The organism is Methylobacterium gossipiicola (assembly GCF_900113485.1).
In the GTDB taxonomy this organism is placed as follows: Bacteria; Pseudomonadota; Alphaproteobacteria; order Rhizobiales; family Beijerinckiaceae; genus Methylobacterium; species Methylobacterium gossipiicola.
In genome coordinates, this window is sequence record NZ_FOPM01000019.1 from 1 (window position 1) to 81,272 (window position 81,272).

An 81,272-nucleotide genomic window follows, 5' to 3' on the forward strand; every position below is an offset into this window, starting at 1 on the left:
ATCGCCGAGGACCTCATCCGCGCCCTCGACGCCCAACCGGATTCGGGCATCCGCATCGTCGGCGTGTTCGACGATCGCGGCGACCAGCGCTCCGACGCCGTGGTGGCCGGATACCCCAAGCTCGGAACCGTCGACGACCTCGTCGCCTATGCCCGGGCCACGCGCCTCGACCTCATCGTGTTCACCATTCCCGTCACCGCCGAGGATCGCATCCTCCAGATGCTCGCCAAGCTCTGGGTGCTGCCCATCGACATCCGCCTCTCGGCCCAGGCCTCGAAGCTGCGCCTGCGCCCGCGCGCCTATTCCTACCTCGGCTCCGTGCCGGTGCTCGACGTGTTCGACCGCCCCATGGCCGACTGGGACATCATCGCCAAAAGCGTGTTCGACCGCATCGTCGGCCTCGCCATGCTGGTGGCCCTGGCGCCCGTGATGCTCGTGATCGCGGCGGCCGTGGGCCTCACCTCCAAGGGACCGATCCTGTTCCGGCAGAAGCGCTACGGCTTCAACAACGAGATGATTGAGGTCTACAAGTTCCGCTCGATGTATGTCGATCAGGGCGACCCCACCGCCTCCAAGCTCGTAACCCGGAGCGATCCGCGCGTGACGCCGGTGGGCCGCTTCATCCGCCGCACCTCCCTCGACGAGTTGCCGCAGCTGTTCAACGTCATCAAGGGCGAGCTGTCCCTCGTCGGTCCCCGGCCACACGCCCTACAGGCCAAGGCCGCCAACACCCTCTACGATCAGGTGGTGGACGGCTACTTCGCCCGCCACAAAGTCAAGCCCGGCATCACCGGGTGGGCGCAGGTGAACGGTTGGCGCGGCGAGACCGACACCAGCGACAAGATCCAGCGCCGCGTCGAGCACGACCTGCACTACATCGAGAATTGGTCCGTGCTGTTCGACATTCGGATCATGCTCGCCACCCCTCTGTCCCTCATCCGGACGACGAACGCCTATTGATCGCCGTGCCCGGATCGACGACGCCCGCCCACGCGCGGATGACCCGACTCAGGGAAGCGACGGCATGACGACGAACGCGGGCACGGCCCGGCAACTCACGGCCCTGGCACGTGGCGATCTCCAGGGCACGTGTGAACTGCGCCTGGCGGGTGGGCTGACGGAATTTCCGCGCGATGTCTTCGGCCTCGCCGACAGCCTTGAGATCCTCGACCTCGGTGCCGGCTCCCTCACCCGCCTGCCCGAGGATCTCGGACGCCTACGCAAGCTGCGGGTGCTGTTCTGCTCCGGCAATCCGTTCGAGCGATTGCCACCGGCGCTGGGCGACTGCCTGGCCTTGAGCCAGATCGGCTTTCGTGGCTGCGGCCTAACAGAGGTCCCGGCCGAGGCCCTGCCTCCCTCCTTGCGCTGGCTCACCCTGACGGACAACCGGATCTCAACCCTGCCGGACGCCCTCGGGCATCGCCCGTTTCTGCAGAAGCTCATGCTGTCGGGCAACCGCCTCACCGCTCTCCCCAACGGCCTCGCGGGGGCAGGACGCCTCGAACTGCTCAGGCTTTCGGCCAACCGATTCGAAGCCCTTCCCGCTTGGCTCAACGCCCTGCCGGCCCTGGCTTGGCCGACCTGGGCGGGCAATCCCCTGGAGGGCCCCCCCCCGCCGACGCGCGAGCGATCGATACCCTGGTCCGATCTCGTCCTCAACGAGCGCCTCGGGGAAGGTGCGTCGGGCGAGGTGTTCGCGGCCCAGTGGCGTCGGGACGACGCGGACACGGCCGTCGCCGTGAAGCTGTTCAAGGGTGCCATGACCAGCGACGGCCTCCCCGAGCGCGAGATGGAGGCCTGTCTTTCGGCCGGCACGCACCCGAACCTCGCGGGCGGCCTCGGTCGCCTCACCGATCACCCGGGGGGCACACAGGGCCTCGTCATGCCGCGCCTGCCCGACGACTGGCGAGTGCTCGCCGCGCCGCCGAGTTTGGAGAGCTGCAGTCGCGATGTCTATGCACCAGACCTTCGCCTCCCTGTGGGGGTGGTCCGCCGCATCGCCCGTCAGATCGCGACGGCCGTCGTGCATCTGCACGGACGGGGTCTGCTGCACGGCGATCTCTACGCCCACAATATCCTATGGGATGGCACCACCGGCGCGGCGACCTTGAGCGATTTCGGCGCGGCCTGCCGCCTGCCACCGGGAGAGGCCGGAAGGAATCTTCAGCGCCTCGAAGTCCGGGCCTGGGGGATTCTGCTCGGCGAACTGCTCGCCCACTGCCGCGAGCCCCTGCCGGATCTCGCGACCCTGGAACGGGCCTGCACCCAGCCCGAGACGGCGCGCCGCCCGCTCATGGCCGATCTCCTCGCCGCCCTGTCCTGAGCGTGCCCCGAACGCAAACGAGGGCCGTCTCCCGGGAAGAGACGGCCCTCGCGGACATTGGTCGAAAAGAAGGGGCTACGGCAGGGCGCCGGCCTTTTCCTTGGCCTGGGTCATGGTGTCTTCACAGGCCTTGGTGTCCCCGGCCTTGTCCTGCGCCCGCGCCTTCTCGATCAGTGCGCGCGCCTCGGAGACGCCCCCGGCGGTCGGCTTGGCCGACGGATCGGTGGGCTTGACCGCCGGCGGCTTATCGAGGGCCTTGGCCGAGTTCGACGACGTCGGGCCGCCCGGCGGCTCCTTGCCGGTGACCTTTTCCGCCCCGGCACTGTCGAGGCGACGCTCGATGGTGGCGATCTGTTCGGTACAGGAAGAGGCGAACACGGGCCCGGTGGCACCGAGCATCACGAGGGCGGCCGGGAGAACGATGCGGAATCGCATATGGGCTTCCTTTAGGACGACCGCCCCGTTGGGGACGGCTTACTGCATCAACGCAGCGAGAGAAGCGCCGGCGGGGGACGCGAGTTCCTTGGCATCGATGGTGCCCTCGGCATCCGGATCTGCGGCCTTAAAGCGCGCCGCGACGATGGCGAGGTATTCCTTCTTGTCGAGGGTGCCGTCGTTGTCCGGATCGGCGGCCTTCAGCTCAGCGGCGGTCAGGCGGCCGTTCAGCTCCTTGGCGTCGAGAGTGCCATCCTTGTCGGGGTCGAGCATGTCGAACTGCTTCGCGGCGGCGGCCTGGGCCTCCTTGAGATCGATGGTGCCGTCCTTGTCCGGATCGAACGCCGCGACGGTGGCGGGGGCAGCGAAGGCGGGGGCGGCGACGCCGAGAGCGAGGGTGGCGGCCAGCAGGACGGCAGCAGTCGGACGGAAAGCCATAAGAAATCTCCCAGGATCGAAATGGAGAACGAGACCGTTCTCCGAGGCGGAGGGCGAGCCGGGCTCGGAAGCAGGATGCGTCCCGAGCCGATCACGCCGTCTCGTCGAATTGCCTAATCAACCCGGGAGAGTCTGGCAAGAGCGATTGCGAATATTTCTAGTCGCGTTTTAGCCCTATGCCATACAGTTCTGAGTTGCCCCCTTCGCGCGCCCCTCCGAACGCAATGCGGCGCGCCCCGGGGAACGCGCCGCATGATCGTTTGCGTGGAAGGGATCGTTGCGTCAGAGACGAGCCTGGATTCGGCGAGCAATTTCCCCGAGGCGTTGCTCCAACAGCGTGGGCACTTCGCAGACATAGGTCAGGGACTGGCTGCGCTCTTGGAAGATGCGCCGGTCCCATGCGAACTTCGTTTCCAGTTCGGAGGCTTCCTTCGGCATCTCGCGGGCGTCCTGCGCGCTCGGACCGTCCTTGGTGGCGCTGATCTTGTCGGCCTCGTCGCGGATGCGCTCGGCCATGCGGCGCTGGCCTTGGGCATAGCGCCCGATGCCGGCGACGACCTTGTTGCGCTCGCCGTTGAGTACCTCGAAAACGCCGGCGAACACCCGCGTCAGCCGCTTGTCCTTCTCGGGTCCGGCACTCTGCGCGAAGGCATCGAGGAGTGGGTCGACCTCGTTGAGGGGGGTGCGACGCGAGGCGATCTTCTGAGCAAGCTGCGCCGCCTCGAAATCGTCACCCCAGGAGCCGGCCTCGGCGAGATCAGGCCCGGTCCAGACGGTGCCGGGACTCAGGGTCGAAACCTTGCGCTGGACGCAGGGCCAGTCGGGATCGCCCTTGGGCTGGGATAGGGCGGGACCGGCCAGCAGGCCAACGGCCACAAGGGTCAGGGTGGGCAAGCGGATCATGCGGAGTCTCCGGCCGGGCCGCCACGGCGGGCCATGATGCCCCGGCCGGGATCGTAGGCGACGACGGCGAGGGTGAAGAAGGCGACGGTGGTGCCGACCACGACGGCGCAGGCGAGCGGCGCGAACTGCCCGTAGAGGGCGAAGCGCACGAGTTGCACCGCATGCGTGAACGGGTTGGCCATGCAGATGAGATAGAGCGTCTCGGACGATTCGCGGATGCGCCAGAGCGGATAGAGCGCCGAGGACGCGAAGAACATCGGGAAGATCACGAAGTTCATGACGCTGGCGAAGTTCTCAAGCTGCTTGACCATGGAGGACAGCAGCAGACCGATGGAGCCGAGCATGAGGCCGGCGGCGATGAAGGCCGGCAGGGCCGCGACGTAACCGATGGCCGGAATGTCGAGTTCCCAGAACCACGCGATGGCCAGGAACGCGTAGGCCTGCACCACCGAGACCGTCACCCCGGCGATGAGCTTGGCGAGCAGCAGCAGCCAGCGGGGATACGGGCTCGTCAGCAGCACCTTCATGGAGCCGACCTCGCGGTCATAGACCATCGAGAGGGACGATTGCATGCCGTTGAACAGCTGGATCATCACGGCGAGGCCCGGCACCACGTAGACCTCGTAGAGAACGTAGGTCTGGTAGGGCGGCTCGATGGAGACGCCCAGCGTGTTGCGAAAGCCCGCCGCGAAGATGAACAGCCACACCAGGGGCCGCACCAGGGCGGAGAAGAACCGCTCCTTCTGATTGAAGAAGCGCAGCAATTCACGCCGGACGATACCGCCGAGACAGATGAGATAGCCGACCGCATCGAGGCGGCCGAGATGGGTCACCGGCTTGTCGCCGGGGGCCGGGGCGAGGGGCTTGCTCTCGAAGGAATCGCTCATGCGGCCTGCTTGGCGGGTTCGGCGACGAGGCGGCGGAAAGCGGCTTCCAGGGTCTCGCTGCCCTGCGCGATGGAGCCGGCGGTGCCGCGCGCGACGATGCGGCCCCGGTGCAGGACGACGGCCGCGTCCCCCGCCTCGATCTCCTCGAAGATATGGGTCGCCCACAGGACCGACAGCCCCTCCTCCCGCACCAGGGCGCGGACGATGGCGACGATGTCGGCGCGCGATTCGAGGTCGAGGCCGACGGTGGGTTCGTCGAGGAGCAGAAGGCGGGGTCCATGGATGAGGGACCGGGCGATCTCGATACGGCGGGACTGGCCACCCGACAGAGTGCGGACCTTGTCGTCGCGCCGGTCCATGAGGCCGACGCGGGTGAGCAGCGTCGCGATCCGCGCCTTGGCCGCCCGGCGGGTCATGCCGTGGAGACTGGCGTGGTAGAGGAGGTTCTGCGCCACGGTCAGATCGGTATCGAGGGTGCGGGCCTGGAACACCACCCCGAGGCGAGCCAGCGCTCGGCTCGGCTCCCGGTCGAGGGCATGGCCGAGGATCGAAACTCGGCCTTCCTGGTTGGCGTAAAGCCGGGTGATCACCGAGAACAGCGTCGTCTTGCCGGCGCCGTTGGGGCCGAGCAGGGCCGTGAAGGTGCCGCGCGCGACGCTGAGGGAGACGTCCGACAGGGCCGCCCGCGTGCCGAAGCGGTGACTGACATGGGCGACGTCGAGGGCGACATCGCTCACGACTTCAACGCCCGTTGCGCATCGCCCACGGCGTCGAGGCACTCGTCGAACTCGCCCTCCCCCTGCTCGCGCTCGGCGACGCGAAGCGCCTTCTGGAGCTTTCCGAGGAGGGGTTCGGCCGGGTTCTTGGCAAGCTCCATCCGGATCATGCCGATGCCGTCCGCGCAGGCGCTCTTGTCGTCGGCGAGCGCCGGAGTGGCCATGAGGAACACCGCGAGGGCTGAGAGGGGGACGCGCATCCGAACCTGCCTACTTCACGATGAACTTGCCGGTCATGCCCTTGGCCTCGAGGCCGTGGATGGACCAGGGATACTCGCCCGGCTTGATCGAGACGAACTCGATGGCGATCTCGCCCGGATCGTCAAATTCGAGGTGGTCCGGCGGACCGCTGCCGTGGATCTCGAGGTGCTGGATGACGATCTGGTTGAACCAGATGTTACGGAAGAATTCGGTGGCGTAGAACTTGTACTCCTGCCGGCCCTTGGCGACGATGCGCAGGCGGTAGGCCTTGCCGGCTTCGAGCTCGATGTCGCGGTTCTCGACCACGAAATCGTTACCCTCCTCGTTGCCCAGCACGAGGTCGGGCAGGTTCGTCCGCTTCTTGGTGAGGTCGAGGGCCGAGGCCGGGCCGGCCATGGCCAGGACGGCGAGCCCGAGGGCCGCCGCGCGCATCGTTCGCTCCATCACGTCCGCCAATCCTTCCGCTGGCCGCCCCGAAATCGTCGCCCCCACGAGAGGGCGATCCACCGAAAAATCAGTTCGGCGACACCGCCACGCCCCAGGGCAACAGCCCCACCGGGATGCTTTTGACCACCTTCTCGGCCGCGACGTCGACCACCGAGATGTCGTTGGACGAGCCGTTGGTGGAGAACAGCAGCTTCTGGTCCGGCGTGAACGCGAGTTGCCAGACGCGCTGCCCCACGGGCAGGTACTTCTCGACCGCGTAGGTCTTCGCGTCGATGACGGCGATGCGGTTGGCGGGCCCCAGAGCCACGAACGCCTTCGCGCCGTCCTTGGTGATGCGGATGCCCACGGGCTGGATCGCCTCGTCGTTGACGCTCGGGATCTTGAAGGTGATCTTCTTCACCACCCGGCGCGCGGCGACGTCGATGACGCTCACCGTGCCGCCGACCTCTGCCGACACCCAGAGGAACTTGCCGTCGGCCGTGAACTCGGCGAAGCGGGGGCGGGCATCCACCAGCACGTTGTCGATCACCTGAAACGTCGTGGTGTCGATGAAGTGGGCCATGTTGGTGGTCTCGGAGGTGTTGACGAGAACCTTCCCGTCCGGCGACAGGCCCATCCCCTCCGGCTCGACCCCGACCGGAACCTCGGCCATGACCTTGTTCTTCTCGACGTCGATGACCGTGACCTGACTGTCGTCCTCGTTGGCAACGTAAAGTAGCTTGCCGTCGGGGCCGAGGATGAACTGCTCCGGATCGGGTCCGGAGCGGAGCGAGCGCACGACCTTGCCGGTGGCGGTGTCGAGGACATCGATCCGGTCGTCGTCGCTGGCGCAGACGAAGAGTTCCTTACCGTCCTTGCTCGTGGTGACGCCGCGCGGGCGGCGACCGACCTTCCAGGTGCCGGTGACGGCAAAAGTCTCCGTGTCGATGACGCTGACGGAATTGCCCTTCTCGTTGGTCACGTAGACCGTGTAGGCCCTCGCCGATCCGGTGCCGGCCAGGGTCGCGGCGGCGAGGAGCGCCAGGGCCGCAACCGATCCCGACACGTTCGCCCTGAAGCCTCGGCTCATCCTGTGTCCTCCTCGGGCCCACCGCTGTCTCGCGCGCGGTTGGGCTGTCCCGTCATCGTCGTGGCGCGTTATATAGTGCAGCCCCGTCCCACGGGGAGCACCGGATCGCAAGCCGTCCGGTCGCGCGCTGCCGCAGCCCCCCGGCAAAGGTCGGAAGGTCCCTGGCGAATCAGGGAAATTTGCAGACGGTCTCAGGCAGATCGATCCCAAGGGTGTCGAGCGGCGTGCGCTGGTGCGTGAAGCCCTGCTCGGGAGCGACGGAGACCATGGCTTTCGGCTGCACCACGATCACCGGTTGGCGTAACTGGTGGTCCCACGGGCGGTAGGTGAGGGACACGCCCTTGTAGGCCGGCAGGCTGAAGGCCGGATCAGCGAAATAGGGCGCCAGCACCGCGGGGTCGGCGGTCTTCTTCTGCGTCGCCGCCTCGCCGACGGAGCGCACGGCCGCCCACGCCTGATAATCCAGGGGTCGCATGAGGCGGCCGGCCTGGCGCCGAAACCGGTTCTGCGCTTGGGCGGCGCCCCAGGTCTCCAGGGTCGGGTGCCAAGTGGTGGCGATGAGCCCTTGTGTTCCAGCCACGGGGCGCGGATCGACGGTGCGGAACGGAACGTAGTCGCCCCAGTCGTTGGCCTCGTCGGCCACAATGGCGAGGTCGTAATCGACGCCCCGGGTGAACACCATCGCCTCCGATCGCGTCGGGGTGTCGCCGCGCGCCTTGGCAAGGGGGCCGAAGGTCCAGGGCTTCTCGGCCGTGATCTTGAGGTTGAACTTGCGGGCGGAGTTCTTGAACGCCTCGGCGTAGAGCCGGTCCCCGTCCTGGGGGCCGGTGATGAGGAACATCTTGCGCCAGCGCATGAGGGTGAAGAACTGCGCTAGGGCATCCGTCTGCATCGCCCGGCTGGGAATGACGTGGAACACGTTCGCCCGGCAATCGGCCCCGCGCAAACGGTCGTCGGGGGCGGCGACGTTGAAGACCGTGACGCCCTCCCCCTTCACCGCGTCGGCGACCGCCAGGACCGCGTCGGCGGGCAGCGCCAGGACGAGGAACTTGAGGCCGCGGCCCACCAGATCGCGGGCCGCCTCGACGGCGGCCGTCGTTCCATCCTTGGTCCCGTCGAGGGCGATCTCGTCGAGGGCATAGGTCTGCTTGGTGAAGCGGCCCGTCGTGTTGTTGTCCTTGATCGCCATGCGGGCGCCGGCGACGCCCTCGTCCTCGGGCGCCGCCTCAGCATCGTAGGACGAGGGGGCGGACTCGGGCCGATAGATGAACCCGATGCGAGTCTCCGTCGCGCCGGTGGCGGCGGGTTCGGGTGCCGCGTCCTGCGCCGAGCGCGCTGGTTCCTGCGCGGCAACCGGGCGGGACCACGGGATGCCCAGAGTGACAAGGAGGGCGAGGAGAGGGGGGAAGCGTGTCGAAACTTGCATGCGGGTGACACGCTAGCAACATTGACCCGCCCGGCTCAATCGACGTTTGATAAGGATATCATAAGCTCCCGCCTTCGCGCGGCGGGCCGTGCTCCCGGCGGGGTGCCGCAGGAGTCGGGATCGCCCCGCCTTCCCCGGCGTTGCCTGACAGCGGTCCGGACCTCATGCTGCCGAGGGCGCCGGGATCGACCCGACCCGAGACGAGCGAGTTCATGACGCCAGCGATCCCCCTCCCCCGCGCCGGACACGTTTGCGCGAGCTTCGCCCTCCTCCTCGTCCTTGGGGTGCCGGCGCGGGCCGCCCCCGAGACGGCGGCGATCTTCGGGATCGAGCTGTTCGATCCCGGCGTGGTCGGAGGCCGCAAGGCCCGGCCGGACGAGACGAGGCGCCTCGGCCTCGTCACCGACGAGTTGCGCAAGGCCCTGGGCGAGGCGGTCACGCCCGTCGACGTCGCGCCGCAGGCCGCCGAGATCGCCAAGCAGGCGCCCCTCTACAAGTGCGACGGCTGCGCCGCCGCCATCGCCAAGACCCTCGGGGCTGACCTTGCCGTCAGCGGCTACGTCGAGAAGGGCTCCAACCAGATCTTCAACCTCACGGTCACCATCACGGAGGCCACCACCGGCAAGATCGTGCGTGGGGGCCGGGTGGTGATCCGCGCCGATACCGACGACACCTGGGCGCATGCCATGCGTTGGGTGGTGAAGAACCGCCTTCTCGCCGAGCCTCTACCGAACCGCTCGTGACGCGCCCGGTTTTTTGGTAGGGCCACGTTTGGATGGGCCATCGGGTCCGACCCCATCCGGCGCGGGACACCGTCCGGTGTCGGCGCCTCACCAGTGTGCGAGCCAGTGCAAGAAATCGTCGTGTCGACGCCTCTCCCCTTCGATCCTGCCTCCGCCGGGGCCGCGCCGCGCCTCCTCGTGAGCGTGCGCGACGCCGAGGAAGCCCTGGCGGTCGCCCTGGCGGGCGCCGACCTCGTCGACGCCAAGGACCCGGAGCGCGGGGCGCTGGGCGCCCTCCCCGTCGCGACCGTGCGGAGTCTCGTGGTCCGAGTCGGCGGCCGCGCCGTCACCAGCGCGGTGGCGGGTGAACCCGCGAACGGGGCTGACCTGAGCCCGTGCGTCGCCGCCATGGCGGCGACGGGCGTGGATTACGTCAAGGTCGCGGTGCGGGCGGGCTTTTCCGACGCGGCCCTGGCCGAGGCGGCGGCGGCGGCCCCCGGCCGGCTCATCGCCGTGCTGTTCGCCGAACATCCACCGGCCCCCGATCTCGTAGCACGCTTGAGGGGGGCGGGGTTCGTCGGCGCCATGATCGACACGGCGACGAAGGACGGCCGCCGCCTGCCCGACCTCCTCTCCGCCGCGCCCCTCGCGGCCTTCACCCAGGCGTGCCGCGACCACGGCCTCGTCTCGGGCCTCGCCGGCTCGCTGGCGCTGACCGACATCGAGCCCCTCGCCGCCCTCGGGGCGCATTACCTCGGTTTCCGGGGTGGCCTGTGCCGTGGCAGCGACCGGACCCACGGCCTCGATCCGGCCCGTGTGGCGGAAGCCGTCGAGACCCTGCGTTCCTGCACCCGGCGGAACGCCGCATGACCTCTCATCTCACGGTGGTGAAGATCGGCGGCAGCCTCGTATCGGATGCCGATCGCCTGCGGGCCGTCCTCTCCGGCCTCGCTGCGGGCAAGGACGGCCCCTGTGTCGTGGTTCCGGGCGGCGGCGCCTTCGCCGACGCGGTCCGCGCTTCTCAAACCGCCCTCGGCTTCGACGACGCCCTCGCCCACCGCCTCGCCCTCGACGCCATGGGGCGCATGGCCGAGGTTTTCCGCGCCCTCGAACCACGCCTGCACCGCGCGGCAACGTGGGAAGACGCCGCGGCGATCCTCGCCCGGGGCGGAACTCCGGTTTGGGACCCCGTCGCCCTCAAGGCCGGCTCACCCGACATTCCCGAGACCTGGGCCGTGACCTCCGACAGCCTCGCCGTGTGGCTCGCGACGCAATGGGGCGCGCCGCGCTGCGTCCTCGTCAAATCCACCGACCGACCGCCCGGCGCCACCTTGCCGGATCTCGCGCGTCTCGGCCTCGTCGATGCGGCTTGTCCCGATTTCGCCGGACGCTATCCCGGCACCATTGAGATCCGGGGACCAGGCGGATCCGGCACCGGCTTGGCCGGCACGAGGAACGCCGCATGAGCGCGCCCGAGCACCTCGTCTTCATCACCGGCCGCATGGCCAAGGCGCGCCTCGAGAAGGTCGCCGCGACCCTGCCGCCCGAGCGCTTCACCTGGAGCATCGCCGATGCCGGCGTGAAGGTCGCCGCGCTGATGACGGAGGAGATCATCCGCCGCCGGGTGACGATGCCGGAGGGCGCCACCCGCATCGTCCTGCCGGGCCGCTGCCGCGCGAACCCCGAGGCCCTGGCCCAACATTTCGGTCTGCCCGTGGAGCGCGGCCCCGACGAGATCGTCGATCTGCCGGCCTATCTCGGGCTGGCGGGCCGCACCGTGGACCTGTCGCGCCATGATCTGCGGATCTTCTCCGAGATCGTCGACGCCTCGAAGATGACGCCCGAGCAGATCCTGACCAAGGGCCTCGACCTCGCCCGGCGCGGCGCCGACGTCATCGACCTCGGCGGCCTGCCCGACACGGATTTCCCACACCTCGAAGATTGCGTGCGCCTCCTCAAGGGGGCCGGCCTTAAGGTCAGCGTGGATTCGTTCTCCCTGAATGAACTCACGCGCGGCGCGAAGGCGGGGGCCGACTATCTCCTCAGCCTCAACGAAGACACCCTCGACCTCGCCTTCGAAACCGACGCCGTGCCGATCCTCGTACCCGTGCGGCCCGACGACCTCGCCTCCCTCGATCGCGCCATCGAACGCATGGAGAAGGCCGGCAAGCCGTACATGGCAGACCCGATCCTGGAGCCGATCCATTTCGGCTTCGTCGCGTCCATCACCCGTTATCACGAGACGCGGCGACGCTGGCCGGGAATCGAGATGATGATGGGCACCGGCAACCTCACCGAACTGACGGAGGCCGACAGCCTCGGGGTCACGGCCCTGCTCGTCGGGATGTGCTCGGAACTGGCCATCCGCAACGTCCTCATCGTGCAGGTCTCGAACCACACCCGCCGCACGGTGGAGGAGCACGACGCGGCGCGCCGGGTGATGTATGCGGCCAAAGCCGATTCGGCTCTCCCCAAGGGATATGGCCGGTCCCTCCTGGCGCTCCACGACAAGCGCCCCTATGTGCAGACCCCGGACGAGATCGCGGCCCAGGCGGCCGAGGTGAAGGACCCGAACTACCGCATCGCGGTCGCCGAGGACGGCATCCACGTGTTCAACCGTGACATCCATACCGTGGGCACCGACGCCATGGCGTTCTTCCCCCGCCTCGACGTGGCGGCGGACGGTGCCCACGCCTTCTACCTCGGCGGCGAACTCACCAAGGCCGAGACCGCCTGGCGCCTCGGCAAGCGCTACGTCCAGGACGAAGCCCTGGCCTGGGGGGCCGCCGCCGACGCCGAAATCGAGGACACCACGGCGTTCAAGAAAGCCGGACACACCAAGCATTCCGGCCCGGACGGAACTCGGCAGGACCGCACGCCGCCGGAGGCCGAGGCCGAGCGTCCCGAGATCGTGGAACCAGGGGAGACGCAGGAGAGCGGCACTGTGGCGGAGACGCCCACGGATACGGGCGCCAGCATCGTCTGCGGCAAGCTCGTCCCGGCGGGGAAAGTCTGATCCCGTGCCGCTGATCTTAGAGACCATCGTCACCACGACGTCGCCGGACGGCGACCTGCACCTCGTGCCGTTCGGCTTGATCCAGGATGGAGCCGACTGGGTGCTGGCCCCGTTCCGGCCCTCACCGACCATCCTCAACCTCGAAGCCAATCCGGTCTTCGCCGCGTCGAGCCCGAGCGACATCCGGGTCATCGCCGGGGCCGTCACCGGCCGGCGCGACTGGGGAACCGTGCCCTGCGACCGCATCTCCGGGCGCCGCCTCGCCGACAGCTTCGGCCATGCCGAATTCGAGGTGACGGCGGTGGAGCCGGACGAGACCCGCCCGCGCTATCGCGGGCGCATGGTCCATTCGGCCGCCCACATGCCGTTCTTCGGCTACAACCGGGCGCAGGCGGCGGTGCTGGAAGCGGCGATCCTGTCGACGCGCCTCCATATGCTGCCCCCCGAGAAGATTCTGACCGAGATGCGCTATCACGCCATCGCGATCATCAAGACCGCCGGGCCCGCCGAGCGCGAGGCCTGGGACTGGATCGAGGACAAGGTCGCGACCGCCCTGGGGCGGAGCGATCGCATTCTCGATGAGCCCGCCGCAGCACAGTAGAAGCGTGCGTTCCTGAGGAGACCATCATCCCAATGAAGTTCTTGGCACTCACCACGGCGGCGGCCTTCGCCCTCGTCTCCTTCGGCGCCCAGGCGCATGGCCCGACCCGCAAGAAGATCGAGGAGACCGTCGAGGTCAACGCCGCCCCCGACAAGGTCTGGGCCGTGATCGGCAACTTCCAGGACATGAGCTGGCTTCCCCCGGTCGCGAAGACCGAGGGCAAGGGCGGCAACGAGGTCAAGGCCACCCGCACCCTGACGCTCAAGGACGGCGCCACGGTGGACGAGGAGCTGTACAAGTACTCCGCCGAGAAGATGAGCTACTCGTACCGGATCACCAAGGTCGACGTGAAGACCCTGCCGGTGAACGACTACTCCTCGACCCTGAAGGTCGAGGATGCCGGCAACGGCAAGTCCAAGATCGTGTGGGACGGCGCGTTCTATCGCGGCTACATGAACAACGATCCGCCGCCCGAGCTGAACGACGAGGCCTCGCAGAAGGCTGTCCGCGGCCTCTACCGTACGGGCCTCGACGCCCTGAAGGCGAAGTTCGAGAAGAGCGGTTCTTGAGCGGTCTTCGCTCCCCTTATGCCTTACGGAAGGGCCGGCTTCGCGCCGGCCCTCTCCTCCTCGCCTTCGCGCTGACCGTCGTCCCGGCCCGCGCCCAAGAAAGCCGCCTCGAAGAAGCCCGCCCGGAGGTCGCCCTGATCACCGCCCAGGGCGCCAATGCCCTGGCCATCGTGGATCTCGACGCAGGCGCCGTGGTGGGCCAAGTTGCCATCGATGGCGCACCGGCCGGCATCGCCCTCTCGCCCGACCGCAAGACCGCCTATGTCACCCGTCCGGATGGGCCGGGCCTCGCCGTGGTGGATCTCGCCGCCCGCGCGGTCACCGCCACCCTCGCCCTGCCGGGCGGACCGCTCGGCATCGCCGTCAACCCGAAGACCGGCCTCGTCTACGTGGCCGACTGGTACGGGAGCCGGGTGTTCGTGGTCCCGGCCGACGGCTCGCGCCTGGAGACGGAATTCCAGGTCGGCGCCTCGCCGTCGGGCATCGCCGTGACGCCGGACGGCGCCACCATCCTGGTGGCCAACCGTGAGGGTGACTCGGTCTCGGTAGTCGACGCCGCCACCCTGGCGGTGAGCCGTACGGTCCCGGTGGGGCGCCACCCGTTCGGGATCACCCTCGATGCGACGGGGACCCGCGCCTACACCGCCAACGTCACCTCAAACGACGTCTCGGTGATCGATGTCGCCGCGGGCTCGGAGGTCGGCCGGGTGACAACGGGGGAACGGCCCTACGTGGTGGCCCTCGCAGGCTCACGCGGCTTCGTCACCGACCAGTACGGCGGCACGGTCAGCGTGTTCAACCTCCAGACCCTCACGAGCGTCGCCACGGTCGAGGTCGGCGACCACCCCGAGGGCATCGCCGCCACCCGTGACGGCAACATCCTCGTCGTGGCGAACTGGGGTTCGAACACCCTCAGCCTCCTCGACGCCACCACTCTCAAGGTCACGAAGGAGATTCCCGTCCCCGACGGCCCCCGCGCCTTCGGCGATTTTTTAAGGTGAATTCCATCGTCTCAACGAAGAACGGCGGCCCCTTCCAGGAGCCGCCGTTCTTCGTTTCCGGGTTCTGCGTCGGTCGATCAGTTGCTCGCGAGGTGCGGCATCGGATCGACGGGGGTGGCGCCCTTGCGGATCTCGAAGTGGAGCTGGGGCGAGGTCACGTTGCCCGAGGCGCCCGACTTGGCGATGGTCTGGCCGCGCTTGACCTTCTCGCCGGGGCGCACGTCGAGTTCGCCGTTATGGGCGTAAGCCGAGACGTAGCCGTTGGCGTGGCGCACGAGGACGAGCTTGCCGTAGCCCTTCACGTCGGAGCCGGCATACGCCACCGTGCCGTCCTCGGCCGCCTTCACCGCCGTGCCCTCGGGCACCGAGATGTTGATGCCCTCGTTGCCAGAGGAGCCGTAGCCCGAGATCACCCGGCCCTTGGCGGGCCAGCGGAACGAGGTGTCGGGCGCCACCGAGCCGGTGCTGGCGGGCTCGGCCTTCGGCGCCTCGACGGCGGCGACCTTCACGGGCGCCTTGGCGGCCTCCGCGGCCTGCTTGGCGGCGGCCTCCGCGGCCTTGGCCTCGGCGACCTGTTTGGCGGCGGCCTTCGCGGCTTCGAGCTTGGCGGCCTTGGCCTCGGCCTCGGCGGCCTTCTTCTCGGCGAGCTTGGCCGCCTCGGCCTTCAGCTTGGCGGGATCCGGCTTCGCCTCGGCCTTGGTCTCCGCCTTGGCTTCCTTGATCTCGATCTTGCGGACGGGCTTGTCCTCGGCCTTGGCGACGGCTTGGCCGGGGCGCGGATGCCCCTTCTTGGCGTCGGCGAGCTTGGCCTCGGCCGCAGCCTTCGCGGCCTCCGCCCTGCGGCTCTCGACGAGCTTCTTCGCCTCGACGAGCTTACGCGCCTCCATGGCCTTCGCTTCGGCCTTGGCCTCGGCGGCCTTCTTCTCGGCGGCCTTGCTGGCTTCGACGAGGCGGCGGGCCTCGGCGAGTTTCTCCGCCTCCGCCTCCTTGCGCGCCGCTTCGGCCTCCTTGCGGGCCGCGAGGGCCGCAGCCTCGGCGGCCTTGCGCTCGGCGGCGCGATCGATCTTCGGCACCGGAGCGGCCGGTACGCTGCGGGTGGTCATGGCCCGGCCGGCATCGGGATTCATGCCCGACACCATGCCGGAGACCGGCTCCATGGAGGCGACGCGGCTCGTCTGCACGGGCGTCGCCGGCGGCGCGGCGGCCATGGGGCGGGGCGACATCGCCACGCCGGGCGCGCCGAGCGCCTGGGACTGGATGCGGCTCGTCCGCACCACCGGAGCCGGGGTGAGCTCCCCGGTCGAAATGCTTCCCGTGGAGGTGGGCTCGTTCGCCATGTTGGAGGCGAACGGATTGCCGAAGGGGTCGCCGAGGCGCGACGCATCCGACGAACAGGCGGCCGCGCCGCCTCCGATGACGCCGATGAGCGCGAAGCGCGACAGCGTCCTCAACCCCCGACCAGTCCCGCGAACCCGCATCGACGCACCTGTCTGACCTGACGCAACTTGATGCCGTCATTCAAACGGGATTCAGGTTAAACAACCGTTCCGATTCACCACGTTGACGACGACCGGGAACCCTTTCCATCGTCCCGTTACAGGACGCGGGCCCGGCCAGGCGTCAACGGTCCGAGGCGCAGGCGCTCGCCGAGGCACTCTTCGAGCATCCCGTCCGCGTCGCGAAATACGGCCACGCGGTGGGTCGCCTCGCGTGTGCCCAATGCCCCGACGAGGCGACCGCCCGGTGCCAACACGCCGGCCAGATGCGGCGGCAAGGCCGCAACGGCGCCGTTGAGGAGGATGCGGTCGAATCGCCCCTCGGGCAGGCTGCCGGCGTCGAGACCGTCGCCGACCGCGAGGGTCGCTCGGACGCGATCATCCGGCAGCAGGGCCGCCCGGGCATCCTCCGCCAGGAGGGCGTAGCGCTCGATACTGTGCACGTGGGCGGCGCCGAGGCGCAACAACAGGGTGGTGACGTAGCCCGAGCCGGTGCCGATCTCGAGGATGCGCATGCCGGGGCGAGCCCCCAGGGCCGTCAGCATGGCGGCGACGGCGCTCGGCGCCGTCATGGTCTGTCCGCAGGAAAGCGGCAGGGCGAGGTCGCGCCGGGCGAGGTCGCGGTAGGGACCGGGGGCGAATCGCTCGCGCGGCACCCGCTCCAGGGCGCGCAGGGTATCGGTGTCGCGCACCCCCCGCCCGCGCAGGGCCATGACGAAGGCCGCCGCCTCGATGGAGCCGTCCGTCGTCATGGGGCGAGCCTCAGGCGGAGAAGCCTTGCGCGAAGCGCGTCAGGCTCGGCTCGTCCGTGAGGTCGAGGCGCAGGGGCGTCACCGAGATGCGCCGGCCCGCGATGGCTTCGAGGTCGGTGCCGCTGCCCGGCTGGAAGGTCGCCTTGGCGAAGGCGAGCCAGAAATACGGGTTACCGCGCCCGTCCTGACGCGCATCGATGGCGAGGAGGGCCTGATTGCGGAAGCCCTGCGCCGTCACCGTGGTGCCCTGGACCTCGCCCGGCTCGCAATCCGGGAAGTTGACGTTGACGACGATGCCGGGCTCGATCCCGATCTCGAGAATTTTTCGGACGACGCCCGGGCCGTGCTCGGCGGCGGTGTGCCACTTGATGGCACCGCGCCCGCCGGCGCCGTAGGCCTGGCTCAGGGCGATGGAGCGCACGTTGAGGATCGTGCCCTCCATGGCGGCCGCGATGGTGCCCGAATAGGTAACGTCCTCGGCGACGTTCTGGCCGCGGTTGACCCCCGACAGGACGAGGTCCGGCCCGTGGTCCTTGAGGATGTGGCGCACCCCCATGATCACGCAATCGGACGGCGTGCCCTTCACGGCGAAGCGCTTCTCGGCCACCTGACGCAGGCGCAGGGGATCGTTGAGCGACAGCGAGTGCGACACGCCCGACTGGTCGGTCTCGGGCGCCACGACCCAGACGTCGTCGGAGAGCGAGCGGGCGATGCCCTCCAGGGTCTCGAGACCCGGGGCGTGGATGCCGTCGTCGTTGGTGACGAGAATGCGCATCAGATGGTGTGTCCCTCGATCCGGTCGATCCCGCCCATATAGGCCTTCAAGGCCGAGGGCACCGTGACGCTGCCGTCGGGATTCTGGTAATTTTCCATGACGGCGATGAGGGCGCGGCCCACCGCCACGCCCGACCCGTTGAGGGTGTGGACGAAGTTCACTTGCTTACCGTCCTTGACCCGGAACCGGGCATTCATCCGGCGGGCCTGAAAATCGCCGCAGACGGAGCAGGACGAGATCTCCCGGAACGTCTCCTGGCCGGGCATCCAGACCTCGATGTCGTAGGTCTTTTGGCTCGCGAAGCCCATGTCGCCGGTGCACAGCGTCATGATCCGGTACGGCAGATCGAGCTTCTTCAGCACGGCCTCCGCCGAGCCCAGCATGCGCTCGTGCTCGTCCGCCGACTGCTCCGGCGTGGTGATGGAGACGAGCTCGACCTTGTTGAACTGGTGCTGGCGCAGCATGCCGCGGGTGTCGCGGCCCGCCGAACCGGCTTCGGCCCGGAAGCAGGGGGTGAGCGCAGTCAGACGCAAGGGAAGTTCCTCCTCGCGCAGGATCGATTCACGCACGAGGTTGGTCAGGGGCACCTCGGCCGTGGGAATCAGCCAGTGCTCGCGCACGGCGAACTGGTCGTCCCGGAACTTCGGCAGTTGCGCCGTGCCGAACATCGCCTCGTCGCGCACCATCAGGGGCGGCGCCACCTCCGTATAGCCGTGCTCGCCCGTGTGAAGGTCGAGCATGAACTGGCCGAGCGCCCGCTCGAGCCGGGCGAGTTGCCCCTTCAGCACCACGAAACGCGCGCCCGACATCCGGGCGGCCGCCTCGAAATCCATCAGCCCCGAGGCTTCGCCGATCTCGAAATGCTGTTTGCCCGTGGCGAGCCGGGGGCGCTGGGCGTCGAAGCGGCGATATTCGACGTTGCCGTGCTCGTCGGCCCCCTCGGGCACCTCGGGATTGGGGCGATTCGGGATCGCCGCGAGCTTCTCGTCGAGGAGCGCACCGGCCTGCGTCTGCGCCGCATCCAGCCCCGGCGCCTCGTCCTTCAGGCGCGCGACCTCTTCCATGAGTTCGGCGGCCCGGGCCTCGTCCTTGGCCTTCTTGGCGCCGCCGATCTCCTTGGCGAGGGCATTGCGGCGCTCCTGATTCGCCTGCGCCGCCGAGGTCGCGCCCTTGCGGGCGTCGTCGAGGGCGATGAGCTCGGCCGCCAGCGGAGCGAGTCCCCGGCGACGCAGGGCATCGTCGAAGGCGTCCGGATTCTCGCGGATGGCGCGGATGTCGTGCATGGGGTCGCTCGGAACAGGCTTCTCAACAGACGACGAGGCTTTGCAGCATCGACGCCGGCCCGACAAGGGTGGCGACCCGAACCGGCCGGCGGCCCTCCCCCTACGGCTCCAGCCCCTCGGCCTTGCGCTGTGCCGCGCGACGGCGTTCGACGCGGCCCACCGAAAAGATCGAGGCCTCGTAGAGGAGGATCATCGGGATCGCCAGGGAGAGCTGGGAGATGACGTCCGGAGGGGTCAGCACCGCCGCCACCACGAAGACGAGGACGATGGCGTAGCGGCGCTTCTCGCGCAGGAACGCGGTGTCGATGACGCCGATCTGTCCCAGCAGCGTGAGGATCACCGGCAGCTGGAACGCGATCCCGAAGGCGAAGATCAGCGTCATGATGAGCGAGAGGTACTCGTCCACCTTCGGCAGGAGAGCGATGGTCGCCTCCCCCGGCTGCCCGATCTGCTGCAGCGAGACCGAGAACTGGATCAGCAGCGGCATCGCCAGGAAGAACACCACCAGGGCGCCGAGGATGAAGAAGATCGGCGTCGCGACGAGATAGGGCAGGAAGGCCTGTCGCTCGTTGCGGTAGAGGCCCGGCGCCACGAAAGCGTAGATCTGGGTCGCGATCACCGGAAACGCCAGGAAGCCGGCACCGAACACGCTGAGCTTGATGTTGGTGAACACCTGCTCGAGGAAGTGCGTAGCGATGAGCTTGGCGTTTTCGGCCCCCACCACGGAGACGTAGGGCCAGACCAGGATGTTGTAGATGTGCCGCGAGACGAAGAAGCACGCGAAGAACATCACCACGAAGGCGGCGAGCGACTTGATGAGCCGGGACCGCAATTCGATGAGATGGTCGAGGAGCGGGGCCCGCGACGCCTCGATGTCGGCGTCATCCGTCGCGTTGGTCATCGGGCGGGATCGTGCTGCGTGTTGGCCGGGGCCGGAGAATTCGGCGTCGCGGCGGGGGGGGAGGACACCAGCGGATCGGCGACGGACACGGCCGGCGCCGGCTCGACCGGGGGCACCGGGTCCTTCTCGGCGAGTTGCGCCGCGACGTTCGCTAGGGGCTGGGTCGGCGAGGGCGTGGTCCGGGTGTGACCGTCCACCGCACCCTTGATCTCGTCACGGATGGTCTGAACCGGATTGAAGACCGGCCCCATGGTGCCGGCGGATTTGCGGACGCCATCGACTTCGCGACGGATCTCATCGAACTCCGCCTCGCGGACCGCCTCGTTGAACTGGGCCTGGAACTCGCCAGCCATGCGGCGCATCCGGCTCGTCACCTGCCCGACCGTGCGCAGGGCCTTGGGCAGATCCTTCGGACCGATGACGATGAGGGCGACGCCGCCGATCAGCATCACCTCGCCCCAACTCATGTCGAACATAGGCTGATTGTCCCGCGGTCGCGCGATGCCCGTGGCAGCGGGTGCCTATCGCAGGTCGGGCGCGGCTGCGCCAGACCTTGCACGGCCCCCTCGATGCTCCCGACGACCTTGGCGTCAGACGACCTTGCGGTCGGCGGCGACGGGATTGGCCGTGGCCGGCTCGTTCTGGTGCGGCAAGGTCCGGACGGGCTCACCGGCGCTGGGCGGCGGCACGGCCGTCGGCGCGTCGTCCTCGGCCATGCCCTTCTTGAACGCCTTGATGCCTTTGGCGACGTCGCCCATCAGGTCGGAGATCTTGCCGCGCCCGAACAGCAGCATCACGATGCCGGCGACGATGATCCAGTGCCAGATACTCATGCTGCCCATGGCAACCTCCCGCGCCGCGGAGGCCCAACGCCCGGCGGCCCCCGCATGTGTCCAGTTAGCGCGAACCTAAGGATCGCACTGCGGCAACACAAGAAGCGCGTGGGATTCGCGCGCCCATGGGACCCGGAGCCTGTGCGGCGCGCGAGGAGACCGGCTGGGTGGTGCGACGATCGGCGACGCGTCAGGCGGCCAGGGACAGGGCGGCTTCGAACCGGGCGCGGGCCTCGCGCACGTCGAAGGCCGGCGCCGCATCGGCGAGGCGCGCGAGGGCGTTGTCCGCCCGACGTAGGGCCGGACCGGCGAGGGCCGGGGCCCCCTCGACGACGCCGCGCATCTCGGCGAGGTCGCCGTTGCAATGCAGGCCGACATCGATCCCCGCCGCGAACGCCGCCTCGGTGCGACCGCGAAAGCTGCCCTGGAGGGCGTGCATCGACAGGTCGTCCGTCATCAGCAACCCGTCGAAACCGATGAAGCCGCGAACCACGCGCTCGATGACGGCGGCCGACTGGGTGGCCGGACGGTCGGGGTCGAGGGCGGTGAAGACCACGTGGGCGCTCATGGCGAGGGGCAGGTCGGCGAGCGCCCGGAACGGCGCGAAATCCTGCGCCGTCAGGGTCGCGAGGTCGGTCTCGACCACGGGCAGACCCTTGTGGCTGTCGCATCCCGCGCGACCGTGGCCGGGAATGTGTTTCATCACCGGCAGGACGCCGCCCTGCATCAGTCCGGACGCGACGGCGCGGCCGATCTCGGCGACCCGCTCGGGGGTGGTGCCGTAGGCCCGGTCGCCGATCACGTCATGGGCGCCGGCCACGGGTACGTCGAGCACGGGCGCGCAATCGACGTTGATGCCCACACTCGCGAGATCGTGCGCCATGAGCCGGGCGCCGAGTTCGGCCATGGCGGCGGCCGAGCCGTCGAGGCGGCCGAAGCGCTCGCCGGCCGGGTAGGCCGGCCAATGCGGTGGCCCCATGCGCTGCACCCGGCCTCCCTCCTGATCGATGAGGATCGGCGCGTCGGCGCGGCCCACGGTGTCGCGCAGGGCTTGGGTCAGGGCCCGCACCTCGTCGGGCGTGCCGATGTTGCGCTTGAACAGGATGAAGCCCCAGGGCGCCACGTCGCGGAAGAACGCGGTTTCCTCCGCCGACAGGGTCTTGCCGGCGCAACCGAGGATGAGGGCACGGGTGGTCATGAAGGGTGCGTCCTTGGGGACTTCGGTCACGCAGGAGGGGCTGCTTCAGACGACGCTCAGTTCTTCGCCACGAAGCACTGGCCGCCCGATGCCTGGAGCTGGCTGCACAGGCTCGTCGCCTCGCTCTTGCCGAGGGGTCCGACGCGGACGCGGTAGAGGGACTTCCCGTTGACCTCGGCCTGCCGGATCAGGGCCGGCTTGCCGGCGAGCACGGCATACTTGCCCTGCATCTCCCGGAAGGCGGCCTGGGCGTCGCTCGCACTGCCCCGCACGCCGAGCTGGACCGCGAAGGAGCCGGAAGCGGGCGCGGGAGACTCCGCCACCGTGGCGGGCGGCGGGGCCACGGCGGCGGTGGTTTCGGGGGCCGCGGCCGCGACGCGCTGAGGCGCCTTGGCGCGGGGGGCGGGGGTGACCGGCGCGGGGGTCGGCGCCTCGGCCACGGGCGTCGCCGTCGGGGTGGTGAGGGGCGCGCTCACCCGCGCACCGCGCGGGCGCAGAGACGCCGGGGCCGTGGCACCGTCGCTGGCGGTACCCGGCAGGGTCATGGTCGGGATCACGGAAGCCGGCGGAGGCTCGGCCGCCTCGGGCTGCGGCGGCAGGGGCGGCGTCTCCGGCTTGACCGAGACGGTGCGAACCCGGCGCGGTTCACCGAGGGATTCCGTCAGGGTGCCGGTCTGCGGCGCGCTCGCATTGCCCGTGGCGCTGCCGGGGGTGGCACCGCCCTCGCTCGTTCCTTGCGCGGTGCGAGCGGCCTGGGCCACGTCGAGGGGCTGCTCCTCGCGGTTGACGATGCGGATCTGCCCGTCCTTGGCGGTACGGTCGTAGATCTGCTTGTTCTGATCGGGAATCTCGACGCCGTCGGCCTTCTGGGGAGCGACCTTGAGGGGCGCGGTATCGGCCAGGATGGTGGGGACCCCGCCATTGCTCGAACCGCCGCCCGAATGCAGGCCGCGCCAAGCGAGGCCGGCCGTGATGCAGACGGCGACGACGCCGAGGCCGGCCCCAACGGAGACGAGGCGGCTGCGCTGGCGCGGGCGGTTCAGGGGCGTACGGTCGCCGGCATCGAAGGCATCCTGCTCGGCCTGGGGCGCCTCCGCGCCCTGGATCGGATAGGGGGCCTGCTCCACGGAGGCGAGGTACTGGTCGAAGGCATCCGTCGGCGAGGCGGCGGGCGATCGGTAGGCGGAGGCCGGCTGCACCGGGGGAGCGTCGATGAAGCTCGGCTCGACGCGCCGGCCCGGAACCGCATCGACTCGCGGGTCGCGGGCCGCCAGGATGGCCCGGAACGGGTCGTCCTGGCCGACGATGCGGGCGAGTTCGGCCAGCGGATCGGCCTTGGCGGTCCCTTGCGGCTCCACGGCTCCCTGGGGGGGCGTGGTCTGGGGCTGCTGCAGATCCCGCGCGAAGGCATCGAAATCGACCGGCGCGCGCGAAGCGTTCGTCGTCATGGCAGCCATCCCTTATGTACGCCGCAATCACCTCACCGCATTTCGGCCGGCGCGGTGACGCCCAACACCGCGAGGCCGGAGGCGATCACGCCCCGCAATGCCTCGACGAGGGCCAATCGTGCCCGTGTCGAGTTTCGGTCGGTTGGATTAACAAACCGTAATTGCGGCAAGTCTTTGCCCTTGTTCCAGAAACCATGCAGCGACGAAGCCAGCTCGTAGAGGTAGAACGCCACGCGGTGCGGCTCGTGGGCAGCGGCGGCCGCCTCGATCACCCGGGGATACTGGGCGATGAGGCGCAGGATCTCGGCTTCGCCCGAATCGGTGAGGAGGGACAGGTCGGCGTCGCGCAGCAGGCCGTCCGTGGAAAAGTCCTCGGCCGGCATCGCCTCGCGGGCCTGACGGAACACCGAGACGCAGCGGGCATGAGCGTACTGGACGTAGAAGACCGGGTTGTCCTTGGACTGCTCCACCACCTTGGCGAGGTCGAAATCCAGGGTCGCGTCGTTCTTGCGATAGAGCATCATGAAGCGGATCGCGTCGCGCCCGACCTCGTCCACCACCTCCGCGAGGGTGATAAACTCGCCGGCCCGCTTCGACATCTTCACGGGTTCGCCCGCGCGCAACAGCCGTACGAGCTGGCAGAGCTTGACGTCGAGGGTGGCCTTGCCGTCGCTCACCGCCTTCACGGCGGCCTGCATGCGCTTGACGTAGCCGCCATGGTCGGCGCCGAGTACGTCGATGAGGTCCGTGGCGCCGCGGGCGATCTTGTCGCGGTGATAGGCGATGTCGGACGCGAAGTAGGTGAACGAGCCGTCGGACTTCAGGAGCGGCCGGTCGACATCGTCGCCGAACTCGACGGTGCGGAACAGGGTCTGCTCGCGGTCCTCCCAATCCTCGGCCAGCTGGCCCTTCGGCGGCGGCAGGCGGCCCTCGTAGACGAGGCCCTTTTCGCGCAGCTCGGCCAGCAGGACGGGCACCGCCTCCTTCAGGGTGGCTTCGGAGAAGAACACGTCGTGGTGGATGCCGAGGCGCGCGAGGTCGCCTCGGATCAAGTCCATCATCGCCGCGATGGCGAAGGCCCGCACGGTGGGGAGCCACTCGGCCTCGGGCTGCTCCAGAAGGGTGCGGCCGTAGGTCTCGGCCAGCGCACGCCCGACGGGGACGAGGTAGTCGCCGGGATACAGCCCGTCCGGCACCGGCCCGACCGCCTCGCCGAGGGCCTCGCGATAGCGAAGATGCGCGGAGCGGGCCAGCACGTCCACCTGCGCGCCGGCATCGTTGATGTAGTATTCGCGCGTCACGTCGCGGCCCGAGGCCGCGAGGAGGTTGGCGAGGGCATCGCCGAACACCGCGCCGCGCCCATGGCCGACATGCATCGGCCCCGTCGGGTTGGCCGAGACGTACTCGATGTTCACCTTGCCCTTGGCGTCTCCCTCCCCCGGCCTGCCGCGCCCGTAGGCGTCGCCCTGCGCCAGGGCCGCCCGCACCACAGCGTGGAACAGGTTTGGTGCCAGCCGCAGGTTGATGAAGCCGGGGCCGGCGACGCCAGCCTCGACCACGTCCGGGTCGCGCCGCAGCTCCGCCGCCAGGGCTTCGCCCAGCGCCTTCGGGTTGGTCTTCGCCTCCTTCGCCAGCACCAGGGCGGCGTTGGTGGCGAGGTCGCCATGGCTCGCGTCGCGGGGCGGCTCCACCACCACGCGCGACAGGTCGAGCCCCTCGGGCAGTTGCCCGGCCCGGACAAGACCCTGCACGGCGGCGCGCACGCGCGCCTCGAAGGTGGCGAAGATGTTCATCGGTGATCGGTTTCCGCTCGCGACGGCCGCCTCGTCACGACGGCCCACGTCTCAAGAAGTCGGCATATCAACCGGGGACACGGGTGTCACGGTCGCCCCCCCCTCACGGCTCGGCCAGCGGCAGCCCCCGGCTTTCCGGGCTCCAATGCAGATCGGGCGTGGAGGCGAACAGGCGCTTGTGGGCGAGCACGGCGTAGGTGTCGGTCATCCCGGCGATGTAGTCGGCGACCCGGCGGGCGACGCGGTCCTCCTCCGCCCCAGCAAGGCCGGCCGACCATTCCTCCGGCATCGCCGCCGGCTCGGTGGTGAAGCGGGCGAACAGGTCGGCGACGATGATGTCGGCCCGGGCCCGCACGGCCAGCACGCCGGGATGGCGGTACATGCGGGCGAACAGGAAGGTCTTGATCGCCCGGTCCGCCGCCGCGATGGCCGGCGAGAACGCGATGACGGGGGCGGACGCGGATCGAACGGCGGCAACGTTGTCCGGGGCCAGGGCGGCGATGCGGCGCCCGCTCTCGGCGATCACGTCCTCGACGAAGCGGGTGATCACCCGCCGCGCCAGTTCGTGGATTTTTCGCGATGGGTCGAGGTTGGGATGGAGTTCGTCGATCTCCGCCAGGATGTCGGCGAGGAACGGCACAGCGTCGAGGTCGGCGAGGTCGAACAGGCCGGCCCGCAGGCCGTCGTCGAGGTCGTGGCTGTCATAGGCGATGTCGTCGGCCAGCGCCGCCGCCTGCGCCTCCGGCCCGGCGAAGCGGGCGAGTTCGAGGTCGTTCAGGGCGTTGTATTCGAGGATCGCCACCGGGATGCCGCGCGCCGCCCAGCGCGGGGTCGGCGTGCCGTCGGCCTCCAGCAGGGGGCCGTTGTGCTTGACCAGCCCCTCCAGGGTCTCCCAGGCGAGGTTCAGCCCGTCGAAGCCGGCATAGCGCCGCTCCAGGCGGGTGACGATGCGCAGGGCCTGTGCGTTGTGGTCGAACCCGCCATGGGCCTGCATCAGGGCATCGAGGGCGTCCTCGCCCGTATGGCCGAAGCAGGTGTGACCGAGATCGTGGCTGAGGGCGAGGGCCTCGGCCAGATCCTCGTCGAGGCCGAGCGCCCGCGCCAGCGCCCGGGCGATCTGGCTCACCTCCAGGGTATGGGTGAGGCGGGTGCGGTAATGGTCGCCCTCGTGGTGCACGAAGACCTGGGTCTTGTGCTTCAGGCGGCGAAACGCGGACGAGTGGATGATGCGGTCGCGGTCGCGCTGGAAATCGCTGCGCGTCGGCGAGGACGCCTCGGCGATGAGGCGCCCGCGCGTGGCGGTCGGATTCGTCGCGTAGGGCGCCCGCCAGCGCTCACCGTTCTGCCGCACATCGTCCCCCGGTTGCGCCGCGTTGCGGCAGGTGCCCGCCACGCCTATCTTGTGTCCCCGAGCGCTTCTGGCAATCGACGAGACCCGAGCATCACGATGGCCGACATCACCCTGACCCCACGCGCGGCGAAGCGCATCAACGAGATCATGGGAGCCGAGCCGCCCGGCGCGAGCCTGCGGATCAGCGTGAACGGCGGTGGCTGCTCGGGCTTCTCCTACGCCTTCGACATCGAGCGGGCACGGGCCGCCGACGACATCGCCATCGAGCGCGACGGCGCCACGGTCCTCGTCGACCCGATGTCGCTCGAATACATGAACGGGGCGGTCATCGATTTCGTGAACGACCTCATCGGCCAGTCGTTCAAGATCGAGAACCCCTTGGCCACCGCCTCCTGCGGCTGCGGCACATCGTTCTCCCTGTAACGGCCAAGCCCAAGACACCCCCAAGACGCCCCCAAGACGACGCGCCCGCGATTGCAACGGGCGCGAAAACGCGGCACGGATGCGCCCTCCCCTCTGAAGCGCCGTTCGCCAGCGATCCGGAAAACCCCCCCATGATCCCCTCGAAAGGTCGCCCCCTCCTGCGTTGGGCGACGGGCGCTTCGGCCTGCGTGCTCGTTCTCCTCGGTGCCGGTCTGCCCGAACGGTCAGGCGTCGCTTGGGCGCAGGAGGCGGCCTCCGCCGTCCAGGACGTGACCCTCACGGATGTGAGCCTGCCGCTTGGCGACACGGTGCTGAAAGCCCCGCGGGTCACGGTGAGCGGGACGCGCCTGTCGAAGGACGATCTCCTCGCCCTGCTCCGGCCCGGCCCCGAGCCCGTGGCGGCCCGCCTCGCCCGGCTCGATGCCGCGAGCCTCGTGATCCCGGAGTTGCGCTTCGAAGGCGCAGTCAAGGGAACGCGCGACAGCGTGACCTACAGCAACGTGATCGCCAAGGACGTGCGTGCCGGCCGGATCGCCGACCTCACCGCCACGGGGGCGATTCTCACCGTGGAGGGGGAGCGCAAGGGTGCCGGCTCCTACGGTCCGCTCCAGGCCACCGACCTCGACCTCACGGCGCTTGCCCGCCTCTACGCCGAATCGGGCGACGGCAAGGGTGCCCTGCAGCGGATCTACGGCGCCTTCTCCCTGTCGGATCTCGCCTTTGTCGACACGAACGGCACGGCGGTGAAGTTCGCCCGCATCCAGGGGCGCGACCTCAGCGCGCGCCCGGTTCCCGGCGGCTGGGCCGGCGCCCTCGCGACTCTCACAGCACCCGGCCTCGCCGAAGCGCCGCCGGCCACCCGCGCCAAGGCTTCGGCCACGGCGGCGGACCTCGCCGAAGCCGTGACGCTCGGCAGCTTCGAGGCCACGGGCCTCAGCGTGCAGCACACCAAGGGGCCGTCCCCCCTCGACCTTGGCATCGCCCGCATCCGTAGCGGGGGATCGGAGGCGAGCCTCGAGGACATCACCCTCACGAGCGGCGGCGTCACCGCGAAGGTGGCGCGCCTGTCCCTCAACGGCTTCTCCCTCGCCCCCACCATCGCGGCCCTGCGCACCTTCGCGGCGAAGCCCGACGCCACGGACGACGACCTGCGCCTGCTGACCCCGACGATCGGCACCTTGAGCCTGTCGGATCTCAGCCTCGACCTGCCCCGCGATCCGGCCGTGCCCGATCCGCTGGTGCAAAATCCCGCAGGGAAAACCGCGCCGATGCATATCGGCCTGCGCACGGCCGCGATGAATTTCGGCCCGCCCCGCGACGGCGTTCCCACCGCCGGGCGGATCGACCTCACGGGCCTGACCCTGCCGGCTTCCGCCGTTGCCGGCATCCCGGGCCTCGGCTCGCTGGGCCTCTACGGCTACGGCGACCTCGACCTCACGGCGGTGGCGGACACCAGCTGGGACGCGGCCACCAAGGAGCTGAAGTTCGGGGAAATCTCGATTTCCGGCAAGGACATGGGCACGGTGCGGATCAACGGCCTGCTCGGCGGCATCGGCCCGGAGGTGTTCGACACCGATCCCGGCGTCTCGGGCTTCGCCATGTTGTCGGCCACCGCCAAGGCCCTCGACGTGACGATCGAGAATACCGGCCTGTTCGAGCGCTTCATCGCAGCGCAGTCGAAGGTGCTCAGCCTCAAGCCCGAAGAGCTGAAGCAGGAATACGCCACGGCGAGCCTCTACGGCGTCCCGGCGATCCTCGGCAACGCGGCGGGCGCCAAGGCCATTGGCACGGCCATGAGCCAGTTCGTGGCCAAGCCCGGAAGCCTGTCGCTGCACATCCGCCCCAAGAACGGCACCGGGATCGGCATGCTCGAATTCAGCGCGGCCCCGACCCCGGCGGCGGTCCTCGACCGCCTCACCGTCGACGCCAAGGCGAACTGATCCAGCGTCCGCTGGATCGGCAAGCCCGCGCGGCACCTGAGCGAAGCCGCACTCCGCCATTCCGAAGGAATCAAACGGAGTTCGCATGAAAGCGGCTACGCGGCGAGGCGCGCGGGTGTGCCCGCGACGCAGGCTTCCGCAAGGGCCTGGGTCGCATCGAGGAGGGCGACTCCGAACGCTTCGTCCGATGCCGGGAGAGCGAGGGGAATCTCCGTGCAGGCGAGCACCACCTGCCGGCATCCCGCCGCGATCAGCCCGCGCGCCTGATCGCGCAAGGTGGCGCCGGCCTCCGCCACCCCGCCGGCCTTCACGAGGCGGATCGCCCGCATCACCGCCGCCTGATCGACGGGAGCCACGCAGGTGAAGCCGTGGCGGGCGAGGCGCCCGGTATAGATGCCGGCTTGCAAAGTCCCGGTCGTCGCCAGAACCCCGATTGGACCGCCGCGATATCCCCTGTCGAGCAGCTTTCCAGCAACCGCATCCACGATGTGGAGGATCGGGAGAGCCGTGCGGGCCTGGAGCGCGCCGTGCCAATGGTGGGCGGTGTTGCAGGGAATCGCGATGCGCGTGGCGCCGGCCGCCTCCAGCCGGCGCAGGCCCGCCAGCATGGCCGGCAGGGGATCGGGGCCGCCGTCGAGGATCGCCCGCGTCCGGTCGGGGATGTCGGAGGCCTGCAGCACCAGGGCGCCGGGATGGTCCTGGTCGCGCCCGGCCGGGGTCGCTTCCACGAGCTTGCGCATGAAGTCCACCGTGGCCATCGGCCCCATGCCGCCCAGGATCCCCAGCATCGCGTCCCCTCCGCTCCGTCGCGGCGCCAGACATGACGCGGCCTGCGCTTCAGGGCCAATGCCGTGTCGGAACGCCTTATGCGGAGGCCGCATAAGGTTCGGCGGCCGCCCACACCGCCTCGACGGCGGCGCGGGTCCGGGCGCGGTTGCGGTAGAGTCGGATCTCCAGGGGCACGTCCGCCCCCGTCGCCACCAGCCGGCCGTCGGTGAGGTCGCGGCTGACGAGGCTGCGCGGAACCCGGGCGAGGCCGTGCCCCTCCAGCGCCATGGCCTTCAGGGCCTCCGCCATGGCGTTGACGTGGGCGACACGCCCCGACGGACCCTCGCCCTTCGCCTCCGCGAACAGGCTCACGCGCCCGAGGAAGGTATCGGGCGCGTAGGCCAGGCGCGGCATCGGTGCGTCCGGGCAAGCCGGACTGTGCACGGCCACCAGGGCGTCACACCCGATCACGCGATGGGGATAGAGGTCCGGATCGAGGAGGATCGGCACGCTCGGGTGGTGGAAGGTGAGGAGGAAATCGTAGGCGCCCTCGGCCAGCGCCTGGAGGCAATCGTGAAAATCCCCCGCCAGCAAGCGCGTCCCGAGGGGGCCGGTGCGGGCTTCGATGCCCCGGAACCAAGCGGGAAAGAACGCGAGCGACAGGGTGTGCAGGGCGGCGACGCTCACCACGGCCCCGCCGGTTCCAGTGCCGGCGCGCAGGTCGAAGCGGCTCGCGTGCAGCATCCGCACGGTCTCCTCCGCGGTCTCGCGGAAGCGCCGGCCCGCCGGCGTCAGGTTAGTCGGATAGGTGCTGCGGTCGATGAGGCCGACGCCGAGCCAAAGCTCCAGGGCCTGGATGCGGCGGCTGAAGGCCGATTGCGTGACGTGGCGCGCCTCGGCCGAGCGGGAGAAGCTGCGGGTCTCGGCGAGGCTGAGGAAATCCTCCAGCCATTTCAGCTCCACCGCGTGCTCCCCGGCGGCTCTTAATTCAGTTCGCGGACTACGACCCGGCCACGCTCGGCCGAGAGGGCGAGGCGGCCGGCCTTGAGGGCCAGCGCCTTCTCGCCGAATATAGCCCGGCGCCAGCCGTGCAACACCGGTACGTCCGCCGCGTCGTCGTCCGCGATGGCTTCGAGGTCGTCCACGGAGGCGATGATCTTCGGGGCGACGCCTTCGGTCTCGCACACGGCTTTCAGCAGCACCTTGAGGAGTTCGACGAGCGCCCCGTTGCCGCCGCGGCCGCGGCTGCGCTCCGGCAAGGCGATGTCGGCGAGATCGCGGGCGAAGCCCCGCTCCACCGCCGCCAGGATGTCGGTGCCCGTGCGAGAGCGCTCGAAGCCGGCGGGAATCGAGCGCAGGCGCCCCAGGGCCTCGACGCTGCGGGGGGCGGCGGTGGCGACGTCGATCACCGCCTCGTCCTTAAGGATGCGCCCGCGCGGCACGTTGCGGCTCTGGGCCTCGCGCTCGCGCCAGGCGGCGACCTCGATGAGCACGGCGATCTCGCGGGGCTTGCGCATCCGACCGGCGAGGCGCCGCCAGGCCGAGGACGGATCGGCCCGGTAGGTCTCGGGCGAGGTGAGCACGCTCATCTCCTCGTCGAGCCACTCGCCCCGGTCGGTGGAGAGGAGCTGGCCCGCCAGCACTTCGTAGACCTTCACGAGGTGGGTGACGTCGGACAGGGCGTAGGAGAGCTGCGCGTCGGAGAGCGGCCGGCGCGACCAGTCGGTGAAGCGCGAGGACTTGTCGATCTTGGCCTTGGCGACGTCGTTGACGAGTTGTTCGTAGGAGACCGAATCACCGTAGCCGCACACCATGGCGGCCACCTGTGTGTCGAAGAACGGCTGCGGCAGCAGGCCACCGAGCAGCCAGATGATCTCGAGATCCTGCCGCGCGGAGTGGAACACCTTCACCACGCCCTCGTCGGCCATCAGGGCGAAGAACGGCGCCAGATCGAGGCCGGGGGCCAGGGGATCGACGAGCGCACCCGATCCGTCCGGTCCCGCCATCTGGATGAGGCAGAGCTTGGGATAATAGGTCGTCTCGCGCATGAACTCCGTGTCGACGGTGACGAAGGGTTGCGCGGCGAAACGGGCGCAGGCATCGGCCAGCGCCGGCGTGGTCGAGATCAGGTCCATGAAAATCGGCTATATCGGAGGTTGACGCCGCGCGCGAGATCGGAACACCGAAACGAAGTGGATGCCGCGCGGGCTGCAGGCGACCCGCCGTATGCGCGTTCGCCTTGACTTCGCTCCCCCCGCGTGAATGGTGCGGCGCTCAATCCCAAGAGCCCGTGATGCAACAGCCCGCCATGCACCGTTACCGGACCCACACCTGCGGGGCGCTGCGCCCCTCGGACGTCGGCCAGACCGTCCGCCTCTCGGGCTGGTGCCACCGCATCCGCGACCATGGCGGCGTGCTGTTCATCGACCTGCGCGATCATTACGGCCGCACCCAGTGCGTGGTGGATTCGGACTCGAAGGCCTTCCAGGCCGCGAACCTCGCCCGCTCCGAGTGGGTGATCCGCATCGACGGCCGCGTGCGCACCCGGCCCGCCGGCACCGAGAACGCGGACCTGCCCACCGGCACCGTCGAGGTCTACATCGACGAGATCGAGGTGCTGGGTCCGGCCGGTGAGTTGCCGGTGCCGGTGTTCGGCGACCAAGAATATCCCGAGGAGACGCGGCTGAAGTACCGCTTCCTGGATCTCCGCCGCGACAAGCTGCACGCCAACATCATGAAGCGCGGCGCGATCATCGATTCGCTCCGCCGCCGCATGCGCGAGGGCGGGTTCTTCGAGTTCCAGACCCCGATCCTCACGGCGTCCTCTCCGGAGGGCGCGCGCGACTACCTCGTGCCGTCCCGCGTCCACCCGGGTAAGTTCTACGCCCTGCCGCAGGCGCCGCAGCAGTTCAAGCAGCTGACGATGATCGCCGGCTTCGACCGCTACTTCCAGATCGCGCCATGTTTTCGCGATGAGGATGCCCGCGCCGACCGGAGCCCGGGCGAGTTCTACCAGCTCGATATCGAGATGAGCTTCGTCACGCAGGAAGACGTATTCCAGTCCGTCGAGCCGGTGCTGCGCAGCGTCTTCGAGGAATTCGCCGACGGCAAGCGCGTCACGCAAGAGTTCCCGCGCATCCCCTACGCCGAGGCGATGCTGAAATACGGCGTCGACAAGCCGGACCTGCGCAACCCCCTGATCATCGCCGACGTGACCGATGCGTTCGCCCGCGAGGACGTGGCGTTCAAGGCGTTCAAGGGCGTGATCGCGTCGGGCGGCGTGGTGCGGGCGATCCCCGCCACGGGCGCCGCCACGCAGCCGCGCTCGTTCTTCGACAAGCTCAACGACTTCGCCCGCTCCGAAGGCGCCCCCGGCCTCGGCTACATCGTGTTCGAGGATGTCGACGGCGTGCTGACCGGCAAGGGTCCCATCGCCAAGTTCATCCCGGCCGAGGTGCAGGCGCTCATCGCCGAGACCACGGGCACGAAGGCGGGCGACGCGGTGTTCTTCTCCGCCGGCACCGAGGCCAAAGCGGCGGCCCTGGCCGGCAAGGCCCGCAACCGCATCGCCGACGAACTGAACCTCTCCGACAAGGATCAGTTCGCGTTCTGCTGGATCACCGACTTCCCGATGTACGAGTGGAACGAGGACGACAAGAAGATCGACTTCTCCCACAACCCGTTCTCGATGCCGAACTTCGACCGCGAGGCGTTCCTTGCCCTCGACCCGGCGGACGAGACGACGATTCTCGGCATCAAGGCGTTCCAGTACGACATCGTCTGCAACGGCACCGAACTGTCGTCGGGCGCCATCCGCAACCATCGCCCCGAGGTGATGGAGAAGGCCTTCGGTCTGGCCGGCTACGGCCAGGAGGTGCTGGAGGAGAAGTTCGGCGGCATGCTCAACGCCCTGAAGCTCGGCGCCCCCCCGCACGGCGGCATCGCTCCGGGTATCGACCGCATCGTCATGCTGCTCTGCGGCGAGCAGAACCTGCGCGAGGTGGTGCTATTTCCCATGAACCAGCGCGCCGAGGATCTGATGATGGGCGCCCCCGCCGAGGCGACCCCGAAGCAGCTGCGCGAACTTCACATCCGCCTGAACCTGCCCGAGAAGAACGCCTGAGGGCAGACTCTTCTCGCCTCCTGTCCGACGGGAGGCGGGGAAGAACATTCCAGGCAGGGCCTCGTCCTGAGGTGCTCAAAGCGCGGCGGATGCCCGAGACACCGCCGCGCTCCCTGGAACCTCCTTCGAGGCCGCACAGGAGACGCCGAGCCGTGCCGAGTCTCGTCGCCATCGTCGTCACCCATGACAGCGCGGAGGCCCTGCCCGGCTGCCTCGCGGCGCTCGCCGCCGAGCACGTACCGGCCCTCGTCGTCGACAATGCCAGCCGGGACACGTCCGTGGCGGTGGCCGAGGCGGCGGGCACGCACGTGGTGCGGATGCCCCGCAACGAGGGCTACGGGCGGGCCAACAACCGGGGCGTCGCCGCCGCATCCCAAGCCGAGCGGGTCCTCATCCTCAACCCCGACGTGACCCTGCGCCCCGGCGCCGTCGATGCCCTGCTCGCCGCCGCCCGCGCCTATCCCGATGCGGGGCTGCTCGCCCCACGCCTCACGGAGCTGGACGGGCGGTTCTTCTACCAGCCGCGCTCGCTCCTCGCCCCCTATCTCACCAACCCGAAGGGCAAGCGCGCCCTGCCCGAGGGCGATGCCTGCGCGCCGTTCCTGTCCGGCGCCTGCCTGATGATCCGCCGCGACCTGTTCCTGGCGCTCGGCGGCTTCGACCCGAACCTGTTCCTGTTCTACGAGGACGACGACCTCTGCCGGCGGGTGGCGGATGCGGGCCACGCCCTCGTGCATGTCCACGGGGCGGAAGCCTTGCACGGGCGCGGGCGCTCGTCGACGCCGGAACCCGGCCGGGTGTTCCGCACCCGCTGGCATCAGGCCTGGTCGCGGGCCTACGTCGCGCGGAAATACGGCCTGCCCGATCCGAGTCCCGGCATGCTCGCCGTGAACATGCCGAAGGCGGCGCTGGCGCGCCTCATCCGCCATCGCCCCCTGTGGGAGCGCTACGGCGGTTCGGCCGCAGGGGCCCTCGCCGCCCTGCGTGGCCACACGGCTTTGGCCCGCGAGGGCTTGGCCCGCGAGGGGCGGCCGTGAGCGCGCCGACCTTCGGGCAGGCCCTCGACCGGCCTCACAACGGCTTCTCCGCCCTGCGCCTCGTCCTGGCGGTGGCGGTGGTGGTCTCGCATGCCTTCAGCGTCGGCAGCGGCGATCGCCTCAATGAACCCCTGGCGCGAGCGACGGGCTATTCCCTCGGAGCCCACGCGGTGAACGGGTTCTTCGCGGTCTCGGGCTTCCTCGTCGTCATGAGCCTGGAGCGGCGCGGCCCCCGCGCCTATGCCGTCGCCCGCGCCCTTCGCATCCTACCGGGCGTCTTCGTGGCGACCCTGATGATCGCCCTCGTCCTTGGCCCCGCCCTCACTCGCCTACCCGTCGGAGCCTATTTCGCCGATCCCGGCCCGTGGCGATTCATCGGCGAAACGCTCACCCGCTTCAAGAGCAACATCCCGCTGCCGGGGGTGTTCGCCGACAACCCCTACCGCATGCCGCTCGGCACAGTCTGGACCCTGAAATACGAGGTGCTGTGCTATCTCGGTCTGCTCGTCGTCGGTCTCGCGGGCCTGCTGCGGCCCGGCCCGGCCCTTGCTCTCGTGGCGGCCCTCGCCCTCGGCTTCGCCCTGGCGGGCTTCCTCTATCCCGACCTATCCGAAGGCGCGCAGACGCGCGTTCGTCTGGCCCTGCTGTTCACCTCCGGCGCGGCCCTCTATCTCTGGCGCGACCGCCTGCGACACCGGGTCTGGCCGCTGGCCGTCCTGGCCCTCGCCGCAGCCCTGTTTCAGGGGACGCCCCCGTATCGACCGCTCCTCTGCCTCGCCGAGGCCTACGGAGCGATCTGGCTGGCCCTGAGCCCGGCCCTCGCCCGCCCAGCCTTCGAGCCCCGCGCCGATCTCTCCTACGGCATCTACCTCTACGGTTGGCCGATTCAGCAGAGCCTGCAATCCGGACTGCCGGGGGCCTCGCCCTGGCTGCTCCTGCCCATCGCCCTGGCCCTCACGGGCTTCGTGGCGCTGGTGTCCTGGATCGCCGTCGAGCGGCCGGCCCTGCGACTCAAGGCGCGGATGCCGCGCGCGCGGCAGCGTCGGGTGGCCCCATCGTGAGCGCCCTCTCCCCACAGGCAGCCCTGGCCCAGGCGGTAGCCCGCATCGTCGCACACGGCTTCACGGTGATCGCCAGCAACACCCGGGGCGACAGCCACTACCTCAGGCCCGAGGGCTGCGCCTTTGCCCTGCGCGTCTCCAACCACGCCCGCACGCCGAAGCAGCGCAAGAACCACCCCGACGCCATCGTGAGCCTGGTTATCCGCATGCCGCAGACGGAGCGCAGCGTGGATGCCCTTGTGGAACAGGCCCTGCGGAATTTCGCCGGAGCACGGCGAACCCGCGAGGCAGGCGACTAGCCCGCCCGGGCACCCTCAGCCCTCGGCCGGCTCATCGCGAAAATACGGCTCGACCGGGCCCTTCAGCTTCACCGTCATGGGGTTGCCGGCCCGGTCCAGGGTCTTGCCGGCGGAGAGGCGCACCCAGCCCTCGCTGACGCAGTATTCCTCGACGTTGGTCTTCTCGACGCCCTTGAAGCGGATGCCGATGCCGCGTTCGAGGAGCTTCTCGTCGTAGAACGGGCTGTTCGGGTTCACGGCGAGGCGGTCGGGAAGCGTGTCGGACATCGTCGGTCGGCCCTGTCGATGGGTTCGAAGGGGAAAGCGGTTAAGGGATTCAGGCGCCGCCCGCAACGTCGAGGGCCCGTAGCGCCGCGATCAGGTCGTCCGTGCGCCCGCTCTGGAGCAGGGGCACGAGGCCCGCCACCGTTGCGTGCGGCCGGTCCCACCACGCGGTGTCGAGGAGCGCTGCCACGGTTTCGGGGTCGAAGCGGTGGCGGACCACCCGGGCGGGGTTACCGGCCACCACGGTATAGGCCGGCACGTCCCGGCTCACCACCGCGTGGGCCGCCACCACGGCGCCGTGGCCGATGGTGACACCCGACAGGATGAGACACCCCGACCCGAGCCAAACATCGGAGCCGATGACGACGTCGCCGCGCGAGGCGTGGTAATCGCCCGGCGCGTCGACCCCGGGCCACAGGCCCGGCAGGGCGGCGAACGGATAGGTCGAAACCCAGTCGAGGCGGTGGCCACCGCCGAGCAGGATCTCGACCTTGTCGGCGATGGAACAAAACCGCCCGATCGTCAGCCGTCGCCCGGATTCGGGAAACCGCACCTTCGGACGTCCATAAGAGTAAGCGCCGATGGAGAATCCGTGTTTTCGCGCCTGCCGGGCAAGGTGAATCCGGGTCTCGTTGCTCGGGTTGCGCCCACTCCGCAGGCGGTGCAACAGAGCTTTCAACCGAGGCACCCCGGCTCCCACCGGAACGGTGCTGCAACGCGCGAGCGGCGCGACTTCCAGGGAGTGAGGCCCATGGGCGACAACATGTCCGACGATCTCAAGTCCGGGGCACTCGTCTACCACCGCCTGCCACGCCCCGGAAAGCTCGAGATCCAGGCCACCAAGCCGCTCGGCAACCAGCGCGACCTCGCCCTGGCCTATTCCCCCGGCGTCGCCGCCGCCTGCGAGGCCATCGCGGCCGATCCGCAGGAAGCCGCCACCCTCACCATCCGCCAGAACCTCGTCGCCGTCCTCACCAACGGCACGGCGGTGCTGGGCCTCGGCAACATCGGCCCCCTGGCCTCGAAGCCCGTGATGGAGGGCAAGGCGGTCCTGTTCAAGAAGTTCGCCGGCATCGACGTGTTCGACATCGAAGTCGATCAGAACGACGTGAGCAAGCTCGTCGACGTGGTCTGTGCCCTGGAGCCGACCTTCGGCGGCATCAACCTCGAGGACATCAAGGCTCCCGAGTGCTTCGAGGTCGAGGAGCAGTGCCGGGCGCGGATGAACATCCCGGTCTTCCATGACGACCAGCACGGCACCGCCATCATCGTGGCGGCGGCCGTCCTCAACGCCCTCGAACTCTCCGGCAAGCAGCTCGCAGACGTCCGCATCGTCACGTCGGGCGCGGGTGCGGCGGCGCTCGCCTGCCTCAACCTCCTCGTCTCCCTCGGCGCGAAGGTCGAGAACATCACCGTCACCGACATCAAGGGCGTGGTCTACAAGGGCCGCGCCGAGCTCATGGACCGGTGGAAGGACGTCTACGCGAAGGAGACGGAGGCCCGTACCCTCGCGGAGGTCATTCCGGGGGCCGACGTGTTCATCGGCCTCTCGGCCGGCGGGGTGCTCAAGCCCGAATACCTCGAGAAGATGGCCCCCAATCCGCTTATCATGGCGCTGGCCAACCCCTACCCCGAGATCATGCCCGATCTCGCCCAGGAGAAACGCCCCGACGCGATGATCTGCACCGGGCGCTCGGACTTCCCCAACCAGGTCAACAACGTCCTGTGCTTCCCCTACATCTTCCGGGGAGCGCTCGATGTCGGCGCCACCTCGATCAACGAGGAGATGAAGCAGGCCGCCGTGAAGGCCATCGCGGCGCTGGCCCGCGAGACGCCCTCGGACGTGGTGGCCCGCGCCTATGGCGGCGAGGCCCGGCCGTTCGGCCCGCGCTCCCTGATCCCGAGCCCGTTCGATCCGCGCCTGATCCTGCGCATCGCCCCAGCGGTGGCCCAGGCCGCCATGGACTCGGGCGTGGCCGGCCGGCCCCTGGAGAACCTCCAGGCCTATGCCGACAGCCTCGACCGGTTCGTGCACCGCTCCGGCTTCATCATGAAGCCGATCTTCTCCAAGGCGAAGGAGTGCCCGAAGCGCGTCATCTACTCCGAAGGTGAGGACGAGCGCGTCCTGCGCGCCGCCCAGGCTCTCACAGAGGACCGGGTGGCCCGGCCGATCCTGGTGGGCCGCCCCCGCGTCATCGAGACCCGGATCAAGCGCTTCGGCCTCACCCTGCGCCAGGGCGAGCACTTCGACCTCATCGATCCCGAGGACGATCCGCGCTACCGCGACTACGTCGCCACCTACCTCGACGTCGCGGGCCGGCGCGGCATCACCCCCGATGCCGCCCGCACCCTGGTGCGGACCAACACCACGGTGATCGGCGCCATCGCCGTGCGCCGGGGCGAGGCCGATGCCCTGATCTGCGGCCTGGAGGGCCGGTTCGAGACCCGCCTGCGGGTGATCCGCGACGTGATCGGCATGGCGCCGGGCGTCCTCGATTTCGCCGCCATGAGCCTCATCGTCACGAAGAAGGGCGCCTACTTCCTCGCCGACACCCACGTGCGGCCCGATCCCTCGGCGGAAGAGATCGCCGACGTGGCGGTGGCCTGCGCCGAGCACGTGCGTCGCTTCGGCCTCACCCCGAAGATCGCCCTGCTCAGCCACTCGGATTTCGGCCAGTCGGATTCGCGCTCGTCCCTCAAGATGCGCTCGGCGCTGGGCCTCATCCGGACCCGCGCCCCGGACCTGCAGGTCGACGGCGAGATGCAGGCCGACACGGCCCTGTCCGAGCTCATCCGCGACCGGGTGATGCCGAGTTCCTACCTCAAGGGCTCGGCCAATGTGCTGATCCTGCCGAACCTCGATGCGGCCAACATCGCGTTCCAGTTCGCCAAGGTGCTGGCCGACGCCCTGCCGGTGGGGCCGCTGCTCATCGGCCCGGCCAAGCCCGCCCACATCCTGTCGCCTTCGGTGACGGCGCGCGGCATCGTCAACATCACCGCCGCCGCCGTGGTCGAGGCCCAGGCCGGCGATGTCGCCACGACGACGGCCCTGGCCGAGCCCGGCGCCGCACCGGTGGCGGAGTAACGACCCGCTCGCCACGGCGAAGCCCCCCAAACAAGGAAGGCCCCCGGAGCGATCCGGGGGCCTTCTTTCGTTCCGGTATCGCCGCCGGCCAAAACCGACGGGTGGTGGGATCAGTCGCGGCGCAGGCCGTCGACCCGGGCCGGCGAGACGGCTCCGAAGCGGCCGCCGAGGAAGGCCGCGAGGGCGCCGAGGACGAGGGCGAGGGCGCCGTAGAGCGCACCCTGCGCGGCCGCCTTGCGGGCGGTCTCGGCGGCGGCGGTGGCCTTCTGCTTAGCCTCGGCGGCGGTCTGCTCATACTGCTTGCGATAGTTCTGAACCTGGGCCTTGGCCTCCTCGGGGGAGATGTTCTGCGCCTTGGCGAGGGCCTCCGTGGCGCGGGCCTCGGCCTCGGCCTGCTGGGCCGCGTCACCCGAGAGGTAGGCGCGCACGGCCTGAGCGGCGGTGTCGCGCAAGGCGGCCGGGTCCTGGCCGTTGGAGGTCTGTCGCACCTGCTTCTCGATACCGTCGAGGGGATTCGTCACCTTGGTGAGGGACGGCGCGGCGGTCTGGGCCGCCGTCTGGGCGGCACCGCCGAGGGCCGAACCCGCACCACCGATCACGCTCGACAGGCCGCCGAAGGCGCCACCGACGAGGCTGCCGGCCGCCGAGGTGAGCAGATAGACAATGACCAGGGTGGTGACCGCCCAGGAGACGAGGCCGTGATAGGCGCTGGTTCCGCCAGCCGGCTTGCCCGACAGGCGCCCGGCGAGGAAGCCGCCGACGAGCGAGGCGACGATGCCCGAGCCGACCCACCACAGACCGGCGCCCGTGGACAGGCCGGCAAGGGACGGCGTGTCGTTGCCCGTGGTGTCGAGGGTCGCCATGCCGATACCGAGGCCGACCATGTTGAGGATCATCTGCGCCACGAGGGCGAGGATGGCCCCGGCGAAGATCGCGCCCCAGGAAACCTGATTCAGCAGGACGGTGCTGTGGGGCTCGATGCTGGTGGCGACGGGCGTGCGTACGGGTGTGACGGCCAAGGGGAACTCCTGGGAAAACGGTCGTGAACGTGAGCCTGGATACGCCCGGCCCTGGGGATGGGCGCGGCATCCGGGACGCGAAGGCTGAGACGATGGAACGGATGACATAAAAGCGGGCACACCCTGCCCGATCGCGCGTCACCGCCCGGCCCTGCCCTCCCAACGTGCGGTTCCGCAAATTGTTCGCGACGTTTTGCCGTTCTTCAGCCCGGACGGGGATTTTCGACAGGCCGGGGCTATGGCGCCGCAGCAGCGGCGGATAAAGTCCCAAACGCAAAAACGGCCCGTAAGGACCGTTCAAACGAGATACAGATTTCTTAAAAAGAATGGAGCGGGCGAAGGGATTCGAACCCTCGACCCCAACCTTGGCAAGGTTGTGCTCTACCCCTGAGCTACACCCGCTCACACCACGATGGTAGCCTGGGGCTGCCTCGTGTTATTCTCTCCTGTAATGTCCCGACCTCAAGAGCCGCGACCTCGCTTCGTCTCGGTTCAACTGGAGCGGGCGAAGGGATTCGAACCCTCGACCCCAACCTTGGCAAGGTTGTGCTCTACCCCTGAGCTACACCCGCTCACAACCGCGCCGCTGGTGGAGAGAACCGCCGGCGGCCCCGGACGGCGTCTCTAAACACCATTCCGCGGAGCGTTGCAAGTGCCCCTGCGACGATTCCATAGCCGGCGCGCCGGCCGACCCGTTACCACCGCGCGGCGGGCGGCGTGCCGTCGCGGATTTCGGTGAGGCGGGCCTGGGTGGCTCTCGTCGTCCCGGCCGGCAGGGCGTCGAGGGGGAAGAAGCCACATTCGGCGATTTCCCGGTCCGCCGGCTTCGGTCCCGCCACCCGGAAGGCGGTCGCCACGTAGAGCGCGACGTGGTCGCGACCGGCCGCCGCCTCGTTGTGGTAGAACCCATGCAGGCGCAGGCCCTGCCCCGAATCGACCAGACCCCGCCCAGGACCGACGATAATCTCGGCCTCCTCGCGGAACTCACGGAGCATCGCCGCCACGGCGCTTTCCCCCACCTCGACGCCGCCGCCGGGCAGGTGCCAGCCGGGCACGTAGGTGTGGCGCACGAGGCAGACGCGGCCCTGCGCATCGATGGCGGCGCCCCGCACCCCCAGGGTCATCCCGCGCGTCGCGAGGGCACCGAGGTGGAACAGCCGCCGCAGGAGGGGCCGGTCGAGCAGCATCCTCACACCACCCGGAGTTCGATGGCGCCGAGTCCGTCGATGGCCGCCCGCATGGACTGACCCCGCGCCACGGCGCCGACCCCCGAGGGCGTGCCAGTGAAGATGAGGTCGCCCGGATGCAGGGTGAAATAAGCCGACAGGTAGGCGATCTGCTCAGGGATAGTCCACAGCATGTCCGAGAGATCGCCGCGCTGGCGCTCCGTACCGTCGACGTCGAGGGTGATGGCGCCGCGGGCCGGGTGCCCGATGGAGGAGGCCGGATGCAGGGGTCCGATGGGCGCGGAGGCATCGGCCGCCTTGGCCAGATCCCAGGGCCGGGCGAGGCGCTTGGCTTCGTCCTGAACATCGCGGCGGGTCATGTCGAGGCCGACGGCGTAGCCGTAGACGTGGTTGAGGGCGGCGGCGGGCGCGATGTCGGCGCCCCCCACCGACAGGGCCGCCACCATCTCGACCTCGAAATGGTAATTCTCCGTCCGCGGCGGATAGGGATGGTCGATCGCCTCCGGGCCGGTCACGATCTGGAGGGCATCGGCGGGTTTCATGAAGAAGAACGGCGGCTCGCGCTCGGGGTCCTTGCCCATCTCGCGGGCATGCGCCGCATAGTTGCGCCCGACGCAGTAGACGCGCCGCACGGGAAACAAGTCCGCGCTGCCGACGATGGGCAGGGCGATACGCGGCGGATTGGGAATCACGGACAGCATCGCCTGGGGACCTCCGGTTCTGACGGCGCTCCACCCTGCACGGAGGCCTTTCGCCCCCTATCATAGGAGGAGCACCCGGCCGTGCCATCCCGGATGCGCCTCGAGACCGTCTCGCGAGATCACCCGTGCCCGCCTCCCCCGACCTCCTCGCCGCCCTGACCGACCGCCTCGGGGCGGCCCACGTGCTCACGGCGCCGGACGAGACGGAGCCCTACCTCGTCGAGACGCGCGGGCTGCATCGCGGCCGCGCTCTGGCCGTTGCGCGCCCGGCCGATACGGCGGAGGTCGCCGCCGTGGTGGCGCTGTGCGCCGAGGCCGGGGTGCCGGTGGTGGCGCAGGGTGGCAACACCGGCCTCGTCAGCGGCGGCGTGCCCCAGGGCGGCCTCGTCCTGTCGCTCGCCCGCCTCGACAGGGTGCGAGCCATCGATGCCACGAACGCCACCATCACGGTGGAGGCGGGCGTTCCCCTGGCGGAGGTCCAGGCGGCGGCGGACCGGGCCGGCATGCTGTTTCCCCTGTCGCTCGCCTCAGAGGGCTCGTGCCGCATCGGCGGCAATCTCGCGACCAATGCGGGCGGCACGGCGGTGCTGGCCTACGGCAACGCCCGCGACCTCGTCCTCGGCCTCGAAGTCGTGCTGGCCGACGGCAGGGTCTGGAACGGCCTCAAGGCCCTGCGCAAGGACAATGCCGGCTACGACCTCAAACACCTCTTCGTCGGTTCGGAGGGGACGCTCGGGATCATCACGGCGGCGGTCCTGAAGCTGTTCCCGAAACCCGCGAGCCGGGGCGTCGGCTTCGTCGGCCTCGCCGATCCGACCGCCGCGCTGGCCCTGTTCGAACGCTTGCGCGACCGGGCCGGGCACGATCTCACCGCCTTCGAGGTGATCCCGCCCTTCGGCCTCGAGATCGTGCTACGCCACACGCCCGGCGCGACGGCGCCGCTCTCCGGCCCGCACGGCACCTATGCCCTCGTGGAATTCTCCTCGACGCGGGTCGACGCCCCGGCCGGCGAGGCCCTCGCGGCGGCCCTCCAAGAGGCCCTGGAGGCCGGTCTCGTGGAGGATGCGGCCCTCGGGGCCAGCGAGGCTCAGAACCAGGCCCTGTGGGCGTTGCGTGAAAACCTCTCCGAGGTGCAGCGGCGCGAGGGGGGCTCGATCAAACACGATGTCTCGGTGCCGCTGTCGCGCCTGCCCGAATTCCTCGCCACCGCGACCCGAGCCTGCGAAGCGGCGATGCCGGGTCTGCGGGTCTGCGCCTTCGGGCATTTCGGCGACGGCAACATCCACTTCAACCTGAGCCAGCCCGTCGGCATGGACCGCGCGGCCTTCCTCGGGGAATGGAGCCGCTTCAACCGCATCGTGCACGACGTGGTCCATGCCTTGGGCGGCTCCATCGCGGCCGAGCATGGCATCGGCCTGATCAAGCGCGACGAACTCGTCCGCTACGCCGACCCCGTCGCCCTCGACCTCATGCGCCGCCTCAAGACGGCCTTGGATCCGCATGGCCTCCTCAATCCGGGCAAGGTGGTGGTGCCGGAGGGCGACGCCGGACCACCACCCTTGCCATCCGGCTGACACGGACGATGTTTTGCCGGAACCGGAACACCCCTTGCAAACTTATCATTGTGCGTCGCACCAAATCCGGCCAGATTGTTTTTCGCGACGCGCCATGAATTGGACGCCAATGGCGCCAAGGATGTGTGCGGATGGTGGTTTTGCGGACGGTGCGGTGCGGCAGGTTACCCAGCCTTAACCCCTGCACCGCTTCAATCACCCCAAGGATCTGACCGCGCTGCGACGCGATATCGCCCCGGTGGGGGCACGAAGGAGACTCTGACGATGCCGATTTCCCAGGCGCGCGTTCCCACGGCCGAAGCGAGCCGCTACCTCAAACAGCTCTGCCGGCACTGGAGCCACAAATTCCCCGTTGAGGCCACGGAGGCCGCCGGCCGCGTGCCGTTCGGCGACGACCGGGTCTGCACCTTCGAGGCCGAGGCCGATGCCCTGCTGATGAAGGTCGCGACCCCCGATCCGGCGGCCCTGACGCGCCTCGAGAACGTGGTCTCGGACCACCTCCTGCGTTTCGCCTTCCGCGAGAACCTCGGCGAGATCACCTGGTCGCGCGCCGCTTGACCTGCGCTTCCGAGACCTGATTTTGGGGAGACCGAAGTCGGGCGAAGGAGACGCGGCATGGACACACACGGACAGACCGGCGGAACGGGTACGGCCCCGACGGTCCATGCGGAGCGTCTGGAGCGCCTCGCGGAAGTCGCCGTGAAGGTCGGTCTCGGGCTGCGGCCCGGCCAGGAACTCGTGATCACGGCGCCCCTGGAGACCGTCCCCCTCGTGCGGGCGATCACAGAGCAGGCCTACCGGGCCGGCGCCTCCCTCGTCACGACGTTCTATTCCGACGATGCCGCCACCCTGGCGCGGTTCGCCCACGCGCCGGAGGAGGCCTTCGACACCGCCGCCGGCTGGCTTTATGCCGGCATGGCGGAGGCCTACCGCAACGGCGCCGCGCGCCTCGCGGTGGCCGGCGACGACCCGTCGCTCCTCGCCGGCCAGGACACGGCCCGGGTGTCGCGCGCCAACCGGGCGCGCTCGAAAGCCTACGTGCCGGCCCTCGAACTCATCGCCAACTTCGCCACGAACTGGACCATCGTCTCGGCCGCGACCACGCCCTGGGCCCGCACGGTGTTCCCGGATCTCCCCGAAGAGGCCGCCGTGGCCCGCCTGTGGGACGCGATCTTCGCCGCCTCGCGGGTCGACGGTCCCGACCCCATCGCCGCCTGGGACGCGCACAACGCCGCCCTCCACGCGCGCATGGGCGCCCTCAACGCCCATCGCTTCGCAGCCCTGCGCTTCACCGGTCCCGGCACCGACCTCACCGTGGGGCTCGCCGACGACCACGAATGGTGCGGCGGCGCCTCGGTCTCGCGCAACGGCATCACCTGCAACGCCAATATCCCCACCGAGGAGGTGTTCACCACGCCTCACAAGGACCGGGTGGACGGCGTCGTCACCAGCACCAAGCCCCTGTCCTACCAGGGCACGCTCATCGACGGCATCACGGTGCGGTTCGAGGGCGGACGCATCGTCGAGGCCGAGGCCCGCACGGGCGGCGATGTCCTGGCCAAGGTGCTGGAGACCGATGAGGGCGCCCGCCGCCTCGGCGAAGTCGCCCTGGTGCCGGCCTCTTCCGCCATCTCGGCCTCGGGGCTGCTGTTCTACAACACCCTGTACGACGAGAACGCCGCGAGCCACATCGCGCTCGGCCAAGCCTACAGCAAGTGCTTCATCAACGGCGGCGCGGACTTCAGCGAGGACGATCTCGCGGCGCGCGGCGCCAACCGCAGCCTCATCCATATCGACTGGATGATCGGCTCGGCCGAGATCGACGTCGACGGCCTCACGGCGGAAGGCCGGGCGATTCCGGTCATGCGCGCCGGCGAGTGGATCGACTGAGTCTTGGTCCTGGGATTCCAAAGGGCAAGCCCTTTGGCGGGTGTCGGGCAGAGCCCGACGAAGACTCCAGGGCCAGTGTCTCAAGATACTTGCCTGAACCCGCGAAGGGCTTGGCGCTTCGAACACCGGATCAAGCGGCCGGGGCCTTGGGCTTCGGCAGCATGGACGGGCGCCAGCGGCGGTGCATCCACAGCCACTGGCCGGGATTCTCGCGGATCCAGTCCTCGACCACGCGGGTCATGGCCTGCATGGCGCCCTGGACGTCGATGGCGCCGGTGGCGTCGCGCGGCAGCTCGAGGGGCGGGGTGAGTTCGAGGGAAAAGCGCGCGCCCTCGCCCCGCACCACCCGGACGCCGTGGACCGGGCATTCGTAGTGCCGGGCGAGCTTGCCGAGCAGCGGATTGACGAGGACGGGGCGGCCGAAGAACTCGACCACGACGCCCCGGGTGAAATGCTGGTCGATGAGCTGGCCGAGGTGGCCGCCGCGCTCCACCACGCCCTGCATGGCGAAGACGGCGCCCTGCCCCGCCGCCGCGAGACCGCCCATGGTCTGGCGACGCACCTCCTGAACGAGGCGGGCCGAGGCCGCGTCGTTGGGCGGGCGGAAGATCGCCGTGGCGTCGAGGCCGTAGCGGGCGGCGCAGATCGCCGGCAACTCCCAGTTGGCGAGGTGTGCCGAGAAGATGAGCCCCGGCTTGCCGTCGTCGCGCAGATCCGCGAAGTGGCCCTCCCCCGAGACCTGCATGCGCTGGCTCGCCGGATCGCTCTCGTCGAAATCAAACAGGGTGTGCAGGTGGGCGTATTCGGCGCCCGTGCGCCCGAGATTGTCCCAGGCCTGCGCCGCGAGCGCCCGACGCGCCGCCGGATCGAGGTCCGGAAACGCGAGGGCGAGGTTGGCCATGGCCGTGCGATGGGCCGGCAGGAACGGGCCGATGATGCGGACGAGGCGCCCGCCGACCCGGCTCGCCCGATCGGTTCCGAGGCGGCGTGCCAACCAGAACAGGGTTCGGATCAGGGGGATCATCGCCAGCCCGGCGAGGCGTGGAAGGTGACGTTTCAAGACCAGGGCGAGACGAAGCAAGGCGGTTCCCGTGCGGGGGAGCGCTCCGGACGACGCTCCACCCTCCCCGCTTAGATCATTTTTTCGCGGCGGTGCACCCTTACGGCTCTTTGTCGTCCGTCGACCTTACAGGGTGACGAGAATCTTGCCGAAGACCTGGCGTGATTCGAGGCGCTCCAGCCCTCGCGCGAAATCCGCCAGCGGCAGCACCGTATCGACGACGGGGGTGAGGCCCTCGGCCATCTTGGCGAGCGATTGGCGGATGTTGGCGATCGAGCAGCCGAACGAGCCGGTGATGCGGTATTGCTGCTGGAACAGCTGCATCAAATTCATGGTGGTGGAGACGCCCGAGGTCGAGCCGCAGGTGACGAGGCGCCCGCCGCGCTTGAGGCACAGGAGCGAGCCGTTCCAGGTGTCGGGGCCGACATGCTCGAACACCACATCGACGCCCTTGCGCTTGGTCAGGCGGCGAACCTCGCCCTCGAAGCGTTCCTCCCGGTAGTTGATGACGTGGTCGGCCCCCAAGACCCGTGCCTTCTCGCCCTTCGCGTCGTCGCCCACCGTGGTGAACACCGTGCAGCCGATGGCTTTCGCCATCTTGATCGCCGCCGTGCCGATGCCGGAGCCGCCGGCATGCACGAGGACGCTCTCGCCGGGTTCGAGCTTGGCGTTGTCGAACAGCATATGCTGCACGGTGCCGAAGGCGATGGGTGCGCAGGCGGCATCCGTGAAGCTCACGCCGTCCGGGATCGGCACCACGAGGCGGGCCGGCATGGTGACCCGTTCGCGGGCGAAACCGTCGATGTGGAAGCCCATGACACCGGCGACGTCCTCGCAGAGGTTGTCGCGCCCCTCGCGGCAAGCCCGGCAATGACCGCAGGTCTGGGCGCCATAGAGAGCCACGCGGTCGCCCACGCGCAGATCCGTGACGCCCTCGCCGACACAGGCGATCTCGCCCGCCGCTTCCGCTCCCACGGTGAGGGGCAGCTTGCGCTTGGCGAAGGCCATGCCGCGAAAGCCCCAGACGTCGATGAAGTTGAGGCCGACGGCGCGCACCCGGACCTGGACCTCGCCGGGGCCGGGCGCCGCCGGAGCCTCGATGTCGGTCACGCGCAGGTCGCGGTCGCCGAAGAGTTGGAGGGCTTGCATGGGTCTCGATCCGGACAATCAGGCGACCGCGAGGCGACCGTCGAGGCCGATGACGCGGCCGACGCCGCGCACGCGGCCGAGGATACGGTCGCCCGCCAGGGCCTCGCGATTGGCCGGCAGGGTGAGGACGACGCGGCCATCCGCGATCTCGATGGGCAAACTGCTCAAGGTCCCTTCCATCCCGGCCGTCAGCGGGAAGGCGAGGCGCAGGAGGGCGCCGAGCAGGCGGGCGCGGTCGAACAGCCGGGCTCCGGCGAGGCCGCGCAGCATCGGGCTCGCCTTCTCCGGTGCGACGCCCTCGTGACGGAAGTAGACCGCGAGCGCCAGATAGGCCCGCCCCGGATGGTCGATGCCGACGAAGGCCGCATGGGTGATGACGTTGACGCTCTGCTCGCCGCGATAGTCGGGATGTGCCCGCCAGCCGATATCCGAGAGCAGGCAGGCCGCGTGGCGCAGGCGGCGCTCGTCCGCCGTCTCCGGCCCGTCGAGGGTGGCGATGAACCGGTCGGTCCAGGCGATGAGGTCGGCGGCATGGCCCGGCGAGCGGGCGCGCTGGACGTTGAGTTCCGCCGCCGCCACCAGCAGGGGGTCGGCCAGGCGCGCATCGCGGTCGAGGCGCTCGTAGAGCAGGCCCTCGCGCACCCCGGCGGCCGAGACCGCGAGTTCGCGTGGTCGCCCGACCCGGAGGATTTCCTCCAACACCACGGCACCGTAGGCGAGGAGCGGCCGGCGCGCCTCGGAGACGCTCTCGACGTCCTGGAGCAGGGCCGCGTCCGTGCGCTCCACCACTTCGAGGAAGTTCAGCTCGTCCGAGGGCTCGACGCTGTAGCCGTGCATGACATGGAGTGGGTAGCCGCGCGCGGCCTGATGCAGGCGCGCCAGGGCTCGCCAGGTGCCGCCGACGGCGTAGAAGCTGCGCCCCCGCAGGGTCTCGAGTTGCGGGGCGGCCTTCTTCAGGTGCTCGCGGACGATCTTGATGGCCTTCTTGGGCGAATTGCCCGAGAGGTCCTGCAGGGCGAGGCCGCCGAGGGGCATCGTCACGCCCATGCCGACGGTGGCGCCGCGCACGTCCACGAGTTCGAGGGAGCCGCCGCCCATGTCACCGACGACACCGTCCGGCGCATGGAAGCTCGACACGACGCCGAGGGCCGACAATTCGGCCTCGCGCCGCCCCGACAGGAGTTCGATGGGGTGTCCGCAGGCGGCTTCCGCCGCCGCGAGGAATTCCGGTCCGTTGGCGGCATCGCGCGCCGCGGCGGTGGCCAGCACGAACACCCGCGTCACGTGCATGATCTGGCACATGATCCGGAAGCGGGCCAGCGCCACGAGGGCGCGTTGGACCGCCTCTTCGTTGAGGCGGCCCGTGGTGAGCACATTGCGGCCCAGCCCGCACAGCACCTTCTCGTTGTAGAGAGGCGTCGGCGCCCGGGTCAGCCCGTCATAGGCGACGAGCCGCACGGAGTTCGAGCCGATGTCGATGATGGCCACGGGCTCGCGCCGAACCAGGGTCGAGACGGACTCGACGCCGGTATCGACAGGGGCGGGGCCGGCATGGTGGAGAGCCATGCGAGTTCCTTCGGAAGCGGTCGTCAGGCGCGTTGAGCCCGGCGGCTCAAGGCACGGGGACTCGATTTCTTCGAGGACTTGCCGCGCCCGGACAGGCTCGGATTCGTCATGAAGTACTTGTGCGCGTTGAACGGCTCCTCGCCCTCGGCCGGCTGGATCCGCTCACTCGCACCGGAGGCCAGTACACGCCAGCTCTGCCGGTTGTCGAGGAGGTTGGCCAGCATGATCTGATCCAGCACCTGCTGATGCACCGTCGGGTTGGTGATCGGCAACAGGGCTTCGACCCGGCGGTCGAGGTTGCGGCTCATGAGGTCGGCCGACGAAATGTAGACCGTGGCCTTCGGGTGGGGCAGGCCGACGCCGTTGCCGAAGGCGTAGATCCGCCCGTGTTCGAGGAAGCGCCCGACGATGGATTTCACCCGGATCGTCTCCGACAGGCCGGGGATGCCGGGCCGCAGGCAGCAGATGCCCCGCACGACGCAGTCGATCTGCACGCCGGCGGCGCTGGCATCGTAGAGGGCGTCGATGATCTGCGGATCGACCAGCGAGTTGCACTTGATCCAGATCGCCGCCGGGCGCCCGGCCTTGGCGTGGGCGATCTCGGCCTCGATGTTCTCCAGCAGGCGCGGCTTCAGGGTCAGGGGCGAGACCGCCATGCGCTCGAGCCCGGCGGGCTCGGCGTAGCCGGTGATGTAGTTGAAGATGCGCGAGACGTCGCGGGCCACCACCGGGTCGGCGGTGAAGAACGACAGGTCGGTGTAGATGCGCGCCGTGATCGGGTGATAATTGCCCGTCCCCACGTGGCAGTAGCTCACGAGCTTGTCGCCCTCGCGACGCACCACCATCGACAGCTTGGCGTGGGTCTTGAGTTCGACGAAGCCGAACACAACTTGGGCGCCGGCCTTTTCGAGGTTGCGCGCCCAGCGGATGTTGGCCTCCTCGTCGAAGCGGGCCTTCAGTTCGACGAGGGCGGTCACCGACTTGCCGAGTTCGGCGGCTTCCGCCAGCGCCGCTACGATGGGGGAGTTCGAGGAGGTGCGGTAGAGGGTCTGCTTGATCGCCACCACGTTGGGGTCGCGGGCGGCTTGGGCGAGGAACTGCACCACCGCGTCGAACGACTCGTAGGGGTGGTGGACGATGAAATCTTTCTGCCGGATGGCGGCGAACACGTCGCCGCCGCTCTCGCGGATGCGCTCGGGAAAGCGCGGATTGTAGGCCTTGAACTTCAATTCCGGCCGGTCGATTCCGACGATTTGCGACAGCTCGTTCAGGGCCAGCATCCCCTCCGTGAGGAACACGGCATCGGGGCCGATCTCGAGCTCGTCGGTCACGAAGGCGCGCAGATCCTCCGACATGCCGGCTTCGACCTCGAGGCGGATGACGACGCCGCGCCGGCGCTGCTTCAGGGCCGTTTCGAAATGCAGGACGAGGTCTTCCGCCTCCTCCTCGATTTCGAGATCGGAATCGCGGATCACCCGGAACGCCCCGTGCCCGCGTAGGACATAGCCGGGGAACAGCCGCCCGGTGAACAGGACGATGACCTGCTCGATGGCGATGAATCGCGCCGTGGGGTCGCCCTCGGAATCGGGCAGGCGCACGAAGCGGTCGACCAGGGCCGGCAGGCGAATCAGGGCGCGCAGCACCCGGCCGTCGCGCGGACGCATGAGCATCAGGGCGATGGTGGAGCCGAGATTCGGGATGAACGGGAACGGGTGGGCCGGATCGATGGCGAGCGGCGTCAGCACGGGTAGGACGTGGCTGAGGAAATACTCCTCCAGCCAGACCTTGTGCTCGGGGGTGAGGCCGAGGGGCTCCACGAGTTCGATGCCAACGCCGAGGAGTTCGCCGCGCAATTCGCGCCAGCGCTGCTGCTGGTCGAGGGCGAGGCGCGACACGTCGGTGCCGACGCGGGCGAGCTGCTCGGCCGGGCTCAGACCGTCCTGCGAGGGCGCGACGAGGCCGGACCGGACCTGATCGTGCAGGCCGGCGACACGCACCATGAAGAATTCGTCGAGGTTGTTGGCCGAGATCGAGAGGAAGCGCAGCTGTTCGAGCAGCGGATGGTTGGGGTTGGACGCCTCCTCCAGCACCCGGCGGTTGAACTGCAACCAGGACAGTTCGCGGTTGACGAATCGCTCGGGGGAATGACGAAGGGCCAAGCCGGCCTCGCGCACGGTGCCGCGGGCATCCGCCTCGGCGGGACGCGCGGGCTCCGGCTCGGCCACGGGCGCCTCCGCCAGGGGCAGATCGACATCGGGGGCCGCATCCACCGGGATGTCGGAGGCGGCGGCCCTGTCCCGGGCGACGCGCTTCGGCGCCGGCCGCGCGGACCGGGGCCGGGCCGTCGTCGGCACGCCCTCACCCGCGTTGGGGCCGATTTCCGATGCGGGCGCGTCCGTTTCCATATCCGCCAAGGGACTTCTCCTGAAGGCTGCGGGGCGGCTCCCTAGCACGGGAGGCGCCATGATTCTTGACGGTTCGACGACAGTCCTGGGTATTCAGTGGGGATGGGCTGCCGCCGCCCCGCCTAATCGTCCTCGCTCTCGTCCGCCTCGTCGCCGCCGTCGAGGCCGAGGCGGGCCAGCACGGCGAGGGCCAGGGGTCGGGTGATCCGCCGGCCACGTCCGAGGGCATCGCGGTCGAGTTCGGCGACCACGCGCCGGGCGAGGCCGAACGAGCGGTCGATGCGCAGGGCCAGGGCCTCGACCACGGCGAGGTCGACCACGAGCTGACGATCCACGAACAGCTTGACGAGGAGCGCCCGCAACAGGGCGTCGTCGGGAGCCAGGATGCTGGCACCGGGCGCGAGACGCAGGCGCGAACGCAGGTCGGCGGTGGCGAGCCCCATGGCCTCCACGGGCTGCGCGGCCGTGACGAGGACGGGCCGACCGCGCTCGCGGGCGAGGTTGAGAAGATGGAACAGGGCCGCCTCGTCGCGCCCCTCAGGCCGGTCGATATCCTCGATCACGAGGGCGCCGTTGGAGACGAGGCGGGGCACCGAAGCCGCCTGGACCTCGGCACAGGTGACGGTCCAGGCATGCGCCCGCGTCGCCCAGATCGAGGCGAGGTGACTCTTGCCGCTGCCGGGCGGCCCGACGAGGAGGCAGACCGTGTCGGGCCAAGCCGGCCAAGCCTCGACGAGGCCGTAGGCCGCCGCGTTGGCGGGGCCGACGAGGAAGTCCTCGCGACCGTAGCGGGGGTCGGCCGGCAGGTCGAAGGCGAGCTGTTTCGGCGGCGCGTTTTCGCGGGGGGCCATCAGATCTCACGGTTGGGCAGTAGGACCGGGGAGTCCGCGTGATAGAGCGGACTCTGCAGGTAGCGGCTCAGGGCGAAGCGCACCACCACGCCGATGGAGGCGGCCACGGGCACGGCGAGGAGCAGGCCGAGGAAGCCGAACAGCGTTCCGAAGGCCAGGAGGGCGAACATGAGCCAGACGGGGTGGAGACCGACGGATTCGCCGACGAGCTTGGGCGAGATGATGTTGCCCTCGAGGAACTGCCCGATGGCGAACACCGCGACGGTGAGACCGATATGCAGCCAGTCGGAGCCCGGCCAGAACTGCGCCAGGGCGACGCCGACGGAGAGCAGGAAGCCCGTCAGCGTGCCGACATACGGAATGAAGGTGAGGAAACCGGCGATGAGGCCGATGAGCACGCCGAAGTTCAGTCCGACGCAGAACAGGCCCACGGCGTAGAAGGTGCCGAGGATGAGGCAGACAAGGGTCTGGCCGCGCACGAAGCCGGTCACGGCACCGTCGATCTCGTGGGCGAGGCGCCGCACCACGGCGCGGTGGCGCGGCGGCACCCAGCTGTCCAGGGCCGCGATCATCCGGTCCCAATCGACGAGGAGGTAGAACGCCACCACGGGCGTGACCACGAAGAGCGAGGCGATGGAGATCAGCGCCTGACTGCCCGACCACAGGGACTTGAGGAAGGCCAGGAACCACGTGCCGCCCTGCCCCACCAGGGTGCCGACGGAGGATTGCAGGTCGTTCAGCACGTCGGCGCCGCCGACGCGCCGGAGCAGTGGGCCGGCCTGGTCCGTCAGGATGCCCTGCAGCCGCGCCACCATGCCGGGCAGGGTCGCGACGAGGGCCGCGGTCTGGCTGGCGGCGAGGGGCACGACGAGGAGAAGCGCCACCACGAGGACGACGACGAACATCGCCAAAATGAAGAGCGAGGCCGTCAGCCGCCCAAGTCCGAGGCGCTCCAGACGGTCGGCGATGGGATCGAGGAGGTAGGCCAGGGCGAGGCCGGCCACGAACGGCAGCATCACGTCGGCCAGGAGATAGAGGAGCAGGGCGATCCCGCCCAACACCAGACACCCGATCACCGCCCTGCCGCGCATCGGCCGTCCCCCGTCCTGTATTCTCCAGAGAGTGGGAAGCCGGTGCGGTGCGGTCAAGGCTCGGTGCCTGCCGTCCCTGCCGAAGGCATCGACGATAGACCCGATCGCGCGCCGCGAATGTTTCGGTCTCCTTCGGAAGGGACTTGTCCAGATGCCCCCCGGGTGGTCCACACGCCGCCAGATGCCCGTTCTTTCATCATTTTGCCGAACAGTTAACCACTCTCTCGTAGGCAGATCCCACTAACTAGGGGCTGATCAATGAGTTTATCCCGCAAGTTTGTCGGCCTCGTCATGGCTATGCTGGTCTCTAGCCTGCTCCTGGCGGGGTCCATCCTCCTTTATGGTCGATCCGTCGCTCAAGTGAGCGCAGCGCACGAGACGCGACAGAAATCGATCCTCCTCGCCGACGAAATCCGGCAGAGCTCGGACGACCTCACTCGCCTCGGCCGCACCTACGTCGTGACCGGCAAGGCGACCTATAAGCAGCAGTACCAGCGCATCCTCGACATTCGCGCCGGCCATGCGCCGCGCCCCGAGGAATACCATCGCATCTACTGGGACTTCGTCGCGGCCGGCGTGGCGAAGCCGCGCCCGGACGGCGAGACCGTCTCGATGCTCGACCTCATGAAGCGCCTCGGCTTCTCGCAAAAGGAATACGACATGCTGGCCGAGTCGGTCCGCAATTCGGACGGATTGGTCCAGCTCGAAGTCGAGGCGATGAATCTCGTCGAGGGCAAGGACAAGGCGGGTCGGCCCCTGACCCAGCCGGACGCAGTCCGGGACCGCAACCGGGCGATCGACCTCGTTCATTCCGACACCTATCACGCCTTCAAGGCGCAGATCATGAAGCCCCTCGACGCGTTCTACGGGCTGATGCAGGCACGGACCGACGCCGCCGTGGCGACGGACGAAGCCCGGGCGAACGTTTACTTCGCCGTCGTGGTGGCCATGCTGACGGCCACCGTCGCGAGCTTCCTGGCCCTCGGCTGGTTCGCCTACGAGGCGCTGGTGCGCGGCTACGGCTCGGTCGGCGAAGCCATGGACCGTATCGCCCGTGGCGATTACGCCTCGACGGTCCCCGGCCAAGAGCGCCGTGACGAGGTCGGCGACCTCGCCCGCGGCCTCGAAGCCTTCAAGTCCAACCTCGCCCGGGACGTGTCGGAGCGTCATGCCGAGGAAACCCGGCTGCACGAAGCCGCCCGCCGTGGCCAAACCGAGGTCCTGGCGAAATCCTTCGAGGCGACGTTCAGCGGAATCGTCCGGACCGTGGCGACATCCGTGGGCGAACTGCAGGACACTGCCCGCACCATGTCGCGGATGGCCGGCGACACCGCCGACCGCTCGGGCGCCGTGATCCGGGCCGCGGAGGAGGCGTCGACCAACGTCGCCGCCGTGGCGGCGGCGGCGGAGGAACTCAGCGCCTCGGTATCGGAGGTCGGCCGTCAGGTCGACAACGCGGCGGCGCTGACGCGGGCGAGCGCGGCGGAAGCCGGACGCACCGCCGAATTGGTGCGGGATCTGAGTCAGGCGGCGGCCCGGGTCGGCGACGTGGTGGCGATGATCAACGGCATCGCGGGCCAGACCAACCTGCTGGCCCTCAACGCCACCATCGAGGCGGCCCGGGCCGGCGAGGCCGGACGCGGCTTCGCCGTGGTCGCGGCCGAGGTCAAGGAACTCGCCAACCAGACCGCCAAGGCCACGGAAGAGATCGCCTCGCAGATCGGCGGAATCCAGGCGGCGACCGGCGAGGCCGTGACGGCCATCGGCGCCATCGCGGGGCGCATCGGCGACCTGAGCGGCATCTCGAACGCCATCGCGGCCGCGGTGGAGGAACAGGGCGCCGCCACCCGGGAGATCGTGCGCAACATCCATCAGACCGCCGCCGGCACCGGTGAGGTCACGTCCCATATCGGGGGGGTCGCCGACGCAGCCCAGAAGGCCGGCGGCGAGGCCGGGCGGGTGCTCTCCGTCGCCACGTCCGTCTCCCACGACGCCGAACACCTCGACGCCGAGGTGCACCGCTTCCTGGCGCAACTCCGGGCCGCCTGACGGAGCACTACGCATCGATCCCGTGCCGCTCTCGCGGGCGGCACGGGGCCCGCCGCATCCCGGGCGAACGGCGGCGCCGGAGCGAGGCCGCCGAGGCTGGATGCCGAAGTCGCGCGCAACCCCTCGCCGAGACCGTCACGACCCGTTAGAGCAGTCCGAACAGGACGTTGAGACGAGGTGCCGATGACGGCCGAACACACGGGAATGACCTACGCGGAAGCCGGCGTCGACATCGATGCCGGCAACGCCATGGTCGAGACGATCAAGCCGCTGGTACGGGCCACGCGCCGGCCGGGGGCGGATGCGGAGATCGGCGGGTTCGGCGGGTTGTTCGACCTCAAGGCGGCGGGGTTCCGCGACCCGATCCTGGTGGCGGCCAACGATGGCGTCGGCACCAAGGTGAAGATCGCCATCGAGACGAACCGCCACGACACCATCGGGGTCGATCTCGTGGCCATGTGCGTCAACGACATCATCGTGCAGGGCGCCGAGCCGCTGTTCTTCCTCGATTACTACGCCACCGCCAAGCTCGTGCCGGGCGTCGGCACCGACATCGTGCGCGGCATCGCGGCGGGCTGCCGGCTCGCCGGCTGCGCCCTCATCGGCGGCGAGACCGCCGAGATGCCGGGCCTCTACGACGGGGCGGATTACGACCTCGCCGGCTTCAGCGTCGGTGCCGCCGAGCGCGGAACCCTGCTGCCGCGCGGCAACATCGTGCCGGGCGACGTGGTCCTCGGCCTGCCCTCCTCCGGGGTCCATTCGAACGGTTTCTCGCTGGTCCGCCGCATCGTCGCGCGCAGTGGCCTGTCCTACGACGACCCCGCTCCGTTCGAGCCCCTGCGGAGCCTGGGCGAAGCCCTGCTGGAGCCGACCCGCATCTACGTGAAGCCCCTGCTGGCGGCCCTCAAGACCACGGACGGCATCAAGGCGCTGGCCCACATCACCGGCGGCGGATTCCCCGACAACCTGCCCCGCGTGCTGCCCGACGGCGTCGGCATCGCCATCGACCTCGACGCGATCATGCCGCCCCCGGTGTTCGGCTGGCTCGCCGAGGTCGGCGGCGTCGCCGAGTCCGAGATGCTGCGCACCTTCAACTGCGGCATCGGCATGGTGGTGGTGGTCTCGCCCGAGAGCGTCGGCGCGGTGTCGAAGGCCCTCGACCTCGGCGGGGCATCGCCCGTGGTCCTCGGCCGGATCACGCCGCGCGGCCCGGAGGCCGTGACCTTCGAAGGCCGGCTCACGTTCTGATGGCGACCGCGAAGAAGACCCGGGTCGCGATCCTGATCTCGGGGCGCGGCTCGAACATGGCCTCGCTCATCGCGGCGGCGGTCGAGCCGGAGTTCCCCGCCGAGATCGTGCTGGTGGCCTCGAACCGGCCCGAGGCCGGGGGCCTCGCCACGGCGGCGGCCGCCGGTATCCCGACCCTCGCCCTCGACCACAAGACCTATCCAAGCCGGGCCGCCTTCGACGAGGCGCTCCACGCCGAACTCGTGGCCGCCGACATCGACCTCGTGTGTCTGGCCGGTTTCATGCGGATCTTCTCCGCCGGCTTCGTCGAGGCCTGGGCCGGGCGGATGATCAACATCCACCCCTCCCTGCTGCCCCTGTTCAAGGGCGTGCACACCCACGAACAGGCGCTGGCCGCCGGGGTGCGCCTCCACGGCTGCACGGTGCATTACGTGGTGCCGGAACTCGATGCCGGGCCCATCGTCGCCCAGGCCGCCGTGCCGGTCCTGCCGGGCGACGATGCCGATGCGCTCGCCGCCCGCATCCTGGTGCAGGAGCACCGGCTCTACCCGGCGGCCCTGGCGCTGATCGCCTCGGGCCGCGCCCGCCTCAACGGCGACCGGGTGGTGTTCGGGAACGACGTGAGCCGGGCCGAGGGGGCTCTGCTCAGTCTTTCCTGAAAAGGCGGACCCGGTCGGGTCCGCCTTTGGGCCGATCAGGCCGGTCGCGGCAACTGGCAGCTGTCGAGGGCGCCGAGCGCCTTGGCGCGGGCCGAATCGTTGAAATAGCCGGTGGTGCGGTAGGCGGCGAGCTCGGACTGGTCGAGGCTCGCCAGGGTGCGCTGGGCATAGCAGCCGCACGGACGGGCGAGGGACACCTCGGAGACGCCCTGGAGCTTGGCCTGGGTCACGGTGCAGGCGTGGCGCACGCGGCCGGTCAGGTTGCTCGTGGAGGCGGTCTTGAGGGCCGGGTCGGGCGTGTACCCGGCGAGATCCGCCGTGGGGCCGGCCTTGTTGGCATTGCAGGCCGCGACGGTGGCGAGGAGGCCGGCGGCGAGCAGAAACCGGCCGGTGCGCGGAGCGAGGAAGCGCATGGTGCGATGGGTCCGTGAAAGCGATTCGGGAGAGAGCCCGGTTTCACGGAGCCTCCGGGGCCGCGCAAGGGCAGCGCGGCCACAGCCCGGCGACAAATGTCGCGCCGCCCGGGTGCTGGGCGACGCGACGGTCCCGGCTCAGCCGGCGATGTCGGAATCCTGGAAGAACTGCGCGATCTCGATCTTGGCGTTCTCGGCGCTGTCGGACCCGTGGACGGTGTTCTCGCCCACCGACTCGGAGAAGGTCTTGCGGATGGTGCCCTCGTCGGCATTGGCCGGGTTCGTGGCGCCCATCACCTCGCGATAGCGGGCGATGGCGTTCTCGCCTTCGAGCACCTGCACCACCACGGGGCCGGAAATCATGAACTCCACGAGCTCGCCGAAGAACGGACGCTCCTTGTGGACCTCGTAGAACTTCTCGGCCTGGGCGCGGCTCATCTGGATGCGGCGCTGGCCGACGATGCGCAGGCCGGCCTTCTCGATCACGGCGTTCACGGCACCGGTCAGGTTCCGCTTCGTCGCGTCGGGCTTGAGGATGGAGAAGGTGCGCTCGATGGCCATGATTCGTCCGGTTCTGATGCTGGGGCCGAAACGAGGCTTCGGCGCCGGGCTTATAGCGGGGGCGTCCCCGCCCCTCAACCCGAGGACGGACAGCCCCGAATCCGGGGCAAACGACCTTGCCCGACACGTCCGGCCATGGCTTGGGCGCAACAGTGCCGGAAAATCGCCCGATTGCGTGGGCTTTCTGTGTTCAACGACACCGCCTCTTACGGAGCTCAGCCCATGCGCACCGCCCTGACGGCCCTCCTTGTCCTCTCCGGCACCGCCGTGACCGAGATCGCGCCCGCCTCCGCCGCCTCGCCCCAGGACCCCTCGGGCACCTGGCTCACGGGCGACGGCCGGGCCAAGGTCCGGATCGACCGCTGCGGTCCGGCCGGCGCCAACATCTGCGGCAAGGTGGTCTGGCTGAAATCTCCCACCACCGAGGACGGTTTGCCCCGCACGGACATCAAGAACCCCGACCCGAAGAAGCGCAACCGCCCGGCGCTCGGCCTCACCCTCCTCGACAACCTCAAGCCCGAGGACACGAAGTTCTCCGGCGAGATCTACAATGCCGACGAGGGCAAGGTGTATCAGGTGAGCCTGGAGCGGGAGAGCGCTCAGGAGCTCTCGGTCTCCGGCTGCCTCCTCAAGGTCCTGTGCGGCTCGCAGACCTGGACCCGGGTGCCGGACGTGAACCAGCAGGCCGCCAACGTGACCGGCGAGGCGCCCGTGGCCGCGCCGGCTCCGAGGGCTCCCGCCAAGGCCGCCCCGAAGCCCGCCGCCAAGGCCGCACCGGCGGAACACTGAACGCAGGCATCGGACACGCACTCCGTTCGTCTCCTTGAGAAGAGCGGAGTTCGGCTGCCCCTGAACGCCGCGCGGGCTTGCTGATCCGGCGATCGCCGCGATCGAGGGGATGCCGGATCAGATCGCCGCGAAGCCGCGCTGCACGGCCGGGCGCGCCAGCATCCGGTCGAGCCAGGCGCGTACATGGGGCAGATCGGCGAGATCGACGCCCTGCTTCTCGTGATACTTCGCCCAAGGCACAATCGCGATATCGGCGATGGAGAGCGAGCCCGCCACGTAGTCACGACCGGCGAGTTGCCCATCCAGCACACGGTAGAGGCGGTTCGCCTCCGTCGTGAACCGCTCGATGGCGTAAGGGATCTTTTCCTCCGCATAGATGCGGAAATGGTGGGCCTGCCCCAGCATCGGCCCGAAGCCCGCCACCTGCCAGATCAGCCATTCCTCCACCTTCACCCGCGCCCGCTCATCGGCGGGGAGGAGGCAGCCGGTCTTGCGGCTGAGGTATTGCAGGATCGCGCCCGACTCGAACACCGTGATCGGCTGGCCGTCCGGCCCGTCCGGATCGACGATGGCCGGAATCTTGTTGTTGGGCGAGAGCGCGAGAAAATCCGGCGCCATCTGGTCACCCCGGCCGATATTCACCGGCACCACCCGGTAGGGCAGACCGCACTCCTCCAGCATGATCGGGATCTTCCAGCCGTTGGGCGTGCTCCAGGTGTGTACGTCGATGGATCGCCCTGTCGCCTGTGCCATACGGATCATCCCGGCCCCGGTTGGACCCTCTTCATGTGCCGGATCAAAGCGGAACGCCAGTCGATGGTTGCAACCGCCGACCGCCGTGGTGGATCACGCGACCTCGAAGCGCAAAGCCCCTTGCCGAACCCCTTGGGTTGTGGGTGTGATGCGCCCCGCCCGCCACGCGTCGGGCCCGTCCGCAATCGAGGATTGTCCCGATGCCGCTCCGCTCCTGTCTCATCGTCTGCCTTGCCGCCCCGCTCCTTCTGGCCCAGCCGGCCCTCGCCAAGGAAAACGACGCGGCGGCCGCCAAGGAGCCGAGCGTGACGCAGAGCGCGGCGCGCTCCCGGCAGAAGGCCTGCGGCGCGGAATGGCGGGCGCTCTCCGTGGCCGACAAGGCCGCCAAGGGACCCAAATGGCCGCAATATTACAGCAAGTGCGTCAAACGCCTGAAGGAACAGAAGGCCTGATACGGTTTCCCCTCGACCGGGGCGGAAGACGCCCGCGCGGTGCTTGAGTGAAGCCGAACTCCGTCATTCCGAAGGTATCAAACGGAGTTCGTCAGATGGCTCGCGCAGTCGGGCGCGCTTGCCCGGCTGCCGCCGGGCGGAAGAGGGGACACGGGACGATGCGGGAACGGCGGGCGCTGCAGCGGATGGTGTCGGTCGTCGCCCTCGTGCCCGTCGTATCGGGCCTTTACGGCGTCCTGACCGGCGTCGGCGGCACGAGCGGCCTCGTCGACGTCTCGGCCGACAGCCATTACCGCTACTTGTCGGGCCTCCACATGGGCATCGGCATCCTGTTCTGGACCTGCGTACCGGGGATCGAGGCCAAGACCGGGCTGTTCCGCTTCCTCACCCTGGTTGTGGTGCTGGGCGGCCTCGCCCGGCTCCTCGGCTTGGCACTGACGGGTCTGCCCTCCCTGACCATGCTGGCGGCCCTGGCGGTGGAACTCGGCGTCACTCCGCTCCTGTGTCTGTGGCAGGCCCGGATCGCGGGCCAGGCCTCGAACGAGCCGCCTTCGGCCGCGCCGGGCCCGGCATGATCGCGGCGGCGGAAGACGCCCCCTCCCCCTTCGACCGGCCCCTCGCCTTCGCCTGACCGATCCGGCGGCGCCCCACGAGGGCCTCCCCGCCGTCGCCGCGCCGTGGTGCGGGGCGATGCGAGTGCCATCGCGGCCCTCCGCCTCCTGGCGACGCCCCCCGCCCCGGCCACGCCGGCCCCGCGCATCCTGTGGATGACCGGGCAACCCGCTGCTTCGTAAGGGCGATTTCCAACAGCTCACCGCCCGCTCCGGACCTGACCGAAAAAGCCGGCAAATAAGGGGTTGACGCCTCGCTCGGACGGGCACAGTCTACACCTGTGCTTCGGAACTGAAGCACAGCCAAAGCAACGAGGTTCCAAACGACCACGTCTATGCTGGATTGTTTTCGACCGAATGGAGGGAGACAAGGATGACTCCACCTCAGCAGGCTGCTGCAACGACGATCCGGGTTTGATTGGACCTGGACCGGAGCAGCGAAGACCGGATCGCCGGACGGATAGCCGATCACAGGGGCGTAGAAGCGGCCTACATGGCACGACTTCGAACACGCGAGAGGCCCCATCTCGATCGCTTCCCTGACCGGGCACCCGATCAAATCTTCATGCAAAGTCGAGACGAAGCATCGATTCGAACGAGGTCAAAAACGACGGCTCTATTTGATCGCTTGTCGTCAACCGAATGGCAGGAGACACGTATGACTCCACCTCAGCAGGTTGCTGCCACGACGATCCGGGCTTGATTCACCCCGGCTCCGAGCAGCGAACACCGAATTCCCGCGCGGCAAGCGGGTCACAGGGGCGTAGAAGCGGCCTGCATGGCACGACTTCGAACACGCGAGAGGCCCCAATTCGACCGCTTCCGCCACGGGATCACCGGTTCGATCTTTCGCATCCCACCGGATGCATCGTTCACGACGAGGCACACCACCCATCTTGACGTTCGCTTGTGTTTCAACCGAAGGACGGGAGACACGGATGACTCCACCCCAGCAGGTTGCTGCCACGACGATCCGGACTTGATGTGACCCGGACCTGAGCAGCGCAAACGCACATCACCGGACGGAAGCGGTCCCAGGGGCGTAGAAGCGGTCTGTCACGACACGTCTTCGAACACGCAAGATGCCCCAATTCGACTGCTTCCGCCGCCAATGGTATGGTCAAGTCTCGCGACTCAGCCGCAAGACCATCAGGATTTCATCGTAGGTCACGTCACCGATCTTCAAGGCACGTGGTTCCAGGCCATATTGCACGAACCCGAGGGCTTCGTAGCGCCGGATTGCCACTGGATTGGCGGCTCCCACGGCCAGACCGACATCGTCCACGCAGGTTTTCGCATGGGCGATCACGCCCGCGATCAACGCCGTGCCGATGCCCCTGCCGCGCGCCTCCGGTCGAACGTAGGCCCCCCACAGCGTGCCCTTATGACGGAGCTTCGGTGCCTCCGGGACGTAAAGTCCCGCGCTTCCGACGAGAGTCCCGTCGTCGCTCCATGCCCCGAAAACGGCCTGGCTCTCCAAGGTGTCGGCGAACCACGCGAGGGGTCGCTCTGATTCGACCTCCCACGACGCGCCGAACGCCTCCGGGTGTCGAGCAAGACCGTCGAGGCGTAGAAGCCGGAACGCCGCCGCGTCGCTTCGGGCCAGACGGCGGATCGGATGGGCGCTCATCGAGCCTGATCCGGCGCTTTCCGACACCACAGCCATTCCTCCGGAATACGTCGCGTCGATCGTCGCTGGCTGGAACGCGCTCACGGGAGCGACGTCCAGACAGCGCTGTCTTGGTTTGCCGCCGACGAGAAAGGGCTCGCCCTACTCGATCCCGAGCTTGGCCTTGAGCAGGCTGTTCACCGCCGCCGGATTGGCCTTGCCGCCCGTGGCCTTCATGGTCTGGCCGACGAACCAGCCGAGCAGGGTCGGCTTCTCGCGGGCCTGGGTCACCTTGTCGGGGTTCTTGGCGATGATGTCGTCGATGGCGGCCTCGATGGCGCCCGTGTCGGTGACCTGTTTCATGCCCCGCGATTCGACGATCTGGCGCGGGTCGCCGCCCTCGGACCAGACAATCTCGAACAGGTCCTTGGCGATTTTGCCCGAGATCGTGCCCTCGCCGATGAGGTCGACCACGGCGCCGAGCTGATCGGCCGAGACCGGGCTCGCCTCGATGGTCTTGCCCTCCTTGTTGAGGCGGCCGAACAGCTCGTTGATCACCCAGTTCGCCGCCGCCTTGCCGTCGCGGCCCTTGGCCACCGCCTCGTAGTAATCGGCGCTCGTCCGCTCGGCGATGAGCACGCCGGCGTCATAGGGGGATAGGCCGTAATCGGCGATGAAGCGCGCCTTCTTGGCGTCGGGCAACTCGGGCAGGCCCTCGGCCAGGGCATCGACATAGGCCTGGTCGAATTCGAGCGGCAGCAGGTCGGGGTCGGGGAAGTAGCGGTAATCGTGCGCCTCTTCCTTCGAGCGCATGGAGCGGGTCTCGCCCTTGCCCGGATCGAACAGGCGGGTCTCCTGGGAGATGGTGCCGCCATCCTCCAGGATCGCGATCTGGCGCCGGGCCTCGACCTCGATGGCCTGGCCGATGAAGCGGATCGAGTTGACGTTCTTAATCTCGCAGCGGGTGCCGAGCGGCTCGCCGGGCTTCCGCACCGACACGTTCACGTCGGCGCGCAAGCTCCCCTTCTCCATGTCGCCGTCGCAGGTGCCGAGGTAGCGTAGAATCGTGCGCAGCTTGGTCACGTAGGCGCGCGCTTCTTCGGAGGAGCGCAGATCCGGCCGCGAGACGATCTCCATCAGGGCGACGCCCGAGCGGTTGAGATCGACGAAGCTCTGGGTCGGGTTCTGGTCGTGCAGGGACTTGCCGGCATCCTGCTCGAGGTGCAGGCGCTCGATGCCCACCGTGATGGACTCGCCGTCCACGAGGTCGACCAGCACCTCGCCCTCACCGACGATGGGGTCCTTGAACTGGGAGATCTGGTAGCCCTGCGGCAGGTCCGGATAGAAGTAGTTCTTCCGGTCGAACACCGAGCGGTGGTTGATCCGCGCCTTGAGGCCCAGCCCCGTGCGCACGGCCTGGGCGACGCATTCCTCGTTGATCACCGGCAGCATGCCCGGCATGGCCGCGTCCACCAGGGAGACGTGATCGTTGGGCTCGGCCCCGAATTCCGTGGAGGCGCCGGAGAACAGCTTCGAGCGGCTGGTGACCTGGGCATGGATCTCCATGCCGATCACGACCTCCCAGTCGTGCAGGCCGCCCTTGATGAGCTTCTTGGGGTTCACGGCAGCGGTCATGCGGGCCCGTCAGGGTTGGAAGCGCGGAGGCGCCATGAGGGTGGAAGCCGTCGCCCGCGCGGTCAAGCGAGGCGGCGATAGATCTGATGGGCGAGGAACCCGAGGGTGCCCCACACGAAGGCGGCCATCCAGCGCACGGGGAAGAAGGTCGGCCCGTCGTGGCTGATGGGCGCCGGCCACGGCACGCCGATGGCGGTCACCGCCCACGACACCAGGACCGAGACGGCGAAGGCCATGAGCGAGACGAGGATGACCTTCACGAACTGGTCGGACTTCCAGCCCATGACCAGCGCGATGCCGATGAGCACCGGATCGAAGGCGGCCCAGATCCAGACCTCGAAGGGATAGACCGGGACGGTCATCGGATCGCCCTCAGGCCCACCACGCCGCCGGCAGCTTCGTGCGCCCGGCCGCCGTCTCGATCACCTGGGCGGCGGCGAACAGGGTCTCCTCGTCGAAGGGCCGGCCGATGAGCTGGAGGCCCAGCGGCAGCCCCTGCGCATCGAGGCCCGCCGGCACCGAAAGACCGGGGAGGCCCGCCATGTTCACCGTGATGGTGAACACGTCCTGCAGGTACATCTCCACGGGGTCCCCCGAGCCCTTCTCGCCCAGCCCGAAGGCGGCGGACGGGGTGGCGGGGGTGAGGATCGCGTCGATGCCCGACGCGTAGGCCGCTTCGAAATCGCGCTTGATCAGGGTGCGGATCTTCTGGGCGCGGACGTAATAGGCATCGTAGTAGCCGGCCGAGAGCACGTAGGTGCCGATCATGATCCGGCGCTTGACCTCGCGGCCGAACCCCGCCGCGCGGGTGTTCTCGTACATCCCGGCAATGTCCTTGCCGGGCACCCGCAGGCCGTAGCGCACGCCGTCGTAGCGGGCGAGGTTCGAGGAGGCCTCGGCCGGGGCGACGATGTAGTAGGCCGGCAGCGCGTAGGGCGTGTGCGGCAGGGAGATCTCCCGCACCGTGGCGCCCGCGTCCTTCAGCATCGCGGCACCGCGATCCCACAGGGCCTGGACCTCGGCGGACATCCCGTCGACGCGGTATTCCTTCGGGATGCCGATGGTGAGGCCCTTGACCCCGCGCGACACCGCCGCCTCGAAATCCGGCACCGGCAGGTCGGCACAGGTGGTGTCCCGGGCATCCGCCCCCGCCATGGAGCCGAGCAGGATGGCGCAGTCGCGGACCGTGCGGGCGATGGGGCCGGCCTGATCGAGGGAGGAGGCATAGGCCACCGTGCCCCAGCGCGAGCAGCGCCCGTAGGTCGGCTTGATGCCCACCGTGCCGGTGAAGGCGGCGGGCTGGCGGATGGAGCCACCCGTATCCGTCGCCGTGGCGCCGAGGCACAGGTGGGCCGCCACCGCCGCCGCCGAACCGCCGGACGAGCCGCCCGGCACGAGCTTGGCGTCGGACAGTTTGCCGTTCTCCTGCCGCCGCCAGGGCGAGATCGTGTCGCCGTAGGCCGAGGTCTCGTTCGACGAGCCCATGGCGAATTCGTCGAGGTTGAGCTTGCCCAGCATCACGGCGCCGTCGCGCCAGAGGTTGTGGGTCACGGCCGATTCGTAGTGCGGCTGGAAGCCCTCCAGGATCTTCGAGCCGGCCGTGGTGGCCACCCCGTGGGTGCAGAACAGGTCCTTGATGCCGAGCGGAATGCCCTCCAGGGGGCGGGCCTCGCCGTGCGCGATCTTCGTATCAGCGACATTCGCCATGGTGAGCGCCCGTTCGGGCGTCTCCAGCACGTAGGCGTTGAGGCCGCGCGCCTTCTCCATGGCGTCGAGGTGCGCCTGGGTGAGTTCGCTGGCGGAGAAATCCTTGGCCTTCAGGCCGTCGCGGGCCTCCGCCAGGGTGAGTTCGTTCAGGGTGGTCATGGGCACTTCCAATCCTCGGGGCCGGCGATCCCGTCGCCGTCATCGGCGCCGAACGATCGGGCGAAATCTGCGACTGCGGCGATCGGGGCTACTCGACCACCTTCGGCACGAGGAAGTAATGATCCTCGGTCTCGGGGGCGTTGGAGACGATGTCGCCCGCGTAGCCGCCATCCGTCACGGCATCGACGCGCTTCTTCATCGCCATGGGGGTGACGGAGGTCATCGGCTCGACGCCCGTGACGTCGACGGCGCCGAGTTGCTCGACGAAGGCCAGGATCGCGTTGAGTTCGCCCTGGAGCGGCGCGACCTCGTCCTCGCCCACCGCGATGCGCGCCAAATGCGCGATACGCCTCACCGTCGTTGCGTCGACCGACATGCTGCCCAGAGCCCTTCACGAGGATCGCCGGGGCCTCGCAGGGCCGCGACGGAACACGGCCGGGCTATAGCACCCGCTTTCGCGGGCTCGCAACGCCGCGGCGGATGGGGGCGGGACGCCTCGGGCGCGGCCGATCCGGTGTGAGGGCTCAGGTGATGACGTGGCCGGACTGGGCGGGCACCTCGATGGCGACGCCCGGGCGGTAAGGCCTGCGCTCCGCCTGCTGGAACCCGACGGCGACGAGTTCGAGGGCAAGGAGCAGCATCAGCTTGTGGCGGACCGGCATCGACCGGCGCGAACCCGCCGGGGATGGAGAACGCGTTCCGAACCGGTTCATGGCAAGCCCCCTCGACGTTAACACTCTGTTAACGGTGCCCTAGACCGGCCGATCCCGGCAAGGCCAGGGTAAGGTTCGATCAAGGTTAATCCGCAGGGAGTTCAGACGATGACGGACGCGACGATGTGGGAGGGGATGTTCGCGGACGGCGTCGCCGGTCCGGTGGCGGGGGAGGCGGATCTCGCACAGGCGGAGGGCGAGCTCGGCTTTCCCCTCCCCGCCTCCTACCGGGCGTTCTGCCGGCATTGGGGCGCCGGGCTCGCCCTCGGGCATGTCCGGGTGCTCACCCCCGGCCCCGAGCCCGAGACCGACCTCGTGACGGGAGCCGAACTCGCGGCCCACAGTATCGGCGCCGTCCTGGCCGACCGGCCGGAGCACCGGTTCGAGGTCGAGGGCGACGACGGAACCGTCGTGGAGCGGGCCTGCTTCTTCGGCCGCACGGAGGCCGGCGAGTTCCTGTTCTGGGACGTGGTCCCCGGACGTCCCGAATACGAGATCTGGGTGCTCGGCGCCGATCTCGAATCCGTCCGCTTCGGCGGCGCCGACCTCGCCGACCTGATGCGGCGACTGCAGGGCCCGGCCGTGCGGGGAATCCTCGGGATGGGAGCCTCCCCCCTGCCCTCCACCTTCGTGGGCGACGCGATTCCCGTCACGCATTGAGCCGCGCGGCCCGGGGGCGCCGATTGCCACCCGGCCTCGGATCGATCAGGACGGGCAATCACGGAAGGACACACAGATGACAGAGGCCGAGATCCGCGCCTTCGCCGAGGCGTCGCGGGGCGGCCCCCGCCTCATCGGGATCGATCTGGGCACCAAGACCATCGGTCTCGCCCTGTCGGATGTCGGCCGCCAGATCGCCTCGCCGCTAGAGACCATCAAGCGGGTGAAGTTCACCCCCGACGTCGCCCGCCTGCGCCAGCTCTGCGAGATCCACGGCGTCGGCGGCCTCGTCATGGGCCTGCCCCTCAACATGGATGGCAGCGAGGGGCCGCGCGTGCAGTCCACGCGCTCGTTCGTTCGCAACCTCAAGCCGCTCCTCGACCTGCCGGTCTTGTTCTGCGACGAGCGCCTGTCCACGGCCGCCGTCACCCGCGCCCTCATCGCCGCCGACGCCTCCCGGGCCAAGCGCGGCGAAGTCGTCGACAAGCTGGCGGCGGCCTACATCCTGCAAGGTTGCCTCGATCAGATGCGGGGCGTGCTGGAGGGGGACGAGGGCGTGGAGACGTGAAAAGCGGCGGAGCCTTCGCCCCGCCGCCCGCATCACGCTTCCAATCGCGGCATCCTCACAAGCCGAGGATGACCTGGGACGTCCCCACGAGGGTGTAGACCAGGCCACCCGCGAAGGCGCCGATCATCGCGTAGGAAAAACCCTTCAGCATCATGCCCGCGCCCACCCCGCCCGGATCAGCAGCGGTTCCCGCCCGAGGTCTGGCCGTACTGCATCACGGGGAAGTTCTGCTGGTTCGCGTTGCCCTCGGCGGCCGAACTCATCGGACAACCGAACGTGGACGGAGCGCGCGGGGCGGCGATCGCCCCCGTCGTCTCGACGTCGGAGGGGGTGAACGCGGTGGTGCGCTCGAAGGCCATGGCAGACGAGATCGGAGCAACGCCAAGCACGAGAGCGGCGGCGATGGCGGCGATACGGGTCTTCATTGTCTGTCTCAAGCTCCTTTTACAGGCCGAACCGGCGATCCGGCTCGTTTCATCTGTCTGAACTCAAGATAGGAACGCGCGGGCCGGCACGACGTGTCGGAGCGCACGCAACCCTTCGGACGGGGGCAGCGGCTTTACCCCACCAGGGACACCGCCCCACTGCCGTGCCGCTCGATGCGCCCGTCGAGTTCGAGTTCGAGGAGCGTGGTCTGCACCACGCGGACGCTGAGACCCGCCGCCCGGGCGAGGTCGTCGGTGCCGATGGGGGTCGGGCTGAGGAGCGCGACGAGGCGGGCGCGGTCGTCCGTCGCTTCCGGGGGTGAAAAATCCTCTGCCGGCATCGGCAGCACGATGCCGTCGACGTCGAGTTCGTCCCAGAAGATCGGTGCCTCGGCGAGATCCGTGCGGTCGAGGGCGAGGGGCTCGGCCCCGAACGCGTCGCGCTCCACCAGGGGCACGAGGGCTTCGAGGACATGGGCAGCCTCCGCCACCAGGGTCGCGCCCTGGCGGATGAGGTCGTTGGTGCCCTCCGCCCGCGGGTCGAGGGGCGAGCCCGGCACGGCGAACACCTCCCGCCCCTGCTCCAGGGCGAAACGCGCGGTGATGAGGGAGCCGGAGCGCCGCGCCGCCTCCACCACTACGGTGCCGAGGCTGAGCCCCGAGATGATGCGGTTGCGCCGGGGAAAATCGCGCCCGCGCGGTTCCCACCCCATCGGCATCTCGGCGACCACGGCCCCGCCCGCCTCCAGGATCGCCTCGACGAGGGCGCCGTGGTTGCTCGGATAGATCCGGTCGTGGCCGCCGGCCAGGACCGCCACGGTGCCGGACAGGAGCGTCGCCTTGTGGGCGCGGGCGTCGATGCCGCGCGCCAGCCCCGAGACCACCACGAGGCCGGCTTCCCCGAGGTCGCGCGACAGGCGCTCCGTGAGGTTCAGGCCGGCGGCCGAGGCGTTGCGTGAGCCGACGATGGCCACGGCCGGGCGGTTCAGAACCGCGGGATCGCCGCGCACGGCCAGGAGCGGCGGGGCCGAATCGGCGGCCTGGAGGAGTTTCGGATACGCGGCCTCACCCAGAGCCACGAAGCGGACCCCGAGGCGGGCGGCGGCGGCGAGTTCGGCTTGCGCCTCGGCGCGGGTCAGCGGCACGACACGGCGACCGGCGCGGTTCGTGAGGGTCGGCAGGGCTTCGAGGGCCGCGCCGGCTCCGCCATAGCGGTTGATCAGGGTGCGGAAGGTGCGCGGGCCGATGCCCTCGGCGCGGATGAGGCGGAGCCAGTCGAGCCGCTGGGCCTCGTTGAGTTGCATCGCCCTGCCCCCCATGGCGGCCGGGCGTTGTTACTAGCCCTTCTGCCCGATGCGCCCTTCCGTGCCGTCGCGGAGCCGGCGAATGTTGGGCGCGTGCTTCCACCATAGCAGGGCCGCGAGCAGGAGGAAGAGCCACGCAACCCCCGGCTGTCCCAGCGCCCACAGGACGATCGGCGTGGCGGCCGAGGCGGCCAGCGCCGCGAGGGACGAGTAGCGGAAGCCGAAGGCGAGGCCGAGCCAGATCGCCGCGAAAGCGAGGAGGCCCACGGGACTGAGCGCCAGGAGCACGCCGAGGAACGTCGCCACCCCCTTGCCCCCCTTGAAGCCGAGCCAGACGGGGAACAGGTGGCCGAGGAAGGCGCCGAGCCCCGCCGCGAGGGCCGGCTCCAGGCCGAAGTGCAGGCCGATGAGCACGGCCACGGTCCCCTTCAAGGCATCGCCCAGGAGAGTGGCGGCAGCCAAGCCCTTGCGGCCCGTGCGCAGGACGTTGGTGGCGCCGATATTGCCCGAGCCGATGGCCCGGACGTCGCCGAGGCCGGCGAGGCGGGTGAAGATGAGCCCGAACGGGATCGACCCAAGAACGTAGCCGCCCGCGAGCCCCGCGAACAGCATCGGCAGGGAGGCCGGCTCCATGGGTGTCACGCGAAACTCCCGTCGCGGAAGACGATGCGGCCATCGACGAGGGTCAGCACGGCGGCCCCCTGCAGCCGGGCCTCGTCGAACGGCGAGTTCTTCGAGCGCGACTTCAGGCTTCGCTTGTCGAGCACGTAGGGCACGTCCGGGTCGATGAGGGTGAGGTCAGCGGGGGCGCCCACCGCGAGGCGCCCGGCCGCGCGGCCGAGGATTTTCGCGGGGTTCGCCGTCAGCGCCGCAAGCAGGCGCGGCAGGGCGATGTCGCCGGTGTGGACGAGGCGCAGGGCGGCGCCCAGCAGGGTCTCGATGCCGAGCGCCCCGTCGGCGGCCTCGGCGAAGGGCAGGCGCTTGGTCTCGACGTCCTGCGGGTTGTGGTCCGACACGACGACGTCGACCACGCCCTCGTTGAGCGCCGCCACCAGGGCGAGGCGGTCGGTCTCGTGGCGCAGGGGCGGCGAGAGCCGGCAGAAGGTGCGGTAATGGCCGATGTCGCCCTCGTTGAGGACGAGGTTGTTCACCGAGGCGCCGCAGGTGACGGGCAGGCCGTCGGCCTTGGCCCGCCGCACGATCTCGACGGAATCGGCACAGGAAATCATCGCCGCGTGGTAGCGGGCGCCCGTGAGGCGCACGAGGCGGATGTCGCGCTCCAGCATCACCGTCTCGGCCTCGCGGGGGATGCCGAGCAGCCCGAGGCGCGAGGCCATCTCGCCCTCGTTCATCACCCCGTCGCCCACGAGATCGGGCTCCTCGACGTGCTGCATGATCAGGGCGTCGAAATCCCGCGCATAGGTCAGGGCGCGACGCAGGACCTGGGCGTTGACGACGGCCTTCAGCCCGTCCGTGAAGGCGACGGCGCCCGCCTCCTGCAGCAGGCCGAACTCCGTCATCTCGCGGCCCGCCAGCCCCTTGGTGACGGCGGCGGCCGGCAGGACGTGGACGCAAGCCGTGTCGCGGGCCCGGCGCAGGACGAAATCGACGATGGCCGGCCCGTCGATGACCGGGTTGGTGTCGGGCATACACACCAGGGTGGTGACGCCGCCCGCCGCCGCCGCCGCACTGGCCGAAGCCAGGGTCTCGCGGTGCTCCGCCCCCGGCTCGCCCACGAAGGCGCGCATGTCGATGAGGCCGGGCGACAGCACGTGCCCGGCGCAATTCACGGTCTCGGCCCCCTCGGGCGCGGCCGGGGCCGTCCCCCAAGCGATGTCGGCGATACGGCCGTCCCGCACGAGGACGTGGCCGGGGGCCTGCCGTCCGGTCGCCGGATCGCACAGGGTGGCGTTGGTGAGGAGAAGGGGGGGATGGGACATCGAACTCACGCGTTCGGCAGGTGCGTCGCCAGGGCTTCGAGCACGGCCATGCGCACGGCGACGCCCATCTCCACCTGCTCGCGGATGAGGGACTGCGCCCCGTCGGCGACGTCGGAGGCGATCTCGACGCCCCGATTCATGGGACCGGGATGCATCACCAGGGCATCGGGGGCGGCGAGGCTCAGCTTGTCGCCGTCGAGGCCGAAATAGCGGAAATACTCCTTCACGCTCGGCACGAAGGAGCCGTTCATTCGCTCGCGCTGGAGGCGCAGCATCATGACGATGTCGGCGCCGGCCAGCGCTTTCCGCATGTCGGTGAACACTTCGACGCCGAAGCGGGCGAGGCCCGTGGGCAGCAGGGTCGAGGGGCCGACGACCCGGACCCGGGCGCCGAGCGCCTGCAGCAGGATGATGTTGGAGCGGGCGACGCGGCTGTGCAGCACGTCGCCGCAGATCGACACGGTCAGGCCCTCGATCCGACCCTTGTTGCGGCGGATGGTGAGGGCGTCGAGGAGCGCCTGGGTCGGATGTTCGTGGGCGCCGTCGCCGGCATTGACCACGGCGCAATCGACCTTGCGGGCGAGCAGATGCACGGCGCCCGCCGCGTGGTGACGCACCACGATGATGTCGGGCCGCATGGCGTTGAGGGTGGCGGCGGTGTCGATGAGGGTCTCGCCCTTCTTCACCGAGGAGGAGGCCACCGACATGTTCATGACGTCGGCGCCCAGCCGCTTGCCGGCGAGCTCGAACGAGGATTGCGTCCGGGTGGAGGGCTCGAAGAACAGGTTGATCTGGGTGCGACCGCGCAGGGTGGTGCGCTTCTTCTCCACCTGCCGGGACAGGGCCACGGCGGCATCGGCCCGCTCCAGCAGGGCCTCGATGTCGGGGCGCGACAGGCCCTCGATGCCGAGGAGATGGCGGTGGGGGAAGCCGGGCGGAGTCGGGGCGCTGCTCATCACGGCGTCCAGCGCTACAGCGCGGGCGCCGTGCCCGCAAGACGCCGCGCCCGCAAGACGAGGCTCGCGCGGACGGGTCGGCAGGAATGGCCGACACAACCGCGAAAGTGTCCCCATTTGACATCGCCCGAGGGTTCACCCACTTCATGCCCCGCGAAAGGCCCCTCCTCCGGGAGGTGGCCCGCCCCATCGCCGACACCGCAGCGCACTTGTGTGCGCAACCGGTCGTTGCGAAAGAAGACCTTCCCGAGAGTCGCGGATCGCTCCATGAAAGTCGTCGTCGTCGAGTCGCCGGCCAAGGCCAAGACGATCAACAAGTACCTCGGGCGCGACTACGAGGTGCTCGCCTCGTTCGGGCATATCCGCGACCTGCCGGCGAAGGACGGCTCCGTCGATCCGGAGGCCGACTTCCATATGCTTTGGGAGCTGGACGACCGTGGCTCGAAGCGTGTGTCCGACATCGTCCGGGCCCTCAAGGGCGCCGACGGCCTGATCCTCGCGACCGATCCGGATCGCGAGGGCGAGGCCATCTCGTGGCACGTGGTCGAGGCCCTGAACGCCCGGCGCGCCCTCAAGGGCATGCCCGTGGAGCGGGTGACCTTCAACGCCATCACCAAGGCGGCGGTCGACACCGCCATGCGCAACCCGCGCCAGATCGACCAAGCCCTCGTCGACGCCTATCTGGCGCGCCGCGCCCTCGACTATCTCGTGGGCTTCAACCTCTCGCCGGTGCTGTGGCGCAAGCTGCCCGGCGCACGCTCGGCCGGGCGCGTCCAGTCCGTGGCCCTGCGCCTCGTCTGCGAGCGCGAGCGCGAGATTGAGGTGTTCAAACCGCGCGAATACTGGTCCCTCGTCGCCACCCTGGCGACGGAGGCCGGCGCGGTCTTCGAGGCCCGGCTCACGGGCGCGGACGGCAAGCGGATCCAGCGCCTCGATGTCGGCACCGGGGAAGAAGCGGCGGCATTCAAGCGCGACCTCGAACTCGCGACGTTTTCCGTCGGAAACGTCGAAGCGAAGCCGGCGAAGCGCCATCCCGCGCCGCCCTTCACGACCTCTACGCTGCAACAGGAGGCCTCGCGAAAACTCGGGATGGCCCCGGCCCAGACCATGCGGGCGGCGCAGAAGCTCTACGAAGGCGTCGAGATCGGCGGCGAGACGGTGGGCCTCATCACCTACATGCGCACCGACGGCGTCGACATGGCGCCGGAAGCCATCGCCGACGCCCGCCGGGTCATCGCCAAGGAATACGGCGACGCCTACCTGCCGGGGGCGCCGCGCCGCTACAGCACCAAGGCCAAGAACGCGCAGGAAGCCCACGAGGCCGTGCGCCCGACGGATATGAGCCGCCTGCCGAAGACCGTGGCCCGCACGGTGGATGCCGAGCAGGCCAAGCTCTATGAACTCATCTGGATCCGCACGGTGGCGAGCCAGATGGAATCAGCCGAACTCGAGCGTACCACCGTCGACATCACCGCATCGGTCGGCCCGCGCCGGCTCGATCTCCGGGCGACGGGGCAAGTCGTCAAATTCGACGGCTTCCTCACCCTCTATCAGGAGGGCAAGGACGACGAGGAGGACGAGGACGGCAAGCGCCTGCCGCCGATGAAGGCCGGCGATCCGCTGACCCGCGAGCGCATCGCCTCGACCCAGCACTTCACCGAGCCGCCGCCGCGCTATTCCGAGGCGAGCCTCGTCAAACGCATGGAAGAACTCGGCATCGGCCGGCCCTCGACCTACGCGGCGATCCTGCAGACCCTGCGCGACCGCGAATACGTCAAGATCGAGAAGAAGCGCTTGGTCGCCGAGGACAAGGGCCGCCTCGTCACCGGCTTCCTCGAGAGCTTCTTCAAACGCTACGTCGAGTACGACTTCACCGCCGACCTCGAAGGCCAACTCGATCGGGTCTCGAATGCCGAGATCGACTGGCGCGAGGTTCTGCGCGATTTCTGGCAGAGCTTCTCCGCCGCCATCGCGGGCACCAAGGAGCTGCGCGTCACGGAGGTACTCGACGCCCTGAACGACCTGCTGGGCGCCCACATCTTCCCCGAGAAGGCCGACGGCTCGAACCCGCGCACCTGCCCGACCTGTGGCGCGGGCCAGCTCTCGCTCAAGCTCGGCAAGTTCGGCGCCTTCGTGGGCTGCTCGAACTACCCCGAGTGCAAGTACACCCGGCAGCTCTCGGCGTCCGGCGTCGAGGGCGACGGCGACGGTTCGTCGGAGAATGGCGGTCAGCCCGGCACGCGCGTGCTCGGCACCGATCCGGTCTCGGGCATGGCGGTGACCTTGCGGGACGGCCGGTTCGGCCCGTTCGTGCAGCTCGGCGAAGCCTCCACGGACAAGGAGGCGCCGAAGCCCAAGCGCTCGTCGATCCCGAAGGGCCTCAGCCCCTCGGCCGTGGACCTGGAGAAGGCCCTGAAACTCCTGTCGCTGCCGCGCGAGGTCGCCAAGCATCCCGAGACCGGCGAGCCGATCCTGGCCAATCTCGGCCGGTTCGGACCCTACGTGCAGCACGGCAAGATGTACGCGAATCTCGGGCGCGACGACGACGTGCTGGAGATCGGGGCCAACCGCGCCATCGACCTCATCGTGGCCAAGGAACAGGGCGGCGGCCGGCGCGGTCCCGCCGCCGATCCCGGCCGGGCGCTCGGCACCCATCCGGAGACGGGCAAGCCCATCGTGGTGAAATCCGGGCGCTACGGCCCCTACGTCACCGACGGCACCACCAACGCGACGCTGCCGAAGACTCAGGCGGCGGAGGACATCGACCTTCCGCAGGCCCTGGAACTCATCGCCGCCCGCGAGGCCGCCGGGGGCGGCAAGAAGCGCGCGCCGGCGCGTAAGGCAGCGGCGAAATCGACCACGGCCAAGAAGGCGCCGGCCAAGAAGGCCGCCGCGAAAAAGGCGGATGACGACGCGGGCGAGGCACCGGTGAAGAAGGCCGCCCCGCGCAAGGCGCCCGCGAAGAAGGCCGACGCCGAAGCCCCGGCCAAGAAGCCCGCCGCCCCGCGCAAGGCGGCGGCCAAGAAGGCCTGATCCGGGTTTCCGAAGGGATCATCCGCTCAGTGGGTGTCGGGCAGAGCCCGACATCTTCCCAGGGCTCTGCCCTGGACCCGCGAAGGGCATAGCCCTTCGAGACCCGGACGTCAGATATCCAGTTCCGCGCCATCGGCGAAGGCGGCGCGCTCGGAGATGAAGGCGAAGCGGGCTTCGGGCTTGTTGCCCATGAGCCGGTCCACGGCGTCGCCCGTGGAGCTGCGGGCCTCTTCCAGAACCTCGACGCGCAGGAGCGTGCGCTTCTTCGGGTCCATGGTGGTCTCTTTCAGCTGCGCCGGCATCATCTCGCCGAGGCCCTTGAAGCGGCCGATCTCGACCTTGGCCCCCTTGAACACCGTCTTGATCACCCGCTCCCGATCGGCGTCGTCGCGGGCATAGGCCGTCTTGGCTCCGTGGGTCAGGCGGTAGAGGGGCGGGATCGCGAGGTAGAGGTGCCCCCGGTCGATGAGTTTGGGCATCTGCCGGTAGAAGAAGGTGATGAGCAGCGAGGCGATGTGGGCGCCGTCGACGTCGGCGTCGGTCATGATGATGACCTTCTCGTAGCGAAGGTCTTCCAGGCGGAACGCGTTGCCGGTGCCGCAGCCGAGGGCCTGGGTCAGGTCGGAGATGAGCTGGTTGGCGCCGAGCTTGTCGCGGCTGGCCGAGGCGACGTTGAGGATCTTGCCGCGCAAGGGCAGGATCGCCTGACTGGCGCGGTCGCGCGCCTGCTTGGCCGATCCACCGGCCGAATCGCCCTCGACGATGAAGATCTCGGAGCCGGCCATGCCGGCCTTTGAGCAATCGGCGAGCTTGCCCGGAAGCCGCAGCTTGCGGGTGGCGGATTTGCGCGCGACTTCCTTCTCCTGGCGGCGGCGCAGGCGCTCTTCCGCCCGGTCGATCACCCAGTCGAGGAGCTTGTTGGCCTGGGCCGGCGAGGCGGCGAGCCAATGATCGAAGGCATCGCGGATCGCCGTCTCGACGATGCGCGAGGCCTCCACGGTGGCGAGCTTGTCCTTGGTCTGGCCCTGGAATTCAGGCTCGCGGATGAACACCGACAGCATGGAGGCGCAGGTCGCCATGACGTCGTCGGTGGTCACGGCCGTCATGCGCTTGGCCTGATTCACACGCTCGGCGTGCTCACGCAGGGCCCGGAGCAGGGCGACGCGCAGGCCGCTCTCGTGGGTGCCGCCCTCGGCCGTCGGAATCGTGTTGCAGTAGGAGGCCGAGACACCGTCCTCGGTGACCATCCAGGCCACGGCCCATTCGAGCGACCCGTGGCCGCCCGGCTTGGTGATCTTGCCCGAGAAAATCGCGTCGGTGACGAGTTCCTTGCCTTCGAGATCGCGGGCCAGATAATCGCGCAGCCCCCCTGGGAAGCGGTGCACGGTCTCGGCCGGCACGTCGTCGATGCCCTCCAGAAGGGACGGCGCGCAACGCCAGCGGATCTCGACGCCGCCGAACAGGTAGGCTTTGGAGCGCGCCATCCTGAACAGGCGACGGGGATCGAACTTCAGCGGCCCGAAAATCTGCGCGTCGGGGTGGAAGCGCACCCGGGTGCCGCGCCGGTTCTGCACCCGGCCCACCGTCTCCAGCGGACCCTGAACATGCCCCCGTGAAAAGCTCTGGCGGTAGAGGGTCTGGCTGCGGGCGACCTCGACCTCGAGTTCGTCCGACAGGGCGTTGACCACGGAGATGCCCACACCGTGCAGGCCGCCGGAGGTCTCGTAGACCTTGGAGTCGAATTTCCCGCCCGCGTGCAGGACGGTCATGATGACTTCGAGGGCGGATTTCGTCGGGTATTTCGGGTGCGGGTCCACGGGGATGCCGCGCCCGTTGTCGGTCACCACGAGGTGGCCGGTCTCTTCCAGCTCCACCTCGATGAAGCTGGCATGGCCCGCCACGGCCTCGTCCATGGAATTGTCGATCACCTCGGCGAAGAGGTGGTGCAGCGCCCGCTCATCGGTGCCGCCGATATACATGCCGGGGCGGCGGCGCACGGGCTCCAGCCCCTCCAACACCTCGATGGCGGAGGCGTCGTAGCCGGCTTCCGCCGAGGTGATGGGGGCGGGCACGGGAGCGGAGGACGCCGCGACCTTGCGACGCTCATTGGGCTTCGCCTGGGGGGCCTCGCCGCCGACGAAGAGGTCGCGCGCGGGGTCGCTCACCGGTGTCCCTCGTGCGAGGGACGGCCCGGCGTCAGGTTTCGCGGAGCGGATCGCGGAGGGTGACCGTGCAGCATTCGCCTTCATCCTCTGACCATACCGGAACAAACCGGAAACAGAAAGGGGTTCCCACCCCGGTAGGTCGGGCGCCGCGCCCACACCGTGCGGGGCGACGCCGTTCCATGCCATGGGGCAGGCTTGGTTAAGAAGGGCTGACGGCCTTGGAAAGGTCTTTTCGCGGCGGGGCGGTCAGGTCCCGACGCGGCCGCCCCCGCGCTTCGTGATCGCCACCACGGCCGGGCGGGGCGGCATGGCCGAGTCGAAATCCGGCCAGCGGGTGGACGGGGCCTCGAAGGTGGCGGGCGCGGCCTTCGGATCGTCCTCGTCGGCCTCGCCCGGATGCTGGACGGCGACGAAGAAGGTGGTGTCGTCGGGGGTGAAGTACGGTCCGCACATCTCGGCTCCGCACGGCACCCGGAAGAAGTGTTTTCCGGTGCCGCGCCCCTGCCCCTCCGTCTCCATGGCCCAGATGCCGTCGGCCCGACCGGTGCGCGAGGCGGAATTGCCGTCCGTGGCGACCCAGAGGCGGCCCTGCCCGTCGACGGCGCAATTGTCCGGCATGCCGAACCAGCCGTCCTTGGTGGTGGCCGACGAGAAGGTCGCGCCGACCGCCGCGATGGCGGGATCGCCGCACCGGACGAGGATCTCCCACGAAAAGCCCGTGGCGGCGTGGTCGCCGTCGTCGGGGGTGAGTTCGACGATGTGGCCGAAGCGGTTGTCGGCACGCGGATTTACGGCATCGGTCTGATCGGCCTTCCGCTTCCCGTTGTTGGTCAGCATCACGTAGACCTTGCCGGTCTTGGGGTTCGCCTCGACGTCCTCGGGCCGATCCATCTTGGTGGCGCCGAGGCGGTCGGCGGCGAGACGCGCGCCGATGAGCACGTCGGCTTGGGTCTGGAAGCCGTTCTCTGGCGTCAACGGTCCCTGCCCGAACACCAGGGGCATCCAGGTGCCGCGCCCGTCGGCGTCGAACCGGGCGACGTGCAGCGTGCCGGAATCGAGGAGATCGCGGTCACCGCTATCGACCCGGCCGGTGGTGACGAACTTGTAGACGTAGTCGAAGCGCTCGTCGTCGCCCTGATAGACGACGTACTGACCGGTCTTGGCGACGATGCCGGCGGCGCCCTCGTGCTTGAACCGGCCCATGGCGGTACGCTTCTTCGGGACGCTCGTGGGATCGAATGGGTCGATCTCCACCACCCAGCCGAAGCGGTTGGGCTCGTTCGGGGTCTTTCCGATGTCGAAGCGCTCGTGGAACCGGCCCCAGGCATAGGCGGAATTCGGTAGGTTGAAGCGGGCGTGGTTCTTCGCTTCGCCCGAGTCCGCCGGCAGGGTCCCGGAGAAGTAGTAGTTGATGTTCTCCTCGCAGGTGAGCCACGTGCCCCATGGGGTCGTGCCGCCGGCGCAGTTGTTGATCATGCCGTGGACGGACCGCCCGGTCGGGTCGGCGGCGGTGACGAGGCGCGCGGAACCGGCGGCGGGGCCGGTGAGCACCATCGGCGTCTCGGCGGTGATGCGGCGGGCGTATTTCGAATCCGGCACCACGGCCCATTGGCCGTCCGTGCGGCGGATCTCGAGGACCGAGCCGCCATGGGCCGCCATCTCGATATCGACGAGAGTCTTCGTCATGCCCGCGAAGGCGACGGACTTGAGGTCCTGGCGCCCGAGGCCGGGGAACATGAGCTCCTCGTTCGTGTATTCGTGGTTGACCACCAGCAGGCCGTGGGCGGCCGGATCGGCGGCGCCCGGCATGGGGAAATAGCCGACGAAGTCGTTGTTGTAGCCGAACTGCTTCGCCTGCGCGGCGGCGGATTGGTGATGCGGATCGAAGGCCGGGGCGCCGGGCAGGACGGGATCGCCCCAGCGGATGAGGATCTCGGCGTCGTGTCCCGCCGCCACGTGGTGATGGGTGTCCGAGCCGGCTTCGACCTCCGCGAAGGGGAAGCGCGTCGGGGCGGTCTCGGCCGGAACGGCGGCGGCTGGAGCGGCCTCGGCCGCCGCAGCGGCTTCAGTCGCCGCGAGGGCGCGGGGCGTCACCACGGCAGCGATGGCGCCGACGCCGAGGAGGCCGCGCAGGAGGTCGCGCCGATCGAAGCGCGCCGCGACCACATCGCCGAAGGTGGCGTTGGCGCTCGGGTTGGAGCCGGCATCCTCGGCCGCCTCGGCCGCCTGCGAGCGGGTTCGCGTCGGCTCGGTCATCCATCGGCTCCGTGAAGGGAAAGCCGTCCTCTAGGCGCCCCCCATGGCAAGCACATGACGGTCGCCACAATGCGAAAAAGCCCGGCCTTTCGGCCGGGCTTTTCCGTGGATCGGGTCTGGAGGGCGTCCCGGAGGACGCGGGCCAAATCCTAGTAGGAGCCGAACTTGTAGTTCAGGCCGGCGCGGACGACGGCGAACTCGGTGTCGCGGATCTGACGGCCGCCGGAGACGAGGGCGACGCCGGGGCTGTTGGTGGTGATGACGGTGCCGACGTTGTTGACCGCGAAGGCGCCGTTGTTGCGGTTGCCCTGGTCGAGGTTGACGTACAGACCTTCGACCTTGAACGTCACGGCCGAGGACTTGAAGAAGTTGAAGAACGAGTCCGTCGGGAGAGCGTACTCGATGCCACCGCCGGCGGCCCAGCCGGTCTGGAAGCTGTCGCGGCTGGCGTTGGTCAGACCGAAGTCACG

General features: G+C 69.4%; 78 protein-coding genes, 2 tRNA genes and 1 pseudogene. 28 read left to right on the forward strand and 53 right to left on the reverse strand.

Annotation, left to right across the window (positions count from 1 at the left end):
* A partial coding sequence (locus tag BM249_RS15470; RefSeq protein WP_091973748.1) for an undecaprenyl-phosphate glucose phosphotransferase occupies positions 1 to 960 on the forward strand: 960 nt, incomplete at its 5' end.
* A gap of 64 nt (positions 961 to 1,024) precedes the next feature.
* Positions 1,025 to 2,323 (forward strand): leucine-rich repeat-containing protein kinase family protein, encoded by a 1,299-nt coding sequence (locus BM249_RS15475; RefSeq protein ID WP_091973548.1) that lies wholly within the window; start codon positions 1,025 to 1,027, stop codon positions 2,321 to 2,323.
* Between the two features lie 75 nt (positions 2,324 to 2,398).
* Here the strand turns inward: BM249_RS15475 and BM249_RS15480 are convergent, their stop codons facing one another.
* The 9 genes from BM249_RS15480 to BM249_RS15520 form a co-directional block, all read right to left on the reverse strand.
* Positions 2,399 to 2,758: a hypothetical protein gene (locus tag BM249_RS15480; protein WP_091973551.1), complete on the reverse strand. Its 360-nt coding sequence runs from the start codon at positions 2,756 to 2,758 to the stop codon at positions 2,399 to 2,401.
* A 39-nt stretch (positions 2,759 to 2,797) separates the two neighbouring features.
* Positions 2,798 to 3,196, reverse strand: coding sequence for a lanmodulin LanM (lanM, locus tag BM249_RS15485; RefSeq protein WP_091973554.1), 399 nt, complete (start codon positions 3,194 to 3,196; stop codon positions 2,798 to 2,800).
* Between the two features lie 282 nt (positions 3,197 to 3,478).
* A complete protein-coding gene (locus BM249_RS15490) occupies positions 3,479 to 4,099 on the reverse strand; it encodes a hypothetical protein (RefSeq protein ID WP_091973557.1) in 621 nt (206 codons plus the stop codon).
* The gene (locus tag BM249_RS15495; protein ID WP_091973560.1) at positions 4,096 to 4,986 is read right to left on the reverse strand and encodes an ABC transporter permease; all 891 of its coding nucleotides are present in this window, start codon (positions 4,984 to 4,986) and stop codon (positions 4,096 to 4,098) included. Before BM249_RS15495 ends, BM249_RS15490 begins: the two co-directional genes overlap by 4 nt.
* Positions 4,983 to 5,723 carry an ABC transporter ATP-binding protein gene (locus BM249_RS15500; protein WP_091973563.1) on the reverse strand — a complete coding sequence of 247 codons (741 nt, stop codon included), beginning with the start codon at positions 5,721 to 5,723 and terminating at the stop codon, positions 4,983 to 4,985. Before BM249_RS15500 ends, BM249_RS15495 begins: the two co-directional genes overlap by 4 nt.
* Positions 5,720 to 5,962, reverse strand: coding sequence for a hypothetical protein (locus tag BM249_RS15505; RefSeq protein ID WP_091973566.1), 243 nt, complete (start codon positions 5,960 to 5,962; stop codon positions 5,720 to 5,722). The genes BM249_RS15500 and BM249_RS15505 overlap by 4 nt, the downstream gene beginning before the upstream one ends.
* 10 nt (positions 5,963 to 5,972) lie before the next feature.
* Positions 5,973 to 6,407, reverse strand: a complete 435-nt coding sequence (locus BM249_RS15510) for a cupredoxin domain-containing protein (protein ID WP_091973569.1) — start codon at positions 6,405 to 6,407, stop codon at positions 5,973 to 5,975.
* A 70-nt stretch (positions 6,408 to 6,477) separates the two neighbouring features.
* The gene (locus tag BM249_RS15515) at positions 6,478 to 7,479 is read right to left on the reverse strand and encodes a YVTN family beta-propeller repeat protein (protein WP_091973572.1); all 1,002 of its coding nucleotides are present in this window, start codon (positions 7,477 to 7,479) and stop codon (positions 6,478 to 6,480) included.
* Positions 7,480 to 7,648: 169 nt separating this feature from the next.
* Positions 7,649 to 8,905, reverse strand: coding sequence for an ABC transporter substrate-binding protein (locus tag BM249_RS15520; protein WP_091973576.1), 1,257 nt, complete (start codon positions 8,903 to 8,905; stop codon positions 7,649 to 7,651).
* Between the two features lie 212 nt (positions 8,906 to 9,117).
* Here BM249_RS15520 and BM249_RS15525 point away from each other — a divergent pair, with 212 nt between their 5' ends.
* The 7 genes from BM249_RS15525 to BM249_RS15555 all read left to right on the forward strand — a co-directional run bounded on the left by BM249_RS15525 (position 9,118) and on the right by BM249_RS15555 (position 14,814).
* Entirely contained in the window at positions 9,118 to 9,648 is a 531-nt protein-coding gene (locus tag BM249_RS15525; protein WP_091973750.1) for a DUF3280 domain-containing protein, read from the forward strand.
* A 120-nt stretch (positions 9,649 to 9,768) separates the two neighbouring features.
* On the forward strand, positions 9,769 to 10,497 hold the full coding sequence (locus BM249_RS15530) for a (5-formylfuran-3-yl)methyl phosphate synthase (RefSeq protein WP_244528798.1): 729 nt from the start codon (positions 9,769 to 9,771) through the stop codon (positions 10,495 to 10,497).
* Positions 10,494 to 11,093, forward strand: coding sequence for an amino acid kinase family protein (locus BM249_RS15535; RefSeq protein WP_091973579.1), 600 nt, complete (start codon positions 10,494 to 10,496; stop codon positions 11,091 to 11,093). The genes BM249_RS15530 and BM249_RS15535 overlap by 4 nt, the downstream gene beginning before the upstream one ends.
* Positions 11,090 to 12,643, forward strand: coding sequence for a DUF6513 domain-containing protein (locus BM249_RS15540; protein WP_091973584.1), 1,554 nt, complete (start codon positions 11,090 to 11,092; stop codon positions 12,641 to 12,643). Before BM249_RS15535 ends, BM249_RS15540 begins: the two co-directional genes overlap by 4 nt.
* 4 nt (positions 12,644 to 12,647) lie before the next feature.
* Positions 12,648 to 13,244 (forward strand): DUF447 domain-containing protein, encoded by a 597-nt coding sequence (locus tag BM249_RS15545; protein ID WP_091973587.1) that lies wholly within the window; start codon positions 12,648 to 12,650, stop codon positions 13,242 to 13,244.
* 32 nt (positions 13,245 to 13,276) lie between these two features.
* On the forward strand, positions 13,277 to 13,813 hold the full coding sequence (locus BM249_RS15550; RefSeq protein ID WP_091973589.1) for an SRPBCC family protein: 537 nt from the start codon (positions 13,277 to 13,279) through the stop codon (positions 13,811 to 13,813).
* Positions 13,810 to 14,814: a YncE family protein gene (locus BM249_RS15555; RefSeq protein ID WP_091973592.1), complete on the forward strand. Its 1,005-nt coding sequence runs from the start codon at positions 13,810 to 13,812 to the stop codon at positions 14,812 to 14,814. The genes BM249_RS15550 and BM249_RS15555 overlap by 4 nt, the downstream gene beginning before the upstream one ends.
* A gap of 77 nt (positions 14,815 to 14,891) precedes the next feature.
* Here BM249_RS15555 and BM249_RS15560 read toward each other — a convergent pair whose 3' ends face one another.
* From BM249_RS15560 to BM249_RS15610, 11 genes are all read right to left on the reverse strand, one after another.
* Positions 14,892 to 16,292, reverse strand: coding sequence for a murein hydrolase activator EnvC family protein (locus tag BM249_RS15560; RefSeq protein ID WP_091973595.1), 1,401 nt, complete (start codon positions 16,290 to 16,292; stop codon positions 14,892 to 14,894).
* Between the two features lie 116 nt (positions 16,293 to 16,408).
* Positions 16,409 to 17,062: a protein-L-isoaspartate O-methyltransferase family protein gene (locus tag BM249_RS15565; protein WP_091973598.1), complete on the reverse strand. Its 654-nt coding sequence runs from the start codon at positions 17,060 to 17,062 to the stop codon at positions 16,409 to 16,411.
* 10 nt (positions 17,063 to 17,072) lie between these two features.
* Positions 17,073 to 17,837 (reverse strand): 5'/3'-nucleotidase SurE, encoded by a 765-nt coding sequence (surE, locus tag BM249_RS15570; protein ID WP_091973601.1) that lies wholly within the window; start codon positions 17,835 to 17,837, stop codon positions 17,073 to 17,075.
* On the reverse strand, positions 17,837 to 19,120 hold the full coding sequence (gene serS, locus BM249_RS15575) for a serine--tRNA ligase (protein WP_091973604.1): 1,284 nt from the start codon (positions 19,118 to 19,120) through the stop codon (positions 17,837 to 17,839). Before serS ends, surE begins: the two co-directional genes overlap by 1 nt.
* 100 nt (positions 19,121 to 19,220) lie before the next feature.
* Positions 19,221 to 20,021, reverse strand: a complete 801-nt coding sequence (tatC, locus tag BM249_RS15580) for a twin-arginine translocase subunit TatC (RefSeq protein ID WP_091973608.1) — start codon at positions 20,019 to 20,021, stop codon at positions 19,221 to 19,223.
* Positions 20,018 to 20,497 carry a Sec-independent protein translocase protein TatB gene (tatB, locus tag BM249_RS15585; protein WP_091973610.1) on the reverse strand — a complete coding sequence of 160 codons (480 nt, stop codon included), beginning with the start codon at positions 20,495 to 20,497 and terminating at the stop codon, positions 20,018 to 20,020. The genes tatC and tatB overlap by 4 nt, the downstream gene beginning before the upstream one ends.
* 114 nt (positions 20,498 to 20,611) lie before the next feature.
* Positions 20,612 to 20,863 (reverse strand): twin-arginine translocase TatA/TatE family subunit, encoded by a 252-nt coding sequence (locus BM249_RS15590; RefSeq protein ID WP_091973612.1) that lies wholly within the window; start codon positions 20,861 to 20,863, stop codon positions 20,612 to 20,614.
* Between the two features lie 181 nt (positions 20,864 to 21,044).
* Positions 21,045 to 22,052: a beta-N-acetylhexosaminidase gene (gene nagZ / locus BM249_RS15595; RefSeq protein ID WP_091973615.1), complete on the reverse strand. Its 1,008-nt coding sequence runs from the start codon at positions 22,050 to 22,052 to the stop codon at positions 21,045 to 21,047.
* 56 nt (positions 22,053 to 22,108) lie between these two features.
* Entirely contained in the window at positions 22,109 to 23,500 is a 1,392-nt protein-coding gene (locus tag BM249_RS15600; protein WP_091973755.1) for an SPOR domain-containing protein, read from the reverse strand.
* 32 nt (positions 23,501 to 23,532) lie between these two features.
* A complete protein-coding gene (gene argS, locus BM249_RS15605) occupies positions 23,533 to 25,293 on the reverse strand; it encodes an arginine--tRNA ligase (RefSeq protein WP_091973618.1) in 1,761 nt (586 codons plus the stop codon).
* A gap of 103 nt (positions 25,294 to 25,396) precedes the next feature.
* Positions 25,397 to 26,644, reverse strand: coding sequence for a deoxyguanosinetriphosphate triphosphohydrolase (locus BM249_RS15610; protein ID WP_091973758.1), 1,248 nt, complete (start codon positions 26,642 to 26,644; stop codon positions 25,397 to 25,399).
* Between the two features lie 96 nt (positions 26,645 to 26,740).
* On the opposite strand from BM249_RS15610, the gene BM249_RS15615 reads away from it, so the two are divergent.
* Positions 26,741 to 27,067 carry a HesB/IscA family protein gene (locus BM249_RS15615; protein ID WP_091973621.1) on the forward strand — a complete coding sequence of 109 codons (327 nt, stop codon included), beginning with the start codon at positions 26,741 to 26,743 and terminating at the stop codon, positions 27,065 to 27,067.
* A gap of 131 nt (positions 27,068 to 27,198) precedes the next feature.
* Complete coding sequence (locus BM249_RS15620; protein WP_091973623.1) at positions 27,199 to 29,007, forward strand: hypothetical protein; 1,809 nt, start codon at positions 27,199 to 27,201, stop codon at positions 29,005 to 29,007.
* 95 nt (positions 29,008 to 29,102) lie between these two features.
* Here BM249_RS15620 and cuyB read toward each other — a convergent pair whose 3' ends face one another.
* From cuyB to rnd, 3 genes are all read right to left on the reverse strand, one after another.
* Positions 29,103 to 29,795, reverse strand: a complete 693-nt coding sequence (cuyB, locus tag BM249_RS15625) for a cysteate racemase (RefSeq protein WP_091973626.1) — start codon at positions 29,793 to 29,795, stop codon at positions 29,103 to 29,105.
* 76 nt (positions 29,796 to 29,871) lie between these two features.
* Positions 29,872 to 30,738, reverse strand: a complete 867-nt coding sequence (locus BM249_RS15630; protein WP_091973629.1) for a LysR family transcriptional regulator — start codon at positions 30,736 to 30,738, stop codon at positions 29,872 to 29,874.
* Between the two features lie 20 nt (positions 30,739 to 30,758).
* Positions 30,759 to 31,910: a ribonuclease D gene (rnd, locus tag BM249_RS15635; RefSeq protein WP_091973631.1), complete on the reverse strand. Its 1,152-nt coding sequence runs from the start codon at positions 31,908 to 31,910 to the stop codon at positions 30,759 to 30,761.
* 173 nt (positions 31,911 to 32,083) lie between these two features.
* On the opposite strand from rnd, the gene aspS reads away from it, so the two are divergent.
* The 4 genes from aspS to BM249_RS15655 all read left to right on the forward strand — a co-directional run bounded on the left by aspS (position 32,084) and on the right by BM249_RS15655 (position 36,295).
* A complete protein-coding gene (gene aspS, locus BM249_RS15640; protein ID WP_091973761.1) occupies positions 32,084 to 33,898 on the forward strand; it encodes an aspartate--tRNA ligase in 1,815 nt (604 codons plus the stop codon).
* A gap of 152 nt (positions 33,899 to 34,050) precedes the next feature.
* Positions 34,051 to 34,935, forward strand: coding sequence for a glycosyltransferase family 2 protein (locus BM249_RS15645; RefSeq protein WP_244528800.1), 885 nt, complete (start codon positions 34,051 to 34,053; stop codon positions 34,933 to 34,935).
* Positions 34,932 to 35,996, forward strand: a complete 1,065-nt coding sequence (locus tag BM249_RS15650) for an acyltransferase family protein (RefSeq protein WP_091973638.1) — start codon at positions 34,932 to 34,934, stop codon at positions 35,994 to 35,996. The genes BM249_RS15645 and BM249_RS15650 overlap by 4 nt, the downstream gene beginning before the upstream one ends.
* Positions 35,993 to 36,295, forward strand: coding sequence for a hypothetical protein (locus tag BM249_RS15655; RefSeq protein ID WP_091973641.1), 303 nt, complete (start codon positions 35,993 to 35,995; stop codon positions 36,293 to 36,295). Before BM249_RS15650 ends, BM249_RS15655 begins: the two co-directional genes overlap by 4 nt.
* Positions 36,296 to 36,310: 15 nt before the next feature.
* Here the strand turns inward: BM249_RS15655 and BM249_RS15660 are convergent, their stop codons facing one another.
* Both BM249_RS15660 and BM249_RS15665 read right to left on the reverse strand, forming a co-directional pair.
* Positions 36,311 to 36,562 (reverse strand): DUF3297 family protein, encoded by a 252-nt coding sequence (locus tag BM249_RS15660; protein ID WP_091973644.1) that lies wholly within the window; start codon positions 36,560 to 36,562, stop codon positions 36,311 to 36,313.
* A 49-nt stretch (positions 36,563 to 36,611) separates the two neighbouring features.
* The gene (locus BM249_RS15665; protein ID WP_091973647.1) at positions 36,612 to 37,226 is read right to left on the reverse strand and encodes a CatB-related O-acetyltransferase; all 615 of its coding nucleotides are present in this window, start codon (positions 37,224 to 37,226) and stop codon (positions 36,612 to 36,614) included.
* Positions 37,227 to 37,310: 84 nt separating this feature from the next.
* On the opposite strand from BM249_RS15665, the gene BM249_RS15670 reads away from it, so the two are divergent.
* Positions 37,311 to 39,644 carry an NADP-dependent malic enzyme gene (locus tag BM249_RS15670; protein WP_091973650.1) on the forward strand — a complete coding sequence of 778 codons (2,334 nt, stop codon included), beginning with the start codon at positions 37,311 to 37,313 and terminating at the stop codon, positions 39,642 to 39,644.
* A gap of 110 nt (positions 39,645 to 39,754) precedes the next feature.
* On the opposite strand, the gene BM249_RS15675 is transcribed toward BM249_RS15670, so the two are convergent.
* The 5 genes from BM249_RS15675 to BM249_RS15695 all read right to left on the reverse strand — a co-directional run bounded on the left by BM249_RS15675 (position 39,755) and on the right by BM249_RS15695 (position 42,551).
* Entirely contained in the window at positions 39,755 to 40,663 is a 909-nt protein-coding gene (locus tag BM249_RS15675; protein ID WP_091973653.1) for a PhnA-like protein, read from the reverse strand.
* 327 nt (positions 40,664 to 40,990) lie between these two features.
* Positions 40,991 to 41,065 (reverse strand) — tRNA-Gly (locus tag BM249_RS15680).
* Positions 41,066 to 41,160: 95 nt separating this feature from the next.
* Positions 41,161 to 41,235: transfer RNA gene (locus BM249_RS15685), tRNA-Gly, on the reverse strand.
* Between the two features lie 123 nt (positions 41,236 to 41,358).
* Positions 41,359 to 41,850 carry an NUDIX domain-containing protein gene (locus BM249_RS15690; RefSeq protein WP_091973656.1) on the reverse strand — a complete coding sequence of 164 codons (492 nt, stop codon included), beginning with the start codon at positions 41,848 to 41,850 and terminating at the stop codon, positions 41,359 to 41,361.
* A gap of 2 nt (positions 41,851 to 41,852) precedes the next feature.
* Positions 41,853 to 42,551: a fumarylacetoacetate hydrolase family protein gene (locus BM249_RS15695; RefSeq protein WP_091973659.1), complete on the reverse strand. Its 699-nt coding sequence runs from the start codon at positions 42,549 to 42,551 to the stop codon at positions 41,853 to 41,855.
* Positions 42,552 to 42,676: 125 nt separating this feature from the next.
* Here BM249_RS15695 and BM249_RS15700 point away from each other — a divergent pair, with 125 nt between their 5' ends.
* The 3 genes from BM249_RS15700 to BM249_RS15710 all read left to right on the forward strand — a co-directional run bounded on the left by BM249_RS15700 (position 42,677) and on the right by BM249_RS15710 (position 46,015).
* Positions 42,677 to 44,125 carry an FAD-binding oxidoreductase gene (locus BM249_RS15700; protein ID WP_091973663.1) on the forward strand — a complete coding sequence of 483 codons (1,449 nt, stop codon included), beginning with the start codon at positions 42,677 to 42,679 and terminating at the stop codon, positions 44,123 to 44,125.
* Between the two features lie 264 nt (positions 44,126 to 44,389).
* Positions 44,390 to 44,683: a DUF2218 domain-containing protein gene (locus BM249_RS15705; protein WP_091973666.1), complete on the forward strand. Its 294-nt coding sequence runs from the start codon at positions 44,390 to 44,392 to the stop codon at positions 44,681 to 44,683.
* 57 nt (positions 44,684 to 44,740) lie between these two features.
* Positions 44,741 to 46,015: an aminopeptidase gene (locus tag BM249_RS15710; protein ID WP_091973669.1), complete on the forward strand. Its 1,275-nt coding sequence runs from the start codon at positions 44,741 to 44,743 to the stop codon at positions 46,013 to 46,015.
* A gap of 130 nt (positions 46,016 to 46,145) precedes the next feature.
* Here BM249_RS15710 and BM249_RS15715 read toward each other — a convergent pair whose 3' ends face one another.
* The 6 genes from BM249_RS15715 to BM249_RS15740 all read right to left on the reverse strand — a co-directional run bounded on the left by BM249_RS15715 (position 46,146) and on the right by BM249_RS15740 (position 54,137).
* Positions 46,146 to 47,096, reverse strand: a complete 951-nt coding sequence (locus BM249_RS15715) for a lipid A biosynthesis lauroyl acyltransferase (RefSeq protein WP_091973672.1) — start codon at positions 47,094 to 47,096, stop codon at positions 46,146 to 46,148.
* A 105-nt stretch (positions 47,097 to 47,201) separates the two neighbouring features.
* The gene (locus BM249_RS15720) at positions 47,202 to 48,224 is read right to left on the reverse strand and encodes a zinc-binding dehydrogenase (protein ID WP_091973675.1); all 1,023 of its coding nucleotides are present in this window, start codon (positions 48,222 to 48,224) and stop codon (positions 47,202 to 47,204) included.
* Positions 48,225 to 48,242: 18 nt separating this feature from the next.
* Entirely contained in the window at positions 48,243 to 49,790 is a 1,548-nt protein-coding gene (gene ppx / locus BM249_RS15725) for an exopolyphosphatase (protein WP_091973678.1), read from the reverse strand.
* A gap of 23 nt (positions 49,791 to 49,813) precedes the next feature.
* On the reverse strand, positions 49,814 to 52,195 hold the full coding sequence (locus tag BM249_RS15730) for an RNA degradosome polyphosphate kinase (protein WP_244528804.1): 2,382 nt from the start codon (positions 52,193 to 52,195) through the stop codon (positions 49,814 to 49,816).
* 122 nt (positions 52,196 to 52,317) lie between these two features.
* Positions 52,318 to 53,046: a P-loop NTPase family protein gene (locus tag BM249_RS15735; RefSeq protein ID WP_091973681.1), complete on the reverse strand. Its 729-nt coding sequence runs from the start codon at positions 53,044 to 53,046 to the stop codon at positions 52,318 to 52,320.
* A complete protein-coding gene (locus BM249_RS15740) occupies positions 53,046 to 54,137 on the reverse strand; it encodes an AI-2E family transporter (protein ID WP_091973685.1) in 1,092 nt (363 codons plus the stop codon). Before BM249_RS15740 ends, BM249_RS15735 begins: the two co-directional genes overlap by 1 nt.
* Before the next feature lie 360 nt (positions 54,138 to 54,497).
* On the opposite strand from BM249_RS15740, the gene BM249_RS15745 reads away from it, so the two are divergent.
* The 3 genes from BM249_RS15745 (at position 54,498) to purN (ending at position 58,093) form a co-directional block, all read left to right on the forward strand.
* Complete coding sequence (locus BM249_RS15745) at positions 54,498 to 56,186, forward strand: methyl-accepting chemotaxis protein (protein ID WP_244528802.1); 1,689 nt, start codon at positions 54,498 to 54,500, stop codon at positions 56,184 to 56,186.
* A gap of 183 nt (positions 56,187 to 56,369) precedes the next feature.
* Positions 56,370 to 57,434 (forward strand): phosphoribosylformylglycinamidine cyclo-ligase, encoded by a 1,065-nt coding sequence (gene purM / locus BM249_RS15750; RefSeq protein WP_091973691.1) that lies wholly within the window; start codon positions 56,370 to 56,372, stop codon positions 57,432 to 57,434.
* Positions 57,434 to 58,093 carry a phosphoribosylglycinamide formyltransferase gene (purN, locus tag BM249_RS15755; RefSeq protein ID WP_177232432.1) on the forward strand — a complete coding sequence of 220 codons (660 nt, stop codon included), beginning with the start codon at positions 57,434 to 57,436 and terminating at the stop codon, positions 58,091 to 58,093. Before purM ends, purN begins: the two co-directional genes overlap by 1 nt.
* A gap of 35 nt (positions 58,094 to 58,128) precedes the next feature.
* On the opposite strand, the gene BM249_RS15760 is transcribed toward purN, so the two are convergent.
* Together BM249_RS15760 and ndk are read right to left on the reverse strand one after the other, a co-directional pair.
* Positions 58,129 to 58,506, reverse strand: coding sequence for a hypothetical protein (locus BM249_RS15760; protein ID WP_091973694.1), 378 nt, complete (start codon positions 58,504 to 58,506; stop codon positions 58,129 to 58,131).
* Positions 58,507 to 58,644: 138 nt separating this feature from the next.
* Positions 58,645 to 59,067 (reverse strand): nucleoside-diphosphate kinase, encoded by a 423-nt coding sequence (gene ndk, locus BM249_RS15765; protein ID WP_091973697.1) that lies wholly within the window; start codon positions 59,065 to 59,067, stop codon positions 58,645 to 58,647.
* A gap of 222 nt (positions 59,068 to 59,289) precedes the next feature.
* Here ndk and BM249_RS15770 point away from each other — a divergent pair, with 222 nt between their 5' ends.
* A complete protein-coding gene (locus BM249_RS15770) occupies positions 59,290 to 59,856 on the forward strand; it encodes a DUF2147 domain-containing protein (protein WP_091973700.1) in 567 nt (188 codons plus the stop codon).
* 117 nt (positions 59,857 to 59,973) lie between these two features.
* Here the strand turns inward: BM249_RS15770 and BM249_RS15775 are convergent, their stop codons facing one another.
* Positions 59,974 to 60,609 (reverse strand): glutathione S-transferase family protein, encoded by a 636-nt coding sequence (locus tag BM249_RS15775; RefSeq protein ID WP_091973703.1) that lies wholly within the window; start codon positions 60,607 to 60,609, stop codon positions 59,974 to 59,976.
* Positions 60,610 to 60,809: 200 nt separating this feature from the next.
* Between BM249_RS15775 and BM249_RS15780 the strand changes: the two genes are divergently transcribed.
* Complete coding sequence (locus tag BM249_RS15780; protein ID WP_091973706.1) at positions 60,810 to 61,061, forward strand: hypothetical protein; 252 nt, start codon at positions 60,810 to 60,812, stop codon at positions 61,059 to 61,061.
* Between the two features lie 158 nt (positions 61,062 to 61,219).
* On the forward strand, positions 61,220 to 61,636 hold the full coding sequence (locus BM249_RS15785) for a DUF4345 domain-containing protein (protein WP_091973709.1): 417 nt from the start codon (positions 61,220 to 61,222) through the stop codon (positions 61,634 to 61,636).
* Positions 61,637 to 62,792: 1,156 nt separating this feature from the next.
* Here BM249_RS15785 and BM249_RS15790 read toward each other — a convergent pair.
* From BM249_RS15790 to BM249_RS21760, 6 genes are all read right to left on the reverse strand, one after another.
* Entirely contained in the window at positions 62,793 to 63,386 is a 594-nt protein-coding gene (locus BM249_RS15790; protein ID WP_210187001.1) for a GNAT family N-acetyltransferase, read from the reverse strand.
* Between the two features lie 57 nt (positions 63,387 to 63,443).
* A complete protein-coding gene (gene gatB / locus BM249_RS15795; protein ID WP_091973716.1) occupies positions 63,444 to 64,916 on the reverse strand; it encodes an Asp-tRNA(Asn)/Glu-tRNA(Gln) amidotransferase subunit GatB in 1,473 nt (490 codons plus the stop codon).
* A gap of 62 nt (positions 64,917 to 64,978) precedes the next feature.
* On the reverse strand, positions 64,979 to 65,278 hold the full coding sequence (locus tag BM249_RS15800) for a hypothetical protein (protein WP_091973719.1): 300 nt from the start codon (positions 65,276 to 65,278) through the stop codon (positions 64,979 to 64,981).
* A gap of 10 nt (positions 65,279 to 65,288) precedes the next feature.
* On the reverse strand, positions 65,289 to 66,782 hold the full coding sequence (gatA, locus tag BM249_RS15805) for an Asp-tRNA(Asn)/Glu-tRNA(Gln) amidotransferase subunit GatA (protein ID WP_091973722.1): 1,494 nt from the start codon (positions 66,780 to 66,782) through the stop codon (positions 65,289 to 65,291).
* Positions 66,783 to 66,870: 88 nt separating this feature from the next.
* Complete coding sequence (gene gatC / locus BM249_RS15810; RefSeq protein WP_091973724.1) at positions 66,871 to 67,158, reverse strand: Asp-tRNA(Asn)/Glu-tRNA(Gln) amidotransferase subunit GatC; 288 nt, start codon at positions 67,156 to 67,158, stop codon at positions 66,871 to 66,873.
* Between the two features lie 148 nt (positions 67,159 to 67,306).
* On the reverse strand, positions 67,307 to 67,444 hold the full coding sequence (locus BM249_RS21760; protein ID WP_177232431.1) for a hypothetical protein: 138 nt from the start codon (positions 67,442 to 67,444) through the stop codon (positions 67,307 to 67,309).
* A 174-nt stretch (positions 67,445 to 67,618) separates the two neighbouring features.
* On the opposite strand from BM249_RS21760, the gene BM249_RS15820 reads away from it, so the two are divergent.
* Entirely contained in the window at positions 67,619 to 68,155 is a 537-nt protein-coding gene (locus tag BM249_RS15820; protein ID WP_091973769.1) for an SMI1/KNR4 family protein, read from the forward strand.
* Positions 68,156 to 68,231: 76 nt separating this feature from the next.
* A complete protein-coding gene (gene ruvX / locus BM249_RS15825) occupies positions 68,232 to 68,723 on the forward strand; it encodes a Holliday junction resolvase RuvX (RefSeq protein WP_091973730.1) in 492 nt (163 codons plus the stop codon).
* A 176-nt stretch (positions 68,724 to 68,899) separates the two neighbouring features.
* Here ruvX and BM249_RS15830 read toward each other — a convergent pair whose 3' ends face one another.
* The 5 genes from BM249_RS15830 to BM249_RS15850 form a co-directional block, all read right to left on the reverse strand.
* Positions 68,900 to 69,148, reverse strand: a complete 249-nt coding sequence (locus BM249_RS15830) for a hypothetical protein (protein ID WP_091973733.1) — start codon at positions 69,146 to 69,148, stop codon at positions 68,900 to 68,902.
* Positions 69,149 to 69,282: 134 nt separating this feature from the next.
* Positions 69,283 to 70,452 (reverse strand): DNA-processing protein DprA, encoded by a 1,170-nt coding sequence (gene dprA, locus BM249_RS15835; protein ID WP_091973772.1) that lies wholly within the window; start codon positions 70,450 to 70,452, stop codon positions 69,283 to 69,285.
* Between the two features lie 33 nt (positions 70,453 to 70,485).
* A complete protein-coding gene (gene plsY / locus BM249_RS15840) occupies positions 70,486 to 71,085 on the reverse strand; it encodes a glycerol-3-phosphate 1-O-acyltransferase PlsY (RefSeq protein ID WP_091973735.1) in 600 nt (199 codons plus the stop codon).
* A gap of 5 nt (positions 71,086 to 71,090) precedes the next feature.
* On the reverse strand, positions 71,091 to 72,392 hold the full coding sequence (locus BM249_RS15845) for a dihydroorotase (RefSeq protein ID WP_091973738.1): 1,302 nt from the start codon (positions 72,390 to 72,392) through the stop codon (positions 71,091 to 71,093).
* 5 nt (positions 72,393 to 72,397) lie between these two features.
* Positions 72,398 to 73,348 carry an aspartate carbamoyltransferase catalytic subunit gene (locus BM249_RS15850; protein WP_091973740.1) on the reverse strand — a complete coding sequence of 317 codons (951 nt, stop codon included), beginning with the start codon at positions 73,346 to 73,348 and terminating at the stop codon, positions 72,398 to 72,400.
* 267 nt (positions 73,349 to 73,615) lie between these two features.
* Between BM249_RS15850 and topA the strand changes: the two genes are divergently transcribed.
* The gene (topA, locus tag BM249_RS15855; RefSeq protein WP_091973742.1) at positions 73,616 to 76,381 is read left to right on the forward strand and encodes a type I DNA topoisomerase; all 2,766 of its coding nucleotides are present in this window, start codon (positions 73,616 to 73,618) and stop codon (positions 76,379 to 76,381) included.
* Between the two features lie 110 nt (positions 76,382 to 76,491).
* Here topA and parE read toward each other — a convergent pair whose 3' ends face one another.
* From parE to BM249_RS15870, 3 genes and pseudogenes are all read right to left on the reverse strand, one after another.
* Complete coding sequence (gene parE / locus BM249_RS15860; RefSeq protein WP_091973744.1) at positions 76,492 to 78,546, reverse strand: DNA topoisomerase IV subunit B; 2,055 nt, start codon at positions 78,544 to 78,546, stop codon at positions 76,492 to 76,494.
* Between the two features lie 246 nt (positions 78,547 to 78,792).
* Positions 78,793 to 80,802 (reverse strand): PhoX family protein, encoded by a 2,010-nt coding sequence (locus BM249_RS15865; RefSeq protein WP_091973746.1) that lies wholly within the window; start codon positions 80,800 to 80,802, stop codon positions 78,793 to 78,795.
* A 149-nt stretch (positions 80,803 to 80,951) separates the two neighbouring features.
* Positions 80,952 to 81,272 (reverse strand): annotated as a pseudogene (locus BM249_RS15870) (porin family protein); the annotation flags it as partial.

Excerpts from the sequence above, each read along its gene's own strand:
- BM249_RS15850 (WP_091973740.1), bottom strand. The coding sequence starts at position 73,348 with ATGAGCAGCGCCCCGACTCCGCCCGGCTTCCCCCACCGCCATCTCCTC.
- serS (WP_091973604.1), bottom strand. The coding sequence starts at position 19,120 with ATGCACGACATCCGCGCCATCCGCGAGAATCCGGACGCCTTCGACGAT.
- BM249_RS15670 (WP_091973650.1), top strand. The coding sequence starts at position 37,311 with ATGGGCGACAACATGTCCGACGATCTCAAGTCCGGGGCACTCGTCTAC.
- BM249_RS15830 (WP_091973733.1), bottom strand. The coding sequence starts at position 69,148 with ATGAAGACCCGTATCGCCGCCATCGCCGCCGCTCTCGTGCTTGGCGTT.
- BM249_RS15550 (WP_091973589.1), top strand. The coding sequence starts at position 13,277 with ATGAAGTTCTTGGCACTCACCACGGCGGCGGCCTTCGCCCTCGTCTCC.
- BM249_RS15520 (WP_091973576.1), bottom strand. The coding sequence starts at position 8,905 with ATGCAAGTTTCGACACGCTTCCCCCCTCTCCTCGCCCTCCTTGTCACT.
- BM249_RS15775 (WP_091973703.1), bottom strand. The coding sequence starts at position 60,609 with ATGGCACAGGCGACAGGGCGATCCATCGACGTACACACCTGGAGCACG.
- gatA (WP_091973722.1), bottom strand. The coding sequence starts at position 66,782 with ATGACCACCCTGAACGAACTCACCCTGGCGGAGGCCCGCGACGGCCTG.
- BM249_RS15565 (WP_091973598.1), bottom strand. The coding sequence starts at position 17,062 with ATGACGACGGACGGCTCCATCGAGGCGGCGGCCTTCGTCATGGCCCTG.
- BM249_RS15780 (WP_091973706.1), top strand. The coding sequence starts at position 60,810 with ATGCCGCTCCGCTCCTGTCTCATCGTCTGCCTTGCCGCCCCGCTCCTT.
- BM249_RS15490 (WP_091973557.1), bottom strand. The coding sequence starts at position 4,099 with ATGATCCGCTTGCCCACCCTGACCCTTGTGGCCGTTGGCCTGCTGGCC.
- BM249_RS15770 (WP_091973700.1), top strand. The coding sequence starts at position 59,290 with ATGCGCACCGCCCTGACGGCCCTCCTTGTCCTCTCCGGCACCGCCGTG.
- topA (WP_091973742.1), top strand. The coding sequence starts at position 73,616 with ATGAAAGTCGTCGTCGTCGAGTCGCCGGCCAAGGCCAAGACGATCAAC.
- dprA (WP_091973772.1), bottom strand. The coding sequence starts at position 70,452 with ATGCAACTCAACGAGGCCCAGCGGCTCGACTGGCTCCGCCTCATCCGC.
- plsY (WP_091973735.1), bottom strand. The coding sequence starts at position 71,085 with ATGGAGCCGGCCTCCCTGCCGATGCTGTTCGCGGGGCTCGCGGGCGGC.
- BM249_RS15590 (WP_091973612.1), bottom strand. The coding sequence starts at position 20,863 with ATGGGCAGCATGAGTATCTGGCACTGGATCATCGTCGCCGGCATCGTG.
- BM249_RS15480 (WP_091973551.1), bottom strand. The coding sequence starts at position 2,758 with ATGCGATTCCGCATCGTTCTCCCGGCCGCCCTCGTGATGCTCGGTGCC.
- aspS (WP_091973761.1), top strand. The coding sequence starts at position 32,084 with ATGCACCGTTACCGGACCCACACCTGCGGGGCGCTGCGCCCCTCGGAC.
- argS (WP_091973618.1), bottom strand. The coding sequence starts at position 25,293 with ATGAACATCTTCGCCACCTTCGAGGCGCGCGTGCGCGCCGCCGTGCAG.
- BM249_RS21760 (WP_177232431.1), bottom strand. The coding sequence starts at position 67,444 with ATGCCGGTCCGCCACAAGCTGATGCTGCTCCTTGCCCTCGAACTCGTC.
- BM249_RS15730 (WP_244528804.1), bottom strand. The coding sequence starts at position 52,195 with ATGGAAACGGACGCGCCCGCATCGGAAATCGGCCCCAACGCGGGTGAG.
- BM249_RS15495 (WP_091973560.1), bottom strand. The coding sequence starts at position 4,986 with ATGAGCGATTCCTTCGAGAGCAAGCCCCTCGCCCCGGCCCCCGGCGAC.
- surE (WP_091973601.1), bottom strand. The coding sequence starts at position 17,837 with ATGCGCATTCTCGTCACCAACGACGACGGCATCCACGCCCCGGGTCTC.
- ppx (WP_091973678.1), bottom strand. The coding sequence starts at position 49,790 with ATGGCTCTCCACCATGCCGGCCCCGCCCCTGTCGATACCGGCGTCGAG.
- BM249_RS15535 (WP_091973579.1), top strand. The coding sequence starts at position 10,494 with ATGACCTCTCATCTCACGGTGGTGAAGATCGGCGGCAGCCTCGTATCG.
- purN (WP_177232432.1), top strand. The coding sequence starts at position 57,434 with ATGGCGACCGCGAAGAAGACCCGGGTCGCGATCCTGATCTCGGGGCGC.
- lanM (WP_091973554.1), bottom strand. The coding sequence starts at position 3,196 with ATGGCTTTCCGTCCGACTGCTGCCGTCCTGCTGGCCGCCACCCTCGCT.
- BM249_RS15820 (WP_091973769.1), top strand. The coding sequence starts at position 67,619 with ATGTGGGAGGGGATGTTCGCGGACGGCGTCGCCGGTCCGGTGGCGGGG.
- gatC (WP_091973724.1), bottom strand. The coding sequence starts at position 67,158 with ATGTCGGTCGACGCAACGACGGTGAGGCGTATCGCGCATTTGGCGCGC.
- BM249_RS15505 (WP_091973566.1), bottom strand. The coding sequence starts at position 5,962 with ATGCGCGTCCCCCTCTCAGCCCTCGCGGTGTTCCTCATGGCCACTCCG.
- purM (WP_091973691.1), top strand. The coding sequence starts at position 56,370 with ATGACGGCCGAACACACGGGAATGACCTACGCGGAAGCCGGCGTCGAC.
- BM249_RS15735 (WP_091973681.1), bottom strand. The coding sequence starts at position 53,046 with ATGGCCCCCCGCGAAAACGCGCCGCCGAAACAGCTCGCCTTCGACCTG.
- BM249_RS15865 (WP_091973746.1), bottom strand. The coding sequence starts at position 80,802 with ATGACCGAGCCGACGCGAACCCGCTCGCAGGCGGCCGAGGCGGCCGAG.
- tatB (WP_091973610.1), bottom strand. The coding sequence starts at position 20,497 with ATGTTCGACATGAGTTGGGGCGAGGTGATGCTGATCGGCGGCGTCGCC.
- BM249_RS15510 (WP_091973569.1), bottom strand. The coding sequence starts at position 6,407 with ATGGAGCGAACGATGCGCGCGGCGGCCCTCGGGCTCGCCGTCCTGGCC.
- BM249_RS15620 (WP_091973623.1), top strand. The coding sequence starts at position 27,199 with ATGATCCCCTCGAAAGGTCGCCCCCTCCTGCGTTGGGCGACGGGCGCT.
- BM249_RS15660 (WP_091973644.1), bottom strand. The coding sequence starts at position 36,562 with ATGTCCGACACGCTTCCCGACCGCCTCGCCGTGAACCCGAACAGCCCG.
- BM249_RS15705 (WP_091973666.1), top strand. The coding sequence starts at position 44,390 with ATGCCGATTTCCCAGGCGCGCGTTCCCACGGCCGAAGCGAGCCGCTAC.
- BM249_RS15845 (WP_091973738.1), bottom strand. The coding sequence starts at position 72,392 with ATGTCCCATCCCCCCCTTCTCCTCACCAACGCCACCCTGTGCGATCCG.
- ruvX (WP_091973730.1), top strand. The coding sequence starts at position 68,232 with ATGACAGAGGCCGAGATCCGCGCCTTCGCCGAGGCGTCGCGGGGCGGC.
- gatB (WP_091973716.1), bottom strand. The coding sequence starts at position 64,916 with ATGACCGCTGCCGTGAACCCCAAGAAGCTCATCAAGGGCGGCCTGCAC.
- BM249_RS15515 (WP_091973572.1), bottom strand. The coding sequence starts at position 7,479 with ATGAGCCGAGGCTTCAGGGCGAACGTGTCGGGATCGGTTGCGGCCCTG.
- BM249_RS15710 (WP_091973669.1), top strand. The coding sequence starts at position 44,741 with ATGGACACACACGGACAGACCGGCGGAACGGGTACGGCCCCGACGGTC.
- BM249_RS15615 (WP_091973621.1), top strand. The coding sequence starts at position 26,741 with ATGGCCGACATCACCCTGACCCCACGCGCGGCGAAGCGCATCAACGAG.
- BM249_RS15785 (WP_091973709.1), top strand. The coding sequence starts at position 61,220 with ATGCGGGAACGGCGGGCGCTGCAGCGGATGGTGTCGGTCGTCGCCCTC.
- BM249_RS15740 (WP_091973685.1), bottom strand. The coding sequence starts at position 54,137 with ATGCGCGGCAGGGCGGTGATCGGGTGTCTGGTGTTGGGCGGGATCGCC.
- BM249_RS15760 (WP_091973694.1), bottom strand. The coding sequence starts at position 58,506 with ATGCGCTTCCTCGCTCCGCGCACCGGCCGGTTTCTGCTCGCCGCCGGC.
- cuyB (WP_091973626.1), bottom strand. The coding sequence starts at position 29,795 with ATGCTGGGGATCCTGGGCGGCATGGGGCCGATGGCCACGGTGGACTTC.
- BM249_RS15800 (WP_091973719.1), bottom strand. The coding sequence starts at position 65,278 with ATGACCGTCCCGGTCTATCCCTTCGAGGTCTGGATCTGGGCCGCCTTC.
- BM249_RS15690 (WP_091973656.1), bottom strand. The coding sequence starts at position 41,850 with ATGCTGCTCGACCGGCCCCTCCTGCGGCGGCTGTTCCACCTCGGTGCC.
- BM249_RS15695 (WP_091973659.1), bottom strand. The coding sequence starts at position 42,551 with ATGCTGTCCGTGATTCCCAATCCGCCGCGTATCGCCCTGCCCATCGTC.
- BM249_RS15720 (WP_091973675.1), bottom strand. The coding sequence starts at position 48,224 with ATGCAAGCCCTCCAACTCTTCGGCGACCGCGACCTGCGCGTGACCGAC.
- rnd (WP_091973631.1), bottom strand. The coding sequence starts at position 31,910 with ATGGACCTGATCTCGACCACGCCGGCGCTGGCCGATGCCTGCGCCCGT.
- tatC (WP_091973608.1), bottom strand. The coding sequence starts at position 20,021 with ATGACCAACGCGACGGATGACGCCGACATCGAGGCGTCGCGGGCCCCG.
- nagZ (WP_091973615.1), bottom strand. The coding sequence starts at position 22,052 with ATGACCACCCGTGCCCTCATCCTCGGTTGCGCCGGCAAGACCCTGTCG.
- BM249_RS15475 (WP_091973548.1), top strand. The coding sequence starts at position 1,025 with ATGACGACGAACGCGGGCACGGCCCGGCAACTCACGGCCCTGGCACGT.
- BM249_RS15560 (WP_091973595.1), bottom strand. The coding sequence starts at position 16,292 with ATGCGGGTTCGCGGGACTGGTCGGGGGTTGAGGACGCTGTCGCGCTTC.
- BM249_RS15525 (WP_091973750.1), top strand. The coding sequence starts at position 9,118 with ATGACGCCAGCGATCCCCCTCCCCCGCGCCGGACACGTTTGCGCGAGC.
- BM249_RS15540 (WP_091973584.1), top strand. The coding sequence starts at position 11,090 with ATGAGCGCGCCCGAGCACCTCGTCTTCATCACCGGCCGCATGGCCAAG.
- BM249_RS15600 (WP_091973755.1), bottom strand. The coding sequence starts at position 23,500 with ATGACGACGAACGCTTCGCGCGCGCCGGTCGATTTCGATGCCTTCGCG.
- ndk (WP_091973697.1), bottom strand. The coding sequence starts at position 59,067 with ATGGCCATCGAGCGCACCTTCTCCATCCTCAAGCCCGACGCGACGAAG.